Here is a 115343-nt window from a genome sequence, read left to right as displayed (position 1 = left end):
AAAGACTTGTCAATTGCCTCTAAACTCAACTCAAAGTCATGTTCCAAATCTTTCTTACGCTGAGCGCCCCTTAGAACGATCTCTTTTATATGCTCAGAGTAATTTTCTTGCACATTGACAAATTCTTCAGCTTTTCTATATTTCCCCTTTAACCCTATTTCTCTCAATAAATGTGTACATATGATAACTGCCCTATGTATTTCATACATGGGCCTAGCAATTAAGTAGTCATTAATTATTCCACTGCGATAAGCCTCATATGCCTCTTTCTCTTGATGTTTTGGAATGAGAGAAACAACCGCGTGCTCACATATTTCAACCGCTTGTAGCGCCTCAATGGCTTCGTAATAAATGAGCAAAGTTTCTTGCAAAGTTTCAGCCGCAACTAAAATAACTTTAGGTGTTGACTGTTTTATCTGTTCAATCAGTTCAGCATTAGATTTAATAACATGGATCCGAGAAAAATGACGTATTAGCACACCAATCAATAATCGGTCATTTTCTTGATCATTTGTATAGAGAACGATATGTTCAAAATTAACTCTGTCCACTCTGGTGACTCCTTTCCATAAAAAACTCCGTTAAAGTGAACAAATCATCATCCACTTCCTGCCAACAGTCTAATAATGTATTGTAATCAACTGAATTACCTCGTGAAATAGTTTCTAGTTCTTGACAAGATAAATTGAGTTTTTTTGCACCAACAAAAAGAGAATTACTTTTTAGCGTATGGCTAATAGCACCGATCTTTAGACAATCATTCTCCATTATGGCTAATTTTAACGCTTCACGCTTTAGGAGTAAGTTACTATAGTATTGTTCTAAAAATGTCTCTAACTCCTCATCGCTAACATCTTCCCCAACAAAATTATATATCTCTGATAAATTGACCAACTGCACCTTAGACGTTGACGGCAGTGTCACCTCACACAGTTCTGCATCCTGGTCATCAAAACAAACAAAATCATGCTCTTCGATCTGATTATCACTGTCTGCTATAACAAAGTGATTGCTTTTATGATGGGTAAAAGTAGCCTTAACGTCATTCAAAAGATCCACCAATTCGCTTAAGGCTAACGGTTTTACGAGTACTCTGTTAGCACCAGCCTGCAAACATTCATCTTTACAGTCCTCGCTATGTTCTGCTGTCAGCATAATAATGTTCGAAGGGATTAACTCCCTATAATTTTCAATCTCACGAATAACACTCACTAAATCGACACCATATATAGTTGGCATCACTACATCTGAAATCACGACATTAAATTTATTCACCTTAAAAAGTTCAATGGCTTGTATCGGATCTTGCACACAAGTCGCTTTAACGCCAAAAGATAGCAACTGTTTTTCAATAACAAATAAATTCTCTTGGCAATCATCAATAACCAAAACACTGATATTATTATAATCAAACTCAGTAATATTACCGTCACCGATACAATTTAAGTGTTTTTTAGCATTAACAAAATCGATAACTTGTTGTATTTTGAGGGGCGGATACAACATGATTTCACAGTCTAAATATGATTCAGTCAATGACACCTTCCTCAATTCAATAGTACATTCATTACGGAGGGAGATATGATTTAAAAACTCCTCCATAGAAATGATATCTCCTTGATTTAAGTCAACAAATAAAACTCCATCGGCAATAGCGACATCAACAATTTTATTACTTGGCAAATATAACAAAGTAAAATTAATCTCTTTTGAGTATAGATTTAAAGAATTATAAAAATCAAGACTATTAGTGTAAGCCTTAGCTAAACGATTCCCTTCTAAGCCATATGTATAACTTTCTATTTCACTAGTATCTTTATCATCTAACATAAATTCTATTTCAAAATAGAAAGTGCTACCTTCACCCGGTTTACTAACCACCTTAAGATCTGTACCCATCGAATTACATATGTTCTTACTTATATATAAACCTAATCCGACACCATGATGTTGACTGTAAGCAGTCGAAGTGACTTGTTCATATTTACCAAATACTCGTAATTGTTCATCCTCACTCAAACCAATGCCATTATCAACAACTGAAAATTTTAATTTAACACTATCAAATGTTTTATCCAATATATCAATAGATAGTAAAATAAAAGCATTGCTTTTATCTGTAAATTTAATGGCGTTGGAAATTAAATTGTAAATAACTTGACTTATTTTCACTTCATCACAAATTACTTTACCACTAAAATTTAATGGCATATAAAAATCTAACACAATACCTTTTTTATCTGCTTGAACACTGAAGGCATCAACAATAGACTCTGCCAACACCCTTATATCTACGGTTTTATTGGAATTATCCAGCCTATTTCCACGCCCTCCTTTAAAGTTTAACATATGATTTATAAGAGATAACACTTGTTTAGAAGTACTAAATGCTATAGATAGCAGTACTCTTTCTTGTCCCCTCACACTACCTAAGCTGAGCTCAATTAAACCTAATATCGCATTTAATGGTGTCCGAATTTCATGACCAAGTGTTGCGATAAAATCACTCTGATTGTTATTAAGTTGAACGAGTGATGAATATTCCAGCATCAGCGCATCTTCACGTTTAGCGCTAGCAGTTTTATCTATTAATAATCCAAATCGACTCCCGTCGGCAAGGAAAACATCTCTATATTCGAGAAACACTCCAGACGCAGTTTTGAATGTAAACTTAATCCGTTTATTTTTTTCAAGTTTAAATTTAAACCATTTAAGTACTTTAAAAGGTTGTTTATTAATAGCGTTAAACTCGCGACTCACAACATCACTCACTAATAACAACAATGGCTTACCTATATAAATGCGAGTATCAATATAGGGAAATATAGCCCCAATATTTTCACTCATAAACTCAATGCAATCATATTGATTTATAGTGGTAAATGCATCGAAACAAACAGGACGGCAGTGTTCGCTGTCATGGCCAGTGATTTCAACGTGGTTAGATTGCTTAAATTCAGCTTTATGAGTTAATTTAAAACCATTTATAACACTACAAAATACAATAATGTCTTTAGTTTTAACCTCTAGTATTTTAAATCTTATATGATGATTATCTACTATCAGTTCATCATCTGGTAATGAGTTAAATTTCAAGGTATTAAAATGTTCAATCAGTATTTCTTTTGAACTTGAAAAAAACGTATCTATTGAAAATGCATGATTCTCATCTAACCATTCGCCCTTAGGTGATAGCATAAATGCACATGAATTAAACAAGTTCAAATCCACACTACTCATATACCAATATCCTTATGGTTAGCTTACTTTTATCACTATTGAACAGAATTTCGATACTGCCTTAACCAATGGTATGCTCTATCACACCTTGATATCAGCCTATCAGAGTCAATTTTGTAAGTGTCCGTAAAATAATCGACCGAAATCCAATCTCCCTCGATATAAGCTAATGCGAATTGTAAGCAATGCGCTAAGCAACCTTCATTGTTAAGTAACGCACATTTGATTTGTTGATCTAGTGGAAGTTGTTCTAATGCACTCTCCATGGGTTTGTCTAAAATAGCATCCAAAGTAGAGAGTAACCCGGTTAGGAAAGCTGATTCCATTAGGGAGGGGTAACCCATTAAAGAGACTAATTCTTCACATAACTTTGCTCTTATCATAGTGTTATGTATTAGGGCTATTGGTTTATTTGGATTGAGTTCTGCTAACACAATCAGACTAACAAATTTACGCAGTTTATTTTCACCTAAAAAAATCATTGTTTGTTTAATTGAGGAAAACTCTTTTTCATGCTTAAACTCGCTTGAATTGACAAATTTTAGTAGTTTGTATGTAAGATCTAAATCCTGTGAGAAATACCTTTCCAACTTATCAAAACTAAACTCAGGTTTAATCACTTCATTATAAATTGACATTAAATGATATTGACTAGAGCCAATATCATTTCCTTCCATTATTTCAGGCTTGCAGAAAAAATATCCCTGAAAATAATCAAACCCTAGGGATTGAGCCAATGCAAACTCTTCTAATGTTTCAACCTTTTCAGCCAACAGCTTTAAGTTATACCGTCTAAACATTGGAATCAGATGGAAAATACTATTAAGTGGTGTTGCAACTATGTCGATTTTCACCAGTTTAAAAAAAGGTAAAAAACGCTCCCACTGGGGAGAGTATACAAAATCGTCTAAAGCCAGATAATACCCAATTTTATGTAGTTCTTTAATAACACAAAAGTTATCTTCACTTGGACTGACTGTTTCCAATATTTCAACGACAATATTTTTGTATGGCAACATATACACTAAATGCTCACTCAAGAAATGAGCAGGAAAGTTAACTAACGCGGGCTTACCCTCAGTTAACTCTTCTAAATCCATATTCAAATAACTATTTATGAGTAGTTTTGCGGTAGCGACTTTATCAGCAATCCCCTGCGGGAAACGGTTTTCTCGACTATCTCTAAAGAGTAACTCATAGGCAACAATATGTTTTTTTCTATTCAATATAGGTTGTCTTGCCATATAAAAGCGCATAGCTCACCTCTTCCATTATTACCACTTAAATTAATATTTAAAAGTGGATCAATCCTTTAATATTTTCAGTCTAGCCCTAGAGTCCCCTTCTTTCAACCGTACTTTTTAGAACCGATATGAAGATGTCAGCCTTAAGAATAAAATCACTCGCCACTCAACGGCCACCAGCACTGGACTAGTCAATTCGCAAGAATCATTATCGATTTAATGGCCGCTTTGTTAAACTAATCCTGCCGCAATCAAAATCGTCAATGTTCAAATAGATAACATCACTTCAACCCGCGGCGGAGTCATAATGAATTCTCAAACCTATAACCAGGCTGTGCTCGAACTCGCCCTCGCAGGCCTTGCCGATTTAACGGCATCGGCACAAACCAAAAAAGCACAACGTACCCCTGCGCAGGAAAGCCACTTTCTGTGTAATTGGATGGTTGAATCCCTAAAGGAAAAACGCTTTTCTAAACTGGTTGCCGATGATCTTACAGCATGGATACGTTTAGCCCGCAGCCAAGGTGCAGGTGCTGAACTCAAGCGTTTATTAGAGAGAATTATATTTCAATATCAAACAGTTGAAAAATCAGAAGCCGCTTTAGGCACGGCATTAAATGCCATGCTAGACACTTTGAAACAAGCCGATTGGTTAGTCTTTACTGACACAGAAATCAGCACTAAGCTCAAGCTCGACGGCGATGGTCAATCTAGCCTAGTGATTGATGCAAAGGAGTTGGCGCAACATATCAAAGATGGCCAACTCATTAAGCCAATTAATTTATATGTGCGGGCCGATGAGCAACAACTCACACGCATCGCCCTATCCCACGGTCTACTGCTGAGCCAAGGCAATAAGAAAGCGAGCCTAATTAAACACCATAAAGCCTATAGGATTTATCCTGATAATCAGCAGCCAGCCCTGTGTCAGCTATTGGCTTAGGCGTCATAGCGTAAAGTGTAATGGCGTAAAGTGTAATGGCCTAAAGTGTAATGACGTAAAGTTGAAAACTGTTTAACTATGGCTTATGTGACCGATTGTGACCGATTGTGACCCAATAAACAATTTATTCACACAGTATAGGTAGAATGGCCATAGGATAGGCCTTAGCTAAAGCAGAGATAACAAGGATAAAAGCAATATGGTTAAGCGATGTTTGCAGTATAAACACTTAGTTCGATTTACCTTGTTCGCCCTTTGCTTTGCTCAACCAAACGCCTATGCGGAGCAGCTCAAATACAATATCACAGGCTCCTATTCTTGGTATCCGTATTTTATCGGTGATCAAGCCGAGGCGCCGGGGATGATTACAGAGCTTATCCCGATGATTTTATCCTTAGCGAAAATCGACGGTGAAATCCTCACCCTGCCGCCAAAGCGCACTAATAACGCTCTGGAAACCGGTCAACTCGACTTTGATATCGTCAGCCCAAGTTGGTTTGAAAAACAGGATTTAGGGCCGCTGTTTGTCAAATCGGTCCCCATAATGCAAATCACTGAGTATGTGGTCACATTGCCAGAAAATGTCAGTAAATATAAAGATATCGGCCAGATAAAAGGTAAACAAATCGGCACTGTGCGCGGTTATTTATACCACGACGACAAGGATTTTATCCGCGCCGACTTCACCTCCGAGCAGGAGCTGATCAAAGCCTTAGATAAACACAGAGTCGATGCCGTTATTGCAGGTAATTACCCGGCGTTGTATTGGTCGACTCAGTTGCGGATCCCTGTCGCACTGGCGGCAGTGCATTCTGATGGTGACTTAGTGTTTAGGTTACGAAAAGAACATACCGATTTGCTTCCTGCCATCAATCAAGCCATAGCCACACTGAAGGCCAATGGTAAAATTGACGAAATCATCAAAAAATACACCCAAAGGTTAGCCAGTTAAACCTAGCTCATTTCCTTGGCTGTAAGGTCACTTTAGGGTTTAACACTAAACGTTTGCCTTCATTTAGATAGGTTGTACAGGCGACACGCAGCAGAGAGGCAAAATTGGCCACTCGGCCGTCGCGAGTTAACACTTCCTGATATATTCGCGTTAAAAATGCCGCAACACTGAGGTCCGCTTCGTCGGCAATATCTTCTATGATTTGCCAAAAAACCGCCTCGAGACGCACACTGGTCACGACACCATCGATACGAATCGAGCGGGTTTTAAGTTCGAACAGTTCGGGTTCGGCGCCGGAATAAATTTCACACACTGTCTTACTCCCCTTAGGTGGCTACCCGAACTGTTATGCCACAAAATCAAACTGATAAGCTAGCCAAGCAACTGATTAAATTGTGCAAGCCAAGCGGGATGTGCTGGCCAAGCGGGGGCGGTGACAAGCTTGCCATCGGTAATCGCTTGGGTTACGGCAATATCGCAATATTCAGCGCCCGCTTGTCTCACCTCGGGAGCACATGCAGGGTAAGCTGAAACCTTTTTACCGCCAACGACATCCGCCGCCGTCAGCAACTGTGCGCCGTGGCAAATGGCCGCCATGGGCTTATCTTGCTCCGAAAACGCCCTCACTAAATTCAGCACTAACGGATTTAAACGCAAATACTCCGGTGCTCGGCCCCCTGGGAGCAGTAAAGCATCGAAATCATTGGCACTCACCTTTGCAAAATCACCATTTAGAGCAAAGAGATGCCCAGGTTTTTCGCTGTAGGTTTGGTCGCCTTCAAAATCATGAATTGCGGTTTTAATGGTTTGTCCGGCCACTTTATCGGGGCAAACAACGGTAACTTGGTGACCCACCATTTGCAGCGCCTGAAATGGCACCATTAGCTCATAATCTTCAACAAAATCACCGGCGATGATCAAAATTTTTGCCATGGTAAACTCCTTTTATTAGGACAGTATCTGAGTGAAAGTTTGCAACCGCTCTCTAAACACCCTCTCCACTTTACTCCCCTTGCCGCGACAAAGGTAACAACCAAATACTACAAATTTATTCCAGAAAAAAAGCGCCCGTAGGCGCTTAATCTGGGGCGTTATAAAGGCCAACATAGCTCAATTAAGCGCTTAATCACCCAGAGTGGCTCAACAATGAATATCAGTATGACCACTCATAGGGATCGTAATTCGCCAGCACTTCAGCATAACTGTGACTCAGCCCTTGGGTAGAGTAATAGTACCCCCGCCCCTGATTATCCTTGGCGTAAAAAATATCCTCGGTTCCTGGCTGCTGTGGCAACAGATCTCGGGTTTTAGCCAGTTTGAGTTCATCATAATGGTAGGGGGCAAAGGTCAGTACACTTTCCTCAAACACCGCAGTATGCCGGCAACTGTTACGGCGGATCTGAGCGGCAATCGCCTCCAGATCTTCCCCACGATTAAGGGCTAGCCACTGCTCAGCATAGCGTTCAACGATGAATTTTTCGGAATAAAAATAATGCTCTTTACCCGATAAACGCATCTGAATATCCGCATAATTTCCATTGAGGATCAGGCGAATATAACAATCAACCGTTTGCTTACTATGCCATTCGAGCCCTGCCACGGCGGCGATTTGCTCCGCCGTGACTAAGCGTCCGTGTTGGCTAAATACCCTGATATAACCGACAAGTTCAATCATAGTGTCCAACTATCGTGTTTAACTGGGTAATAGGCCTCGCGCCGCCAATCTATCGGCAACAAAACCTAGGCTAAACTTGTCGAGCGTGGCCCGCGTTGGCGCACCGGTTTGAATATCCCAACCAAAGGCTTCATAGAACATGTCCAGCGCCGTTTGCATGTCAGCACGGTCCATCTTGATGGTGCCCTCTTGACCGAAGTTTTTATCTGGATCCATATCGTAAACCCAGTCGCAGAGCACATCGTGCTCTTCGCGCATATTGCTTTCATTCATCTGCAATATAGTTAGGGCACGGTGTAGATGTAAGACTCTTTCCGCCTTGAAATCTAACTCAGTCTCACTGGTTTCAATCCCTGTGACTAAGCTGAACATTTGCGATTCAATGGTGCTATCACCTTCATAGTTACGATTTTTATCCGGTGATGCCAGCAGTGGGAACATCCAATTACACAGTGTCAGCGAATCATGTAACACATTTTTCACCAGCGACCACTTAGCAAAACGGATCTTTGCCGCATTGATTGGGGTATACCAATTCACCTTATCGAATGCCCCTTCACCCCATTTTTTCTCGGCAATCGCCACTGTCATATCGTGTGGCAATCCACTATTAACTATGTTGATGTGGGAATGGCACTGGGCATCACGGTTAAAGACGACGTTGATTAACGTACCGACCTGACCTGCAGTTTCACTGGCATGGTGCACGGCAGCATTAGTTTTTTGGTTAAAGACCTTGGTTTTACTCTCTTTATGTATGTCCCAATAACCTAACGCGGGATTAGTGCCATCTAAGCCCCAACGCTTGATCAAATCATATAAGCCGTCGGCCATATGGGAGATTTCACCTTCTTTAAAGGCAATTCGGCGATAGAAATCAAGCAAGAAAGCGGGATCTTGGTTATCCCAAAGCGCCCAAGGGATACTGTTGTATTCCTCTTCAGGCAATAAATGTTTGAACATATCGTGAGTTTTTAAAAACTTAAAAATGTGTGAAATCAGGCCATAGTTACACCAAATACCATAATCATCGAGAATATGTGCCCCTAAAGCGCCTACCATAGCGTGTGCTTCGGTACCATTTTTGGTGCCCATTAAATACTGTGGCACAAGGAACCCCATACACACATTGGATATATGTTCAGATTTACGGTTATATTTGCTTTTCAATTCAGGGACTTTTAGCTCGCAGAAGCAACGTATTGGGCATGAATGACAGCCCCCCGTACGCTTCATCCACTTATTGGCGTATTCCACACCTATATAGCTTTCTGCCATCGAGGTTCGAAACCCAATACGATTGCGTTCATTCCATGGCACTTCGCCTAAATCGATTTCTTGATCGGCAGCGCCCCACTTCAAACCGGGCCGAGATTTCCAGCGGCTGATGGGTGCTGAGTACTCAGCCCAAGATTGCGGCGTTGAAGGTACGACACCATTATTGTTGGCGCCGATAATCCCTAAAATATGGTCATCTAAGGCGCGCATCTTTTCATTATTGGCGGCGATTTTAACGGCGCCGGTGCCGATAATGCCTATCCCTTTACAATTTTTTGAGCCCATCACCGAGCCATGACCACCGGCTGAGTGCCCGCCCTGAGTCATAATCACTGACAGTGGCACTTGGTTCTCCCCCGCTTGGCCAATCGCAGCGACCTGTGCATTGGGTCCCATCATTTGCGCTATCATAGCGTGGGTATCAAATATACCTTTACCCCATAGGGCATCGGCAGGTTCAATCGTGACCTTATCATCGACAATTTTCAGCCACACAGGGCTACTCGCTTTGCCTTCTATCGCAATTGCATCGAAACCGGCAAATTTCATTGCGGGTGAAAAATGCCCGCCAAAGTGACCATCGGCAATCAGATGTTTTTCAATGACGGGACTACGGGAAGTAATAGTTGTTCGTCCGGTACATATAACGCCTGAACCCGTTAATGGCCCTGCTGAAAACACAATAATATTATCTGGATCAATTGCAGTAATATTATCCTTATGGTCATCCCACAATATTTTATAACCAATCCCCATACCACCGATATAGTCATAATATTTATTGATTGGCTCATACCATATATGATTAGTTGTTAAATTAACTCTGAGGACTTTACCCGCCCAACCACCTATTTGTTCACTCATATTACTTCTCCTGAATTTAAGAAACTAAGCCGGTGTATTTTTCATATTGTTCTAATGCAGCTTCAGCCTCTTCCCAGTTATAAAATTTAATTGCACCCGTAGGACAAACCTGCGCACAGGCAGGATTACCATTACATAAATCACATTTAACGGCTTTCATTTTGCTGCGATCAACTTTAATGACCTGCTGAGGACACTTATCTGCACAATAACCACATCCGACACAACGAGCTTCATCAATCACTTTGGCGCCAGTTTGTGCATTCGTTGAAATAGCCTGCTGTGGACAAACTTCAGTACAGACTTCACAGTGGCGACAAGTTGAAGGAACAACGGTTTTATCACCGCACTCACCTCGTTGTATTTCATAGTCAAATTGCACACCATGTGGGCCATAGTTCATATTTTTTTCTACTTTGACGCGGGCCAATGTAGGGCTACTATCCCCTTCATGGTTCCAACCACAGGCAATTTCGCAGCGTCTGCAACTTACACAAACCGTAGGGTTTACCACCATGAGTCCACCAGGCATGACTTCTACGATTTCTTGGCTGTTACTGTCACTGCCGCAACCGGTCAGAAAACTTATCAATGTCCCGCTATAAACCGTACCGACAGCAACGCCCATACCGCCTTTAAGCATTCCTCTTCTGGTAATCATATTTGATCCTTTATTAGTCAAAGCAATATAATTAAAATATGCATACACTTTGATTCCCGACAATTTATGCTAAAGTAATTACGTCTTTGATTTTTAACCTGCGTCACAATTACCCATATTGGGACAGTATTAGTTCAAGTTACACGACATACATCAGAGTAACGTTTTTAAGAATTTTAAATCTAATATCTAGAAATTTAAAATGATGCCTCACATCAAATTATCTCAACATAATTAACGAACAACTTTTAAAATGATTTAATTAAGTGCAATTCGACTCATAACTAAGTTAGTATCTATACCGCATACATTCCGATTAGAGTCCCGACAGAATCTAATTAAAAGGAATGGAAAATGATGAAAACGAATACCCGTTCTCAATGGAAAATCTTTACGCCAATGGCAGTCGCAGTCTGTTTGATGACAGCCTGCTCCGATGGTGACGATGGGAAAGAAGGTCCACCAGGGATAGTGAGTATCAGCATAGAACAGGCCGATACGCTTAAAGCAACAATAGAAAATGTGGTTATCGATGCGCAAACCCATGTGCAGGTTGATTTCTTCCTCAGCAATGCCAATGGGATTGCGGTCACTGGGCTAGAAAGCCTGAAGGATCTCGATACCTTAGGTGTCGGTATTGCTAAATTGGCTCCGCCACAGGCTCATTATCAAGCCCAAACAGCCATAAGTACCGAGGCTAAGAGCACAACTGACCCTGCACTGCAGTGGACCAGTTACATCAATAATCAAGTAGAACCGGCCGCAAATGCCCAAGCGAATGCACAAACGCAGTGGCAAGCAGGCATTGAAAGCAGCTGTAAAGCGGCTTGTCTAACTTCATTAGGCGCGGGCCAATACCGTTACACTTTGAGTAAACCACTCACGAGTTACTCGCAATTTACGGGGATAGACACCCAGTACTCGCCTGAGCTCACCCACAGGATTTACCTAGAGTTAAAGCCGTTCGCAAACAGCCCAATCGACACTCAGTTGGTCAACAGCGTATACGATTTTGTGCCCGCCACAGGACAGGCTGTCGCAGCGGATATGGGCCGTAAAGTGATCGCACCGGAACAAGCCTGTTTTCGATGTCATAACCCAGACTTAGCCAATACCGATACTCGCCTTTTGATGCACGGCAGTAAACGTTTTGCCTTTGAGGGCTGTGTTGTCTGCCACACGACTTACTCAGGCGATCCTGAAACGGGTAATAGCCTTGATATGGCGACATTGACACACCAGATCCACCAAGCCAAATATCAAATTGTCGGTTACAAGGGGCAGTTGTATGACTACGCCAAGGTGACCTATCCCGGTGATATGACCCAATGTCAGCAATGCCATATTCCCGGCGCAACGGCGCAAAGTGGCAATAGCAATATCCCCAGTAAAACCGCTTGCCTTGACTGTCACAAAGCGCAAATTCCTGCCGATTGGAATGGCACTGTAGCGGGTTTATTCCACAACAGGGAAATTTTTGCCAATGCATGGGCACTGGGTTGTAGCGGCTGCCACCCTGATAGCACTAATCCTGAAGGTGTCGGGCTTTTCCACAATGCCGCAGTGAAAACAGCCACTAAACTGGTGAGCGATTACCAAGTTAAGTTACTGAGTTCGCAGCTCAGCGTTGAAGCCAAGACCCTTGCGGTGACATTGCAAGTGCAGCAAATGGAGCAACTGCCCGCCAGTCAGCCTATGATAAAATCCTTCTGGTTGATTGCCGCAGGTGAAACAAATAGCGCGAGCATGCCAATCAATAATGGCCAGCGTAAAGTGTGGGATTTATTGGCAAACACCAGCGACGTCGCCTTAAAAATTACCGCGCCCAATCAGCTAACCGTTACCATATCTAACCTAACGACTGCAGATTTTGGCGATCTGAGTCAGTCAAAGCTCTACAGTAAACTGGTGCTCTGTGCCGATAAAAATACCGGCTTTGCCGTGAACTGTAATATTGGCAATCAAGAGGTGAGTCTCAGTGCCATTAATTCGCTAAGCCTTGAAGGTCAAGCGGTTACGGCAAAAGCTAAGGTCGATGAACAGGCCTGTCGCCAATGCCATGATCAAGGATTAGAGGATAGAGTCCAATCGGCGCATCAAATGGAGGGGATTTTTGAGCCCAATAGCAGCTGTGGCAACTGTCATGCACCGCAAACGGCAACCGCACTGACCGATGGCCAATGTCAAAGTTGCCATAGTAATGATGCGATTATGTATCTCAATGCCAATGTGATGCACACGCCTGGGGCCAGCCAAATCAAGCCCTATCGCACCATCAACAATACTTTGAGCTACAGGGAAATGGTGCATTCACTGCATGCGGGAACCCGCACTGTAGTGGGGTTTGGCAACCCACGCCCCGAACTCACTTACCCAAATGCAAAAAACAACTGCGGTGTTTGCCATAGCACTGGACAGCTGGATCTTGCGGGACTGAGTGCACAGCAATCCCTATTAGTTGCAACGCCCGATGCCGCCAAACTAGGGCAAATTGCCGAGTATTCACCAACCTTAGCAACCTGCACGGCTTGTCACACGCTGATCGATAGTTTAGTCGTCCATGCACGCAGCTTTGGCGGGGTTTATCAAAGTGATGCCAGCGGTGGTCGAATTTACCCATCGGGGCAAGAATCCTGCGCCACCTGCCACGCCGAAGGTCGCTCATCGGGGGTCGACAAGGTACACAAATAAGCCATTAGATTTGATTTAATGCCAAAAAAACGCTCACCATAATGGTGAGCGATTTTATTTAATTCGCATTATTTATCAATACCTTACCATCAAAACACTCAAAAGAGCAACAGCGAGCGCTTTACTTGATTTGACTTAGTTTAATGTCGTTGAGATTAAGGCTTGAGCACACTTTGGCTCTCTACTACCTGCGTTTGGCTATAACCATTGAGCCCAGTATTCGCCGACTTCACCACATTTAAGGCTTCGGTAGTGAGGGTATTATTGCCATTTAACAGATCGTTAAGAGTGCCCGCTTCGCTATGCACTAATCCAAGTTCCCTTAACATGGCATCGACAACGGGCGCATTGGCGCGGTAGTTTAATGCCGCGCTAGTCACTTGCTCTGCGATGCCACCTTGATGCTGCGCACCTTCCCCGCCGGCGGTAAATTGATGACCCGTGCCATAACCTTGAAGGATCTTAATGCCTTCGATGTTTTCTAACGGTTTAACCGCCTGGGCGACAATTTCTGGCAATGCTTTTAAGATCGCGAGGGATTTTTGCAGGGCAATCTGCTCATCACGCAGTACGTTTTCAGCTTCATAAAGTGCTTGTTTACCCGCGGCTTCAACGGCATACACTTTCTCATCCGCTTCGGCCTGCAGTTTTTTCGCATCGGCACTGGCACTGGCTTCAATCAGAATTGCGCTCGATCTGTCTTCGGCGGCACGTTTTTCCGCCTCGGCCTGCACTGTCACGCCGACTGCGTCGCGCTCCGCTTCCTTACGGGCGTCGATCACTTCAATTTCTTTACGGCGATTGGCTTCGGCTATTTGGCGCGCAGTGATAACCGCCTCTTCTTTTTCGACCTTTAGTTTTTCCGCTTCGGCGGCGCGGGCGCGGGCGGCGGATTCTTCTTCGGATTTGGCCGCAACGGCAATGCGTTTTTCCTGCTCGGCAACTTCGATATCCCTTTGTTGTTGAATACGCGACTGCTCGATAGATTTGCGCTTTTCAATCTCACGGGTTTCGATATCTTTGGTCTTTTCGATTTCTGCTGTTTCGATGGCACGCTCTTTGGCAATCTCGGCCTCGCGCTCTTCACGGGCCTTGTTTTCTTTCTGTTTAATGATTTCCGCTTTTTGATCGGCGCGTTTAAATTCGAGGGATTGTTGCTGGATCAAGCGCGCTTCTTCCTCCGACTTTTCAATCTCTAAAGATTCCTTTTCGGCCTCTAAGTTACGCTGCTCGATCTTAATGCGGTTTTCCTGCTGAATATCGTTGGTTTCCTTGCGTTTTTCTTCGATAATTTTCGCTAGGCGAGCACGACCTTCGGCGTCGAATGCGTTGTTTTCATTAAAAAACTGCAAATCAGTTTGATCGAAACCCGTCAACGAAACCGATTCGAGTTCGAGACCGTTTTTCTCGAGATCGTTGGCGACGTTATTTTGCACCCGCTGCACAAAGTCGGCGCGCTGCTCATGCATCTCTGTCATAGTCATCTCAGCCGCAACGGCGCGCAGTACGTCGACAAACTTAGATTCCATCAACTTTTTCAACTCTTCCACTCGAGTGGTGCGCGTTCCTAGTGTTTGTGCCGCCATCGAAATACCGTCGGCATTGGGGGCGACACGTAAGTAGAAGTCGGCCTTCACATCCACGCGCATCCTATCTTTAGTGATCAAGGCGTCTTTTTGGGTTTTCTCCACTTCGATGCGTAGGGTATTCATATTCACTGCAATGGTTTCATGCAGCACGGGTAACACTATAGCCCCGCCGTCTTTAATAATTTTTTCGCCACCAAACCCCGTACGCACAAAAGCCATTTCCTTGGTCGCACGTTTATATAACTTGGCAAAAATCAGGCCGATAACAATCAGGCCTATCACTACCATACCCGCAACTAACAGCACAAAATGACTCGGATTAGTGACTTCGTTTAACACATCCATTTGCTTTCCTTTTCAATTAAATAATGGCTTTAAAATACTAATTATCAAAACGCGTCGCAGACCAGACTCGGCCCTCGCGTCTTAGCAGCACCACCTGAGTGCCTGAGGCAAACTCGACCCCCGATATTTCTGGCTCGACTAAAACATAATGTTTTTGCTGATGTTTATCGCGCACGACAGCCTCTGAGGGCATGCCTTTCATCGCACAACCTAAGGTAATAGTGCCAACATAACCGCTAAGATCGTCTAGCGATATCGCCGTCGATTCATTTTTGGGTAAGTGATCGGCAAGCACTCGCCCTAAATAACGGCAAGCGAATGCACTGCCAACGATGGCAATAGGTAAGGTGAAAAGTTGTGGCAATAGCATGCCCGCCACACTTAGACTAATAAAATTAGTGAGATAACCCGTTACCGCAAAACTGGTCAGCGCGAGCACAAACCAAATCAGCAACGGGAGTCGATTAAGACATAACCAGCCCGCAATGCCGGTGAGCCCACCGACACTCGCATCGGCATCATAATCAACATCGGTTGGTACCCATTGGTCTAAGGCACTTAACATGCTCAAACCGATTAACAGGGCTAAGGCTTCAAACACACCAAGGGCTAGCACACAGGCAAAGGCGATAGTGTAAGGTAAATTAGGCTGTTCAACTAAAAACGCCCACATAGTCATCTCCTTGAACGATACAACATTCCATTTATTTCACTGTAATTATCGACTTACGGACCACAGAATAACAAGGCAAGCCCCATTTCCAAACTAAAAATTCATCTTAAAATGGATTTTGGCTAAATCCTTGCTGCGCCAAAATGCCATGGGCAGTCATCGCTGACAATGCCATATCCACCCCCGGCAGTAGTGAGCCGTTGTTTAAGTCAAAATAAGCCGCACTTTGTCCACAGATATAAAACTTCACCCCGTGCTCGACTAACGCTTTAACCAAAGCCTTATTCGCATTTGGAGCCCCCTGATGCAACTTAGCGTAAAAGGTATCGTCGGCTAAGTCACTAATGGCACTGCCATGCACCACCATAGCCAGTTCAATATCGCTTTCCTTCACCCCGGCCGCTACATGCATATTGATAAAACGCGCTAAGCTTTCGAGTTGACGATTTAGCTTGCCCACTTCGGCCGCCTTGCTCATATCAAAGGCGATTTTAAACTTCATTCCCTTGGGGATGGGGAGCGTACTATCTACTTTTGCTATCTGCCCAAATTCGGGGATGGCGCTGCCCGGTGTAAAGCTCTCTGCTCCCGCATGGGCAGCACTGGATAAGCCGACCAACAGCGCCATGGTCATGCCTTTAATGGTTTTAGTGTGATGTGATTTTGGCTGCATGATATTATCATCCTGTTATTGTTATTTTTTCGTGCTAATAGATAACGACAGCACCTTAAGATTGAGTCTATGGATACCGTTATGAACACCAAAGAACCCACGCCAAGTTACGATAAACTCACCGCTCATTTCCAGAAAATTTCACACTTTGAGCATTTCTGTGCGCTGGGGGATTGGGATCAAGCCGCCATGATGCCCATGGGCGGCAACAATGAGCGCGCCGATGCGATGGCAGAACTGGCGCTACATATACACGACCTCAAAACCTCGGCCGCCTTAGCCGATAACTTAACCCGCGCCGCGGATGAGCCGCTGACACATGAGCAACGGGCCAACCTCAGGGAAATGTTATACCAGTACCAACAGGCGAGCTTAGTGCCCGGCGATCTAGTGCAAGCCAAAACTAAAATGGCCTATCAATGTGAAAATGCATGGCGCGAGCAACGTAAAAATAATGATTGGCAGGGCTTTAAAGCCAATCTTAACGCTGTCATCGCCCTCACGAGGGAGGAAGCGCAAATTCGGGGTGAAGCACTGAATATTCCGCCCTATGATGCCCTACTCAATAAGTTTGAACCCGGCATGACCACGGCAAAACTTGAACAAACCTTTAAAGGATTAAGGACTTGGTTACCGCCCCTGATCCAAGAAGTATTAGCCAAGCAAGCAAATGAGCCTAGGCTCACCCTTAATGGCCCCTTCGACATCGGTGCCCAACAAGCCCTTGGCCGCGAGGTGATGGCTTATCTGGGGTTTGATTTTAATCACGGCAGACTCGATATCAGCAGTCATCCATTTTGCGGTGGCGTTCCGAGCGATGTGCGGATCACTACCCGTTATAATGAAACCGATTTTAGCAGTGCTATCATGGGGATAGTCCATGAAACCGGCCATGCCCGTTATGAACAAGGCTTGCCGAAACAATGGCGTGGCCAGCCCGCAGGGCTCGCACGTTCTATGGGCATCCATGAAAGCCAGAGTCTATTCTGTGAAATGCAGCTCGGTGCTAACCCGGCGTTTTTACGCCAATTGCAGCCCCTGATTAAACAGCACTTAGGCTGCGAGTTCAGCGCCCAAGACTTGGCAAAACACTACACCCGCGTTAATCCCGGACTTATCCGCGTCGATGCCGATGAAGTCACCTATCCTTGCCATATTTTGCTGCGTTTTGAGGCTGAAAAAGCCTTTATCGACGGCAGTTTAGCCGTAGATGACCTACCCGATTTTTGGTCAAGCCAGATGCAACAACTGCTGGGTATTAACACAGATGGCAATTACCGTGATGGCTGTATGCAAGATATCCATTGGGCAGTGGGGGAATTAGGCTATTTCCCCAGTTATACCTTGGGTGCCATGTATGCGGCGCAGTGCCGCTTCTCGATGGAACAAACCTTAGGTCCAATAGAAGCCTTAATCGATGCCGGCAAGTTAGCCACAATCTTTCAATGGCTGAGCGACAATATTTGGGCTAAGGGCTCATTGCTGACCACAGATGAACTCATGCGCCAAGCGACGGGCGAACCGTTAAATAGCCAGTATCTTGAGCGTCATCTCCGTCAGCGATATTTAGGCTAATGCTCAACTTTGATACTCGGCTAAGTCAAAGTTGATACTCAACTAGGTCAATGTCGAGTTTCAGCGCATTTTAGGACGGTTTGGGTATATAATGCCGAGCTTATTTTAATCAAGACACTTTGAACGGGATAGATATCGGCCATGTTATTGCGTGCAATCACCCCACAGGATTGGGATGCCATTTTACAGATCCAAGCGGAATGCTACTCACAACTGGATCCTGAGCCCCTGCATGTATTGCAAAGCAAGTGGCAGGTGTCACCACAGTCCTGTTTTGTGTTTGAGGTGAATGATGCCGTGGTCGGATATTGTTTAGCCCACCCTTGGACAATCAACATGCCACCCGCGCTCTACGAGCCGATCACCCATTTACCTAAGGCCGATACCCTCTATCTGCACGATATTGCGATTTCAGCCAAAGCCCAAGGGTTAGGCGCAGGCGCTAAGGCGCTCACGCGCTTAAAACTACTGGCGGACCGCTATAATCTCAATTCCTTGTCCCTAGTGGCAGTGCAAGGTGCCGATAGTTATTGGCTTAAAATGGGTTTTAAACCTCAGACTATCAATAAATGTCTTGGCAGTTACACCCATGATGCTATGTACATGATTTACAATATTAATCGTCGAGATATATGATGAACCCAACCCTCACCACTATCGGTTTACTCTGCCTTAGCAATATTTTTATGACCTTTGCCTGGTACGGGCATTTGAAGACGCTAGGCTCAAAACCTTGGATTATTGCGGCCCTAGTGAGCTGGGGAATTGCGCTATTTGAATACTTACTGCAAGTGCCTGCCAACCGTATCGGTTACACGGTAATGAATGTCGGTCAGTTAAAAATCTTACAAGAAGTCATCACCTTAAGTTTGTTCGTCCCCTTTGCCTATTTCTATATGAAAGAGCCCTTAAAACTCGATTATCTATGGGCGGGGCTGTGCATCTTAGGTGCCGTGTATTTTATTTTTAGAAGTGAATTTAATTAATTTCAGACTTATTTCAGGAGAGTTTTCCCCATGGCACGTCAAGTCACTTATACCTTCAAAGGTCAGACTAAAACCATCGCCTTTAGCTACGACAAACACCATGATTTATATGAAGCCGTTGCCGAAGCGGAAGGGATAGATCTCGCCAAATTTCTCGCCATGGAACAACAAATTGCCATGACTTCCCGCAAAGGTGCAAAAGCGGAAAAAGATTTTAGAAAGGTCGAGTTTGCCCGTTTTGGCTTTAGCAATATCCATTTTGTCCGTGACGATGAGCCCGAAGCCTAAGCGACATGTTAGCTCCATACTGTGATTTTCAGACTAGGAACCCCCATGTTAAATACTGAACATGCCAACTTTCCCCGTGCAGGCTTCTTCCGCCGTCTAGGCGCAGCCATCTATGATCTGCTGTTAGCCGTCGCCGTATTTATGTTTTCTGGCGCCATTGGTTTTGGCCTCTTCTTTGGCCTAGCCTATTCTGGCGTTATCGGCATGAATGGCTTTGAGCATGTTGCCGATGCGCTCAATGGCACCCCCATTTACCATGGTATTTATCAACTCTGGTTAGCACTCTGCGTGGGGACTTTCTACGCATTATTTTGGAGTAAAGGCGGCCAAACCTTAGGAATGCGCGCCTGGCGCCTTAAAATTCAACATCCTAACGGCCAAAACCTAAGCCTTATCACAGCCTATGCCCGCATCGTTTGGTCATTGCTGGGGATTGGAAATCTTTGGATATTAATTAACAACGATAAACTCGCGCTGCAGGATATGATGACCCGCTCCGAAGTTGTTGTTCTCTCTAAGGAAGCCAACCAAATGCGCAACTGGCACGGTGCTTAAATTGGCATCGAACTTAAATTTAGGCGCTTAAATTTCTCGGCTTAAATCAAGCCAACTTCGCCCATAAAAAAACGACGCTTTGGCGTCGTTTTTTATAGACTCCTATCGAAATAACGCAATGCGTATCATCGCCGGATAAAGTAGAAGGCAATCCCCGTAAATAACAGACTTGGTGCCACCGCCCCCACATAGGCGGGCAACTCGTAGACTATGCTCATAGGGCCAAAGATTTCATTACTGATATAGAAGCTAAAACCCGCCACAACCCCAAGTAACACCCTAGCCCCCATAGTCACGGTTCGCAGCGGACCAAATACGAAGGAGAGCGCCACCAGCATCATGACGCCGACGGTAATAGGTTGCATAAATTTACGCCATAGGGCGAGCTCATAACGGCTGGGATCTTGGCTATTCGTTTGCAAATAATCAAGATAACCCAGTAGGCCACGGATAGAGAGCGCCTCTGGTTTAATCGACACGACACTGAGCTTATCCGGCGTTAAACTCGATTTCCATACATCTTCTTCGAGGTAATCTAAGCTCACGAGATCGGAGGTCACTTCTGTACGCTCAACCCCAAATAAACGCCAACTGTCCTTCGCAAATAGGGCGCGATCAGCGTGTACAACATTGGTAAGTTTAAGCTCATTATTGAATTTATAGAGAGTGATGTTATTGAGTTTATTGATATCTTCAACTTCCCCAATATTAACGAATAGGTCACCATCCTTAGCCCAAATGCCTCGGTGTGATTTAATTAAACTTCCGCCGGATAACTTAATGGCTTGCAACTCATTGGCTTTCTGCTCAGCAATCGGTGCGCCCCACTCGCCCAGCGCCATTACCATCAGCATTAAAGGCACCGCCGTTTTCATGGCGGAAAGCGTGATCTGCAGACGCGACATCCCCGATGCCTGCATCACCACCAGTTCGGAGTTAGACGCCAACATGCCCATACCGATTAAAGCACCGAGCAGAACGGCCATAGGGAAAAACATTTCGATATCCCGTGGCACTAAAAACAGTACATAGATGCCGGCATCCATCATGGTATAAGTCCCACGACCGACTAAACGCAATTGGTCCACCCACTTGATAATGCCAGAAAGGCCAGTGAGTACCAGTAAACACAGCGCCGAAGTGCTCAGTAATACCCTAGCGATATAAAGGTCTAAGATCTTCATGCGGCCACCTTTCTACGGGCCATCGCAGTGGATAAACGCGCGAACAGAGGTCTGTCTTTACCGAGCAGTAGGAGTCCCATGATCAAGGCAGATAAGTGTATCCACCACATGCCTAAATATTGTGGGATCACGCCATCTTGGAGCGCTTTACGCCCAGCCACCATCAGACCAAAATAACCTAAATACAAGAGGACCGCGGGCAGCATCTTGGCAAATTTACCTTGGCGCACGTTAACCCTTGCTAATGGCACGGCGATAAGCGTCATAATCGGAATAGCCAATGGAATAGCGAGGCGCCACTGGAACTCGGCCACGGCTTCTGAGCCTTCGACTTTAAGTAAATCCTTCAGCGGGAGAGCCGATAATTTGCGACGACGTTCATCGACTTGTTGCTCTTTAATCTGCATTTTGTAGTCACCAAACTCAATCATTTGGTAGTTTTTCAGCTGCGGGCTCCCCTGGTAACGAACCCCTTCATTTAGCTGCAACTGCTGGGCGCCGGAATTGTCTTCCAATACCCGGCCACCTTTCGCCACCACCACATTGGTTAAGCCAGTTTCATCACTGGGATCGGGTAACTGGGCCACAAACACTTTATCTAGTTCGTTATCTTTGCCAATGCGCTCTACGAATAACACGGCGCGGCCGTTAGGACTCGCCTGGAAACGCCCCTGCACCAATGCCGCGAGTCCAGCCTCTGATTGGGCTTTCTCCAGCACTTGATTTTGCTGTTCCTCCGCCCAAGGCGCGACATAGAGGGACAAATATCCCGTAAACAACATATTGATGACGGCAAGGATTAAGGTCACGCGGGTCACATACCACTCGCTCACGCCGACCCCATGGAGGATCACCATTTCGTTCTCGGCATACATGCGGCCATGGGCCATCAAGATCCCAAGAAACAAACTCAAGGGTAAAACGAGTACCACTAAATAGGGGAGGTTTAAGCCTATTAATGTCGCAATGAGGGAGGCAGGAAATTCACCATCGGAGGCATCGGCCAGTATACGCACGAAATGCTGGCTAATAAAAATAGTTAACAGTACAAAAAGTACTGCAATTTGCGCTTTTAAAACTTCTCGAATAAGGTATCTAAATACAATCACAGGTAGGATCCGGTCTCTAAACTTATCTTTTTGCTGGTAACAGACTAACTTTCATGTAAACTGTTTACTTTTGATAGTTTTCTGACCAGCTTCAGGGGTTCCTGGCAAACTTAAGTATACGAGTGTTTTACAAACACGTGACTTAAATGCCGAGAATAAATCACCTTTGGAGTAATAACTTAGGCCCTTTCCGGGACAAGCAGACATTATCCAATAAATATAAAAATTTGTCTTTAAGAATCTAGGAGTGCTCATGGAGTTTAGCGTAAAGAGCGGTAGCCCCGAAAAACAACGCTCAGCTTGTATCGTTGTGGGTGTTTATGAACCTCGCCGTCTATCGGGTATCGCCGAGCAATTAGACAAGATTAGCGAAGGTTATATCAGTAATCTGTTGCGTCGCGGCGATCTGGAGGGCAAGCCTGGCCAGATGTTATTGCTGCACCACGTTCCTAACGTATTGAGTGAGCGTGTATTATTAGTTGGCTGTGGCAAAGAACGAGAACTAGACGAACGCCAATATAAGCAGATCATTACTAAAACAATCAACACCTTAAATGAAACTGGCTCAATGGAAGCCGTATGCTTCTTAACCGAGTTGCATGTTAAAGGTCGTGATACCTATTGGAAAGTACGTCAAGCCGTCGAAACCACCAATAACAGCTTATATTGCTTCGATGCATTAAAAAGCCGCAAAGGTGAAACCCGTCGTCCACTGCGTAAGTTAGTGTTCAACGTGCCAACTCGCCGCGAATTAACCTTAGGTGAACGCGCCATTGAACATGGTATGGCCGTATCTGCGGGTGTGCATTTATGCCGTGATGTGGCCAATATGCCACCGAATATCTGCAATCCAGCCTATTTAGCCTCGCAAGCGCGCCAACTGGCTGAAATACATGAAAACCTGCATGTCACCACCGTAGGTGAAGAGCAAATGGCCAAGCTAGGCATGAACTCTTACCTCGCAGTGGGCCGTGCCAGCGCCAACGAATCCATTATGACAGTGATGGAATATAAAGGCGCCGTCGATAGTACTGAAAAACCAATTGTTTTGGTTGGTAAAGGGTTAACCTTCGACTCTGGTGGTATTTCGTTAAAACCTGGCGAAGCTATGGATGAAATGAAGTACGACATGGGCGGCGCTGCGGGTGTGATTGGCACCATGAAAGCCATCTGTGAGATGAAGTTACCTATCAATGTCGTCGGTGTGCTCGCAGGTTGTGAAAACATGCCATCGGGTAATGCCTATCGTCCGGGTGATATTCTGACCACTATGTCAGGCCAAACCGTTGAAGTGCTTAATACCGACGCCGAAGGCCGTCTGGTGCTGTGCGACGTGTTAACTTATGTTGAACGCTTCGACCCAGAACTGGTGATTGACACAGCGACCCTAACGGGTGCCTGCGTTATCGCCTTAGGTAAGCATGCTTCAGGCCTATTCTCATCCCACAACCCATTGGCACACGAGCTGTTAAATGCCGGTGAGCAAAGTGGTGACCGCGCATGGCGCATGCCGTTATGGGATGAGTACCAAGATATGCTCGACAGCCCATTTGCGGACATGACCAACCTGGGTGGTCGTCCAGCGGGTGCCATTACCGCGGCCTGCTTCCTGTCACGTTTTGCGAAAAAGTACAATTGGGCACATTTAGATGTGGCCGGAACTGCGTGGAACAGCGGAGCCAATAAAGGATCCACTGGCCGCCCAGTACCGATTTTGACTCAGTTCTTAATCAACCGTGCAGGCGTTGAATTAGGCGAGTAAGTTTAACTAATAAGTTAATGCTCACAAAAAGCGAAGAGAATCCTCTTCGCTTTTTTTATCTCTTTGAAACTAGAGTTTTTCCCCTCATGCCTAGGAGAATTAATCTATTCTCCTTTGTACCGGATAATCCCTCATCTTGAGCAAGTTTTGATTGACAGCCACGCCCCAGCCCTTTAGTTTTAACCCCATGAAAACGATGACGACTACTTTTTTTACTTTCTTTTTTACACCCCCACTCTAGGAGGCGGATTTACTGTGTAAAAACGAAAGTAAAAATCCAAAGCCTCCCCACTGGGAGGCTTTTTTGTCTTAAATGGTTGATAAAATACATAATATATGGCGGCAATTGAGGTCAGAATGCATAAACCACAGCCTTTAAATCAAACTCGAGAACAAATCACTCAACTCGATAATGAACTGCTCTCATTACTCGCCGAGCGCCGACGCTTAAGTTTAGAAGTGGCCCGCAGCAAAGAGGTCGATATCAGACCCATTAGGGACACCCAAAGGGAAAAGGAATTACTCACTAGACTGGTTAAGGAAGGACGGGAAAAAGGCCTAGATGCCCACTATGTGATCTCCCTTTATCAAAGCATTATCGAAGATTCAGTGCTCAATCAGCAGGCTTATTTACACGGCCGCGCCAATCCTGAAACGCAAAAACAGCAGTATTGTATCGCCTATCTTGGCGCTAGGGGCTCCTATTCATACCTTGCGGCAACCCGTTATTGCCTGCGCCGCCAAGTCGATATGTTGGATTTAGGCTGCCAAAGTTTCGATGAAATTGTGCAAGCGGTTGAATCGGGTCATGCCGATTATGGGTTCCTACCGATTGAAAATACCTCATCGGGTTCGATCAACGAAGTGTATGACGTACTGCAACATACTAGCCTCTCCATCGTTGGCGAGACCACAATAGAAGTAAGCCATTGTTTACTTGGCAAACCCGGCAGTAAATTGAGCGATATCAAGACAGTTTACGCCCATCCACAGCCTATCAGCCAATGCAGCCGTTATCTCAGTCAACACAAGGACTTAAGGCTAGAATATTGTTCGAGCAGCGCCGAGGCAATGGAAAAGGTCAATCAAAGTGCTGACAATAGTGCTGGGGCGATTGGTAGCGCCGAAGGTGGTGCGCTCTATCAGTTAGAGTCCATTGAAGCGGGCCTTGCGAATCAAAAAATCAACCAAAGCCGTTTTATTGTTGTCGCCCGTAAAGCCGTAGCTGTGCCTGAACAACTCCCCGCAAAAACGACCTTAATCATGGCCACGGGTCAAAAGGCCGGAGCCTTAGTCGAGGCCTTACTCGTCCTGAAGGCCCATCAATTGAATATGAGCAAGTTAGAGTCTCGCCCAATCCCGGGCACCCCCTGGGAAGAAATGTTCTACCTCGATATCGATGCCAATATATCCAGCGAAGCCATGCAGGCAGGATTAAAGCAATTAGAGCGGATCACGCGTTTTATCAAAGTATTAGGCTGCTACCCCTGCGAAACAGTCAAACCAACACAGTTGAGTAACAGCCAACTGCTGATTGAACCTAGCACCTCTAAGACTCAGAATCTGAGCGACAATACGCCGGAAATAAGCCCCTATAGATACAGCAAAGCTTATAAAGCGCAGGACAGCGAAATTAGCAGCGGTCCATTGAGTATCGGCGCCGGCCATATTGGGGTGATAGCCAAGATGAGCCTGACTAAGGAACTGTCTCCCTTAGCGTTATCTCAATTTGAGCATAGGGTGAAGCAGCTTAAGGAAATCGGGTTTCAAGCCATTATTCTGGAAGCGGTAAACCTCTTAGTCTCACCCGAGTTAACCTTAGCTAAACTGCGTCAAATTCTGCATCAGTACGATTTACTGTGCATTGTCGCCGTAGAACAAAGCGCGGATATGGCACTGGCAACCCAACAGGCCGACATGTTGTTTATCAATGGAAAACAAATGTTTAACCAAGCCCTATTGACCCAAGCGGGCACACTGCCTATGCCACTATTGCTCGAGCGTAATGATATGGCAAGCTATGAGGAATTTTTGGCGGCAACCGAGATTATCTTAAGCCAAGGCAATCAACAGCTGATCCTCTGCGATTCGGGAGTTCGCACTTTTAACCACGCGAATCTTCCGACTTTAGATCTAACTAGCCTGATCCAAATTAAAGCCACGAGTCATTTACCCATAGTGATCAACCCTTGTTATGCCATAACGCAGGACGCTTTGGTACTGCAAACCCAAGGGATTAAACAACTTAAGGCCGATGGTTTAGTACTTAACTGCACACTCGAAGACGATGGGCTCGAACTCATGGCCCAAGTTGTGCGGGAATTATATCGTTAACCTTTAAGATAAAAGAAAAGCCACAGCACTGATCTGTGGCTTTTTTATCACAGATAAGCTTATTTGGGCGCAGGCCAGCTACCCTATTTCGCATTGACTGGCACAGCATTACTCCTGCGAATAAGCCCTGCCATAGTCGAACCTTGCACTAAGATAGAAAACACCACCACAGCATAGGTCATCACCAATAAGAGCTCGCGTAGCTCCACACCACTGCTCGTATCGACCACTATCCCCTGCGGTAGGCTCATGGCCATTGCCAGTGCTAATCCGCCACGTAGCCCACCCCAAATCAAAATAGACTCGGCATAGGGATTGTAGGATTTAACCATTCTAAATCCCCGATAAGGCAGTAACACACTGACGGCGCGTGCCAATAGCACGAGCGGAATCGCCAAAAACATAAACCACCACAGTGGTGCTTTAAACGTCACAAGTAACAGTAATAGACCAAGTAGCAGGAAGAGTAGCGCATTGAAGAAGGATTCGATCAGTGACCAAAATGTCAGTAACTTAACCCGCTCCTGACGAACAAAATATTTAGGCACACTGAAATTACCTATGATAATACCAGCACTTACCATAGCGAGCGGTCCAGAAACCCCAAAAACCTCCGCCATCACATATCCCGCAGTCGGAATAAGCAAAGTCACTAACATCAGTTGGGTTTCTTCCTCACAGTAACGGAAAAAAAGATGTAGTAAGAAACCTAATACCGCGCCGTAAATCAGACCACCTATCGCCTCATGGACAAACAAGCCCGATACCTGCAGAGCCGTAATGGGCTCGGTCGAAAACGCCATTTGGGACAACACCACAAAAACGACTAACCCTATACCATCATTAAATAGAGACTCCCCCTCCACTTGAATGGCGATATCCTCCGGGGCTCCCATCTTCTTTAAAATGGCCAGCACGGCAATGGGATCCGTGGGAGAAATTAAGGCGCCAAAGAGTAGGCAATGGGTGAGCGCTAGGGGTAATCCCAACTGGGGCGCCGCCCAAAACAGCAGACCACCAATAATAAAGGTCGACAGCAATGTGCTCACACAGGCAAGGATAAGGATCTCCCACTTTTGGTGCTTTAATATTGATAAGCGGATCTGCAGGGCGCCAGCGAAAAGTAAGAAACCGAGCATGCCGTTCAGTAAGAGCGCCTGAAAATCGAGTTTCTCAAGCCCAACCACAAAATAGCCATATACTTCGCCCCCAAGCGCCTTTCCCCCGAGGAGGAGCAATAAACTCATCCCTAGGGCCAAAGCCGTGATAGCAACGGTTTCTTGTAATTTATGCACCCGTGAAGAGATTACTGAGGTGATTAAGGCTAACGCACAGAGAATACAGAGAATTTGATAGCTGGACATGGGAGCCTCTTTCAACGCACAGATGCAGAGACTCTAGCACATATTTAGATTTCTAAACCATCCAATAAGCTTAACCAGCCTTTTAGGATCCGATGGCAAAACCAAATAATACCAAAGAGATAAATCGAAAGACTGAGCCAAGTGACAGGCACCCAATAACCGAGAGCCAACAGGCCGATAAAAATAATATTGGAATGGCGCTGCCAACGCAGATGCGAAGCAAGCAAACCATTATGCAATGTTTGGCGTTGGGATAGGTTGATAAACAGACTCAAGAGTACAGGAAGCAAAAGTAGCGGGAAGCCCGACATCAAAGCATAAAGCAAATGCCCAAGGCTACGATCTTCAATTTTTGCGGCATAGGTGGTTGTCGTTGTCATTGAGAGACTCCAGCCAGACAATGGGACTGGGCGCTCACAATCAACGCCCTTGTCTTTAACCTTACGTTCTCGGGTAAATAATCGCAACTAAGGAATTAAAATATTTCCGCTCAAAAATCAATGCCCATACAGACTACAAGGACAAGGTGATATCGGACTTCAACTTAGTTGAACAGGCTAACACAAAGCCAGCTTCAATCTCAGCGGGGGTTAATGTCATAGTGCTGCTGGATTCAGTTTCTCCCTCAAGCACTTGGCACTTGCAGGCACCACAGACGCCAGAGCGGCAGGCGGCAATAATCGGCAAACCTTCGGCCTCAATGCCTTCGAGTAGGCTTTGCTCTGAAGTTAACACGCGCTTTCTATCGCCGATGGACAACATAAAAGACGAACTGGAATTGGCGGGCTTTATGCCCTGCATCTCAGCCTGCTTGACTCTGTGCTGCGCATCTTTGACCGCGGTGGCAAAGCTTTCATGGTGCAATTGAGCCATATCAAAATTAAGCTCGCCCAGTAAACGTTTTACGGCCTGCATATAAGGCTCTGGGCCGCATAAAAACACGGTTCTTTCCGCAAAATCAGGCACTAAATTAAGTAAACTTTCGGCACTTAAACGCCCTATTTCATGTAAAACCTCATCCCCATGCCATGGTGTTTCTGTTGTGATAGATTCCAGCATGTAACGCAGCTTAAAACGACTATGACGCTGCGCCATAGTGGCTAAGGAGGATTTAAAAATGATGTCCGCTTCGGAGCGCGCACTGTGTACAAAGGCAATATCGGCGTCCATCTGGCTATCGGTAAGATAACGGGACATAGAGTACATAGGGGTAATGCCGCAGCCAGCACTCAAGAATAGATATTTTTTTGCAGGAATATCAAACAGATTAAACTGCCCCGTTGGCGGTAATACTCGAACACTTTGCCCCGGCTGCAGATGGTCAATAAGATAATTGGAGACCAGCCCACCTTCGACTCGCTTAATGGTCACCATAAGGGAATAGGGCCGCGAGGGTGTGGAAGATAAGGTATAACTGCGACAAGCCTGTTCACCGTTGATCTCAAGCACTAAGGTCATAAACTGGCCAGGCTTATAATCAAACTTCATTGGCTCGCCGGCTTGAAAACGAAAGCTCACCACATCAGCAGTTTCGTTCCAGCGTTCGACGCACACTAATTGATTGAAACTCTCCTGTCTTTGGGGAGAAAAGGATAATGTCCCCTCCCTCGACATCAGACTCATATTCATAGCATTCTTATTCCACAAAACACTGCGGTTTTACTCAAACGCTTAAAACCGCAGTTAAACAAAGGTTCTCGGTTAATTTAGGCCACGTTTAACATGGTTTTCAAATCGGCCTCGACGGTCGTGGTATTACGTAGACCAAACTTTTCTTCCAAAATTTTGGCTAAATTTGCCGTTAGGAAGGCGGGTGGTGTTGGGCCGGTACGAATGTTTTTTACCCCAAGGGAGAGCAAGGTCAACAATACAACAATGGCTTTTTGCTCGAACCATGAAAGCACTAAGCTCAGAGGTAATTCATTAATATCGCACTCAAAAATCTCAGAAAGTGCAATCGCAAGCTGAATAGCAGAATAAGCATCGTTGCACTGACCAATATCGAGTAAACGCGGGATACCGTTGATATCACCAAAGTCGAGTTTATTGAACTTGTACTTGCCGCAACCTAAGGTCAGGATCACTGAGTCTTTAGGGGCAGATTTAGCCAGATCGGTAAAATAGCTTCTTTCAGCCTTATCGCCATCACAGCCCCCAACGAGGAAGAAGTGCTTGATTGAGCCATTTTTCACATTATCAACCACGGCTGGAGCCGCAGTCATTAAGGCATTACGGGCAAAACCTATGGTGATATTGTGTGGGATTTCATCGTATTGGAAGCCTTCTAAAGCTAGGGCCTTATCGACTACCGCCGAGAAATCATCCCCCACAATATGTGTCACCCCTGGCCAGCCGACAATGCTGCGGGTGAAAATGCGGTCGCTATAATTGCCCACATTGGGATCGATAATGCAGTTTGATGTCATCACCACAGCACCGGGGAAGTTAGCGAACTCCTTTTGTTGGTTCTGCCAAGCGCTGCCGTAGTTACCGACAAGGTGAGGATATTTTTTAAAGGCGGGATACGCTAATGCTGGCAACATTTCACCGTGGGTATACACATTGATGCCCTTGCCTGCAGTTTGCTCGAGGATAAGCTCTAAGTCCTTCATATCATGGCCGGAGACTAAAATCGCCTTGCCCTTAACTGACTTAGTATTCACCACTGTTGGCTCAGGGTGACCGAAAGCTTCGGTTTCGCCCGCATCGAGCATAGCCATAATGCGATAATTAAGCTGACCTATGTCCATCGCAGTGGTAAATAACTTGTCGCCATCGACACTCGGCTCACCCAAAAATGCCATAATTTCATGGAAACCTTCTGCGATGCTGGCATCCGTCTTACCTAATACTCGAGCATGCTCCATATAGGCGGCTGCGCCCTTAAGGCCGTATAGGCAAAGCAGTCTTAAACCTAAGATATCCTCATGGATTTCATGTTTGTCTTTATTCAATAGCGCGATAGGCGCCTGAGAAAGCATTTCAACTTTGGTCGTTCCCAGCACTAATTGAGCAACTTCAGGAACCTGCTCTGCAACGATCCCAGCTCTCTCACATGCCGCTTCATAGGCAAGCTTTAAACTCGCACGGTATTTAGCGGCCTGCTGCGCGTAGGCAATCAGACGTTCATCGTCAAAATTGACGTTGGTCAGCGTAGAGAAAAATGCCTTAGGCACAAAACTGTCCACTTCGGCATCGATAATGCCCAGCCCGCGAGCTTTAACCGCATACACAGACACGCCCTGCAGCATATAAATCAATAAATCCTGTAGATCGGACGTTGCCGCCAACTTGCCACACATACCTTGGGAATAACTACAACCATTGCCAGCGGGTGTACGGATAGTTTGCTCACACTGAATACAAAACATGGATAGACTCCTAATTTAAATTCATGCTTTATTTATGCATGTTTAAAACTAGTCTACCGAAACCCTGTGTAAGCGACAGTAATTTCTAAAATTCAATATCAAATTTTAGAGAAAGATCACCTTAAGCAAATACTAATAAACATAAAAAGCCTAACCAAGATCCATAAAAAAACGCCCATATTTGATGGGCATTTTTTTATAACTAATTGTTTATTAATTGGCTTTCATATCATTAACCGATTGCAACATAATGCGGCTTTCACGCTGGAACTGCGGCGCAAAGTCCCCAAACCACTTAGCAACGGTTTGAAACTGCTTAATGAACTCGTCCCTATCGCCACGCTTTAGTAGCTCTAATGCGTCACGGTAGTTATCCAAATAATCGCCGATGGCATGCTGGCTATCCTGCTGGGCAAAAATAATATCGGCGTAAAGTTCTGGGCTTTGGGCAAATAAGCGCCCGACCATGGCTAATTCCAAGCGGTAAATCGGCGAACTAAATTGCAGTAAAGTGTCGATATCCGCCTCTTCCTTACACAGATTCAAACCGTATACAAAGGTCGAGAAATGCCGCATTGCCTGCACTAACTGCATCGCACTATCGTGGCGCTCGGGCTCTGCTTCGACAATCCGCGCCCCCCAAATGGCAATTTGCTCGAGCAACCATTGGTATTTATCAGGCTCACGTCCGTGACACACCACGACCACTTGTTTGGCTAGGCTCCCAACATCGGGGCCAAACATAGGGTGAAATCCCACCACAGGGCCTTTATGGGCCTCAAGCATAGCGTTAACTGGCTCAGTTTTAATGGACGTTAAGTCGGCTAAAATACAATCCTTGGGTAACTGGGTTAGCTTTTCACGAATAAGCTCACAGGTGATGGCAATAGGGACAGTGACTAGCACCAATCCCGCCTCGGCAAATAAGCTATCCGCCTGCTGCCAGTCGTCTTTATCAAGAATATTAACTTGATAGCCCGACAGCTTTAGCATCTGTTGGAATAGACCGCCAAGCTGACCTTTGCCGCCAACAATCACCACAGATCCTAAATCTTTTTTGACTTGCTTAAAGCCAACATCTTTTTCATTGAGATAAGACTCACGCATCAAGCGGCGTAGAATATCCTCAATGAGCTGTGGTGCTATGCCCATCGCATTGGCTTCTTCACGACGTTTAGCCAACATAGCTGCTTCCCGCTGCGGCGCATAAATAGGCAATCCCGCGGCATGTTTTACCGTGCCCACCTGTGCGACTAAATCCAATCGTTTACGCAGTAAATGCAATAATTGCTGATCGACACCATCGATAAGTCCACGAAGGTTTTCTAAATCGGCCGTTGTTTTTTCATTCATACTTTAAGTCCATTAAGCACTTAGGCATTTGCCACTTTCAAGGTATTAAAACGTGTAGGGAGTATCGAAGATAACTTCGATGCACCTTGGCGTAAAACGGTTTCGGTTTTTTCCCAATTAATACAGGAATCCGTCACAGAAACGCCGTATGCCAACTCGCTTAATGGCTTATCACAGCTCTGATTACCTTCATTTAAATGGCTCTCTAACATCACCCCGATAATGGACTTATTGCCATGGTAGATCTGGGTAAAAACATCCTCACACACTGGAATTTGCCGCGCATAATCCTTAGAGGAATTACCATGACTACAATCGATAATAAGACGAGCATTGAGTTTTGCTTTGTGAAGCTGTGCCTCACACTCGGCCACGCTGGCGGCATCGTAGTTTGGTGTTGCGCCACCACGTAAAATCACATGGCCATCGGGATTACCCGCCGTTTGCAGCAGCGCAACCTGCCCCTGTTGGTTAATCCCCATAAACCTATGGCTGCTGGCCGCCGATTTAAGGGCATTAATAGCCACATCGAGCTTACCATCTGTGCCATTTTTAAAGCCGACTGGCATAGACAGGCCAGACGCCATTTCCCTATGGGTTTGCGATTCCGTGGTGCGGGCGCCAATCGCCGACCAAGTCACTAGCTCGGAAATATACTGAGGGCTGATAGGATCGAGCGCTTCGGTGGCGACCGGCAGCTCAAGCTCGGCCAGCCAAATCATCAGCTCACGGGCCAGTTTCAAGCCTTTTTCGACATCGAAGGATTCGTCCATATCGGGGTCGTTGATCATGCCCTTCCAGCCCACTGTGGTACGCGGCTTTTCAAAGTACACTCGCATTAAGATATAAAACTCATCGCTGAGTTCATCGTGCAACTTTTTAAGCTTTAAGGCGTATTCCTTAGCCGCAGTGATATCGTGGATAGAACAAGGGCCAGAGACAATCAGCACACGGTTATCGCGTTTATGGACGATATCGGCGACGGTTTTGCGGGCATTGAGGATATAACGATAGGCATGCTCGGAGAGTGGCAGTGCGTTTTTAAGCTCCTGCGGTGTGATTAAGATCTTCTCTGAACTAATGTGTACGTTATTAATCGTATCCTGCTGCATGCTTACCACCTGAGGCTGAGTGTTATACCCTGTTTTAAAGCTCATCTTTAAAGGTTTGGGTGTGAGTGTATTCGTAAAAATGATGACATCATCAATGTAATTTTGTAACGTTACACCATTACAATGAAGCGTCACTATGCCTGCAAATGATTTGAAGATCAAGGAGAAGTGTTAACAATAATACCTGAGTAGTCTGAAAATGCAGGAACTGACGACAAATGGCTTGAAAAACAGCAACAAAAAACCGCCACTAGGGCGGTTTTCTGTGCGAACACTACGTCTTGTTTTCTGTAGCGGGTACTATTACTTAGTAGCCAGCTTCTCACGGATACGTGCAGATTTACCTGAACGATCACGTAAGTAGTACAGTTTGGCGCGACGAACGCGACCACGACGCTTAACTTCAATGCTAGCGATCAGCGGGCTGTGCGTTTGGAATGCACGCTCAACACCTTCGCCATTAGAGATTTTACGTACTGTGAATGCAGAGTGCAGACCACGGTTACGCTTAGCAATTACAACGCCTTCGAAAGCCTGTAAACGCTCTTTGTCACCTTCTTTAACACGAACCTGAACTACTACTGTATCACCAGCACCAAACGCAGGTACGTCTTGTTTCATTTGCTCATCGTTGAGCATTTTAATGATGTTGTTCATAACTTACTCCGTTCTAGAATTAACTGAGCTACGACTAAGCATGCTTGTCCATTGCTTCAACGAACTGCGCTAAAAGAGTCGTTTGTTCGTCAGTCAGAGCTAGATTTTCAAATAATTCTGGTCGTCTTAGAAAAGTCCTACCAAGGCTTTGCTGTAAACGCCAGAGTCTAATTTGTTCGTGGTTGCCACTTAGCAGCACTGCTGGCACATCGAGTCCATCTAGGCTTTCAGGGCGAGTGTAATGAGGACAATCCAGTAGGCCGTCGGAGAAAGAATCTTGCTCCGCCGAGGCTTGTTTTCCTAGCACGCCAGGAACCAATCTCGATACTGCATCTATGAGTGTCATTGCTGGTAATTCACCGCCCGAGAGCACGTAATCACCAATTGACCACTCCTCATCCACCTCGGTTTGAATAATCCGTTCATCAATACCTTCGTATCGACCACAGACCAAAATCAACCGTGATGATTGCGCCAACTCAGAAACGCCTTGCTGATCCAGCTTACGTCCTTGAGGTGACAAGTAAATCACCTTCGCACCTTCACCCGCTGCAGCTCTCGCCGCATGAATGGCATCGCGTAAGGGTTGCACCATCATCAACATACCGGGACCACCGCCGTAAGGCCTGTCATCCACAGTACTGTGTCTATCATGGGTGAAATCACGGGGATTCCACGTGTGCAACTCAAGCAGGCCGTTTTTCACGGCTCGACCCGTAACACCAAAGTCTGTCACGGCACGGAACATCTCTGGGAACAGGGTTATTACCCCTAACCACATCTGTTGTACCTCGACTTAGAAGTCAGGATCCCAATCCACTAAAATCTGTTTACCTTGCAGATCCACCGTTTTGATGAACTGCTCAGGGACAAAGGGGATCATACGTTCCACTTTGCCGAAACTATCTTTAGCGTTGGCCTTAACTAAAAGCACATCGTTCGACCCTGTTTCCACGATCTGATCGACAATGCCCATGTTGTAACCCGTTGTATTGACCACTTCACAACCGATGAGATCACGCCAATAAAATTCATCTTCTGGCAATGCTTGCATCTGCTGCGGCAGGATTGCAATCTCACAATTTGTGAGCATTTGCGCTCTCTCCCGCGTGTCGACACCTTCAAGCTCGGCAACAACGGCCTTGCCTTGGTATCGCCACTGAGTGACCTTTACTTCACGCCATTCACCATTTTCTTTAATAAGCCAAGGTGAATAATCAAAGATACCTTCAACAGAATCGGTATAGGCGGTGATTCTCAGCCAACCTTTAATGCCATGACAGGAGCCTAATTTCCCCAGTACGACTGGCTGTTGGTTACTGCTCATCAATCTATACCTTAACGCTATTAAGCAGCTGCTTTACGAGCGTCTTTGATCAATTTTGCTACGCGATCAGTTGTCGCAGCGCCGTTAGAAACCCAGTGCTCAACGCGAGCTAGGTCTAAACGTAAAGTTTCTTCTTGGCCACGGGCCAATGGGTTGAAGAAACCAACACGCTCAATGAAACGACCGTCACGAGCGTTACGGCTGTCAGCAACAACGATGTTGTAAAATGGACGCTTTTTAGCGCCGCCACGAGCTAAACGAATGGTAACCATGCGTTTTCAATCCTCTAATGATTTGCTTGAAGCAAAAATAAAAACTGGAACCCCGTGTTCGCGAAGAGTCCCAGATAGAAAGCCGGAAGATTTTACCTGACTTTTCAACGAATGCAACCAAATCTGGCGATTATTAAACCTGCCACCCTAGTGCGCTCGTCGGTCTAAGCTGGATCAACCGACTGATAAAACATTAACTTTGGACAAAATAGTTGAAATTAACGCCCGGGAAATTTCATCCCGCCCGGCATCATGCCACGCATTCCGCGCATCATTTTTTGCATGCCGCCCTTGGCCGACATTTTTTTCATCATCTTTTGCATCTGGGTAAACTGTTTCAATAAACGGTTTACGTCTTGGATTTGCGTGCCAGAACCCGCGGCGATACGGCGTTTACGTGAGCCTTTGATTAAATCCGGATTTTTACGCTCTTTGGCCGTCATAGAGTTGATGATAGCTTCCATTTGGCCCGTCATCTTGCCGTCTTGAATTTGCGCTAGGGCCTCTGGCGGCAATTGACCGACACCGGGCAGCTTTTCCAGCATATTCATCATGCCGCCCATGTTTTTCATTTGCTGTAACTGTTCACGGAAATCTTCTAAATCGAAACTGCCGCCCTGCTTCACTTTAGAAGCCAGCTTCATCGCCTTTTCTTTATCGACGCCGCGCTCAACTTCTTCGATAAGCGATAACACATCGCCCATGCCCAAAATACGAGAGGCGATACGATCGGGGTGGAATGGCTCTAGGGCATCGGTCTTTTCACCCACACCGAGGAATTTAATCGGCTTACCTGTGATATGGCGAATTGATAATGCCGCACCGCCGCGGGCATCACCGTCAACCTTAGTTAAGATGACACCAGTTAAGGGCAAGGCTTCATTAAAGGCTTTGGCGGTATTGGCCGCATCTTGCCCCGTCATCGCATCGACAACAAAGAGGGTTTCGATAGGTTTAACCGCAGCATGTAGCGCCTTGATTTCATCCATCATGGCTTCATCGACGTGCAGACGGCCTGCGGTATCGAGGATCACTACATCGATAAATTTAAGTTTTGCGTGGGCAATGGCCGCTTTCGCAATATCTATGGGTTTTTGACTCACATCCGATGGGAAGAACTCCACATCGACTTCACTCGCTAGGGTCTCAAGCTGTTTGATTGCCGCTGGACGATAAACGTCGGCGCTGACCACCAATACGGATTTCTTATGGCGAGTACGCAGTAATTTACCTAATTTGGCAACACTGGTGGTTTTACCCGCACCTTGCAGACCCGCCATCATAATCACGGCGGGTGGCTGAATCGCTAAATCTAAGGCTTCATTCGCCTCGCCCATAGATTTTTCAAGTTCGCTTTGAACTATCTTAATAAAGGCTTGGCCTGGGCTTAGGCTTTTCGCCACTTCTTGGCCAACGGCGCGCTCTTTAACATTGTTAACGAACTCACGCACTACAGGCAGGGCAACATCGGCCTCCAGCAGTGCCATACGCACTTCGCGCAGGGTTTCCTTAACGTTTTCTTCAGTTAAGCGACCACGGCCACTGATGTTTTTCAGCGTGCGTGACAGTCTGTCGGTTAGATTCTCAAACATTATCCTGCTCTATACCTTTAAGGATCTCGATTAATGGACTGTATTATAACGATGCGGGCGCATTATGCTACTGCCACACTCATCTTGCGGGCACTTAAGCATTTTGCTTGCACTGGCTCATGTTTTACCGCTAGGCGTGAACTATTTACACCTAACAATAAGAATCTGCTAAATTTTGCAACTCATGTCACTGCCCATTTATCGACAGCTCATGTTATTCTAAGGAAAATATTGATCTGTATGCCCCGTTTTCAAGGCACCTTTAACAACACGAATAGGTTAATTATCCATGGTCATTTTTTCCGCCTCAGCCATGTTTTTTTACTGCATTGCATTGGTATTAGTGACAAGCCGACTGTTCCATCCTGAGGGGCCTAATCGCCGAGCCGTTGCGGGTGTTGCGGCGATTGCCGTTATTTTGCATGCTGCAGCGCTATCCCAAGCGATATTTACCACCGACGGACAAAACTTCAGCCTGACCAATGTTATTTCATTAGTGAACTGGATTATCGCCTTCACCTTTACTGTGATGATGTTCAGGCTAAAAGTGATTGTCGTTGTGCCCGTAGTTTATGCCTGCTCTGTGCTATCCGTAGCACTACTCTGGTTATTACCGCCCAAGTTTATTATCCACTTTGAACTCTATCCTGAAGTATTAGCCCATGTTGTATTGTCGCTTATGGCCTACAGTGCGCTGATGATTGCGGCGCTATATGCCATTCAGCTGGCGATGATCCAGAATAAGCTTAAGAAAAAACAGCTGATGTTAAGCCCGAGTATTCCGCCACTGATGACGGTTGAAAAGCAGCTATATCACCTTGTGATCATTGGCGTTATCTTGCTGAGTTTATCCCTCGCCACTGGCTTTATTTTCCTCGATGATATGTTCGCCGATGGCAAAGGCCACAAGGCAATTCTGTCGATTATGGCTTGGTTTGTGTACATCACTATGCTGTGGCAGCAATATTCCGTAGGCTGCAAAATCCGCACCGCCGTTATTTACACTTTATCGGGTGCAACCCTGCTCTCACTGGCTTATTTTGGCGCGCGTATTGTTAAAGAGTTAATCCTCAGCTAATAATGTTAAGCCAGCGATATGCTGAATGCCTTCGCTGGCTTGACACTCCTTTGAAATATCGGTATTTACTTAAGTTTGCTGGCTAATTTGGGATCGACTTTTTGGACGCTATATCGACAAGCGCACTCCTCATTTTTTTACTAGTGCTCATTCTATTCTCAGCCTACTTTTCAGGCTCAGAAACCGCCATGATGACCCTCAACCGCTACCGTCTTAGGCATTTAGCATCCAATGGGCATAAAGGCGCAATACGGGCATTAAAACTGTTAGAACGCCCTGACCGCTTAATCGGTTTAATCCTTATCGGTAATAACTTAGTCAATATTTTAGCCTCTGCCATAGCAACTATTATTGGTATGCGACTCTGGGGGGACTTAGGCGTTGCTATCGCCACTGGTGTGCTTACTTTAGTCGTATTAGTTTTTGCAGAAGTCACCCCAAAAACCATTGCCGCATTAAATCCAGAACGTATCGCCTTTCCATCCAGCTTCCTGCTTATTGTGCTGTCGACAGTATTTGCCTACGTTGTTACCAGCGTGAACCTCATCACCACGGGCATACTGCGTTTATTTGGTATCAAAACCATCAGCAGTAGTGATGCCTTGAGCCAAGAAGAACTTCGCACCGTGGTCCATGAAGCGGGCGCCTTGATCCCCCAGCGACATCAAGAAATGTTGCTGTCGATTTTAGATCTCGAGAAAGTCACAGTTGAAGATATTATGGTGACGCGTTCGGATATTTACGCCATTAACGTTAATGATGAATTTAAAGTCATTAACCGCCAGGTTATCCAAAGCCCACACACCCGAGTATTGGTCTACCGCGACACCATTGACGATGCGGTTGGCTTTATCCATTTACGGGATGCCCTGCGCCTACAATCTAAGAAACAATTCAGTAAATCCTCCCTATTACGCGCCGTAAAGGAGCTGTATTTTATTCCCGAAGGCACGCCGTTAAACGTGCAATTAGCGAATTTTCAGCATAATAAAGAGCGGATAGGCCTAGTGGTGGATGAATATGGCGATATTCAGGGGCTAGTTACCTTAGAAGACATTTTAGAAGAAATTGTTGGCGATTTTACCACCTCTATGATTGCGACCCCGAGCGAAGATATTACCGTCCAGCAGGATGGTAGCTACTTGATCGATGCCAGCATCACCATCCGAGATCTCAATAAAGAAATGAAGTGGAATTTTCCAACGGACGGCCCTAAAACGCTCAATGGATTAATTTTGGAATATTTAGAAGAGATCCCCTCGGAAAACACCAGTTTGCGCCTCGCGGGTTACCCCTTAGAGGTAATTGAAGTAGCTGATAATATGGTCAAAACGGTAAGATTGATCCCGCAGCATTATCACCCGCCACGTTCATAAACCACAGATTACCTATATAAAAAATCGGCTGAACCAATAGATTCAGCCGATTTTGCTCTCCCCCGAGAAATCTAGATCTTTTTTTGCGCCTCGATAGCGCGACGTTTGGCTATCGCCAGAGGAGTGATTTCCTCATTCAGCGACTTTTCCAAACCCAGCATAAAATACACTTCGGCCATTAAAAAAAACGGTCCGATAAGCAATTGATTTAAGTCATCCACAAAGGCAGGCTTAGCTTTCTCATATCGATGGCCTATAAGCTGAAAAACCCAACCCAAAATAAAAATGCCCAACGCCAGCCAAATTGGATTAGCCGAGTGTGATACCAGTTCAGTGGTATAGAGCACGGGAATTAAAAAGAGGGTTAGCCCAATAGCCAACTTTAGATGTAAGCGGACATAATACAGCAGCACAAGGACACCTAAGATCAGTCCTAAACTGGTTTCTCCTAAGCTTCCAAGTGGCACTCTAACGGTCGCCAATAACAAAAATGCCGACCAAATAATTAATGGAATACCAATAAAGTGCGTTTGAATATTTCGATGATTTAGATGCACACTTTTATAGGTTGATAACTGCTCTACGGCGGATTTCATTTGGGGCTCCTCGATTATTGTCCCTGCATTATGCTCATCCGCGCCACTCTCACATAGGATTACAATACCTAAATTTAAGTGGTCGCTGATGCAATAAGCTAACGCAAAATATCCCCACTGAACAGAGAAAGTAAATAAAATGTTGCAAATGCAAAAGAAAACAGGGAACCGCGGGTTCCCTGTTTAATCAGTCAATACTGAAGTCAGCTTATAAGGACTCGATGATCACAGTCGCTATCGCGTAGGATTTTTCATCGGCAATAGAAATATGCCCGACCTTTGCATTAAGCTGCTCTAGTCGAGCAAGCGCGCCCCCGGTAAAGCCTATTGTCGGCGCACCGTTATCATCATTACCAATATGAATATGCTGAAAAGAGACCCCACGGCCTATGCCCGTTCCCAGCGCCTTTGCGGCGGCCTCTTTCGCGGCAAAGCGTTTAGCCAGATATCGACCGGGTTGACTATGGGCGCCATAGAGGGCAAATTCAGCCTCTGTGAGCACTCGTTTAGCCAACCTATCGCCCGCGCGTTTAACCTGGGTTTCTATACGTTCAATTTCAACGATATCTGTGCCTAAACCAACAATGGCCATTATTCGCCCCGGCGCCCTTCAAGCATTAGGGTTTTCATATCTTTAACGGCAGTAGCTAAACCATCGATCGCCGCACGGGCAACGATAGCATGGCCAATATTGAGCTCATATAACTCGGGAATGGCTGCAATAGGCTTAACATTGTGATAGTGCAAACCATGGCCAGCATTGACGATAAGCCCTTTGCCATGGGCATATTTTGCCATCTCGCTAATTCTGGCTAATTCACGGGCTTCATCCGCTTCTGTTTTTGCATCGGCATAGCAACCCGTATGGATTTCGATCACAGGTGCGCCAGAGGCGACCGCTGCATCGATTTGGGTCTTATCCGCATCGATAAATAAAGAGACTTGAATACCATTAGCGGCTAAACGAGTGACTGCTGCAGTGATTTTCTCAAGTTGCCCAGCAACATCTAAGCCGCCTTCTGTGGTAACTTCCTGACGTTTTTCAGGCACTAAACAAACATAAGTCGGTTTAACTTCACAGGCGATGTTAAGCATTTCTTCGGTGACGGCACATTCGAAGTTCATGCGGGTTTTTAAGGTTTTTGCCAATAAATACACATCGCGGTCGATAATATGGCGTCTATCTTCACGCAAATGGATGGTAATACCGTCGGCACCCGCATGTTCTGCAACGGCCGCTGCATGGACAGGATCGGGGTAATTAGTGCCACGCGCCTGACGTAGGGTCGCAATATGGTCGATATTTACGCCCAATAAGATACGGCTCATCGGGAACTCCTTTATTTTAATAAGGCTAGAATTAACACTGAAATTGCGCCCCATTGTACTGACACCCAGATGAAAAAACACTGAGACGCTCACTAAAAACAACTATTCGAGGGAATTATTCCCAACGTACTTTGACATTAAGGCACTCTGAAACAATTGCCGACTGAGCAAAGGTTTAGTGCCAAGCAGAGGTTGTAGCATAGAACGCATCAACCGCTTTGCACTTAAAAAATGCTCCTCCACCAATTGATTATCATTAAGTGCCGTTAGCATGGCCCCTTGATAGGCATTGCGAGCACGGGAATTCAGCACAAATTGAAAGCCTAACTCGGGAATGAGTTGGTAGTAATCTTCGGGGACAAGCGCCTCACCTTGGGTGTCGCGACTCAGAGAAGGCATAGCCCCTAACTCCCGCAGCAATGCGAGTTCAACATAACGCAGCTGGGATTGACAAAAATCTGCGGCGAGACCGACTAAGGCGCGGTGATAAATCAGGAATAACGCTTCGGCATTGTGCTGCACAGACAAGGTTCGCATCAGCAACTCATTGATATACATCCCTGCATATAGACTGTGGCCACTAAGTGGAACAGCTGGGGCCGCCGCTTCAATTTGTGTTAAGGTTTTTAATTCAGACTTGCCGCTAAATTCGAAGATCAGCGGTTGAAAGGGCTGGAGAATACTCTTGATAGAGCGCTTACCGCTGCCTATTCTGGCAACCGCATCGACGCGTCCAATGCCGTCAACCAACAGGTTAACTAAGGCACTGGACTCTCGGTATGGACGATGATGTAGAACATAACCCCGTTTCATCGATAAGCATGCTCAAATGACAAAAATTAATCGTCACCGTAACCTAAGCTACGTAGGGCGCGTTCATCATCGGCCCAGCCAGATTTCACTTTCACCCACACTTCGAGGAACACTTTGTTATCAAACAAGGTTTCCATGTCTAAACGGGCTTGGGTCGCGATGGTACGAATACGCTCGCCCTTGCTGCCGATCACCATACGTTTTTGACCTTCGCGCTCGACGAGGATCAGGGCGTTAATTTGGTAAACGCCGTTTTCCATCATCTTAAACTGCTCGATTTCAACCGTGGCATCGTAGGGCAGCTCGTCCCCAAGAAAACGCATCAGTTTTTCACGGACAATTTCCGAGGCCATAAACCGCTGTGAACGGTCGGTCACATAATCTTCGGGGAAGAAGAACGGGTTCTCCGGCAGGGAGTCAGCCGCTAATTCCAAAATCCGCTTCACGTTAGTGCCTTTACTGGCTGAAATCGGCAGAATTTCATCGAAAGGATACTTCTTCGCCACTTCTTCCAAATAGGGAAAAAGGGCTTCTTTATCTTTGATATTGTCGACTTTATTGATAGCTAAAATGGTTTTACGCTCTTCACCGCCGCGGCGTAATTTACTTAATACCATTTCATCATCGGCGGTCCAAGTCATACCATCGACAACAAAAATCACCATAGCCACATCGGCGAGTGAACTGGCCGCAGCACGGTTCATCAAACGGTTGATGGCACGTTGTTCTTCAATATGCAGCCCCGGCGTATCGATAAACACGATTTGCTTAGGGCCATCGGTATGAATACCCATAATACGGTGACGGGTCGTTTGTGGTTTTTTAGAGGTGATACTCACCTTTTGCCCGAGCAAACGATTTAATAGGGTCGATTTACCCACATTCGGACGGCCGATAATGGCCACCATACCGCAGTAGGTCACATCATAGTGGGCCGACGGCGTTGGCGCGGCCGCATTCATCCTTGCCAGTAATTCGTCTAAGCTAGGTTCATTGCTCACATTAGCGGCATCGACAGCTGGCAAGTCTGTTTTTTTGGTCATTTCTTCAGTAACTCCAATACTTGGGCCGCGGCGATCTGTTCGGCTTTGCGGCGTGAACTCGCCACCCCGATTACGCTTTGGCTCAAGTCTTCAATACGGCATTCAACGGTGAATGTCTGGTCGTGGGCATCGCCTTCTATATTGATTACTTGGTAATCCGGTAGTGGCTTTTTTAACCCTTGTAAATATTCTTGCAGCAAGGTTTTAGCATCTTTCTGGCTTACGCCGGGTTGAATTTCTGCTAAACGCTCGGCATACCAGGTCAGCAGCAAATTGCGGCAGACCTCTAGATCTGAATCGAGATAAATCGCACCTATAATGGCTTCTACCGCATCGGCCAGAATGGACTCACGGCGAAATCCACCACTTTTTAATTCACCTGGACCGAGATATAAATAATCGCCGAGCTTAAACGCTTGGGCGATAAGCGTTAGGGTGTCGCCACGCACTAAGGTGGCACGCATCCGGCTTAAATCGCCTTCGGTCGCCTTCGGAAACTGGTGATAAAGTGCATCGGATATCACGATAGATAAAATCGAATCACCTAAAAACTCTAGACGTTCGTTGTGTTTATTTGCCGCACTTCTATGGGTCAAGGCCTGGGTTAATAACTCAATATTCTTGAATTCATAACCTAAGGTACGACACAAACGAGGCAAATTTTTAATCGGTTCCATGCTATTTTATTCCACCTACACGCTCAAAACGCACTCCACTTGGTAACCAAGTTGGTAGGAAATCGGCGGGTGCGCGGTCAAATTCAAAACTTATCCAAATCGCGACCGCTTTACCCACCAAGTTTTCTTCAGGGACAAAGCCCCAGAAACGACTGTCGGTACTGTTATCGCGGTTATCCCCCATGGCAAAGTAATGGCCTTCTGGCACGAGGAACTCGCCTGCGGGTAAGTTGGCTTCACGCTTAAAGTAACCCAACATATCAGGGCGGCTTGGGTTGATTAAAATATCGTGGCCCACTTCGCCCAATTGCTCGGTATAACGTAATAATGGCACCCCGTCTTGGCTAAAATCGCCACGGCTAATCTCGGTACGTGCTACCACTTCCGCTTCTGGGCAATTTGTCTGCTGAGCATCGCAGGCCTTTTGGATCATCAACTGCTTATTACGATAAATCACTCGGTCGCCCGGTAATCCGACAACGCGTTTGATATAGTCAATTTGCGGATTTTCAGGGTATTTAAATACGATCACATCGCCACGTTCAGGTTTACCCGTTTCAACCAGTTTAGTTCGCCATACGGGATCTTTAAGGCCATAACTAAACTTTTCCACCAGAATAAAGTCCCCCACCAACAGGGTTGGCATCATAGAACCCGAGGGGATTTGAAATGGCTCATAAATAAAGGAGCGCAGGATCAAAACAAAGGCAATCACAGGGAAGATAGAATGCGCAGTTTCGACTAGAGTCGACTCACGAATGATTTGGTACTCGGCTTCTTCGGTTAAATTCGCCTGTGATGCCTTTGCCAACGCTAAACTCTCGCGGCGCTTAGGGGCAAACATCAGCACATCGACTAACCAGATAAGCCCTGAAATCAGGGTTACCAGCACTAAAATAATGGAAAAATAGGCTGCCATTGCTTATTGAACTCCTGCCTGGAAATAATTAAAGGTTCTTAACCTAGCGACTATGGTATTTCAACTATCGAGCTTTAGTTAACTTACCGCATTTCATTATAAACACCACAAAATCATGCGATAAGCTAAGTAAAGCGCCGCAATCTGCGGCGCAATAGTGAACTAAATTGTCATGCTGTGACTCAGGATTACTCGTTGAGTTTCAGTACCGCCAAGAATGCCTCCTGCGGCACCTCAACGTTACCCACTTGCTTCATCCGTTTCTTACCCTCTTTTTGTTTATTTAAGAGTTTTTTCTTACGGGAAACGTCGCCGCCGTAACACTTAGCCGTAACGTCTTTACGCAGGGCTTTTACGGTTGAACGGGCAATAATCTGGCTACCAACGGCTGCTTGAATCGCAATATCAAACATTTGGCGCGGGATCAGCTCTTTCATTTTTTCAACTAACGCTAAACCACGGTGACGAATGTTTGATCTGTGGATAACCATCGCGAGGGCATCGACTCGGTCGCCGTTAATCAGGATATCTAAGCGCACCATGTCCGCGGGATCGAAGCGAATAAAGTTATATTCGAGCGAAGCATAACCGCGGCTGGTCGATTTTAAACGGTCGAAGAAATCCATCACCACTTCTGCCATTGGCAGGTGGTAAGTTACGGCGACTTGGTTACCGTGGTAAACCATGTTCACCTGAGTGCCACGTTTTTCAATACAAAGGGTAATCACGTTACCTAAGTATTCTTTTGGCACTAAAATGTTGGCCTCAACAATCGGCTCACGCATTTCTTCGATATTATTAATCGCGGGTAAATCTGATGGGTTATCGACATAGACAACTTCACCGTTAGTCATAACCACTTCATAGACTACCGTCGGTGCCGTAGTGATCAGCTCAAGATTGTATTCACGCTCTAAACGTTCTTGAATGATTTCCATATGGAGCAGGCCTAAATAGCCAATACGGAAACCAAAGCCAAGGGCCGATGAACTTTCAGGTTCGAAGAACAATGAAGCATCGTTCAGGCTGAGTTTGTTTAAAGCATCACGGAAGTTTTCATATTCATCGGTCGAAATCGGGAATACGCCCGCGTAAACCTGCGGTTTCACCTTTTTAAAACCAGGTAAAGGCTTATCAGCGCCATTCTTGGCCAGCGTCAAAGTATCGCCCACTGGCGCGCCGTGGATCTCCTTAATACCGGCGATCACAAAACCTACCTCACCGGTTTTTAGCTCGGCTTTATCGGTTTGCTTTGGCGTGAAAATACCGACGCGATCGGCGGTGTGGTTTTGTCCGGTCGACATCACCTTAAACTTATCGCCTTTCTTCAGGCTACCGTGTTTAATGCGCACCAAGGACACTACGCCTAAATAGCTATCAAACCAAGAATCGATGATTAAGGCTTGCAGCGGCGCATCCGGATCACCCTCTGGTGGAGGGATTTGTGCAACGATCACTTCTAACACATCATCGACACCGACACCGGTTTTAGCGGAACAACGCACGGCATTCATCGCATCGATACCGACAATATCTTCAATTTCGGCGGCAACACGCTCAGGGTCGGCTTGCGGTAAGTCGATCTTGTTTAAGATAGGTACCACATCCAGATTCATATCCAGTGCGGTATAACAGTTTGCCAGAGTCTGAGCTTCTACGCCCTGACCCGCATCCACCACCAGCAATGCGCCTTCGCAGGCCGCTAATGAACGTGACACTTCATAGGAAAAGTCGACGTGGCCAGGGGTATCAATAAAGTTGAGTTGATAGACTTGGCCATCTTTAGCCTTGTAGTCTAGGGTGACACTTTGTGCCTTAATCGTGATACCACGCTCACGCTCAAGATCCATAGAATCGAGCACTTGAGCATCCATTTCACGGTCGGTTAAACCGCCACAAACCTGAATAAGACGATCTGATAGCGTCGATTTACCATGGTCGATATGGGCAATAATTGAGAAGTTTCTAATGTGTTTCATTATGCTGCAATGACTAATACTGAAAATGGATACGGTTCAAAGGAGCGAAATTGTACCTGATTGCGGTTTCAATACCAATCAGATTCACTCCTAGTTACATTTATGCCACCCAAAGGCATGAAAGTCTCAAATTAACTTTCTATCTTAAACGGCTAATAGACTGAAACTAATCGGTTAATTTACCTAAACTGACGCCCATACCTAAATAAGCCAAAATCACAGGCTTTGCATCCACTTCGAGCCGTTTAGCCCTCTGTTTTCCAAACCACCAGGCCAACAAAGTGCCAAGGGCGGCAAAAGCCATAGCACTCAGATCAGGATTCAATTGGATAATGTGAGCGACAAATTGCCCTAAAACGGCCCCGGCAAACAAGCCTAACAAAGGCAATAGGTAGACCAAGGCGGCCGCTTTTAGAATAACGCTCTCGGGAAGACCTAACTTCAGAAGCTCACCGGGCTCGCAGGGGCGCTCGCTTTGAATGGAGAATTGTTGGGTTTTGGCTGAAAAAGCCTGCGCCACGGCAGAAGTACCGCAGGACTCACTACTACTGCAACTCTTACAGGTACTTTTAAGCTCAACTTCAACCCTGAGCCAACCCTGATGATCACAGGCAATCACCCTTGCCACTTCTTCCATCATAGTGCTGCGCCCTATTCTAGTCTGAGGCTTTTTGCAATGCGCGAAAGGGTTTCTGTCGGCACTTTACCTACGGCGACCACTTCAGCATTACCCACTTTTTCAGAGACCAGCGATAAACCATTACGGGTGATTAACTCCTCCGGCAATGGGCTCGAACCGGCTCTGGCCACATAAACGGAAATATTGGCGAGCCCATCGGTCAATGCGATATATTCCACCGCTTCATGGCTGCCGATTAAACGGTGATGATCGCGCACAACAACGGTAAACCCTGCTGGTAACCAAGAAAACTGCCAATTTTGACCATCTTGCCGCTCGGCTTGATCGATAACCGCCGGCCATTCTTGTTTGTAGGCTTCCTGTAAAATCGCTGGCGGCTCATGAAGTTCAATCAATTCAATGACCATGATTTGCTCAAGCAGTTGTTTATCTTGAGTCAACATGTCGTATCGCAGCGGCAAATACGTCTCCATATCGAGCCAGATCTGAAAACCATAGCGATACTCATCATTTGGTAACAAGCGGATCATTTGCCCAGGGCGGCCAGCAATACGCGTTCGACCTCCGAGCACGAATTGATAACCGACTTCTAAATCGCTCATTTTAGAGGAAAATGCAGCAGGCCAAACACCTTGAATATGATTGGAAATAATGCTGTATGCCGGTTGGTCGTGTTCGATAAAGGTCACACGATTCCCTACACGTACCGCATTCTTTGGGGGACCATTGAGGTACTCTAAAAAAGCAACCTCTTGTTCATTTACTTTACCGTGAAGATAAACCAAAGGCCGAATATGATCGGCCTGAAGTTGAATAATCGATGCTTTAAACTCTTTCTCTTTTAATGCCTGACTCATTTTATCGAGCCAGACTTTGGCGGGCATATCTTCCTGCGCCATTGCAGGGAACACCAAGGCTAATAAAGCCAACAGGATTAGACGCAAGCTAACTCCTTACTACTGATTGAACGGAACGGGGATAACCTCGGTATTGTCTTCTATAACCGCCCCAGTATTCAATCGTTGTTGCAACATATGATCTTGAATATAAGTATTAATTCGGCGGCGTTGCTCGTTCATTTGATCATTAGTGTAACCTTGGTTTTGTTGCACAGCGCCGGTTTGTAAACTCACAGGAGACGCACTACCCACCAAAGGACGGGTGATCAATACTGGCGATGGAGACGCAACATCATCGGCCGTTTGGTTGTAATTTTGCACGCCGACAATCGCAAACATGGCCACAGTTGCCGCGATAGCGTATTGACCAAACTGTTTAAACAATGGCACAACGCGACTATTGCCAGCATAAACAACTGTGCCTGCATTAACAGCGACTGGTGTCGTTACTGGAGCATCGACTTCAGAAGCCGTCGCTTGAGGAGCGATAATCGCAGGTTCAAGTTCAATTGCAGCGGCAATGCTAGCGGAAAGATCTAACACAATAGTTTGCGGCAACTCACCCCGCATAGCATCACCTATCATGTGATAGTTATGCCATTTATTATGCGAATGCGTATCGGCAACTAATTCTGCCATGGTCTGCGCATCAGTCTCTCCATCGACCGCGGCAGATACCCATTCTTGACCTAATTTATCCATTATTCACCTGTCTAAATATAAGAGTTTTCTTAGTATAAGAACTTAGGCTTCCAGTAAGGGCTGGAGCTTTTTATCGATGGCCTCTCGAGCACGGAAGATACGCGATCTCACGGTTCCAACGGGGCAATCCATCACTATAGCAATATCTTCGTAACTCATACCATCGAGCTCACGCAAGGAGATGGCCATTCGTAATTCTTCAGGCAGTGTTTCTAAGGTATCGAAAATCACTTTTTTGATTTCATCCGATAACATCAGCCGCTCTGGGGAGGCAAACTCCTTTAGCGCATCACTACCTTCATAATACTCGGCATCTTCAGCATCAACATCATTCGCGGGCGCCCTACGCCCCTGTGATACGAGATAATTCTTCGCAGTGTTTACTGCAATACGGTACAACCAGGTATAAAACGCACTTTCTCCGCGAAAGTTTGGCAAAGCCCGATAAGCTTTGATAAACGCTTCCTGTGCCACATCGGTAACGTCGGCTTGGTTACGCACATAGCGCGAAATCAAGCTAATAACTTTACTTTGATATTTAAGCACTAACAGGTTAAAAGCGTTTTTATCTCCCCGTTGCACGCGCTCAACTAATTGTTGATCACTAATTTGTCCACTCATCCGAGCCGACTTCTCCCAAATCTAAAATGCTGATTTCTCAGTCGCTCGAATCATATTCACTTATGTAGACTAGCGTGCTTTGAAAAAGTTCTTAAAATTATACAAAAAAAGTAAGGATAAAAGGAAAGTACCCATATTTCGTCAGTTGGTTTACCATAGATGGCACTCTCAGTCACATCATGATACCCGATGAAACAAGTAGTTGAACACCAATCTGACATATTAGTCATAGGTAGCGGTGCCGCAGGTCTGACACTAGCTTTGCATCTTGCTGAAAAAGCAAACGTAATTCTGCTTTCAAAAGGCCCGCTCTCGGAAGGGTCGACGTACTATGCCCAAGGCGGAATAGCCTCCGTCTTCGATGAAAGTGACACTATCGAATCCCATGTGGCCGATACTTTAGTCGCGGGAGCGGGTTTATGCGATAAAGAAGTCGTGACTTTTACCGCAGAAAACGCAAAAAGTGCCATGCAATGGCTTATCGAATGTGGCGTCGCCTTCGATAAAGAAGAAACCAACGATGGCAATGCTAAGGATGCGCCCTACCATCTCACCCGTGAAGGTGGCCATAGTCATAGGCGTATTTTGCATGCCGCCGATGCGACGGGCAAAGAAGTGCAAACGACGCTGCAAGAACGCGCGCTAGCCCACCCCAACATTAAAGTGTTGGAACGCTATAACGCCATCGATCTTATTACCACCCGTAAGCTTAACCGCCCAGGAAACCGAGTGTTAGGCGCTTACGTGTGGAATCGCAACGAAGAACACGTTGAAACCGTTAAGGCCAAATTTGTCGCCTTAGCCACGGGCGGTAGTTCTAAAGTTTACCAATATACTTCAAATCCCGATGTCGCCAGCGGCGATGGTATAGCCATGGCCTGGCGCGCAGGTTGCCGTGTTGCCAATATGGAATTCAACCAATTCCATCCGACGTGTTTGTACCATGCCGATGCGCGTAACTTTTTGCTGACCGAAGCGCTGCGTGGTGAAGGGGCTTATTTACGTCGCCCAGACGGTAGCCGTTTTATGCCAGACTTTGATGAGCGCGCAGAGTTAGCTCCTCGCGATATTGTGGCTCGGGCCATCGATTATGAGATGAAGCGTCTCGGTGCCGACTGTGTTTATTTGGATATTAGCCATAAAGATAGCGACTTTATCATCAAGCATTTCCCGACGATTTACAGTCGCTGCTTAGAATTAGGCATAGATATCACTCAAGGTCCTATCCCTGTCGTCCCCGCAGCCCACTATACCTGTGGCGGCGTAATGACAGACTTGCATGGCCAAACGGATCTCAATGGACTCTATGCCATTGGTGAAGTTGCCTATACCGGCCTTCATGGCGCCAATCGTCTGGCGAGTAATTCCCTACTCGAATGTCTGGTATTTGCCCGCGCCGCCTCACAGGATATTGAGAGTCAATTGCATAAAATCGCTCTACCTGGACAAATTCCACCTTGGGATGAGAGTAAAGTATCAAATTCGGATGAAGAGGTTGTGATCGCCCATAACTGGCACGAACTGCGGCTATTTATGTGGGATTATGTCGGCATTGTGCGCTCGGATAAGCGTCTCGAACGAGCTCTGCGCCGCTGTTTAATGCTTCAGCAGGAAATCCAAGAGTATTACAGCAACTTCAAGGTCAGCAATAACCTGCTCGAACTGCGTAATCTAGTGCAAGTGGCTGAACTCATCATTCGCTGCGCGATGGAGCGTAAGGAAAGCCGTGGATTGCATTACAACATTGATCATCCAAGTAAACTAGACTCACCACTGCCTACCATTTTACAGCCAGAGAAATAAATCACCTCTACATTTTGCAGGCTAAATTTCAGTACGAGATTTAGCCTGCAATGTTTTAGCATTGAGCAGCAAGCGACATAAATGCCGATAATCGGCATCGGTAAACATATCGGCCCAAAGCGGTAATAACCGCGGTTTAGTATCGATATCAAGATACATCAAACATACAAACGGGGTCACCCAAGTGCGCCGCAAAACCTGAAAATGCTCCCCACTAGCAAGCCGCCCCTCGCCATTTCGATTGAGTACAAAACTGAATTGCCAATCTTTAAGTCGCCAAAGTTGATACAGCAAAAAACACACAATCAGCGAAATAACCGCCAATTTTAATAGAAAAACGCCAAAGGATTCTGTTTGGGGCCAAGCGAGCAAGGATGATAGGCAAATAGACATAAAAACGACCAACGAGAGTCGTTGGTCGAAGGAGACTTTAACACTAAAACTATGGTGCCGCTCTTCCACGGACTTTAACTACCATACGAGCTAGCTCAGCGTCTGGGCAGGTTTCATGGCCCATAAACCACGCAAATAATTCCGGATCTTCACACTCGAGTAAGCGAATAAACACGGCTTTATCTTCATCGGACAACTCTTGATAAACATGTTCGACGAAGGGTTGAAACAGTACGTCTAGCTCCAGCATCCCGCGGCGACATGCCCAACGCACCCGTGCAATGTTCATTAATTCCAAGGTTTTTCTCCCAATACAAATTTGGCCTTAGTCTACCAGTTCATTCACTAGGGTGTCGATTGAGGACTAGTGTAAGAGCCCAAATTAGCATTGCTGCACTTGAGCATCGAGACCCGCAAACAAATCACTGAAATCCGTTTCTAATAATCGTTTTACTGCCGGATGTTGGATCATTCGCTCGGCAAACATCACATGGTATTCCTCTTTCACATCGAGGGTTTCACCGAGTAAATGCATTCCATGGGAGATCACCTCCTGGCGATAGATAGAAGGCGTCACAAAAATACCCCGCTTCAGGTATCCAAATGCCTTCATCATTGCCGCGTCATCAAACTCACCTAAGATACTCACATTGAGATTTTGCTCATCAAACCAACGATATAACTGTTGACCTAGGGAAGTTCTACGTCCAGGGATCAGTAATTGAGCTTGTTCTAAACAAGCAGGGAAATCTGTACTATAGGTATCGGCCGAGAAAAAACTCACGCCACATTCACCTAACTTCTTCGAGAGGATTTCAGGGTATTTTAAAGACTCGCCAGCACAATCTGAGAGGATCATATCTAACTTATGTTCACGCAGACGTGCCATTAAACTCTCGTGTGTCGCTTCATAACAAGCCAAATGCATTGAGCCATCATTCGGGACAACGGTCAATAAAACACGACTAACCAAGGCCTTAGATAAAGCATCGGCAATGCCTACCTCAAACAGAATCGCATCATCTTTTTGATAGTTAAGTAGATCGAGCATCTCGTAGCTAAGACTGAACATTTTATCCGCATAACGAAACACCAACTCCCCTAATTCAGTCGCCTCTAAGGTGCGACCCACTCGCTTAAACAGACTGCCATTTAACCTGTCTTCTAAGGCACGGATCTGCCCTGTTATGGTTTGCGGCGTCAAGCAAAGGGCCTCAGCAGCCTTAGCGACTGAGCCCTTTTTTTTAATCATCCAAAAGTAATACAGATGGTTGTAATTCAAATGCAACATAGCCACTCACCTTTTCTATCACTTATTCCGTATTGCAAAGGTTCACCATACGCTCAGCTATGTGGCCCCTAGTGGCTATTTTAAACGCTGACAATCCAATAGGTTAACAACTATGCCCTGTAATTGCTCTAGATCCGCAGCGGTCCCTGTACTGACGGCTTCTGTGACCCCCAAGACTAACGTATCGCGGTTAGGAATACGACTGGCACAGTAGGTTCGGTTGGCTTCTTGGAAACGCTTGCCACCACGGTATTTAAGCGCTCGAGACTCATAACTGTTAGTTTCGAGTCTTGCGCCTAATGCCTCTGATTTAAACATCAAAGCACCATCGACTATACCTTCAAGGTAGCTCTGGCAGGTCTGTGACGCTACGTCTTTATTGCAAGCATCAATTTGAGAAGCCATCACAGTTGAAGATAAGGTTAAGAGTGCAGTTATTCCTACTAATTTCAACTTTATCATAATCATACTCCTTTTTTAGGTAATACTTTTGATAGCCAGAAATACCCAACCACAGCGGCAAAAATTGACCCAATCAAAGTGCCTAAGCGGGCCAAATCACCGTACATAGGATCCGCTTGCTCGAAGGCTAATGAGGCAATAAACATCGACATAGTAAAACCAATACCGCACATGGCCGCGACCGGCGCAATTTGCTTCCAGCCTATACCGTCGGGTAATTGCGCCAACTTCAATTTGACCGCCACAAAGCTAAACACCATGACCCCAATCGGTTTGCCTAGGATTAACCCTAAGGCAATTCCCACGGGCACCGGCGAGATAAGTGTATCTAAACTCATATTTCCCAATGAAACACCCGCGTTAGCAAAGGCAAATACTGGCAGAATGAGGAAAGTACTCCATGGATGCAGGCTGTGCTCTAGATGTTCTGAGGGCGAGCTGCCATCTTTAGCACGAAGTGGTATACAAAAGGCAATGATGACCCCAGCCAGCGTCGCATGAACCCCAGACTTAAGCACCGCAACCCAAAGAATAAGACCGAATATTCCATATGGCGTCAGTGAGGTCACGCCTTTACGGTTTAAGCCAACAAGGCCCGCAATCGCCAAACTGGCTATCACTAAACTGATGGTCGATAAATCACTGCTGTAAAACAGCGCAATAATCACGATAACGCCTAAGTCATCGATAATGGCCAATGCTAATAGGAAGACTTTTAGCGCCACGGGAACACGGCTTCCCAGTAATGCCATAATCCCGAGTGCGAAGGCGATATCCGTTGCAGCAGGAATAGCCCACCCCGCCTGTGTTACAGGATCGCCATAGTTGAACAACAGATAAATCCCCGCGGGGGCGATCATGCCACCAATTGCAGCAAAGGTTGGTAAGGAAGCTTGCGTAACGCTCGACAGTGCTCCTTCGAGCAACTCGCGTTTAACCTCTAAACCTATCAGTAGGAAAAACAATGCCATTAAGCCATCGTTAATCCAGAGCAATAGGGGTTTATGGATATTGAGCGCGCCTACACGAACCTGAACATCAGTGCCTAAAAACCCTTGGTAAAGCCCTGATAAAGGAGAATTCGCCATCAACATAGCGAGGGCAACGGCAACCAATAGCAGGATGCCCCCCGCCGATTCTTGGCTCAGAAAGTTTCTAATTGCTTTTTCCATCTTGCACTCCATAAAACCATAATGAATTGAGTGTAGATGAATAGTAACAACAAATATAATCGTAAGTTTCGACAAAACACCTCGGCTTTTCCGAGGTGTTAGCCGAAAAAACGTCCACTAAATGGCGACGGGGGCTTTGATATGGGGATGAGGTTCATAGTTGGTCAGTTCAAAATCTTCAAACTGATAGTCAAAAATTGACTCAGGTTTACGCAATATCGTCATGGTCGGCAAGGGTTTGGGCGCACGTGTTAATTGCAGTGCGGTTTGTTCCATATGATTGGAGTACAAATGGGTGTCACCGCCAGTCCATACAAAATCCCCTAAAGCGAGATCGCATTGCTGGGCCACCATCATAGTCAACAGGGCATAACTGGCGATATTGAATGGCAACCCAAGGAACACATCACAGCTGCGCTGATATAGCTGACAGGATAATTTACCCTCGGCAACATAAAACTGGAAAAATGCATGGCAAGGCGCCAGGGCCATTTTATCGAGTTCACCCACATTCCATGCCGATACGATAAGACGGCGTGAATCGGGTTGGGATTTTATCTGTGCAATCACCTGTGAAATTTGATCGATAGCATCGCCACTTTGGGTCGGCCAACTGCGCCACTGCGCCCCATAAACGGGCCCCAAGTCGCCGTTTTCATCGGCCCATTCATCCCAAATACTGACTTTATTTTCACGAAGGTAAGCAATATTGGTATCCCCCTTTAGAAACCAAAGTAGCTCATGGATAATAGAGCGCATATGGCATTTCTTGGTTGTCACTAGGGGAAATCCCTTACTCAAATCGAAACGCATTTGATAGCCAAAGACCGAACGAGTGCCTGTACCTGTGCGATCGGATTTATCCACACCTTCAGCTAAGATGTGCTTCATTAAGTCTAAATACTGTTGCATTACTGCTTACCCTGTGGACGAAAGATTAAATATAAACCGAATAAAATCATTGGCACAGATAGGATCTGTCCCATTGTCATAAAGCCCCAATAGAGCCCCAACTGTGCATCGGGTTGTCTCACAGTTTCCACCAGTACACGGAAAATACCGTAACCGAGTAAGAACATTCCCGACACAGCGCCGACTTTGTTGGTACGTTTGCTAAACCAGTACAAAAGCAAGAATAGAGCAAGGCCTTCGAGCGCAAACTGGTACAACTGCGACGGATGACGTGGCTCAGGTCCACCGCTTGGAAACACTATGGCCCAAGGTACATCCGTCACTCGTCCCCAAAGCTCTCCATTGATAAAATTACCAATACGCCCAGCACCTAAGCCAATTGGCACCACAGGCGCCACCATATCTGCGACGGCAAAGAAAGTACGCTTTTGCTTCCACGCGATATAAATCATGGCCGTAATCACGCCCATCAAACCGCCGTGGAAGGACATGCCACCCTCTGAGATTTTAAATAAATACATAGGGCTAGCGAGAAAATAATCGAAATGATAAAAGAGCACATATCCGACTCTACCGCCTAAAATCACCCCTAGGAATCCATAAAATAACAGATCGGACACTTGTTCACGCGTCCACATTCCCAGGGATCTATCGGCTTGGCGATTGAGTAGCCACATAGCGGCGACAAAACCCACTAGATAGGTAAAACCATACCAACGTAAGGCTGGCTCAAAGGTTTGTCCAAAAAGATCAAAGGGGCCAAATTTAACAATCACGGGGTCGATATTGGGAAAACTCAGCGCCATAACACATCCATTAGCAGCCTCAGACAGAGGTCAATATAAGAACTAACTCAACATTAACTTAAGGCCGACACACAGCAAAAAGAGGGCAAATATCTTTTTAAGTACAGGTGTTGGCCAAGTGCTCGCGGCTTTCACCCCCACAGGCGCCATTAAAACAGAAGTAATGATCAAACCAAACAATGCCGGTAAATAGATAAATCCGACGGTACCATAGGGTAATTCAGTGGCATTCATCCCCGCAATAATGTAGCCAAAACTGCCCGAAAGAGAGATCAAGAATCCCATAGCCGCAGAAAAACCAACGGCGTAACGCATCTGCAAACCATAAAACGTCAAAAATGGCACGATAAGTATGCCGCCACCAATGCCGGTCAAACCGGCCAAAACCGCAACAAAGGCCGATACAACAAAAAGCACTGCCGGATTAGGCAACTGACGATTCGATTCGGTCTTCACTGGATATGCCATCTGAATGGTCATTAAAATGACGAAGATAGCAAAACCTTGCTGCAAGGTGTCAGCGGGAATTCGTTCAGCAATAAAGCCTGAAGCAAGCGCTCCAATCACCAGCCCAGGGAACATGGGCTTGAATAAATGCCAAGGAATATTGCCACGCTTGTGATGCGCCCGCGTCGACGAAATTGAAGTGAGAATAATAGCCGCCAATGAAGTGGCAATAGCAATATGGGGTAACTGAGCAGAGGTAACGCCGACCGATGGCAGAATATAAAGCAGTGCAGGCACTACAATCAATCCACCACCAATACCTAATAACCCTGCCATAAAACCGACAAATGCGCCTAAGGCCAAGCAAATAAAAAACACCGACAACAAACTATCCACACGAATACCTGCAGCGTGATAAATTGAGGCCTTAGCTTAAAGCAAAAAATAACTTTAGTTAATTAAGAATTGTCGCTAGGCCCTGAGAGTTTAAATATTCTTTAACTAGCTCACGCACTTGAAAGCCATTAGATAGGCTTAAAGCCTGTGCCAGCAATTGGTCCAAATCGGCGCGAGCCACTCGGCGCAACAGGTAATTGATGCGTGCTAGGCTACCTTGGTTCATGCTCAGCTGATCATACCCCATAGCCACCAATAGGATTGACCCCATAGGCTCACCCGCTAATTCACCACAAATACTAATATCGAGCTTATGGTAGCGACAATCGAGCAGAGCTTGGTGTAAAGCCCGTAAAATCCCTGGATGGTAGCTATCGAATAATGAGCTTACCCTAGGATTATTACGGTCGACGGCTAATAGATATTGAGTCAGATCGTTACTCCCAACGGAAACAAAATCGACACGTTTAGCCACTTCATCGAGTTGATATAAGAGTGCCGGAACCTCAAGCATTATGCCTATTCGCGGCATAACAATCGCGCTATTGACATCATTTTTTAATTCAATAAACGCCTGCTGTAAATATTCAAGGGACTGATCAATCTCATCCAAATGACTGACCATAGGCAGTAAAATACTCAATTGCCGTCCCTGCGCCCCAGCCAACAGCATAGCTCTTAACTGCACTAAAAATAGTTCAGGATGATCGAGTGACAAGCGAATCCCCCGCCACCCGAGGAAAGGGTTATCTTCTTTAATCGGAAAATAAGGTAAAGGTTTATCACCGCCCACATCTAAGGTGCGCATCACCACTGGTCGACCGGACGCCGCCAATAGTACCTGCTGATACACTTTCACTTGCTCAGATTCACTCGGAAACCGTTGTTGCAACATAAAAGGGATCTCAGTGCGGTAGAGTCCAATTCCATCGGCGCCTTCGGCAATTTCAGAGGCAACACCACTAAGCAAACCAGCATTTAAATACAAACGGATACGAGAGCCATCCGTAGTCACTGAAGGTAACGAGAGCTCCTGGGCATATTGACGTTGCAGGGCTTTTTGCGCCGAAATCAAACTGCGATATTCGCTGACAACCGCAGGGGATGGAGACACCATCAACTGCCCACGGCTAGCGTTAACCACTAGGAGTTTTTGATCTATATCGGCGGACAATAACTGTTCTACCCCCGTTATCGCTGGCACGCCCAGCGCCCGGGCGAGAATCGCAGCATGGGAATTGACGCCACCAAGCTCAGTCACAATCCCCGCCAACTTTTGCCTTGGGAATTCAGCCAACATAGTCGCATCGGCTTCACGGGTCACTAAGATAACGGGCTTATCGGGCTCAAGCTCTAAACGCTCCGGCTCAATCAGTTGCCTCAACACTTTTTGCCCAAGGTCACGAATATCGCTAGCACGCTCTTTAAGATAGGGATCCTCCATGGCCAGAAACTGCTGAATGTACCTAAGGGACACACGACTGACGGCGGATTCAGCCTCCCATCCCAGCTGAACTTCACGGGCGTATTCGCCACCTAAGCTGGCATCATCGAGCAATAACTGCAACGCATTGAAGATAGAGACAACTTCTTCATCCTGCTCACGGTCAAAACGTTGGGATAGTGCGCCTATTGCCTCTTTGCACCGCGCCATTGCCGCGACTAATCGGCTAGACTCCTGTGCGATATCTTGGCAACGTATATCGGGTTGCTCCAAGGAAATCTCACCACCCAGCACAAAGGCATGGGCAATGGCGATGCCATTAGAGGCAGAAGTACCTTGAAAAAGAATCTGTTGGTGATGTGAACTCACCTGTGCCTTTTGTTTTAAGCCGCGCACCGCCATCGCTAGCTGAGCTGCAAGCGTCATCAAAAAGGCTTCTTCACCTTCGCTAAACTGGCGAGCACTCGCTTGTTGGACAACGATAACGCCCACTACAGCTTTCTGGTAGATAATGGGGACAGCTAAAAAGGCGCGGTATTCCTCTTCGGCCACTTCAGGAAAGAGCTTAAATCTAGGGTGCAAGCGGGCATCGGCTAAATTAACGGCCTCTTCTCGCTCGGCGGCTAATCCCACCAATCCTTCGCTAAGAGGCATACGCACTCGGCCAACGGCACTTTTTTCAAGGCCGTCGGTTGCAGATAACACAAGTTCCTGCTGCTCTAGGATATAAACTGAGCAGCATTGGGTTTCCATCGCTGCTTTTGTCGATGAAACTAAGACTTCTAATGCGGTTTCTAGGCTATGGGCAGACGCCACAGCCTGGGTGATATCCCTGAGCGTATTTAACACTGTTTTCAATCCTCTTTTGAAAATCAGCCTGTTGCCTTTTGCCTTCCCCGCTTTCTTGGTATCTCATGGGTCTGGAATGACAATGCCGTTACCGCAAACTCTTTCATTACCTTACGATAAACATCACGCTTAAATGAGACGACTTGCCGTACAGGATACCAATAACTTACCCAACGCCAATCGTCAAACTCAGGATGTCCCGAAGAACTCAAATTAATCGCACTATCTTGGCTTTTCAGTTGTAACAGAAACCACTTTTGCTTTTGCCCAATACACACAGGTTTACTGTCTTGCCTCACTAAACGCTTTGGCAAACGATACCTTAACCAAGAGCGAGTCGAAGTTAATATATGTACGTGCTCGGGTCTTAGGCCGACTTCTTCGTATAACTCACGGTACATAGCTTCCTCCGCCGACTCACCATCGTCGACACCACCCTGGGGGAATTGCCATGAGTGTTGACCGAAGCGTCTGGCCCACATGACTTGGCCGTATCTGTTACAAATTATTATGCCCACATTTGCGCGAAAGCCGTCGCTATCAATCACATGGACTCCATATAAGGATAAATTTTAATAAACTGATTGTTTCATAAAGCTAGTCTCTCAGCAAACCTCTATTTTAAGCCGAGCTTTGGATAAATAAACCACCCATTCACATTTATCAACAATGTAAGGTCAGATGAATGGGGGATATCCACATTTTCTGTGGATATCTCTGTTTGAAACTCCCGTGAACTTGTTAGATCGTTCAAAAAACGTCAATTAAGCTTAGTTTTCAGCTTTGCCCCAAAAAGATATAAAATCATAAAATTCATATACATAAATAAAAGTCACTGTAGTTTAATACACAAAACACCATTAAAGGTTATTTTTTAACCCATGTAGGTTGTGGTGATTATTTCTTAAATTAGTGCCAATGTTATACACAGAACACACAAAAAATTGTCCACACTTAGGTTAAATTAGCGCAGTTTTTACCATTGACTTGGACTTTTTATTGGGTTAAAGAGCCGGTTTTGAGGAGTTATCCATAATATCTGTGGATAACTATGTGGGGAACGCAAGGGAAAGCCGAGAGTAACTTTGGACACTTTTATTACCTGATAGAAATCAATTCAATATCATCATTTAAATCATATAGTTAAACTTAATCACCGATTAAGGTACAGATATTCATTTTGCAGCTCACTTTTTAACCACTGTTGCTAAGCGCTTATTTTTCAGTAAAATTCCCCTATGAAACCCATAATTCCTCCCCAGAATCTTACCGAGTTACTCGATCGCGCCCATATGCTGGCGGGCATTAGCTTGGCCCAAATTGCGGCTCAGAGAGGCATTCCCGTCCCCAAGGATCTTAAACGTGATAAGGGTTGGGTCGGTCAGTTAATTGAAATGGAGTTAGGGGCGACAGCGGGTTCAAAGCCGGAACAGGATTTTTTACATTTAGGTGTTGAGCTTAAGACGATTCCTATCGATACACAGGGAAAACCCCTCGAAACGACTTATGTATGCGTCGCCCCGCTAATCAACATTGAAGGGCTCACCTGGCAAAACAGTTTAGTGTGCCACAAGCTGCAACGGGTACTTTGGGTTCCCGTCGAGGGAGAACGGCAAATCCCCGTTGGTGAGCGGCGAATTGGGACACCCATTCTGTGGGAGCCAGATCCGCAGGAGCTATATTTATTGCAACAGGATTGGGAAGAAATCATGGAGCTTATCGCCCTAGGTAAAGTTGAGAAGCTCACCGCCCGCCACGGTGAAGTATTACAACTACGCCCTAAAGCGGCCAATAGTAAGGCTCTGACCCAAAGCATTGCCGAGGACGGCAGTCTCAAGATGACCAATCCCCGCGGTTTCTATTTGAAGACAGCTTTTACAGCAATGATACTAAATAAAGTTTTTGGTTAAATTTTCGTAGCAATATAGACTTGTATTGATCCAGATCACAAATATCACTGGTACTTTAGTGATGATTTTCTATAAACTACGGCATCCTGAAGTAATGGCCGTATTCGGATAAAAATCGAGTAGTGAGAACACGTAGACAAGCGAAAAAACTTCTTTTTGCGATTTTAGCTTGGGCGATTGCCATGGCTGCTTTCGTGTTTTTTCGATATGCACAATCACCAGAACTGCCCCAATGGGCGGTAGGCTCAGCCGATCTCGCGACACTTGCAGTGTACATGGGGATTATCTTCGGTAGCCTGCATTGGATGTCAAACCTGATTGCCGATTTCAGCGCGATTAATCGCCTACCCTATATATTTTCAGTTATTTTCAAAGGATTATTCCTGTTATTAGGTGCGACGACCTTGGCGTACATGACCCAGTTTTTAAATATGTGGGCCATTGAAAACCATATGTCGACCTTAAGACAGATGCTGACGGCACATATTCTGTACAGCCCCTCGTTTCAAGCCTTAATTGTTTATTTAGTCGTGGTGCGTGTGAGTTTAGCCTTTGTCGAACAAATGGCACTCCTGGTGGGGCCACGTATTTTGCTCAACATTGGATTGGGTAAATACCACAAACCCCGCTATGAACAGCGTTTATTCCTGTATTTAGATATGGTTGCTTCAACCACACACGCTGAATCCCTCGGGGATTATCGCTTTAGTCGCTTAATTCAAGACAGTTTTAGCTTACTCTCGGATACAGTAACGAATAACGAAGCCGAAATTTATCGTTATATGGGCGACGCAGTGCTTATCCATTGGCCATTGGAAGAAGGCGTAGTACACGACCGCTGCATGAATATCTATTTTGAGTTTAGCCAGCAACTCAGTTGGCAAAGACGTTACTTTGAAGAGCACTACGGTTTTGTGCCTAAGTTCAAGGCGGCGGCCCACTGTGGGCAAGTGGTAGCGGCTGTTGTTGGGGTGCAAAAACAGGAAATTAGCTTCTTTAGTGACGTACTCAACACCTTAGCAAGGCTGCAAGATCAGTGTAATCCCCTCGGGCAACGTATGTTAATTTCAGGTGCACTCGCAGGACGCTTAGATAATCCGAATAGTGAGTATCGCCTGTCCCCCTTAGGGCCCGTCAAACTCAAGGGAAAACAACACTCGATTGAAGTGTTTGGCGTTTCCCCTCTTTAAGCCATTATTCCGTATCTTTAGCCAGCAGCTTTTGGATCATTAGCCCTAAAGTGCGGAAGGTTAAAATACGACTGGTCGTTTGTCGCCAGACTAAGCCGATATCACGATATGGCGCTTCACCCGGTGGTGTCATCACCACTAAATCGGTGTCATTTAAAATACCCGCATCTATAGCCATTTGAGGTAAGAAAGTCGTTCCGAGTTTACTGTTCACCATCTGTACTAAGGTGTGCAAACTCGTCGCCGCAAAGGGATTGACCTTAGCGCTATCACCCAGTTGGCAAGCGGTAATGGCATGGCCTGTAATACAGTGCTCGCTCTGTAAGAGAAAGATACTCTCGTCAGGCAAAGCTTGATAATCAATGGGTTGATGAATGCCGCCCGCGAGATCTTTATGGATCACCATCTTAAAGGGATCGATTCCCACCTTCATGCTGTGGTAACCGCTGGTATCAACAGGTAGAGCAAGAATAAGTAAATCTAACTCCCCTTTACCTAAGGCATCGAGTAAACGCTCCGTCGTATCCTCTTTGAGTAATAGACTCATTGCCGGGTAAGTCTGCTGGCATTGGCGTACCACTCGGCTCAATAAAAACGGGGCGATGGTAGGAATACAGCCTAAACGAATATCCCCGGTCATAGGTTCGCCTTGGTTTTTCACCAGTTCGACCAAATCATCCACATCGGTGAGAATTTTACGGGCGCGCTGCACGACCTCCTCACCAATGGCGGTAAACATAAAGGACTTATGGTCCCGTTCAATCAATTGGTGCCCAAGGTGCTCTTCTAAATTCTGAATACCACTAGATAAGGTTGATTGACTGACAAAACACACCTTAGCGGCGCGGTTAAAATTTTGTTCTTGATGGAGATTTACCAAATAAAATAAATTTTTTAGGCTAGGTAAGCTTTTCATTTTATCGATTGCCACTAAGGTTATGGATTAGAAAATTAAATCTACTCTAGCACAAATGAGCAACAATAGGCTGGCATTAGTTATCAGGACTGTGAGCAGAATCGATATTCCATAGTTTGCAAACAAAGACTGTCAACTTAGGGCAAACTTAATCAATGCTGGGGGGAAAGAAACAGATGAATTGGCGCAGCTTAACTCAAGATTTAAATAATCACTGCGCCAATGGAAATCAAGCTAATGTTAGGCCTTAGCCTGTAGGAATAACTTGAGTTGTTGTAAATCGGCACTGGCAAACTCAACAATCTGGGCGACCCAAGAGCCGTGTTCTGCATCCCAACGCGCTTCTTCGCCGTGTTGCAGTAATTGAGCAATCTGCTGAATGCGTTTTAAACCAACGGATCCCGCCGCCCCTTTAAATTTATGGGCTTCGGAGCAGAGGGTATCTTTGTCTGCAGCATCGTTAGCCTTTACTAGGTTCCCCACATATTCAGGCATTAATTGCTCAAATAACACCACACTCTTAAGTAATGTCCCCGCGCCAATGGCACTACAGTACTGTTCCAGAGTATTGAGGTCTAGGATTGCTTCTAATTCAACTGTGGCCATCTAGGCCCCCCTTAAGTAGTCCAATGCTTAACATGAGTTTATGACATGATACCCACTAAAATTGTCTGTGCAACTTATAGCGGCATTTGTTGTCCAACAAGACTTTTATTTAACAAATAATCAACCATTTAAATAAGTAAATACTGTCAATTTGTCGCATTCATCGCCAAATGCTGTGGCTATCATCGTCCCTCTAATGCATCCCCTTGTCCACCCAAACGCTGCAAATTATCCACAATCGCCACTAAACCATCCCAGCGATAGGCGCACCAATCGGGGGCTAATAACATTGGTTTTTTTGCGTAGGCAGTGACGCGATGAAAAATGATCTCTTTTGGTGTATGCCGGATAAGCTCTCCAACGCTCGCGGCATACTCTTCGATACTGAGTAAGGGTAAGCGTCCCGCGCGCCAAGCCTTCGCCATGGTGCTGCCCTCAACCACATGTAAAGGATGAAGCTTTAAACCATCAACTCCCTGCGCCAGCACAGCCTGTAGTGTCGCCATATAATCGAGGCTAGTTTCACCGGGTAAACCTAAGATAAGGTGAGTACACACCTTTAACCCTCGACTTCTGGCCCGCGAAACGGTATCAGAATAACAGGCAAAATCATGTCCGCGATTAATCTTGTGCAGCGTCCTGTCGTTTGCAGTTTGTAGCCCAAGCTCCAACCACACATCAACGCCCTTATGCTGATAACTCGCTAATAAATCTAAGACATTATCTGGCACGCAGTCGGGACGAGTGCCGACACAAAGGCCGACAATCTCACTGTGTTTAACCGCCTCATCGTATTTGGCCATCAGCACTTGATACTCATCATAGGTACTTGTATAAGCCTGAAAATACGCGATAAATTTATCAGCATTCAGTTTAGGTTTCGCCTCTTTATAACGGGCTTTCCCCTGTTCTAACTGCTCACTGATGCTGAGCATTTCCGCTTGCTGATAACTAAAAGAAGCGACATTGCAAAAAGTGCAGCCTCCACGCCCAAGGGTGCCATCCCGGTTAGGACAAGTGAACTGGGCATCTATCGTTAGCTTACGCAACCTCTCACCATATTTAGCCTTACACACGGCGCCGAATGTGTTGACATATGCATCGAGCCCCATTACGTCATCCGCCGAATTTCATATCGTTTCATTTAAAATAACCAAGATAAAACCGCAAGTTGCAAACAAAAAAGCAGGGTAAACAAAATAAAAATCCTATTGTAAACAAAGCTGACCTTAGTTTTTTAGCGACAAGTCAAATTCCTGCTCGATAGTCAGTGCTAGTTGCAATAACCTGAGCCACAGTTCCCACTTCATTTACATTTTGTGATTTAACGCACAACCAAAAAGAATAACCATTCACTTATTTTAAATTTTTATATCACCACTGTATTTGCAATAAAAATCACTATTTCTAAATCAAAAACAATCACCACCAATGTTACACTTTAGTAAATCACGAGTATCGTTATTTTTAAAATTCTTTTTATTCATAACGTTATACAGCATTTTTATCAGTTAACGTTAACGTAAGCTAATTGTACTTTGTGTATAAAACATGAATTAATACCCATATTTTATGCAAAATTTTGGTTTGACCTTTAGTGAATCTCAGGCTAATTTGGGTGGTTCGGGTGCATATCTATAGAAAGTCTTTACATTTCTCCCCGAGTAGTAATTAGTTGAGGTCTAGGGAGGTTTTTGTATGAGCTTATATCATCCCAGTTTTGAGCGGGACAATTGTGGTTTTGGGTTGATAGCACAGATGGATGGCGAAGCCAGCCATCGTATCGTGCGCACGGCTATCCATGGCCTCGATCGCATGAAGCACCGTGGCGGTATCGCCTCCGACGGTCGCACAGGTGACGGCTGTGGTTTATTGATGCAACTGCCCGTACAGTTTTTTGAAGCGATAGCAGCGGAAAATGATTGGCATTTAAGCCGCAAGTTTGCCGTAGGTATGCTGTTTTTAAGTCAAGATGATGAATTGGCCGACCAAGCTAAGTTTATCCTTGAGCGTGAACTCGAACGTGAAACCCTGAGCATTGCGGGCTGGCGCAAGGTCCCCGTCAATCCCGATGTGCTCGGTGAAATCGGTAAGGCTAGCCTGCCACAAATCTACCAAGTGCTGATTAACGCCCCTATCGGCTGGCGTGAAAAAGATTTGGAGCGCCGCCTATATATGGCGCGTCGCCGCTTAGAGCAGCAAATCATCGACGACAAAGACTTCTATGTCGCCAGTTTGTCTGGCCAAGTGATCGTCTACAAAGGCCTGATGATGCCTGTGGACTTGCCCGCGTTTTATCCCGACTTGGCTGACATTCGCTTAAAAAGTTCTATCTGCCTGTTCCATCAACGTTTTTCCACCAATACTTCGCCTAAATGGCCATTAGCTCAGCCCTTTAGATATTTAGCCCATAACGGCGAAATCAATACGATTACGGGTAACCGTCAATGGGCCCGCGCCCGCGCCTATAAGTTTAATTCACCGCTGTTGCCCGACTTGCAACAGGCTGCGCCCTTTGTGAATGAAACGGGCTCAGACTCGTCATCCCTAGATAACATGCTGGAAATGCTGTTATCCGGTGGCATGGATTTATACCGTGCCATGCGATTGTTGATCCCGCCGGCCTGGCAAAGTAATCCAGAAATGGACGACGAATTAAAAGCATTCTACGACTTTAACTCTATGCATATGGAGCCTTGGGATGGCCCGGCCGGTATTGTGATGACCAATGGTCGCCATGCCGCCTGTGCCGTTGACCGCAACGGTCTGCGTCCATCACGCTATGTGATCACTAAAGATCGTATTTTGACCTTAGCCTCCGAAGTCGGCATTTGGGATTACGCCGCCGATGAAGTGATCGAAAAAGGCCGTGTTGGGCCCGGCGAGTTATTAGTGCTCGATACTTTGAACGGCCGCCTGTACCAATCCTTTGAAATCGATAACGATCTTAAGCGTCGCCATCCCTATAAAGAATGGATGGCAAAAAACAGCCGCACTTTGGTCCCAGCAGAGCAACTCACCACAGAGCAACACGGTGCCAGTGAGTTGAGTAACGAGCAATTGCTGCAATATCAAAAGCAATTTGGTTATACCCGCGAAGAATTAGAGCAGGTTATTTGGGTTCTCGCTAAACAGGGTGAAGAGGCCACTGGCTCCATGGGTGACGATACCCCTATGGCGGTATTGTCGAAAAAATCTCGCTCACTGTACGACTATTTCAGGCAAAAATTTGCTCAGGTCACTAACCCGCCTATCGATCCTCTGCGTGAAAAACACGTGATGTCCTTGGCGACCTGTATCGGCCGCGAACAAAACCTGTTTAATGAAACCACAGGGCACGCTTATCGCGTGATGTTCAACTCGCCAATTTTATTATTCAGTGATTTTAATCAGTTACTTGGCCTAGATAGCACTTACTATCGCGCCAATATCGTCGATTTAAATTACGATCCGAAGGAAGGGCTCGAAAACGCCATTCGTCGCATCACCTCAGAAGCCGAGCGTTTAGCCCGCAGCGGCACCACATTGCTAATTCTATCTGACCGCGCAATTGGTCAGTCTGTACAAGTCATCCCCGCGGCAATGGCGGTAGGTGCGGTGCAACAAATGCTGGTCAATAAGAGCCTGCGCTGCGACACCAACATCATTGTTGAAACCGCATCTGCGCGGGACCCACACCACTTTGCCGTACTGCTCGGCTTTGGGGCTACGGCGATTTATCCGTATTTAGTGTATGAATCAATTTCAGATCTCGCGAAGCGCCATGATCTTAGCGATACCACGGCCTTGATGCTGAACTTCCGCTATGGCATTGAAAAGGGTCTGCGTAAGATCATGTCTAAAATGGGCATCAGCACTGTGGGTTCTTATCGCTGTAGCCAGCAATTTGAAGCCATAGGCATTGCCAAGGATGTGATTGAACTGTGCTTTAAGGGCGTAATAAGCCGTATCGAAGGCGCAAGCTTTGCCGATATCGCCCAGGATCAAGCGCTACTGCATAAGGCAGCTTACCGCGCCCACGTAGCACTGCCTCAAGGCGGCTTACTGAAATATGTTGAAGGCGGTGAATACCACTGTTTTAACCCTGATGTGGTCAACACTTTGCAGGCGTCATTGAAAGACAAAGACTTCGCGACCTATAAAAAATTCGCTGAACTCGTCGACAATCGCCCTATTGCCACACTGCGCGACTTAATCGGTATCAAGGGCACACAAACAGCAATCGATATCGCTAAGGTCGAAGGAGCATCACAACTCTATCCTCGCTTTGATAGCGCGGCCATGAGCATCGGCGCCTTAAGCCCAGAAGCCCATGAGGCATTAGCCATTGCGATGAACCGCTTAGGCGGCCGCTCTAACTCAGGTGAAGGCGGCGAAGATGCACGCCGCTTTAATACGGAACGCAACTCTGCGATTAAACAGATTGCCTCGGCACGCTTTGGCGTCACGGCGCACTACTTAGTCAATGCCGATGTGTTGCAGATTAAAGTCGCCCAGGGAGCAAAACCCGGAGAAGGTGGCCAACTACCCGGCCATAAAGTCAGCGTTGAAATCGCCGGACTGCGCCACGCGCGCCCCGGAGTGACCCTGATTTCACCACCGCCACACCACGATATTTACTCTATCGAGGATTTAGCCCAGCTGATTTTCGATTTAAAACAAATCAACACTAAAGCGCTGATTTCAGTGAAACTTGTGTCTGAACCCGGTGTAGGCACTATCGCCACCGGCGTGGCCAAAGCCTATGCGGATATGATCACGATTTCAGGGTATGACGGCGGCACAGGTGCCAGCCCAATCACCTCAGTGAAATATGCAGGCAGCCCTTGGGAGCTAGGGTTAGCCGAAGTGCATCAATCCCTAGTGGAAAATGGTCTACGTCATAAAATTCGTCTGCAGGTCGATGGCGGCCTAAAAACTGGCACCGATGTGATTAAAGCCGCGTTATTAGGCGCCGAAAGCTTTGGTTTTGGTACTGTGCCTATGATCGCCCTTGGCTGTAAGTATCTGAGAATTTGCCACTTGAACAACTGCGCGACTGGCGTGGCGACTCAAGATAAAAACCTGCGCGACAACCACTACCACGGCCTGCCAGAGCGAGTGATGACTTACTTTGAGTTTGTCGCCGAGGAAGTCCGCGAGTGGATGGCGACCCTTGGGGTCAGTAAGTTTGAAGACTTAGTGGGCCGTAGTGAGTGGCTACATACCTTAGAAGGCCAAACCGATAAGCAACGCGGACTCGATTTAGCGCCGATCCTGTATCAGCCTAAGGTCAAAGCCAGCACAGCCCGTACTTGGCAGGAAACCAATCCACCCGCAGATTTAGGGCTACTCAATCAACATTTGCTCAACGAGTGCCAAAGTGCTGTCGATAAGGGCGAATCTTTCGATGCCGCTTACAGCATCAATAACACCGACCGCTCAGTGGGAGCAAGACTGTCGGGTTATATCGCGAGCACACTCGGCGTGAAAGGCACTAAGGCACCGATTAAGCTGAGCTTTAATGGCAGTGCTGGTCAAAGCTTTGGTGTATGGAACAGCCCAGGGCTTGAGTTAAAACTCTGCGGTGATGCCAACGACTACGTAGGTAAAGGCATGTCTGGCGGTAAGATAGTGATTTATCCACCGCTGGGTAGTCCATTCCAAAGCGAGCGTAGCGCCATTGTCGGTAACACTTGCCTTTACGGCGCGACGGGCGGCAAGTTCTTCGCCGCCGGCCAAGCGGGCGAACGTTTTGCGGTGCGTAACTCAGGTGCGATTGCCGTGGTCGAAGGGCTTGGCGATAACGGCTGCGAATACATGACCAGCGGCATTGTGGTTGTGCTTGGAAAAACCGGGGTGAACTTCGGCGCGGGAATGACGGGCGGCTTTGCCTATGTGTTCGACCAATTCGGCCGCTTTAATCGCCGTGTGAACACTGAGCTTGTCGATACTCAAAAGCTGGAATCCCCGATCCATCAACAACATTTGAAAGGCTTAATTGAAGAGCATGTCGCCGAAACGGGCAGTGAGCATGCCAAGATGATCCTGAGTGATTTTGGTAACTGGTTGGATTGCTTTGTATTAGTTAAACCTAAAAATATTGCGGTTGCAGATCTGCTCAAGTTAGAGCAATCAAACCCAGAATTAGTCGTAAAAGCGGGGTAATGGCGCATGAGTAACGATTTTCAATTTATTGAAGTGGGTCGCAAAGACCCCACTAAACACCCTGCGGCAAAGCGTGCGACTCAGTTTATTGAGATTTATCAGCCTTTTGCTCAGTCTCAAGTGGCTGAGCAAGCGGATCGCTGTCTAGATTGCGGTAACCCCTATTGCGAATGGAAGTGCCCGCTACACAATTATATTCCTAACTGGCTGAAGCTAGCGCAGCAGGGCCGAATCATGGAAGCGGCGGATTTAGTGCATGAGACCAACACTCTGCCCGAAATCTGCGGCCGAGTGTGCCCTCAGGATAGACTCTGCGAAGGCGCTTGTACCTTAAACGATGACTTTGGCGCCGTGACTATCGGTAATGTTGAAAAATACATTACCGATACCGCTATCGCCCAAGGCTGGCGTCCCGATATGAGCAAAGTCACACCACGCCCTGAGCGTGTGGCCATTGTAGGCGCAGGCCCTGCGGGTCTTGGCTGCGCAGACATACTCGCCCGTAATGGGGTAAAAGCCGTCGTCTTTGATAAATATCCCCAAATTGGTGGCCTACTCACCTACGGTATCCCCTCTTTTAAACTCGACAAGGCCGTTATGGCGACCCGTCGCAGCGTATTAGAAGGCATGGGCATTGAGTTCAAACTCGGTGTTACTGTGGGTAAGGACATCCCATTTGCTAAACTGCTCGAAGAATACGATGCAGTCTTCCTCGGAATGGGAACTTATACCGCGATGAAAGCGGGCCTTGCGGGTGAAGAGGCCCAAGGCGTCTACCAAGCCCTACCCTATTTGATTGGTAACACCCATCATTTAATGGGCACCTCAAACCCAGAAACTCCTTATCTTAATCTCGAGGGGAAACGTGTGGTGGTGCTCGGTGGGGGTGATACTGCGATGGATTGTGTACGCACCGCAGTTAGGCAAGGCGCCAGCAGCGTAGTGTGCGCTTACCGCCGTGACGAAGCGAATATGCCAGGCTCACGCCGCGAAGTGCAAAATGCGCGGGAGGAAGGGGTTAACTTCCTATTTAACCGTCAACCCGTGGCAATTAAAACCCAAGATGGCAAAGTGCTCGGTGTCGAATGTGTCGAAACTGTGATGGGTAAAGCCGATGCGAGTGGGCGTCAACGGGCTGAAGTCATCGAGGGTAGCGAGCAGCTACTCGAAGCCGATGCCGTTATTATCGCCTTCGGTTTCCAACCTAGCCCCGCACCTTGGTTCGCTGAATATGGGATTGAGCTTGATCAATGGGGCCGAGTCAAGGCGAGTAAGCTAGATGAAAACCCATTCCAAACCACTAACCCGAAAGTGTTTGCTGGCGGCGATATGGTGCGCGGTTCAGACTTGGTTGTCACCGCGATTGCCGAAGGTCGCGATGCGGCGCAAGGCATTCTTAACTACTTAGATTAATTGTCTATTTCTGTTGTTCAGCCTCGGACTCGTGCAAACGAGTCCAGCCATTTACCAGTGTCTTATCGCAATCGAATGAAGCAAAAGTGCGCATCTTAGGGCGCATTTTTCGTTACCTCTGCCCGTTTTTATCCCTGCCTAATCATACCTCGGCATAACGACAGCACATAACTGTGTGCTATATTAGCGAACATTCTGCAGTCCCACTCTTAAGTGTTGAATTAAAAAAGGTCTCCCATGAAAATTGGTATTATTGGCGCAATGGAGCCAGAAGTTGCCCATCTTATTGCGGCTATGACAAACGCCTCATCACAAACCATTGCTGGTATTGAATTTATTGCTGGAACCCTCGCAGGCAAAGACGTAGTAGTGACTCGCTCTGGCATAGGAAAAGTTGCCGCCAGTATCGCCACCACCCTACTGATTGAGAAATATGCGCCGGATGCGGTGATCAACACAGGTTCTGCCGGTGGATTTGTCGATAGCCTAGCCATTGGTGATATTATAATTTCATCGGAAGTTCGCCACCACGATGTGGACGTTACCGCCTTTGGTTACGAAATTGGCCAGATGGCGCAGCAACCCGCGGCCTTTATTCCTGCGCCATATTTGGTTGAAGCGGCGAACAAAGCGATTGCCCAGTTAGGTGAAGTCAAAGCGATTGAAGGATTAATTTGTACTGGCGATAGCTTTATTTGCGATCCTGTTCGCACCCAAACCATGCTCAAAAACTTCCCGACTATGGCCGCCTGTGAAATGGAAGGCGCGGCAATCGCTCAAGTATGCCACCAATTTGGCGTGCCATTTGTCGTGATCCGTTCACTCTCTGATAATGCGAACAATGACTCACCAGTGGACTTTGACTCTTACCTTGTCAAAGCGGGTTACCACTCGGCGTTGATGGTGATGTTATTGCTCGAGCAATTACAGCCAAGCTCAGTAAACTAATATCACTTCAGCGGAAAGTACCGAATGCACAGTTCTTTTTATCAACAGCTTGTCGAAATTGATGGGGCTTTGTTTGAAGGCTTTTTGGTACTTTTCTTCGCCCTACTGCTCGCGCGCCTCGCGCCCCTGCCCCGGGAAATGCAGCCACTCATTTGGTTTACCCATTTAGCCAAACAACTGGCTGCCAAAGTTAATCGTCCAGAGCGCTCCCCGAGTCAGCAGGCAACGGCGGGCTTTTTGGCTATGTTGCTGCTGGTATTTCCCTTTTGGGCCATCATCACTTTTTTACTCGAACTCGCTGCATTCCCATGGTTTTTCGAATTCTTAGTCCTCTATCTATGCTTAGGTGACGCGGGTTTTAGCCAAGTTGCAGATGAAATCGCTAAAGCACTCAAACGTCAGGATAATGCCAGCGCAAAAAAGTTACTCCAACCTTGGGTTGTCCGTGATACGGATAATCTCTCGGAAGTCGGCTTAACCAAAGCCACGATTGAAAAACTCTCTACAGCGCCTATTTATGGCACGGCTTCGACAATTTTCTTTTTTGCCATCGCCGGCGCACCTATGGTGCTGGCGGTACGTATGATTAAACAATTGGAACTCAGCTGGCCACCAATACAGCCGCAGTATCAACACTTTTGCAGCACAGCCAATAGTTTATCGACTGTGCTGCTCGCCATTCCCGCTTGGCTCTGGAGTCTATCGATAGCCATTCAGGGCGGCCCTAGGGCCTTAGCCAAACTGTTTAGTATCCCGAAGAATCACCCTGCGCTGCGGGGCTATGTATTGAGTGTCAACCTAGTCGCCAGCATTTTACAAATTGAGCTTGGCGGGCCACAAAAACTGGTGGGTCAACGCATTGATATCCCTAGGATAAGCCATGGACCACTGCCGACAAGCGATACCATAGCGCCAGCACTGAAACTCACCTCTAGGGCCTGTGCAATTTGGTTTAGCTTTATCATTCTACTGCCATTACTTTGGGCGGGTTTACGTTGGTTACAAAGCCTGTGATATGATGCCCACTTATCTTAACGTGAAGTTAAAGGCTGACTATCGTGCTCGAAAATATGCATGTTTCATTAACAACTCCGGCCTTGTTATTTCCGGCCATCTCATTGTTACTATTGGCTTATACTAATCGTTTTTTTGCCCTTGCCGCATTGATCCGCACCCTAAGCAACGGAGAAAAACCCGTTCATAAGGATCAAATTAAAAACTTAAGCCAACGGATCCGTATCATTCGCAGGATGCAGGAAGCGGGCGTGTCCAGTTTTGCCCTGTGCGTGCTGTGCATGATTTTTATTTATATCGGTTTTAACAAAACCGGCTCAGTGATCTTTGGTGCCAGTTTGTTACTGCTACTCTACTCGCTGATTTTATCGGTGATCGAAATCCGTATCTCTGTAGATGCATTGAACATTCATATCAAAGAGATGAGTAAATGAACCATTGGATCTATTTCTTTGATTTATGTGGTACAGCCGTATTTGCCTTATCCGGTGCCCTCGCCGCGGGTCGCCACAGGATGGACCCCTTTGGCGTGATTGTACTCGCCTCGGTGACGGCCATTGGCGGCGGCAGTATCCGTGATGCACTGATAGGAGCAACACCGGTTTTTTGGATCCGCGATCCCAACTACATCATAGTCATACTCGCAACTGTGATAGCTTGCTTATTGTTAGTACGTCGCCCACGTAAGGTGCCGCAATACACTTTGCCCGTAGCCGATGCCCTAGGTTTAGCACTGTTTACTGTTATTGGCGCCGAAAAAGCCCTCAATATGGGATTGAGTGGCATGATTGCCGTGGTGATGGGCTTGATCACGGGCGTGGGAGGAGGCATTATTCGAGACTTACTGTGTAGACAAATCCCTATGGTGTTACGCACAGAAATCTATGCCACCGCATCCATTATCGGTGGTATTGGCTATACCGTGAGTTTGCACTACGGTATGGGGGAAAAAACGGCGCTGTTTCTGGCAATGACCTGTGCATTGATTATCCGCTTAAGCGCAATTAAATGGCACCTGTCGTTACCAGCCTTTGATCTCAAAACCAAGAGGGAATAGTTTGCGAATATTGTGTCTTATTTGGTGTTTTATCTTTGTTCTGGCCCTCAATCCTGCTGCGGTGCAAGCCAACTCAGGTGAAATGCCCCAGGAGCAGCAGTTAGCCATAAAATATATGAATGCGTTGACTGAACACGACTACAAGACCCTCAGAAAATTCTATAACCGCGACAGTGTTTTCTTCGACAAAACCGCCAATCGTAAATACACCGGCGGGCGTTTTATTATCGATTTTTTAGAACGCGCCCATGAGGGAGTGCTGGAATATAACTTCAATGTCGAACATATGTATAACGCGGGTTCACTCGTAGTGATGATAGGAAACTACCACTTCAAGGGACCGGGTGAGCAATTCGGTAAACCCGGCAAAATTATCGATGTGGCGATACCTGGAGTCACCAGCCTTAAGTTAGATATGCTCAATCATAGGGTGACTGAGCATGTGGATCTTATCGATTACCAGACTATGTCTGACCAATTAGCGATGCAGTAATCACAAAATTTACACCGCATTGAAACTTGAGCCTTAAAAATGAGTCGAACTCAACAGTGAGTCAATACTGCTGAGCCTAGATGCCTCAGATCTGGCTAAGCCGTTTCGTTTCAATGAGGTTTGTATGAAGTTTGTTGGACTAATTGCCCTACTCGCCCTGAATGGCTTAATGCTGGCACCTAAAGCCCAAGCATTACAGCCCATTATCGTTTCCTATGCCGTTCAGCCCGTCAGTCATTTCAATCAGCAATTACGTATCGCCCAGGAGCAACACCAAGCTTGGTCCAAGGATCCCAGTAAAATAAGCAGCCAATACGCAGGCAATAAATTCACTTTAGTACGAACCCAAACCAATAAAGACGGTATTTTAACCTATCAAGTGAGTGAACTCTCCAAACAACACCCACAGATGTTATTGATTATCTCCCTCAAACAAAATGCGAAACAGTGGCAGGTCGATTCGGCGCAGTTAGCGTGGAAATGCAGTGATGGACAACATTTTGGCACCGACAGATGCAATATTGCCGAACATGAGGCCAACACAGCCCCTTAAATCTTGTGGAATTAAAAGCCTTAAAAACTAAGAGCGCCCTAAGGCGCTCTTTTTGTTTCTGTAACGTCTGTGGTTTAAACATTAAACCAAAGCCAACTTTATGGCTTAAACCAAAGTCACTTTGGCAAACTTACGTTTACCCACTTGGAATACTGCGACAGTACCAGCAGATAAGATCATACGGCTATCGTCCAGTTTCTCACCGTCCATCTTCACCGCACCTTGCTTGATCATCCGCATCGCTTCCGATGTCGATGCCACTAAATCTGCATCTTTCAACAGATTAGCAATCGCAATACCTTCACCCGCGGCTAACTCGATGTCTTCGATATCGTCGGGGATCATGCCCTTAGCACGATCAACAAAGGCTTGGTGTGCGCTGTCGGCTGAGGCTTCATCGTGGAAACGTGTGATGATTTCCTTCGCCAGGGCGATTTTAATGTCGCGGGGGTTAGCACCATTGGCCACATCTTGTTTGAACTGTTCAATTTCGGCCAATGGACGGAATGACAACAGCTCAAAATAGCGCCACATTAAGTCATCCGAAATAGACATCAGCTTGCCAAACATTTCATTAGCGGGTTCACTCACGCCAATATAGTTGTGGGCCGATTTAGACATTTTCTTCACGCCGTCTAAACCTTCGAGCAGCGGCATCATGATCACAGCTTGGGGTTTTTGACCTTCGGCTTTTTGCAGCTCACGCCCCATCAGCAGGTTGAACTTTTGGTCAGTCCCACCTAATTCAACGTCGGCCTTGAGGGCAACTGAGTCATAACCTTGCAGCAGCGGGTACATAAATTCATGGATGGCAATCGATTGACCAGAAGCATAACGCTTCTTAAAGTCATCGCGCTCCATCATACGGGCAACGGTTTGCTGTGACGCTAAGCGAATCATTCCCGCGGCGCCCAAAGGCTCTAACCAGCTAGAGTTGAACTCGATACGGGTTTTCGCTGGATCGAGGATTTTATAGACCTGCTCTTTGTAGGTCTCAGCGTTGGCTAATACTTGTTCACGGGTGAGTGGTGGACGAGTGCTATTTTTACCACTTGGATCACCGACCATACCGGTAAAGTCACCAATTAAGAAAATGACTTCATGACCTAACTCTTGGAATAATCTTAATTTATTTAAAATTACTGTGTGTCCAAGATGGATATCCGGTGCGGTAGGATCTGCGCCTAACTTGATACGAAGCGGACGTCCTTCTTTGAGTTTTTCCAGCAGATCCGCTTCGAGTAAAATCTCGTCGGTACCACGTCTAATTTCTGCTAATACTTGGTCTAAATCAGCCATCTCGGCGGGGACTCCTAAGGCCATGATCATAAAAAGAGGAGACTTATGTTACTTGTTAGCCAGCACAATTGAAAGTGTGTACACTAACGGGATTATTCAAGCCTCAGGTTATCGGTATCGGCGTCAATGGGAAAGGTTATTACGTTATTTAAATTGTTGCCTAAAAAGCATCAAATTCTCCTCAGCATTCTTTCTGTTATCACTATGATAACCATGCTCTTACCTTCTGAAGAAGCCCAGGCTTCGAGACAAACAACGGCTATAGATGAACAACATACTAACATTCGCTACGATGTCCCATTAGCCTTTCGCTCACCAGAGCGCCCAGAGTTGCAGGAAGAGGCATCGGATAATGCCCCCGCCAATGCAGTCCCTTTGTCGTCAAGTGAGGCACTCGCTGCTGGCAAGGGAGCAACTGAATCCCAAGAAAGTGCCAACCATAGGGATGTTGAGCATTTCAACGTGAAAAACGGCGACACCTTAGCCGCGGTATTTGATCGCGCAGGCCTAAGTAGTAAAGACGTTTATGAAATCACCCAATTGCCTTTAGCCAAGCAAAATTTACTCAAGATTATGCCCGGCGAAGAAATTGTGATTTCCAAGGATGCCAACGGTGATTTAACCGAAGTGCGCTACCGCATCGATGCGATTTCAACGCTGGTCATCACAAAGAACCAAGAGCAATATTTTGAAAAAGTCTCCGAGAAAGATGTGGAGATCCGCACCCACTTCACCAGCGCTAAGATTAAGAGCAACTTCTGGAACGCCGCCGTCGATGCCGGCATGTCTGCAAACCAGATATTGCAATTATCGACGGTATTTGGCTGGGATATCGACTTTGCCTTAGATCTGCGTGAAGGCGACAGTTTTGCCATCATCTACGAGCAGGAATATGCCGATGGTGAGTTTTTGCGTAATGGCAATATCTTAGCCGCAGAGTTCGTCAACCAAGATGAGCGGTATACCGCCATTCGCTATACCGATGGTAACTACTATTCAGAAAACGGCACGAGTATGCGCAAAGCCTTCCTGCGCTCACCGGTCGATTTTAAGTACGTCAGCTCCAACTTTAACCCTAAGCGTTTACACCCAGTTACAGGGCAAGTGAAAGCCCACCGCGGAGTGGATTATGTGGCGGCGATTGGCACACCGATTAAAGCCGCGGGTAGCGGGCGCGTCATCGAGGCGGGCTATAATCAATTCAACGGTAACTATGTGTTTATTAAACATAACGATACCTACACCACTAAATATTTACACCTCACAAAACGTAATGTCAGTAAAGGTGCCAGCGTTAAGCAAGGCCAAGTCATAGGTACTTTAGGTAAAACAGGCCGCGTCACAGGCGCGCATTTACACTATGAGTTCATCGTCAATGGTGTACACCGCAACCCAAGAACGGTGACTTTGCCTAAAGCGGAATCAATTGCGAGAAAAGAAAAGAATCAATTCGATGCACTCAGCCAGCAATTGATGACTACACTTTCGCAAAACAAGCAAACGCAATTGGCAATGCAATAACGAATGCAATAACGACAGGACGGACTCCTCCCAATGAAAAATGCTTATTATATTGGACTGATGTCAGGCACCAGCATGGATGGCGTCGATGCGGTATTAGTTGACTTTTCTGGCCCGCAGCCACAGCTTATCGCCAGCCATACTGAAGCCATTCCAAGCCATTTGCTCAAAGGCTTACAGCGTTTATGTTTACCCGGCGCGGATGAAATTAACCGTTTAGGTCGCCTAGATCGCAATGTCGGCGAGTTGTTTGCTTTGGCGGTCAACAATCTGCTGGCGAAATGTGCTGTTGCGAAAGAAGATGTTATCGCCATTGGTAGTCACGGCCAAACCGTGCGCCACATGCCAAACCTCGAGGTGGGATTTACCCTGCAAATTGGTGATCCCAATACCATAGCTATCGAAACGGGTATCGATGTGATTGCGGATTTTCGCCGTAAAGACATCGCCTTAGGTGGTCAAGGTGCGCCCTTAGTGCCGGCATTCCACCAGCAAACCTTTGCCGAAATAGGCAAAAAGCGCATCATTTTAAATATTGGTGGCATAGCGAATGTGACTTACCTTCCCGGCAATAGCGAGCATGTGATCGGCTTTGATACGGGCCCAGGGAATACGCTTATCGATGCTTGGATCCAGCACATTAAGAGTGAGTCCTTCGATAGAGATGGCGAATGGGCTGCGTCCGGCAAAACCGACCCAGACCTATTAGCTCAACTGCTATCACACCCTTATTTCTCCCTTGCTTACCCTAAGAGTACGGGCCGAGAATTATTCAATCAAGCTTGGTTAGAACAGCAATTATCGCCCTTTAATCATCTCGATGAGGAAGATATTCAATCGACCTTATTGGATCTGACCTGCCACAGTATCGCTCAGGATATTATTAAGTTATCCAATGAAGGGGAGTTATTCGTCTGTGGTGGCGGCGCATTTAATGGCCAACTGATGCAACGTCTTGCCGCCCTATTACCAGGTTATACCTTGGATACCACCTCAGCCCTTGGCGTCGATCCCAAATGGGCCGAAGGCATCGCCTTTGCGTGGCTCGCCATGCGCAATCACTTAGGCTTACCCGCCAATCTTCCTGCTGTTACAGGTGCCTCCCGCGAAGCCGTACTCGGCGGACGATTTAGCGCCAAGTAGTAGATCGCAAAGTTCATCACAGAGTTCATCGCAGAGTCACATCGACGCTTAAACATCGATGTGACTCTGCGAGCTAATGCCTAGGACAATCGAGTAAATATTGGCATAAGAGTGTCTAAATGAGGCTCTTATGTTCGCCCCCTATCCTGCTTATTTCCGCTTTTATCTTAAGAAAATCATCGGTCATTTTAAATCCGTCTATCATTAGTCACTGAAGCTTAATTAAGTTTCGCTATCTTTATCATGGATGCGCTTGCCAAATTGGCGCGATGCGAGCATTTCATCATAACGATGACAAATATGAGTTTAAGGGAACGACCCTTACTATGGGATCCAGTGCCGAATCACCATTCACACTCGATCTCAGCGTAGGTGGTCAATTTAGGAATAAGGATGCCTCTTTAACAAAGTGCACCTTTAAAATAATAGGAAATTAACCGATGAACATGTCACAAAAAATGGCGGCGGAATTTATTGGAACTCTATGGTTAGTCCTCGGCGGATGCGGCAGTGCGGTACTTGCCGCCGCATTTCCCGAGGTGGGCATAGGTTTACTCGGCGTCTCGCTTGCCTTTGGATTAACGGTGCTCACCATGGCCTTTGCCATAGGTCATATTTCGGGTTGCCATCTCAACCCTGCGGTGTCATTTGGCCTCTGGGCTGGTGGACGCTTTCCCGCCGCTGAGCTGCTGCCCTATATTATTGCCCAAGTCGCAGGCGGGATTGCGGGCGCAGGCATCTTATACCTCATCGCTTCTGGGCAAGAGGGATTTTCACTCGCGGGGGGATTTGCCTCTAACGGTTTTGCTGAGCACTCACCGGGGGGCTATAGCATGCTGTCGGTCATGATCTGTGAAATCGTTATGACGCTGTTCTTCTTGATCATTATTTTAGGTGCCACCGATGAGCGCGCCCCCAAAGGTTTTGCTCCGATAGCCATAGGCCTAGGCTTAACCTTAATTCACCTGATCAGTATTCCCGTATCCAATACTTCGGTGAACCCCGCGCGTAGCACAGGCCCGGCACTGTTTGTCGGTGATTGGGCGGTATCACAACTCTGGTTATTCTGGGTTGCACCTATTGTCGGCGCCATATTGGCAGGTTTTATCTATCGCTATTTCAACTCGGCTAAATAAAAGCCGAAGATCCAGCACAACGGCGCCTTCTCGGCGCTGTTGTTCTTTTTCTAATCCCACTCTAATGTTACCATTTAACCAACCGGTGAATTTTGCTGTGCCTAGTTTTTATATTAGGGACCCAACAAGCTTCGCCCTATCCAAGCCAAAGAGATATTTTTCATGAGCAAGACTGTTAAAACCCTCGCTGAGACAGCAGCAATGACGCCGGAAGGCCGTTACGATTACCTCGTTGAACAAGTCAAAGAACATAAAACACTTTGGACCCTGCAGGATCAAGACGGTTGTGTAATGCTAACGACCGAAGAAGAAGATTGTATTCCTATGTGGCCAACCGAGGATGCAGCGGAATCTTGGGCCGTCGATGAGTGGAGCGATTGCCAGACCTTAGCTATCCCATACGATGAATGGCATGAAAGATGGGTGCCTGGCATGGAAGATGACGATCTGTTCGTGGCGGTATTCCCAGTTCAGGATGACTTAGGGGTTGTGATCCCACCCTATGAGTTAGATCAACGACTCATCACTAAGCAAAGCCACTAATTACAACCGCGAAGCGAGACTGTCGATGAGTGAGCAAGAATCCTCTTTGCCAACGCCCGCAGTGACACCTGCGACTCACCTTCGTTTACCTAAACGCCTCATTGTGTTGCTGCTACTCTATGTTGCCGCATCCGTGAGTGGCTTAATTGCCAAACAAGGGGTGTTATTTTGTCTACTCACTCTGTTTATGGTGTTAGGCATTTTAGGTCGCCAAAAGGCGGGGCTCATTATGCTGCGCGGCTACACGCTTGTGCAATTGGCCTTAGTCAGTCTGCTGCCAGTCATACTATACGATCCCGATAATTTAGTGGTTGGCCCAACCACAGTACATTTAGGTGAATGGCAGGGGAAGCTTCCCGATTATGTCATTTTTATCGTCTTGGTTATCTTATCTTTATTACAGGTTTGGATCGCTTTCGATAAAAAAGTCAAAGCCTGGTTTAAGCCTAAACTTAATCTCAATATTATGAGTTAAGCCTGTGCTTGGTGGATTTCGCCAACAAAAAAGCCGTCATTTTGACGGCTTTTTTCTCATCCAAATGTGGGAACTTACACCGAGAAGCTCGCGCCACAACCACAGGTTGTCGTCGCATTCGGGTTTTTAACAAAGAAGCGCGAACCTTCGAGCCCAGAAGTGTAATCCACTTCGCCACCCACTAAATACTGCAGGCTCATAGGATCGACAACCAAGAGAACGCCTTGTTTTTCTATCGTGAAATCGCCGTCATTGACCTTTTCATCAAAGGTAAAGCCGTACTGAAATCCAGAACAACCACCGCCCGTCACATAGACTCGTAGCTTAAGTGCAGGATTTTGCTCTTCTTCCAACAAGCCCTTTACCTTAGCGGCTGCCGCATCGGTAAATTTGATTGGCATTGGAGCGTCAGCTTGATCAGTCATTACTACCTCTTACATCAGTTTTCTGGGGCAAATTATCCGTTACCTGACTATTTTGTTCAAGTATTACCCGCGGTTCTTTTTCACCCTGCAATAACTCAGGGACACTATAGACATGTTCTGTCTGCGAATTCTTAGTCCAGCGGCTCGATGGCACAACCACTTTAACTTTCACCTTCAGTAAATTAAAACCCGCTGGCACTGTGACCTTGGTATCTATGACCTGAAAATAGCGAAAATCAAATTCCAGCTTTGACCCCGTGAGTTTGTTCACACTTAATTCAGCGGATTTGCCATCCTGCAGCCCAATTAAGGTCAATTCGGCTCGACCTTGAATGGCTTGCTTACGCTTTTGTAACTGAGTCAACACCAGTTTGAGATTGTACTCATCGGCTAAAACACCCGGCGTCATTTCAAGCCCATGAATGGCAACGCCTTCGGCATTATCATCCGGGGCCATAATGCTACGGTAAAATGCCAATTCACGCTGCAATTCCTGTTGTTTTTTGAGCTGCTCGCCAAACATTCCCTGCATTTGGGCGTTGGCTTCCCGTTCAACTGACAGCTCTAAATTGCGAGTTGCCAGTAATTGGGTTTGCTCTTCTAATTCAGCAGTCAATCGCTGGGATTTACTGCTAATGTGCTTCACTACGGGCTCATCACTGCTCAAAAGAATAAAACTAACCCAAGCACCAAGCAGAAAAGCGACTAACACTAAAAGTGATAAATATACCGAAGATGAACGATACTTGCGTTCCATCACTTGCAGGCGATCTAGCCAAGGATGATAATTTGGCATTAGGTAACAGCCCCTTATATAAAATACAATCAACTCAAGAAGAGTTCGATACAATACAACTCAGGCCAATGCAGTGCAATTAACGATAAATAAAGTCGCCATTCAACATGCTATAGCCACAGCAAAGAAGTATTTAGCTAATGAGCTGCGGGATCATTTATCCCAAGCCAAGATCAGTGCACAGCTGTGCATACTGGCGTTATTTTTTGCCATATTTGCCTCCGGCGTGATCCTGCTGTTTCGACTCTTACTCCTGTGGGCGAATCATTTTACCCAAATAGAAAAGCTGGATTTTACGGGGAACGTGGCCGACTGGCGAGCTTTGTTACCGCTTCTAGGCGCAATATTAATTTGGCTTGTGGCAAAGTTGGGCTCAAAACGCTACAAACGTATGGGCATAGCCTATGTGCTACATAGGGTTAAACTGCACTACGGTAAAATCCCCCTGCAATCCGCACCGGGGCAATTTTTTCAAGCCCTCTTCGCCCTAGGCACCAATTTCTCGGTTGGACGAGAGGGGCCAGCCATTCATCTGGGTGCTGTCAGTGCCAGTGTGTTGGCTGAGAAATTCAACCTTCCCGATAACAGCGTGCGTATTATGTGTGCCAGTGGCATTGCCGCAGGGATTGCCGCGACCTTTAATGCGCCCCTGGCGGCGGTGATTTTTGTGCTCGAAGTGATAGTACGAGAATATAAAATCCATTACTTTTTCCCGATTATGCTCTCCGCGATTTGCGGCGCAGTGTCGAGCCAACTGGTGTTTGGTAATGTGCACGAATTTGACCGTATTCAAGTGATCCACATTCCCTTAGATCACTACCCTATTCTCGCTATCGGGGGAGTTGTACTCGGATGCACCGCCGCCTTATTTAATTACTCACTCCTTAAAGTCACAGCGTCGAGCCAAAACTGGCCGTTAATTTACCGCCTACTTCTTGCGGGCAGTATTACCACTTTGATTGGTTTAGTTTTACCCCAAGCGCTGGGAACGGGGGATTTAGCCATTAGCGAAGCCATCAGTGAACACCCAAGTTTATTACTCTTAATCGCCCTGCTGGCCGCAAAAATCATCGCAACTGTCGCGGCGATAGGCCTTGGCATTCCAGGGGGATTAATTGGACCACTCTACGGCATAGGTGCCTTGATTGGGGCCATTTTGGCCCTAGTGAGCGCGGTCATGTTCCCATCGATAGCTCCCTATGTTGGGCTTTATACCGTGATTGGCATGACGGCCATGATGGGGGTATGCCTCAGTGCGCCACTGGCGGCGTTAGTCGCCCTGCTGGAAATGACCAATGATGCCAGTATTATCCTACCTGCGATGTTTGTAACAATTCCGGCTTTTTTAATTGCTTATCAGGGTTTTAAAACTGACTCCATTTTCTTTAAACAATTAGAAATCATGGGGCTAGGCTATAAAGTTGCGCCGGTGAATTTAGCGCTGCAGAAAAAGGGCGTGCGAGCCTTAATGGATAAACGCTTTGTTATCGTCAATAACAACGATGAATTATTGCTCGAAGTACTCAAACGCGCAGAGGGTCGACCCGTGCTAGTGCGTAATGCCGATGGGGTTATCGAAATGCTTAGCCTTGAAATGCAGTCCTATGACGATAACATCACCCTCTCGCGCCATCCCATGCAGGGCGTAAGCGATACCGCCACCCTCAATGAAGTTTACCTCCTCTTATCACCCAGTCGCAGTGGTGAAGTCTTTATTTATCAAGGCTCGCCCGAAAACGTGGTCGGGGTGATCAGTTGGTCTAACCTGCAGCAGGAAGTCCGCACAGGCCAAGCATAATCCTAAACAAACGGCGGCACTCGGGTCACAAAAGCGCTGGCTTTATCGCAAAAATCTAACGCTGTGACCCTAGCGCTATTTCGTTGCCTTAGTGCTTCTGCTACAATCGCGCCTCAGCCACCCTACATAACATCAGGGCAGATAAGCGCGATACCGCAGCTTAAAATGCCCCCTAGCAATTGGAAAACAGGCTGATGAATCAGTTCGAAGGATCCCATATCCTCTCCGTAAACCAGTTAGATCTTGACTCAATCCAAACTATTTTTAATGTCGCCAGCCGCATGATGCCCTATGCACTTCGAGAGAAGCGCAATAATGTGCTCGAAGGCGCCATTTTAGGTAACCTGTTTTTCGAACCCAGTACCCGTACCCGCGTGAGTTTTGGCTGTGCCTTTAACTTGCTCGGCGGCCATGTGCGTGAAACCACAGGTATGGCGTCATCGTCTTTATCTAAGGGGGAATCCCTGTACGATACGGCGCGGGTGTTATCCACTTATTCCGATGTCATTGCCATGCGCCATCCTGACTCTTACTCGGTCAAAGAGTTTGCCGAAGGCAGCCGCGTGCCAGTGATCAACGGCGGCGATGGTTCAAACGAACATCCGACCCAAGCTTTGCTCGACTTATACACTATCCAAAAAGAACTCAAGTGTGCTGGCCGCGGTATCGATGGCATGCACATCGCTATGGTCGGCGACTTAAAATTTGGCCGTACTGTGCATTCACTGTCGCGCTTACTCTGCATGTATAAGAACATCAGTTTCACACTGATTTCACCCGCTGAATTAGCTATGCCTGATTATGTGATCTCTGACATTGAAAATGCTGGCCATAGCATCAAAATAACCGACCAACTTGAAGGCCATTTAGATAACGCAGATATTCTGTATCTTACTCGCATTCAAGAAGAACGCTTCCCTTCACAGGAAGAAGCGAATAAGTATCGCGGCAAGTTCCGCTTAAATCGCAGTATTTACACTCAGCATTGCAAATCTAACACTGTCATTATGCATCCGCTTCCAAGGGATTCACGTGCGCAAGCCAATGAGTTAGATAATGATTTAAACAGCCATCCTAATCTTGCTATCTTCAGACAGGCGGACAATGGGCTGTTAATTCGCATGGCTTTGTTTGCATTGACACTCGGCGTTGATAATCAACTCGAAAAATATGAGTGTCCAGTTAATTGGTATTCACGTAAAGCCGATCGCTAATTGGCTACAGACTTTAAGGACTAAACATGACCCGTTCCGAAGCACTATTTGAACAGGCTAAAAAAACCATCCCCGGCGGTGTTAACTCTCCGGTTCGTGCATTTAATGGTGTAGGCGGTTCACCCCTGTTTATTGAAAAAGCTAACGGCGCTTATATTTACGATGCCGATGGCAAAGCTTATATCGACTATGTCGGTTCTTGGGGCCCGATGATCCTCGGCCACAACCATCCTAAAATCCGTGCGGCGGTATTAGCGGCGGTGGAAAATGGCTTGTCTTTTGGTGCGCCAACTGAGCTTGAAGTGCAAATGGCCGAGAAAGTCATCTCTATGGTGCCTTCTATTGAGCAAGTACGCATGGTGAGTTCAGGCACGGAAGCTACTATGAGTGCTATCCGTTTAGCGCGTGGTTTTACCAATCGTGACAAGATCTTAAAATTTGAAGGCTGTTACCACGGCCACGCAGATTGCCTGTTAGTGAAAGCTGGTTCTGGCGCATTAACTTTAGGTCAACCTAGTTCACCCGGTATTCCTGAAGATTTCGCCAAGCACACCCTCACCGCTGTGTATAACGATTTAGATTCAGTTAGAACCCTGTTCGAACAGTATCCAACTGAGATTTCTTGCATCATCATCGAACCCGTTGCCGGCAACATGAACTGTATTCCACCTGTCCCAGGTTTCCTCCAAGGTCTGCGTGATATGTGTGATGAGTTTGGCGCGCTACTGATCATCGATGAAGTAATGACGGGTTTTCGCGTATCACAAAGTGGCGCTCAAGGTTACTACGGCGTAACGCCAGACTTAACGACACTCGGTAAAGTGATTGGTGGCGGTATGCCAGTGGGCGCTTTCGGTGGCCGTAAAGATGTAATGCAATTTATCGCACCGACTGGCCCAGTGTATCAAGCGGGTACTCTATCAGGTAACCCCATTGCGATGTCAGCGGGTCTGGCACAAATGGACGCCCTGTGTGAAGAAGGTTTGTACGAAGCACTGAGTGCAAAAACCAAACGTATTGCAGAAGGCTTTAAAGCCGCGGCGGATAAGCACGGTATTCCAATGGCGATCAACTATGTTGGCGGCATGTTCGGCTTCTTCTTTACCGAACAGGAGCAGATCACTCGCTTCGATCAAGTGACCAAGTGCAATATTGAGCACTTCCGCACTTTCTACCACGGAATGTTAGACGAAGGTGTTTACTTAGCACCTAGCGCCTATGAAGCAGGCTTCCTGTCTATGGCCCATGGCGAAGAAGAACTGCGCTTAACCTTAGAAGCGGCAGACCGCGTATTAGCGAGCATGAAAGCGGCAAGCTAAACCTAGGTTTAACGGGTTACAGCCATTAAAAATCACCAAGGGACGCAATTGCGTCCCTTTTTATTACTCTTTTCTGATATAGGAAGGAGTTTCATCATTAACATGAAGCATTTAACCGCATAGGGTTAAGAATAATAAACACAGGCAGTTCCGAATAACGCATATAAAGAAGAATTTATTGCAGGTTCGGCAAAACAACTGCTTAGACTTTAATCGTAGATCTTACTTTACAGCCCATAATCCACCGGAGTGATACAGCAAAATAATCCAACAAAAATGCAAAAAACAGTGCATTCAACTGCAAACACAACAAAACCTGTACGATCAACGTCACAAAGCCCAATAAAACTGAGTTACAGCTAACAGTTGCGTTCTTCCCCCCATTATGTTCTGATCCGCACGCGTTAACACGGCAAGCTTAATTTTGCCTTGAAAATGCCATCCATAGCTCGCCCTAGGCCAGCGACGACATTAAAACAGCAGTTGGAATTGCAGTTATGTTATATACCTTTCTCATCATACTGGCCGTGCTTGCATTGCTCAGTATTATTTTCGAAGAAGTGACCCACCTTAATAAAGCGAAAACCACCTTATTCTTTGGCTGTATATCCTGGGTAGCGCTATTTATGGCTGCAGGAGATCCCGCCCATGAGAAACTCGTTGCCCATCAACTCAATGAAAACTTGCTCGAAATTGCCACCCTTTGGCTATTTTTGATGTCGACCATGACCTTCGTTGCCTACCTCAACGCTAAGGGCATGATCCAAATCATGGTGCAAAAGCTGTTTCCGCAGAAAGTCTCAGTGCGCATGCTGATGATCCAAGTGGCATTGTTCGCCCTCGTGCTGTCGGCATTTTGTGATAACGTCACCGCGACCTTAGTGTCTTTAGGCTTGCTAACCACCTTTAAACTCGACAAGCAAATGCGCCGTAGAATGGCAGTGTTGATTATCTTCGCGGTGAACTCAGGCGGTGTAGCGCTGATCACCGGCGATGTGACAACACTGATGATCTTCTTAGGTGGGCATGTGCATATGTCGGAACTATTGATACTATTTATTCCATCGGCCCTAAGCGTGATTTTGCTGGCGACGCTATTCTCACTCAAAGCCGAAGGTGTGGTGAGCACAACGCCAATCAAACATACGTATCAAACCGTTGATGTCTTGATTGCCTTAGTGTTCTTCTGCACCATTTTAATGACCATGTTGCTCAATATTCTGTTTGGGATCCCGCCGGTGCTGACCTTCTTAACGGGTCTGTCCATTATGTTCCTGATTGGCCATACCACACGCAGCGATAAAGAAGAAATCAAGATCCTCGAATATATTCGCCAAGTAGAATATGACACCTTATTGTTCTTCTTAGGGATTTTACTGCTTGTCGGCATGCTTAAAGAAATTGGCACCTTAGATATGCTGACCGAAGCTTATGCCATGTTCAACCCGAACATCTCTAACTTCGTGACAGGTATGGGCTCAGCCTTAATTGATAACGTGCCATTAACGGCGGCATTATTAAAAGCAGAACCCGTTTTGACTACGCCAGAGTGGCTCGGCTTAACCTACAGCGTTGGTGTCGGTGGCTCACTGCTGATTATTGGTTCTGCTGCGGGTATTGTCGCCATGAGTAAAGTGAAGGAACTGACTTTCGTAAGCTACCTCAAATACGTGCCAGCCCTATTCCTATGCTATAGCGTAGGCTATGGTCTAACACTGTTTCTTGCTAATAATATCTTCGCCTAATGCGGATCTGGTTATAAGTAAAAGGCGCCCCTTGGCGCCTTTTCTTTTGGTTGTATCTTTACTGTTTCGGGAGCTTAAATGCGGGCTTAAATGGCAGATTGTTTAAGTTCAATACCATTGAATTACAAGGGCTTTATATTGCAGGAACTTTATATTGCTGGAACTTTAAATTGCGTCCCTTGAATATCTAAGACAACATCCCTTGGGCGAATAGAGATGATCTTCAACTTGCCAGCTATCATATCTCCCTCCTGCAACTCTGCACCGTCCACATTCAACCAACGTTGGCTCGCATCCGTGGAATACACATGGGCCACAATATTAAACTCCGGCACTTGCAACTGCAGTCCAGCGGGTAATTGGCCGTATTTAGGAATATCATCCCCCGCAGGCTTAGGGATGGGATCTAACTTAGGCTCTGTGACAGGCGTTTTCGCGGCCTTAACATATTCCACATCCTTTAGTGCATCTTGAAATGTGGCAACTAATTGATCATCCTGGCGGCTTTGGTTGGTTTCTAAGCCCACATCAGCCGCAGCGGCACTGACCTGCTGACGTAATGCTTCCAACTGTTCTAAACCTTGGCTATTCGCACCCGCGCCTAGCATGATAGGTTCTTGGCTCTCTGACGTTTGCACTAATTCCGCTGGGTTTATGCCATTTTCATCGGTCACAGAATACGGACTTGAGTCAGGCGTTGTCGCATCCACAGCCGCAGACGTGGCGAGGTAATCTTGGTAACTTGGATCGCGATTTTGTGGAATGCTACTAACACCATAACTATTGGCATTCGCTGGCGCTTGTACCACTGATGCGCCGCCATTTAACTCCTGCGCCCTAGGCAGGGCAACTTTCCCCGCAAGGCGGATCCCCGTATTGATATCCTGTGCGGTAGATATCTGTACAGCCATTGTTGCCCGTTCAGAGTCTTTCACCGTGCCCTGAACTGCATTTTGAACTGCCGTTTGCGTTGTGGGCTTGGTTTCGGCAGTCATCACCGATGCGCCTACTGGTGGCTTTTCTGATTGTCGCAGCTCAGTCTGTAGAAACTCAGTCTGTCTCAGCATGGCCACGCCCCATGCCACCCCCACACCTAACGCAATGGCCAATGCCAATGCCGAAAGTTTAGCGACGGGAATACCCGTTTGACGGGGCTGAGGATAATTAGCCCTTGGCGTTAACACCGCATCGGGTAAGGGCGACGATTGCTGCTGTTTATTACGGGTGACCGCATCGAGTAAAATGGACATTAACTCTGCGCTCCATTATCGGTCAAACGTGGCCCCTGCTCACTTAAATACAAATTTAGCCTCACTAATGTTTGATTACCTGCGATGCCATCGGCTTTTAATCCATGCTGGCTTTGAAATGCTTTAAGATCATTTTCTAATTTAAGATCGAATTGGGAAACTCTTCTCGCATTGCGGTTAGCCACATGGGCAAGGGCATTTTCCAGCCACTGCAATTGTCCCGGACTCGATTTTTGGCTGATTTCCATCATAGGTAAACTCGGCGCCTGCCACAGGATTTCAAACGTCCCGCTGAAGTGTTGGTTAAACCAAGCTCTGTCGACCCACAGTTGTTGCTCTCCCAGTTGCATCAACAATTGCTCGCCATCAACCGCAATAACTGCACCATAAAAATCCTGTTGGTTATCATCAACTAAATAGACAACTGCTGGATAATTTAATCGCGTGAGCGACATCCAGTTTCCCTGTTGCTGGTAACAGGCAAGCCCTTGTTCAACGGCAGATTGACAGGCAGTCAATCCCTTAAAGGGCACTTTCCCCCAAACACTAAAAAGTCCGGCAAAGGCGGTATCGATACTGCGGCTCTGTTTTATCGCTTCCTGCAGCACTCTTTGGCTCGGATCGGGGGACGCGGCAGCCTGAATACTAGCCATATTACTAGGCTGACTTGCTACCATACTGGCCTCACTTGCAACCTTAGTAGGCTCGGCTGCTCGGGAGTGTTCGAGACGATTATCTGTGGCATCAACGTCTGTGGCGGCACTCGCTATGGTTTGATTATCCGTAAACAACCAATAAGACACCCCAAATGCAAGCACTAAAGCCGTGGCAATGGCACTCGGCCAGAGATATTTATGCTGCTGTGGCGTCTCTTCACCTAGCACTTCAGCGGCGGCCTGCCTGACCATATAGTGATCAATAGGCACTTTAGATTGAGCGTAACCCGCCATGAGTGCACGTTCGCAGAGCAAATTGATCAACCGCGGTATGCCGCCAGTGTATTTCTGCAATACTTTAATGGCTTTACGGGTAAACAGCGGCTCGAATCGCCCTGCGACCTGTAAGCGGTGCAACACATAGAGGGCAACTTCATCCTCATTGAGTGGTAATAGGTGATAACGCGCCGTGATACGCTGGGCAAGCTGCCTAAGCTCTTGGCGTTTGAGCAGTAACTGCAGTTCTGGTTGCCCGATCAATATCACCTGAAGCAGCTTTTTAGTGTCCGTTTCTAGGTTAGTGAGCAATCTGAGTTGCTCTAACACTTCGGCGCGCAGATGTTGAGCCTCATCGATGATGAGTACCGTGTTACGGCCTTTTTCATGATTTGCCAGTAAAAAGCGGCTCAAATGATCGGTTAATTGTTTGAGGCTAGGGTTTTCCCCATAACTGATCTTAAGCTCATCACAGAGAGTGGCGAGTAACTCCAGCTCTGTGAGTGAAGGATTAAGGATAAATGCAGTATCAGTATTATCGGGTAATTGCCCAAGTAAACAGCGCGATACTGTGGTTTTACCTGTACCGACTTCCCCGGTTAGCAACACAAAGCCACCCGTTTCACCTAACCCATAGGTCAAATGAGCCAAGGCTTCCCTGTGCCTGTCACTTAAAAATAAATAGTGGGGATTGGGTGCAATAGAAAAAGGGTTATCACTGAGTCCATAAAAGGCCTTGTACATACCACCAATCATCCTTAGCTAAAAATAACGCTCACGTTAAAGCGTCACACAGTGATTGTCAAAGCATCCGCAACATCGATGTGACATTAAATAAATATCTGCGCCTAGGTTGCACAGGGAATCTTATCATCATGTTAAGCTATCCCTATGACAGATTAGCCGAATCATTCTAATGAAAATATACTTAGTCGGCGGCGCTGTACGTGACAGCCTGCTCAAACTCCCCATTAAAGATAAAGACTATATGGTCGTTGGCGCGACCCCGGAGCAAATGCTGCAACTGGGTTATCGCCAAGTAGGTAAAGATTTTCCGGTATTCCTCCATCCGACAACCCAGCAGGAATACGCCCTCGCAAGAACAGAGCGTAAAGTTGGATTAGGTTACGGTGGTTTTCACTGCTATGCCAGCCCAGATGTGACCTTAGAGCAAGACCTGCTACGCCGCGATTTGACCATTAATGCCATAGCTCAAGATGAAGAGGGCAAGTTATACGATCCCTTCGGCGGCATAAAAGACATTGAAGCGCGCCAATTACGCCATGTTTCCGATGCCTTTATCGAAGATCCCCTGCGAGTACTACGTGTCGCCCGATTTGCGGCGAGATTCCATGCACTGGGTTTTAGTATCGCCAGCGAAACCTTAGCACTTATGCGCCATATCAGTGCGAGCGATGAACTCGGCGCATTAACGGCGGAACGGGTTTGGCAGGAAGTCGATAAGAGCTTAAGTGGGCCTAACCCTGAGATCTTTTTTGAGGTACTGCATCAATGTGGTGCCCTCGAAGTACTCTTTCCCGAAATATTTGCCTTATTTGGTATTCCTCAACCAGAAAAATGGCACCCCGAGATAGACACAGGCGTGCATACATTAATGGTGCTAGCCCAGGCAGCCCTACTCACCCAGGATAAAAGTGTACGCTTTGCCGCACTCGTCCATGATTTAGGCAAGGCATTGAGTCCCAAAGAACATCTCCCTAAACACCATGGGCATGGTCAAAAAGGATTGCCGCTGATTAAAGCCCTTTGCACACGCTTACGCGTGCCGAACGAAATGCGCGATCTGGCATTATTAGTGAGCGATCAACACCAAAATATCCACCAAGCGTTTGAGTTGAGATCCGAAACCATCATCAAAATATTCGATAAAGCTGACTTTTGGCGCAAACCTGAGCGGCTCAATCAAGTTATTTTAAGCTGCATTGCCGACATGCGTGGACGAACAGGATTTGAAACCCATGAATATCCCCAGGGAGAGTATCTTATTGAGTGTTTTTTAGCCGCCAATAACGTCAGTGTCAGCGCAATTATTGCCGCTGGTTTCCAAGGCGCAGAGATAAAGCAAGCACTCAATTTGAAGCGAATCGAAGCCGTTAACCAACTAAAACTCAAAAAGCAAAATGAGACAGAACATCGCACCCGATAAATTGTAATCAAGTTGTAAACCCACCATCACTTTATGGTAAATACAGTGCCGATTTTTGGTGGAAATCGACGACACAACCACTAAAAAACGCTTTTTTTAAAAATTTATATGTCTATAGTGGTTAAACGCATTAATATTCGTAGCAAATTAAAATAGCTATGTCATAATTAGGCAGTTTCGATTACAAAGTGGCGAAACATTCAAATCCAACCTATTTTAAGGGATTTTTTACAATGAACAAAAAAGTACTGATGATTGCTGGTTTAGCAATGACTGCCCTACTAGGTGGTTGTGCAAACACTACTGCTCTGGAAGAAAGCGTTGCTACTCTGGGCAACAAAGTTGATCAATTGTCAGCTGATGTCGGCTCTCTGAAATCTGAGCAAAGCAAACTGTCTGCAGACGTTAAAGATGCTAAAGCAGCAGCTATGGACGCACAAGCAGAAGCTAAGCGTGCTAACGACCGTCTAGACAACGTTGCTTCTCGTTACAAGAAGTAATGATAAGTAATTAGCCTACAATTCAGTAGGTTAAGCTAAAAGGCTTGTGAGAGATGACAACTAACAGTGCATCCATCCAAGCCTTTTTTTATGCCTTCAGTTTAAAGAATTCCTTCCTTTAATTATTAATCCTTAGCGAAAACATACCGAAACACTATCCCATTTTTGCAGGATTATCCCAGCCTTTAACCAACAGTTCTTATAATTAACCTTTGTATACTAGTGTATAAAATCTGTCGTTCAGAAAAGCATTAATCCGTTTTAATACCCATCTGCTTTTTAATCTTTCCGCCAAGCTTATACTTTTAAAATCCCTATACAAGGTGCGCCATCCCTTTTAAAAAAGTTATTTCTATAGACCAAGAATGTAGGCATTTTACAGAAAGCTTAATCATAAAAACTGAGGCTAGAAGGGAAACAAAGGCAAGATAGGCATTATATTTATCAACAAACAAATAAGCGTAAAGTTAACAATAACGCCGCCCTCGATTATCTTTACATAAAAACAACATAAAAACGTCAATATCTATCATGGACTTGCGTTATAAGAGGCTATTGAGCACATTAAAACAAAATCCCTAAGCCCATGAATAGACTAAAAAACAACCAGCTCAACTATTGCTTTTAAGGGACTTAGCGCCATTAGAGGACTTTTGTGCCAACACTAATACAAAATCAATTTCGAGCAGCTCAAAGTGCCTCACTTGGATATCGTGTTTCATCTTATCCGTTGCCCGCCATGCATAGGGCGTCATATCTAATAAAGTTAATGCCTGTTCACCCGATACGGTCAGATTGAAACTCAGGGTTTGTGTTTCTTGAATTGATAATTCTGAGGGCAGATTAATTTGCAGCGATTTTTCCGTCAAATCGGGATAGATATATTCCTTTAACTGCCATAAATGCCGAGGACCAGGCACGACTAACAAGATCACCCCTTGATCTTTAAGTACGCGAACAGATTCTTTCCCCTTAAGCGGCTTATCAATCACAGTCACTAAATCTATGCTGTTATCGGCAAAAGGTAATACTTTTGAGGTGCTTAAACATAAAATACCGGGGGTTTGCGCTTTAGCGGCCGCAAAAATAGCATTTTCTGCGTCCGCAACGCCGCTGTAATGGACATTCACCCCATCAGTAAGCTCTGAGAGCTTGGCAGACAACGCGCGCAGGTAGAAGCCCTCAGCACACTCGTAATCTAACAGACTGAGCTCTTCCTTCTGTAAACTCAGGATCATCATCGCCATTTTATCGATGAGTGGTGAAAAAATACCTGATTCTAATAGAAAACGCTTCGCTCTTACCTGCTGACGGGAATCCCCTGTCGGTTTTTGCCTTTGGGGCGGAGTAAAAACCCAATAACCTTGCTCATGTCTATCGAAGTGGTGCTTATTAGCACAATAAAATCCCTGTGAGGCTTGATGCTGCTGCAATGCTAGTCCACATGTCGGGCATTGAAATTCAAATATCATGGTCGGCTCCCAAAATTAACTCCGCTCCAGAACGAAAAAATCGGGTACTAGACCCGATTCTGACAAAACATCACTATGACTATTATAGGAAGATAAACCCACACAGGACTGCGCCCAGTGCCAGGCGATATATCACAAAGGGAGTCATTCCCATGCGGCTGATTATTTTTAAGAAATAGTGAATACAAAGATAAGCCGCCGCAAACGAGATCAGAGTGCCCAATGTGAGCGCTTGATAATCAATAGGCAAAGGGCTTTCCGCTAAATCCTTACCGACTAAAATCGCCGCACCTAAACTGACAGGCACCGACATGAGGAATGAGAAACGAGCGGCAGCATCGCGGCTTAAACCTAACATTAGCGCGGCTGTCATAGTGGCACCCGATCTTGATGTGCCAGGAATTAACGCCAATGCCTGTGCAAAACCAATCAGCAATGCCTTGCGCCACCCCGTTTGATACACAGTTAAATCGTGGCGTGACATTTTATCCGCCCACCATAGCAACAAACCAAAAACGACGGTAGTAACAGCGATAACACCAGCACTGCGTAAATGGGTTTCGATAAAATCCTTCGCCATAAAGCCAAAAAATACAGCGGGCAATGTAGCGAGGATAATCCACCAAGCGAGTTTGCTATCATCCGAATGCTCGCCCTTAAAAATACTGGCAATCCAAGCATTAAGCATGGCCCACAGCTCGTGTCTGAAATAAATCACCACTGCAAATAAGGAACCCGTGTTAACCGCAACATCGAAGGATAACCCTTGATCTTCCCAACCTAAAAGCTGGGCAGGGAGAATAAGATGAGCCGAACTCGAAATAGGAAGAAACTCTGTTAACCCTTGAATCAACGCTAAAATAATTACCTGAAACGTATCCATGACAACCCTATCAATAAATTAAAACGTCAGCCCTACAGGCCACTCAAACGTCACAGGCCAAAGTCGCTGTGAATCTTTATCATACTCATCCCAGAGTGTTGCATAGCTCTTATGCAACACTGGGTGGATCAATTCCGGAGCAAGTTCAGCTAAAGGCCACAACACAAAAGCGTTATTGACTATTTCGGCTCTGGGTAACACCACTGGGGTTTGGCACACAAGATCATCAAAGAGCAGTAAGTCTAAATCCAATGTCCTTGGGCTAAATTTCTTAGCGCCCACAAGCCGGCCGTGATTCTGCTCGATTTGTTTAAACTGCGCAACTACCTCGGCAATATTCAAATCGGTTTCGGCGCTTGCCACCATATTTAAAAAATTTGTCCCGCTAAATCCCACAGCCTCACTTTCATACATTGAAGAAAGTTTTAGTGGACCAAAGCATTCCCTTAATGACCGCAATCCCGCCTGTAAATAGCGACTGGGTTCAATATTACTGCCTAAACTAATGTAAATAAGTGCCATGCAGATGTCCGAACTGTCTTAAAAAACGACAATAACTCACCACTATTATTTTAAATCTCGACTGATGCCCGTTGTGAGCGCTCAATCTCAACCCCTACCGAGGCGGCAGTCGCAACGGCCCCAGGCTTCATTACGACAACCTTAACCCAAGCGACATTGAACTCAGCCAGCAAACACTCTGCAACCCGTTCTGCAACGGTTTCAATAAGTTCTATGGGTTGCTCGGTAATCAATTGCGTGATCCGTTTAGAAACAGTCTCATAGCAAAGTGCAAATTGGTAATCATCGCTCATCGCCGCAGGCTTATTGTCCCACGCCATATCTAAGTCGAGGAATAAGCTCTGCTGGATTTTCTTTTCCCAGTCATAGACACCTATCACAGTATCAACACGTAATTGCCGTATAAGTACCTTATCCATACAGTCTCCAACTGACTCATTACTATGAGGTCTGATAAGCTAAACACGATAGAGTCTGTATAATCCGCCATATTCCAACAGACGACTAATTTACTTTCTACTCGCGCTAATCCAAAGTAGGATACGGTCCTAAAAGGATTTGTTCGTTAAGAAATTAACTCTGTTTTTAATAGTAGCGTTATCGCATTAACCTATGACCGAATACACCAGCCAAACAGGCTTTTTAAATTGTGGCGCGATAATACCTTAAGACGCGTAAGGAAACCAATGTGAGTCCATTAACACTGACACTTTTGATGATTGTGAGCGCCTATTTGGCGGGCTCTGTCTCAAGTGCTGTGCTGGTATGTAGGATGAGAGGCCTGCCGGATCCAAGATCCCAAGGTTCGGGCAATCCGGGTGCAACAAATGTGCTGCGGATCGGCGGTGCAAGCTCGGCGGCTATGGTGCTATTTTTTGATATGCTCAAAGGCGCCTTACCAACTTATCTCGCCTATTTAATGGGGATTGATGCTATCTCCCTTGGGCTTATCGCCATCGCCGCTTGCCTTGGACATATCTACCCCATTTTCTTTGGCTTTAAAGGTGGCAAAGGGGTGGCAACGGCTTTCGGTGCCATGGCCCCGATTGGTGATGACCTTGCCATTTGCCTGATGGCTTCCTGGGTCGTGTTACTGCTCATCAGCCGCTACTCTTCCCTAGCTGCAATTATTACTGCCCTACTCGCCCCATTTTATACTTGGTGGCTTGACGATCGATTTACTATCCCAGTCGCCATGTTATCGACACTGATCATCATACGTCATAAGGAAAACATTCAGCGGCTTCTCAAGGGTGAAGAGTCGAAAGTATCACGTAAAAAGCGCCCTAAAACCCCTTAAATTCACTAAATGTCCCCATAAAAAAACTGCGCTGAGGCGCAGTTTTTTATGTCAATAAGCAGCTGTTATGCCACTGGCGGTAGGGTATCGAGTGGCCAACGTGGCTGGCCCTTTACCGCTAAATCTTCACATTGCCCAGCATTCAAGCGCTGCAATCCGGCAAAGGCAATCATGGCGCCATTATCGGTACAAAACTCGCCACGGGGATAGTAAACTCGGCCACCGATAGAAGTCATCATCTCGGCTAAGGTTTCCCGTAAACGAGTATTAGCACTGACACCACCGGCGATCACTAGGCGGTTATAACCCGTTTGCTTTAGCGCACGGCGGCATTTTATCGCTAAGGTATCTACTACTGCTTCTTCAAAGGCCCGAGCAATGTTAGCGCGAGTCTGTTCGTCATCCGGCTCTGCGGCAATAGTGTTGGCAGTAAAGGTCTTTAGCCCTGAGAAACTAAAATCCAACCCAGGTCTGTCAGTCATAGGACGGGGAAACTGATAACCCGCTGGCACGCCTTTAGCGGCAAGTTTCGCCAAACGTGGGCCACCGGGGTAATCCAAACCCATTAATTTTGCTGTTTTATCAAAGGCTTCGCCCGCGGCATCGTCAACCGACTCGCCGAGCACTTCATAAAGGCCTATGCCATCGACTTTGACCAACATCGAATGACCGCCTGACACTAACAGTGCAACAAAGGGAAACTCGGGCGCATCCTCCTCAAGCATAGGGGCCAGTAAGTGCCCTTCCATATGGTGCACGCCGATGGCTGGTTTGTTCCAAGCAAAGGCAAGTGAACGGCCAACACAGGCACCCACTAATAAAGCACCAATCAGACCTGGGCCTTTGGTATAGGCAATCCCATCGAGATCAGCAATCTCAGTATTGGCATCTTTCAGGGCCTGGCGAATAAGCGGCACTATCTTACGCACATGGTCGCGGGACGCGAGTTCAGGCACCACACCACCGTAATCGGCATGCAATTTCACTTGACTATATAAAGCATGGGATAACAATCCTTGCTTATCGTCGTAGACGGCAATGCCTGTCTCGTCACAGGATGTCTCAATACCTAAAACCCGCATGGTGCCTCATCAGAAAATAATAAAAGGGCGTCAATTCTACCTGTATGCAAGCAATTACTCCAGTTACACTGGCCTATATTCTCCCCGCCCATAAACACAGTGCTGCATTAGGGCTTTACAAGCCTAGGTGTCTCGGTATAAAATTCCGCACCATTTTAAATAGACTTGGTTCGAGCAATTGAACCACACAACCTACACCTAAGGGGTGATGGCGTATGCCAATTATTAAAGTACGTGAAAACGAACCATTCGACGTAGCTCTGCGTCGTTTCAAGCGCTCTTGTGAAAAAGCTGGTATTTTAGCCGACGTGCGTGCTCGTGAATTCTACGAGAAGCCAACTACTGCACGTAAGCGCGCAAAAGCAGCTGCAGTTAAACGTTTAGCTAAAAAGCTTTCTCGCGAAAACGCACGTCGCGTACGTTTATACTAATCTCTTATGAGCCTAATTGATCAGCTAAAAGACCATATGAAACAGGCCATGATCGCCAAAGAGAAGGCGAGATTGGGCACTATTCGTATGGCATTAGCCGCCATCAAACAGATTGAAGTGGATACCCGCGAAACTCTGACTGATGAGCAGGTTATAGCGGTCTTAACCAAAATGGTGAAACAACGTCGCGATTCGATTGCTCAATTTGAAGCAGCGGGTCGTAACGAGTTGGCCGAAGCGGAAGCAGCAGAGATTCAAGTCATTGAAGCTTTCCTGCCGACTCCCCTCACTGAGGCGGAAATCGCAGCGTTCATCGATGCAGCTATTGTCGAAATAGGCGCATCCTCCATGGCGGATATGGGCAAAGTAATGGGAGCATTAAAACCTAAAGTTCAAGGACGTGCAGACATGGGCGCTATCGGCGCTATGATCCGCGCAAAATTGCAATAATTAGTGTTTCAGTGTATGAACAAGCCGTGCCTATGCGCGGCTTGTTTGTTTAAATTCGCTTTAGGCGAGATTTTAAGCATTCAATGGCAATACCTCGTGATTTTATCAATGAGCTAATCGCTCGCACCGACATAGTCGAGCTAATCGATCGTAAGGTGCCCTTGAAAAAGGCGGGTAAGAACTACTCTGCCTGTTGCCCTTTTCATAGTGAAAAATCACCTTCTTTCACCGTTAGCCGGGATAAACAGTTCTATCATTGCTTTGGCTGCGGTGCCCACGGCAATGCCATCGATTTTGTGATGGAATATGACCGACTCGACTTTGTCGATGCCATAGAAGATCTGGCAGGACAACTTGGGTTAGAGGTTCCCAGAGAACAAGGTACCGGCAAACGCCATGATGATGGTTTAAGCCGCGACTTATACCAATTAATGGAAGAAGCCAGCCGCTACTTTCAAAACCAGCTTAGACAACACCAAGATAAACAAAAGGTCATCGACTACCTCGCCTATCGCGGCTTATCCGATGACATAGTGGAACATTTTGGTATTGGCTTTGCGCCCGACGGCTGGGACGGTTTATTAGGCCGCTATCGTCAAAACCAAGACGCACAGGACAAACTGCTGACCGCCGGCATGCTGATCAGCAATGACAGTGGCAAGCGCTACGACAGATTCCGCGACCGCCTCATGTTTCCCATCCGCGATCGCCGTGGACGGGTGATTGGATTTGGTGGCCGTGTATTAGGTGATGGCACACCCAAGTACTTGAATTCGCCAGAAACGCCCATATTTCATAAGGGCAATGAGCTTTATGGCTTATATGAGCTAAAACAGCGCCATAGAGATCCTGAGAAGGTGCTGATCGTCGAAGGCTATATGGACGTAGTAGCCCTTGCCCAATATGGCGTGGATTACGCAGTTGCATCGCTCGGCACCTCAACGACGGCAGAACAATTTCAATTGTTACTCCGTAGTGCCAAGGAAGTCGTTTGCTGTTACGACGGTGACCGTGCAGGCACAGAAGCGGCGTGGCGAGCCTTAGAAACGGCATTGCCGCTCTTAAAGCCCGGCGATCAAGTGCGATTTATGTTTCTGCCCCAGGCGGAAGATCCTGATTCTATGGTACGAAAAATAGGTAAAGAAGCCTTCGAAACTCTGATGGATAGCGCCATATCGCTCCCCGAGTTTCTCTTCGATACCCTAGCGACAAAATACGGTACGGATAAAGGCAACTTAGCCAAGCAAGCCTTTATCCTAATTGAAAAAATTCAAGATACTGTGCTACAAAATTTGCTGCTTGAGAACTTAGCTCACAAGCTCGGAATGAATAGTTCAGATGATATGAAGAAAAAGTTAGGCTTTAGTGTCAAACAAACTAAGCCTACCGCATCAGCAGGACTCAAAGGACGCGGTACCCCTTTGCGACTCGCCATCGCACTGTTAGTACAGCATCCCGAGCTAGGAATGGGTTTACCCCCACAACCCGCACTCAATCACCTGCAGATGCCAGGCATAGATTTGCTGCCACTGCTGCTCAATTTAACTAAAGAGCATAGGTTAAACAGCGCACAACTACTTGAACAATTCAGAGATAGCCCACACAGCGGCACACTCCATAAATTGGCCCAATGGGACCATCAAGTGGCGGATGAAAACTTAGCAGAAAAGTTTAAACAGACACTGGTTTGGTTGAACAATCAATATATTGAACAGCGATACCAGGAATTGAGTCTCAAACAGACTCATACTAAAGAAGAGAAGATACAGCTACAGAAGCTGATCTCAGTCATGAAAGGATTGAACTGAGGCAAAAATGTCCTCATTCACTATCCCAGTGACTAGCACAGATATGTGCACACGGCTATAATTGACGATTTGCGCGGCACTTAGCTTAAAGCTAACTGTCCGTCGTTGTAACAGTTTCCCAACTTGGATGATATCTATGGATCATACTCCGCAGTCGCAACTCAAGCTGTTGCTTGCCAAAGGTAAAGAGCAAGGTTACTTAACCTATGCAGAAGTGAACGATCACTTACCTGCAGACATGGTCGATTCTGACCAGATCGAAGATATTATCCAGATGATAAATGACATGGGTATTCGGGTGTTCGAAGAAGCCCCCGATGCCGATGACATGATGATGTCGGAAGACAACACCGACGAAGATGCAGCAGAAGAAGCCGCAGCAGCCCTAGCCACAGTAGAAAGTGAGCTTGGTCGTACTACCGATCCCGTGCGCATGTACATGCGTGAAATGGGAACCGTTGAGCTTCTGACCCGTGAAGGCGAAATTGTTATCGCCAAACGCATCGAAGAAGGCATCAACACAGTTCAGAGCTCAGTCGCCGAATACCCACAAGCGATCGCCATGATCCTTGAACAGTTCGACCAGTTTGAGGCCGATGAACTGCGTCTGTCTGATATTATCTCTGGATTTGTCAATCCAGACGAAGAAGACGTCGCACCAACCGCTACCCACATAGGTTCAGAACTGTCGGATGAAGATCTTGACGATGAAGACGACGAAGATGAAGACGATGAAGAAAGCGGCGATGAAGATGATGACGGCAATAAAGGCCCAGATCCTGAAGAAGCCCGTGAACGCTTTAGCCAACTAAGAACCGCCTATGAAAATGCGCTCAAAATCATTGAGGCTAAAGGTCGTGAGCATCCTGAGTCGGTCAAAGCCCTCTTCGAAATCGGCGAAATCTTCAAAGAATTCCGTCTAGTTCCTAAACAGTTTGACCGTTTAGTGAAAAGCATGCGCTCTATGATGGACCGCGTGCGCGTGCAAGAACGTTTGGTGATGAAGCTTTGCGTTGAGCAAGCTAAAATGCCGAAGAAAAACTTTGTTAAATTCTTCACCGGCAACGAAACCAATCTCGATTGGTTCCATGCTGAAAAAGCCTCAAACAAACCTTACGCCGAAGGTTTAAGAATGGTTGAGGAAGACGTGCTGCGCTGCCGTAGCAAGCTAGCCGCCGTTGAAGAAGAAACAGGCTTAGCCATTGCGGCAATCAAAGACATCAACCGCCGCATGTCCATCGGTGAGGCTAAAGCCCGCCGTGCGAAGAAAGAAATGGTTGAGGCCAACTTGCGTCTGGTAATTTCTATCGCGAAGAAATACACCAACCGTGGTCTGCAATTCTTGGATTTGATCCAAGAAGGCAATATAGGTCTGATGAAAGCGGTAGATAAGTTCGAATACCGTCGTGGTTATAAGTTCTCGACCTATGCCACTTGGTGGATCCGTCAGGCGATTACCCGTTCTATCGCCGACCAAGCACGCACCATCCGTATTCCGGTGCATATGATCGAAACGATCAACAAGCTGAACCGTATCTCTCGCCAAATGTTGCAGGAAATGGGCCGCGAACCGTCCCCTGAAGAACTAGCAGAGCGTATGATGATGCCGGAAGACAAGATCCGTAAGGTACTGAAAATCGCTAAAGAACCTATCTCCATGGAAACCCCAATCGGTGACGATGAAGATTCGCATTTAGGTGATTTTATCGAGGATACCACCCTCGAATTACCGCTGGACAGCGCTACCAGTGAAAGCTTGAAGAGTGCTACCCACGAAGTATTAGCTGGTCTAACCGCCCGCGAAGCAAAAGTGCTGCGTATGCGTTTTGGTATCGATATGAATACCGACCACACGTTGGAAGAAGTGGGCAAACAGTTTGACGTGACCCGTGAACGTATTCGTCAAATTGAAGCCAAGGCCTTGCGTAAGCTGCGCCACCCTTCACGCTCTGAAATCTTAAAGTCGTTCTTAGACGAATAGTCTAATTCGACACTCAATCAAGCCTCGCCACAGTGCGGGGCTTTTTATTGCAACAATACCTTCAAATTCCCTTGCCCTTGACCCTTATACCAATCGTATTAAATATCTGTTCATTCAGCGGGAGTTCAACGCGCTTTAGACAAGGCGAAGGCTTGAAGGCATAGTGGTGCTCTGTCGAAAGCCTTGAACGCAGTATAAAGCGCGTTGCCATGTAGTGAACATCAGCCGCCCTTCGGGAGCCACACAGGCACCCCACTCCCGTGTTGCATTGACTTAAAAGGGAATGGCCATTTCTGCGTCAATGCGCCTTGGATTGAGATACCTGTGAGGCTCTGAACTGATTAGATATTTAATGTGATTGGTATTACACCCACTTTAGACATTGGAATGGGAGATTTAGCCTATTCAATTGCTTAACAGATAACCAATTGAATCAGTTGCGTGAATTTCAACCCAAAACACGGGTGACAAGCGCAAACAAGCTTAGTATACTTCCTCCCGCTTTAGGTAATGACGATTACCTTTAGTCGGCCCCTTAGCTCAGTTGGTTAGAGCACACGACTCATAATCGTTAGGTCCACGGTTCAAGTCCGTGAGGGGCCACCACCCAATTCAACAAAAAAGCCCATTGAATCAATGGGCTTTTTTGTATCTAAAAAATAAACCCTTTGATAAGTGTTTAACAATCAACACACATCAAAGGGCCTATTGCTATTCAATCAAGTCCGATACAAACACTTAGGTTTTTAGCTTACCTAACTGCTCATGTTGTTGTTTCACCAGCTCGGCAAGTACCACACTGCTTTGCTGCGCCTCACCCGCAAGCCTTGCGAGTTCTGATGCTGAATCGGAAATGCCGGTAATATTGCGGTTTACTTCTTCTGTAACTGCGCTTTGCTCCTCTGCCGCGGCGGCAATATGGGTCACTTGGGCCGAGATCTCTTCTATCTGACTAACCATAGAGTTAAGGGATGTGAGCGCTTGTTCTGTTTGCGAAACCGCCATTTGTGCGCGTTCGGCCCCTTTATCAATAATCCCAGAAGCACTGTGCACCTCTTTTTGCAAGGCATCGATCAGTACGCTGATATCATCGGTTGAGCTTTGGGTTTTAGAGGCCAGCGCCCTCACCTCATCGGCAACAACGGCAAAGCCACGACCTTGTTCTCCTGCCCTCGCCGCCTCAATGGCTGCGTTTAAGGCAAGCAAGTTAGTTTGCGCTGCAATGGAGCTAATCACCTCAAGGATACGACTGATATTTGTGCTGCTTTCGGCCACCTTACTGACGGCAACTTTTGCCTGCATCGATTCCTGGGACATAGTTGCCACAAAATCCATCGCCTTGGTTAGGCTTTCTTCACTGTGGCGAATATTCCGGGACATGGCCTCAGTCTCTGAGGCTGTTTGTTCCGAGGCTTTAGCCACTTCAAGAGCCGTTGCGCTCATTTGATTGACGGCTGTGACCACACTTTCAATTTCGCCATACTGCCGATGCACACTGTCACGGGTTAGCTGGGCAATTTTTGCCGAGGATTGGCTTTCCTCTTGGGTTCGACCGGCTAAGGTTTTTAACTCAGCAATTAAATTCTTTAGCTTATAGATGAAGGAGTTGAATCCTTTTCCAAGGGCAATCAATTCCGCATGGGCATCCACTTCTATGGATTGAGTGAGATCGCCTTCTGCACTGGCTAAGTGCTCAACACGACCTTGGATCATCTTAAGTGGAGAAATGATACTGCGGATAACGAGGCTAATAGTCACCACGGCAAGAACAGACACGACTAAACCCACAATCAATAATAGGCTGCCTAACGAGGCCGCCATTTCATCCATTTCATTATTGAGAGCAATCGAACTTTTGTAGGCCTGCGCCTTAGGAACTTGGATAGCTAATGACCACTCGGCATTGGCCAAGGGAATTTTAATCGGATAAGCGACGATAATCTCATCGTCATTCATCATGTACTTGCCATTCTTGTGTAACGAGATGATTTGCGAAGCCAATTGAGGGGCCACCGACTCGGATAAGGGCCGAGCTTTTTTACTGTAATGACTTGCCGCAACCACTAGACCTCGGGTACTTAAGAGGGTCACTTTGGCTTGGCCGTCGTAGAGACTCTTTGACAGTGTATCAATCAAGGTCTGAAATACTGGCAGATTCACATCCACCCCAACCAACCCAATAAATTGTTTATACTTAAGTACAGGCACAGTTAAAGACGTCATTAGTGCGTTATTGCCCGGGGTAATTTCGTATAAATAAGGTTCCATCAAACAGGGTTTAAGCGTCTCTTTACCACACAAATACCATTCGGCATCTCGGATCCCAAACTCATTCAAACTGGTGAGGTATTTTTCAGCCGAATCATCAACTTGCTGATGTTCAACCGTGCCGTCATCATTGCGGGTGTAATAAACCTCTAGGGCTCCCGACGAGGCCACACTATGGCTCGCCTGAACATTTAGAAACTCGCTATCTAGGCCATCGTAGCCATTAGCTTCAAACTGGGAATACATAGAAGAGACTTGGGCATTCTTCTTAAGCACTGCTGCCACGGCAAGCTCTAAACGATCACGCTTTAAGGGCAATTCTTCTGCGGTGCTTTCAAGCATGCCCGCGAAAGAAAAGGGGATCCGGTAAGCCTCATTAATAAATCCAGCGACCATTTCACCATACTCACCGGCGCGCGCTTCGAGCTTATCACGGGTTTCATTTTGTAAGCTATTTTGGACCTGCTCGGATAACTGAGCATTTTGAGCCGATAGCGTCCACCAGAGGCTGATGGATAAAATGGCGACTATCGATAGGAACAAGGCGGAAGTGATCCACAACAACTTAGTACTAATGGATAAATGCTTCATCGAGTCAACTCCAAAGAGAACGAAAATAGCGTAATTATTTTGATCTAATTCATTTTTTATTTTAACTAGCCGATCTTAAAAGTAGCACTCAGCGGAGGGATTACCAGTACTTAAGATAAAGAATTGTTATGTAAAAGTAAAACTTTAGCATGATGAAATATTTGGGAATTCGAGAGCTTGAGTCATCTTTTACAGCACATCAATTCGGTTTATTGCCAAACATTCTATTTATGCTGTGATCGCGTATTCAATTAATAAATGTGGCAAAAAATGCCTCATCAACCCGTTAAAGATTAATTTTAGATTAAACGGGCTAAATTCATTTGTAACAAACTCTATTCTGCTACTGAGGAGCATTGGTTTGTGCTGATTATCGCCTTATACTCTTGCCCTTAAACACAAAACTACAATAATGGAAGCAAGCTTTATGACTCTTGGTACCACTCAGGTAAGCAAGACACATTCATTTATGACTGTGTCCCTTATCGAATTATGGGAACGCTTTGGTTATTACGGCATGCAGGCGCTGATTGTGTACTTTATGGTGCAGCGTCTTGGCTTTGATGACTCCCGGGCAAACTTAGTCTGGAGTGCCTGTGCGGCGCTTATTTATGTATCTCCGGCAATTGGTGGCTGGGTTGGGGACAAAATCCTCGGCACTAAACGCACTATGTTACTCGGCGCGGGGATTTTGTCTGTCGGTTACGCACTAATGACAGTTCCCACTGAAAACACTTGGTTTATGTTTTCAGCCCTCGGCGTGATTGTGGTCGGTAACGGTTTATTTAAACCCAATGCGGGCAACTTAGTCCGTAAGATCTACGAAGGCGACGATTCAAAAATCGACAGTGCTTTTACTATCTACTATATGGCGGTCAACGTAGGTTCAACCTTCTCCATGTTACTCACGCCATGGATTAAGGATTATGTTAATGCCCAATATGGTAATGAATACGGCTGGCATGCTGCCTTTGCCGTGTGCTGTGTGGGCTTATTGGTCGGTTTAGGTAACTATGCCTTAATGCGCAAGAGTCTGACCCATTACGGCTCCGAGCCCGATACGCGCCCCGTCAACAAGAAAAGCCTCGTCATAGTGCTAGCACTTTCTGCGCTATCTGTCGTTGCTTCGGCGATTATCCTCGAGTATGAAGACGTTGCCAGGGTATTCGTCTATGCGGCTGGTATCGCCGTATTAGGTATTTTCTTCCATCTGATCCGCACCAGCGAAACCAGTGAACGTGCCGGCTTAATTGCCGCACTGATCCTGACGGTGCAAACGGTCTTTTTCTTTATTTTTTATCAGCAAATGTCCACCTCGCTTGCACTCTTTGCACTGCGTAACGTGGATTGGGATTTCCAAGTATTTGGCACCCATTTATGGACTTGGTCACCGGCACAATTCCAAGCGCTTAACCCACTATGGATCATGGTGTTAAGTCCAGTGCTGGCTTGGAGCTATTCATGGGCAGGGCGCAATAATAAAGACTTCTCGATTGCCGCTAAATTTGCCTTAGGTTTTGCGGTTGTAGCGATAGGTTTCTTTATCTATGGCTTTGCAGGCCAATTTGCCGTCAATGGTAAAACCTCATCTTGGATCATGATCTGGGGCTATGCCTCTTACTCCCTAGGCGAACTGCTAGTGAGCGGATTAGGTCTTGCTATGATCGCTCGTTACGTGCCAGCGCGCATGGGCGGCTTTATGATGGGCGCCTATTTCGTCGCCTCGGGTATTTCCCAGTACCTTGGTGGCGTTGTCGCTAACTTCGCCAGTGTGCCACAGGATTTGGTCGACCCACTGCAAACCTTGCCTGTGTATACCAGCCTGTTCAATAAGCTAGGTATCGCCGCCGTTGTTTGTACCTTTATCGCCTTAGCCGTATTACCGCTAATGCGTCGCCTAACGGACAGCCACCATTCACATAATGCGATGAATGATGACAGTGCAGCGGCATCACTGCGCGATGTGAAAGCCGAGCAGTAATGCTCAACTGGCAATCGCCAATGATCTTTACATAACATCAACTGCCGATAGCCCTGCTATCGGCAGTTTTTTTATCACTTCATTCAACGCCGTTTATACCCTTGTATTGCTACTCATAACCAAATGAGCTTTAGCGAAAGTCATGTCATCCCACTGTGACTGGCCTAGCGCTGAGTTGTTGAGAATAAGAACTTCAGTTCCACATTATCCCCCTCACAGACGGATGACTTCAGCCCTTCAATTTGTTACAAAACGAGTACACACTCAGTTTAATGACTTAGCTCAATACGCCTAACACTGTTAGCGCCGCTTGTTGTCGCTAGCAAAAACGGCAGTCACTTGGAGACACTATGTCACAACAGACATCAATATTGGCCGATATTCCCTTCTCGCTATTGGAACTCGCGCCCATGCGCCAAGGCTCAACCGTGGGTGAAACGCTGCACAACAGTTTGCAGTATGCCAAGGAAGCCGACAGACTCGGCTTTAATCGTTTTTGGTTTGCCGAACACCATAATATGCCCGGTATCGCCAGCGCGGCGACCTCGGTATTAATTGGCTATATAGCTGGTAATACGCAGCGTATTCGTGTCGGCGCAGGGGGCATTATGCTGCCAAACCATGCGCCATTAGTGGTCGCCGAACAGTTCGGCACCCTTGAAAGCTTATATCCTGGTCGAATCGATTTAGGACTAGGCCGCGCCCCCGGCAGCGATCAAATTACCAGCAGAGCACTGAACCGCGATACCAGTCGCGCCGAACAATTCCCTGAAGAAGTCAGTGAATTACAAACTCTACTTAGCCCTTACAATGGTCGCCATGCGGTGCGAGCGATTCCAGGAGAAGGCACTAATGTGCCCATTTGGTTATTGGGCTCGAGCCTCTTTAGCGCACAGTTAGCGGCGCAGCGCGGTTTGCCCTATGTGTTTGCGGGCCACTTTGCACCACGTTTTCTCTACGATGCGATTGAAATCTATCGCCGCGACTTTAAACCTTCTCAAGTACTTGATAAACCCTATGTGATGCTCGGCTTGCCGCTCGTCGCCGCCGATACTGATGAAAAGGCCCAATTTCTGGGCACGACCTCGAAGCAGCGCGTATTGGCGCTTATCCGTGGCCACGAGTTATGGTTAAAGCCACCGGTTGACACTATGGATGGCTTGTGGAGTGCGCAGGAAGAAACCTATGTCGATAACTTCTTAAGTTTATCTGTCACTGGTGGCCCAGCGACGATTAAGCATCGTTTGGAAATGATCGTAAAAGAGCTCGGCGTGAATGAGTTTATCTTTACCAACGACTTGTATGATCTTGATAAACGCAAAAAAGCGCTGCAGATCCTAATGGAGATTAAAAAGTAGCGATTCATTTAACTGATGAGTGCTGAAAGTCATTGGCAGTAAAAGCAGCCAATTCCAAAACAATCGCTCCCCCAATAAAAATCCCGCCGAAGCGGGATTTTTATTATGCAGAACGGTTAACTAAAACCGTTTTATATCAAAGCGACATTAGCTTTTTAGTACGGCATTAAAGCTCGCTTTTAAGATCCCAAGACCCGCATCAATTTGGGCATCCGGCGCCGTTAATGGCACCAAAATACGCAGCACATTACCGTAAGTGCCGCAGGATAATAAAATCAATCCACGGTCACGGGCATCAGCCAACACTTGGGCGCAATAGTGCGGTGCAGGTTTGCCATCTTCCATTAATTCGATAGCGATCATCGCGCCTAAACCACGCACATCGGCGATTTGCGCATGTTCAACCTGCATGATATTCAAGGCCGACTTAATGCGCTCACCTATGGTATTGGCCCTGTCTAACAGCTTTTCTTCTTCAAACACTTCAATAACCGCAAGCGCAGCGGCGCAGGCTAACGGGCTGCCACCATAGGTACCGCCAAGACCACCAGGGCCAATTGCATCCATCACCTCAGCACGGCCAGTAATACCTGAGAGTGGGAAACCACCCGCAATAGATTTAGCAAAGGTCGTGATATCTGCAGCAACCCCCATTTGCTCCATCGCGAAGAAAGTGCCAGTACGGCCAGCGCCCGTTTGCACTTCATCGGCGATAAGCATTATGCCTTCACGGTCGCATAGTGCGCGTAAACGTTGCATAAAGGCGGGCGATGCGGCGTAGAAACCGCCCTCGCCCTGCACTGGCTCTAAAATAATGGCGGCGATATCACTCGGCTCGGCATCATTTTTAAAGATACGTTCGATGGAAGCCATGGCATCGTCATCGGACACGCCATGCATTTCGCACGGAAACTCAGCGCGGAACACATTCGCCGACATCAGCCCCATACCTTTACTGTAAGGTGCGACTTTTCCGGTCAATGCCAAAGCCGCAATAGTGCGACCATGGTAGCCCGAGGTGAACGCAATCACCCCCGCACGTTTGGTATAAGCACGCGCTACTTTAACTGCGTTTTCAACCGCTTCTGAACCACTGGTAAATAATGCCGTCTTCTTGGCAAAATCCCCTGGTACCAGTTGATTGAGCTTTTCACACACTTGGATATAGCTCTCGTAACCGAGCACCATAAAACAGGTATGGGAGAAATTATCTAGCTGTGCCGCAACCGCTGCCTTCACTTTAGGGTGAAGGTGACCCGTATTGAGCACGGCAATACCGCCCGCAAAATCGATAAACTCGCGACCTTCAACATCCCACACGGTCGCATTTTCGGCGCGGGCGGTAAAAATCGGGTGAATTTGCCCGACACCACCCGCAACTGCGGCTTGGCGACGTGCCATCAATGAATCATTGGTTGTTGTCATTTAGTGTTCCTCACACGCCAAATCGGACCGTATTAAACGGACATGCAGATGTACTTCATTTCTAAATATTCTTCGATGCCAAACTTAGAACCTTCGCGACCCAGTCCTGAGGATTTCATCCCGCCAAAGGGCGCGACTTCAGTCGAAATCAAGCCAGTGTTGACGCCAACCATGCCGTATTCCAAGGCTTCGGCGACTTTCCACACCAGCGAAATATCGCGGCCATAGAAATAGGCGGCGAGGCCAAATTCAGTATCGTTAGCTTGTTTGATCACATCGTCGACATCGCTGAATTTAAACAGCGGCGCGAGTGGTCCAAAGGTTTCTTCGCGGGCAACACGCATACTTTTATCAACATTAGTGAGCACGGTTGGCTCGAAGAAATTGCCGCCAAGGTCATGGACTTTGCCGCCTGCGAGCACTGATGCGCCTTTTGCAATGGCATCGATAAGGTGACTTTGTACTTTCTCGACCGCGGCAGCATTGATCAGCGGACCCGTAGTGACGCCTTCATTGATGCCCTCTCCAACCTTAAGCTTGCCCACCGCAGCGCTGAGTTTTAAGGCAAACTCATCGTATACCCCGTCTTGCACATAAATACGGTTAGCGCAGACACAGGTTTGGCCCGCATTACGGTATTTAGCAATCATGGCGCCTTCGACAGCGGCATCGATATTGGCATCGTTAAACACGATAAATGGCGCATTACCGCCTAATTCTAAAGACAATTTTTTAAGTGTTGGCGCGCATTGCTCCATCAACTTAATGCCGACATTGGTCGAGCCAGTAAAAGACAGCTTACGCACAATCGGGTTGCTGCACATTTCATTGCCAATCGCGATGGCATCCCCCGTGACCACACTGAACACCCCAGCCGGAATGCCCGCGCGCTCGGCAAGTTCGGCCAAGGCTAATGCGGTGAACGGCGTTTGTGGCGCAGGCTTAACCACCATAGTACAACCCGCAGCGAGAGCCGGAGCCGCTTTGCGGGTGATCATTGCGGCGGGGAAGTTCCACGGCGTAATCGCTGCAGTCACACCAACGGGCTGCTTAATGACCATCAAGCGTTTATCCCCTTGATGCCCGGGAATAGTATCGCCATAGATACGTTTCGCTTCTTCGGCAAACCACTCGATAAAGGATGCCGCATAGGTTACTTCACCCTTGGCTTCCGCCAATGGCTTACCTTGTTCAGTGGTCATCAGTAACGCGAGGTCATCACTGTTTTCATTCAGTAATTCAAACCAGCGCCTTAACTTAGCGCCGCGCTCTTTGGCCGTCAGTGCTCGCCATGCTGGCAGCGCCGCTTCAGCCGCCTTAATCGCAGCTTGGGTTTCGACTTGCCCCATCACAGGCACGCTCGCAATCACGGCGCCTGTCGCAGGGTTAGCAATAGCCACAGTCTCTTTAGACTCGGCATCACACCACAGGCCGTTGATATAACATTGTTGACGCAGCAAACTCGGATCTTTTAGCAACACAAGGACGTCCTCGCATTAGTGGGGCAATCGCTTGCCTCGAATGAAAATAAATGAAACAGACTAGATACCTAGCTTGTCTCTCAAGGTGTAATACCAAGCCCCGATAGCACTAAAAGGGACGCGAAGTGCGTGACCACCGGGGAATGGATAATGTGGCAGTGCAGCAAAGGCATCGAAGCGCGTGGCTTGGCCGTTGAGCATTTCGGCCAGTAACTTGCCCGCCAGATGGGTATAAGTGACACCATGGCCACTGCAACCCTGTGAATAATAAATATTTTTACCGATACGGCCGACCTGTGGCAGACGCGATAACGTCAGGAGGAAGTTACCCGTCCAGGCATAATCGATTTTCACATCCTTTAATTGCGGGAAGGTTTTGAGCATGTTCGGAATAATGATGGATTTAATGTCCGCCGGATCGCGGGCGCCGTACACCACGCCGCCACCGTAAATCATCCGCTTATCGCCAGACAGACGGAAATAATCGAGCAGATAGTTACAGTCTTCGACGCAGTAATCCTGTGGCAATAAGCTTGCCGCCAGATCGGCACTCAAAGGCTCAGTGGTAATGACTTGCGTGCCGCAGGGCATAGATTTCGCCTGCAGCTCTGGCATTAACTTACCTAAATAGGCGTTACCCGCCACGACCACAAATTTGGCTTTGACGCTGCCCTGCGCCGTATGCACCACTGGGCTATCGCCCTCATCGACACGCAGCACGGCTGAGTCTTCAAAAATCTTACCACCGAGGGATTCGACCGCGCGCGCTTCACCTAGGGCTAAATTAAGTGGATGAATATGACCACCGCTTTTGTCTAACATACCACCGACATAACGCTCAGTATTAACCACACCACGAATGCCTTTGGCATCGAGGAGCTCAAGCTGATTAACATGGCCGTGGCTTTCCCACAGTTGCTTTTGATGGAGTAGATGGCCCATTTGCTTTTCGTTCATCGCCGCAAACACGCCACCGTCTTTTAGATCGCATTGAATATTGTACTTAGCGATGCGCTCACGAATAATTTGCCCACCCTCAAAGGCCATTTGGCCAAAGAGTTTCGCCTGTTCCTTACCAACCGTTTTTTCAATGGTATCAATATCTCGGCTATAACTATTGACGATTTGCCCACCGTTACGGCCCGAGGCGCCCCAGCCAATGCGAGCGGCCTCAAGCACAACAACACTCATGCCTGATTCTAATAAGTGCAGCGCAGCAGAAAGGCCGGTATAACCCGCGCCAATCACACAAACGTCGGCTTCTATCGATTCCTGTAGGCGCGGACGTTCGACTTTATCGTTAGCCGATGCGGCGTAATATGATCCAGTGTGGGGTATGGCAGACATGATGTTCCCTTGAATTCTTTTGTTCATTATTTTAAACAGCCATCACATCCTACACCTTCAAAAATCGAATGACTAGCCACAAAAGCATAATATTTTACGTTTCGTTTGATATTTCAAACAGGCAAATGCCTTAAGCT

104 protein-coding genes, 1 tRNA gene and 1 other annotated feature (1 of these 106 only partly in view) are annotated in these 115343 nt (G+C 46.5%); of the genes, 42 read left to right on the top strand and 63 right to left on the bottom strand.

The features are described 5' to 3' along the window. The 3 genes in view from JFT56_RS05720 to JFT56_RS05710 are tightly spaced (at most 35 nt apart) and all read right to left on the bottom strand, a layout consistent with a single transcriptional unit that may run on beyond the window. Nucleotides 1-551 carry the start of a response regulator gene (locus tag JFT56_RS05720; protein ID WP_198782733.1) on the bottom strand. Its footprint begins 709 nt before the window's first position, so 551 of the gene's 1260 nt are visible here — the first part of the coding sequence; the start codon lies at nucleotides 549-551; its stop codon lies beyond the left edge, outside the window. Then, nucleotides 538-3240 carry a hybrid sensor histidine kinase/response regulator gene (locus JFT56_RS05715; protein ID WP_198782732.1) on the bottom strand — a complete coding sequence of 901 codons (2703 nt, stop codon included), beginning with the start codon at nucleotides 3238-3240 and terminating at the stop codon, nucleotides 538-540. Before JFT56_RS05715 ends, JFT56_RS05720 begins: the two co-directional genes overlap by 14 nt. 35 nt (nucleotides 3241-3275) lie before the next feature. Next, nucleotides 3276-4496: an EAL and HDOD domain-containing protein gene (locus JFT56_RS05710; protein ID WP_198782731.1), complete on the bottom strand. Its 1221-nt coding sequence runs from the start codon at nucleotides 4494-4496 to the stop codon at nucleotides 3276-3278. A gap of 295 nt (nucleotides 4497-4791) precedes the next feature. On the opposite strand from JFT56_RS05710, the gene JFT56_RS05705 reads away from it, so the two are divergent. Continuing rightward, on the top strand, nucleotides 4792-5427 hold the full coding sequence (locus JFT56_RS05705) for a DUF2913 family protein (RefSeq protein ID WP_198782730.1): 636 nt from the start codon (nucleotides 4792-4794) through the stop codon (nucleotides 5425-5427). A 199-nt stretch (nucleotides 5428-5626) separates the two neighbouring features. Then, entirely contained in the window at nucleotides 5627-6379 is a 753-nt protein-coding gene (locus JFT56_RS05700; RefSeq protein WP_198782729.1) for a substrate-binding periplasmic protein, read from the top strand. Nucleotides 6380-6386: 7 nt separating this feature from the next. Here the strand turns inward: JFT56_RS05700 and JFT56_RS05695 are convergent, their stop codons facing one another. The 5 genes from JFT56_RS05695 to JFT56_RS05675 all read right to left on the bottom strand — a co-directional run bounded on the left by JFT56_RS05695 (nucleotide 6387) and on the right by JFT56_RS05675 (nucleotide 10857). Next, nucleotides 6387-6692 (bottom strand): ribbon-helix-helix domain-containing protein, encoded by a 306-nt coding sequence (locus tag JFT56_RS05695; RefSeq protein WP_198782728.1) that lies wholly within the window; start codon nucleotides 6690-6692, stop codon nucleotides 6387-6389. 59 nt (nucleotides 6693-6751) lie between these two features. Next, a complete protein-coding gene (locus JFT56_RS05690) occupies nucleotides 6752-7312 on the bottom strand; it encodes a DJ-1/PfpI family protein (RefSeq protein WP_198782727.1) in 561 nt (186 codons plus the stop codon). Between the two features lie 220 nt (nucleotides 7313-7532). Continuing rightward, on the bottom strand, nucleotides 7533-8054 hold the full coding sequence (locus tag JFT56_RS05685) for a hypothetical protein (RefSeq protein ID WP_198782726.1): 522 nt from the start codon (nucleotides 8052-8054) through the stop codon (nucleotides 7533-7535). An 18-nt stretch (nucleotides 8055-8072) separates the two neighbouring features. Then, a complete protein-coding gene (locus JFT56_RS05680; protein ID WP_198782725.1) occupies nucleotides 8073-10196 on the bottom strand; it encodes an aldehyde ferredoxin oxidoreductase in 2124 nt (707 codons plus the stop codon). A gap of 16 nt (nucleotides 10197-10212) precedes the next feature. Further along, nucleotides 10213-10857, bottom strand: a complete 645-nt coding sequence (locus tag JFT56_RS05675; protein WP_198782724.1) for a 4Fe-4S dicluster domain-containing protein — start codon at nucleotides 10855-10857, stop codon at nucleotides 10213-10215. 354 nt (nucleotides 10858-11211) lie between these two features. On the opposite strand from JFT56_RS05675, the gene JFT56_RS05670 reads away from it, so the two are divergent. Then, on the top strand, nucleotides 11212-13548 hold the full coding sequence (locus tag JFT56_RS05670; protein WP_198782723.1) for an OmcA/MtrC family decaheme c-type cytochrome: 2337 nt from the start codon (nucleotides 11212-11214) through the stop codon (nucleotides 13546-13548). A 155-nt stretch (nucleotides 13549-13703) separates the two neighbouring features. On the opposite strand, the gene JFT56_RS05665 is transcribed toward JFT56_RS05670, so the two are convergent. The 3 genes from JFT56_RS05665 to JFT56_RS05655 all read right to left on the bottom strand — a co-directional run bounded on the left by JFT56_RS05665 (nucleotide 13704) and on the right by JFT56_RS05655 (nucleotide 16828). Then, nucleotides 13704-15482 carry a flotillin family protein gene (locus tag JFT56_RS05665; protein WP_198782722.1) on the bottom strand — a complete coding sequence of 593 codons (1779 nt, stop codon included), beginning with the start codon at nucleotides 15480-15482 and terminating at the stop codon, nucleotides 13704-13706. Between the two features lie 37 nt (nucleotides 15483-15519). Beyond that, a complete protein-coding gene (locus tag JFT56_RS05660) occupies nucleotides 15520-16155 on the bottom strand; it encodes a YqiJ family protein (protein WP_198782721.1) in 636 nt (211 codons plus the stop codon). Between the two features lie 106 nt (nucleotides 16156-16261). Beyond that, nucleotides 16262-16828, bottom strand: coding sequence for a DsrE family protein (locus JFT56_RS05655; RefSeq protein ID WP_198782720.1), 567 nt, complete (start codon nucleotides 16826-16828; stop codon nucleotides 16262-16264). An 81-nt stretch (nucleotides 16829-16909) separates the two neighbouring features. Here JFT56_RS05655 and JFT56_RS05650 point away from each other — a divergent pair, with 81 nt between their 5' ends. From JFT56_RS05650 to JFT56_RS05630, 5 genes are all read left to right on the top strand, one after another. Beyond that, a complete protein-coding gene (locus tag JFT56_RS05650) occupies nucleotides 16910-18403 on the top strand; it encodes a carboxypeptidase M32 (RefSeq protein WP_420136015.1) in 1494 nt (497 codons plus the stop codon). Between the two features lie 141 nt (nucleotides 18404-18544). Beyond that, the gene (locus JFT56_RS05645) at nucleotides 18545-19039 is read left to right on the top strand and encodes a GNAT family N-acetyltransferase (protein WP_198782718.1); all 495 of its coding nucleotides are present in this window, start codon (nucleotides 18545-18547) and stop codon (nucleotides 19037-19039) included. Then, entirely contained in the window at nucleotides 19039-19389 is a 351-nt protein-coding gene (locus JFT56_RS05640; RefSeq protein WP_006082592.1) for a DMT family protein, read from the top strand. The genes JFT56_RS05645 and JFT56_RS05640 overlap by 1 nt, the downstream gene beginning before the upstream one ends. A gap of 30 nt (nucleotides 19390-19419) precedes the next feature. Further along, complete coding sequence (locus tag JFT56_RS05635; RefSeq protein ID WP_198782717.1) at nucleotides 19420-19677, top strand: DUF2960 domain-containing protein; 258 nt, start codon at nucleotides 19420-19422, stop codon at nucleotides 19675-19677. A 45-nt stretch (nucleotides 19678-19722) separates the two neighbouring features. Further along, nucleotides 19723-20232, top strand: a complete 510-nt coding sequence (locus JFT56_RS05630; protein ID WP_198782716.1) for an RDD family protein — start codon at nucleotides 19723-19725, stop codon at nucleotides 20230-20232. 125 nt (nucleotides 20233-20357) lie between these two features. Here JFT56_RS05630 and lptG read toward each other — a convergent pair whose 3' ends face one another. Together lptG and lptF are read right to left on the bottom strand one after the other, a co-directional pair. After that, nucleotides 20358-21416: an LPS export ABC transporter permease LptG gene (gene lptG / locus JFT56_RS05625; RefSeq protein WP_198782715.1), complete on the bottom strand. Its 1059-nt coding sequence runs from the start codon at nucleotides 21414-21416 to the stop codon at nucleotides 20358-20360. After that, on the bottom strand, nucleotides 21413-22525 hold the full coding sequence (gene lptF / locus JFT56_RS05620; protein WP_198782714.1) for an LPS export ABC transporter permease LptF: 1113 nt from the start codon (nucleotides 22523-22525) through the stop codon (nucleotides 21413-21415). The genes lptG and lptF overlap by 4 nt, the downstream gene beginning before the upstream one ends. A 253-nt stretch (nucleotides 22526-22778) precedes the next feature. On the opposite strand from lptF, the gene pepA reads away from it, so the two are divergent. Both pepA and JFT56_RS05610 read left to right on the top strand, forming a co-directional pair. Next, nucleotides 22779-24287 (top strand): leucyl aminopeptidase, encoded by a 1509-nt coding sequence (pepA, locus tag JFT56_RS05615; RefSeq protein WP_198782713.1) that lies wholly within the window; start codon nucleotides 22779-22781, stop codon nucleotides 24285-24287. A 195-nt stretch (nucleotides 24288-24482) separates the two neighbouring features. Further along, nucleotides 24483-24596, top strand: a sequence feature (Phe leader region). Nucleotides 24597-24644: 48 nt separating this feature from the next. Further along, nucleotides 24645-26621 (top strand): chorismate mutase, encoded by a 1977-nt coding sequence (locus tag JFT56_RS05610; RefSeq protein ID WP_198782712.1) that lies wholly within the window; start codon nucleotides 24645-24647, stop codon nucleotides 26619-26621. A gap of 83 nt (nucleotides 26622-26704) precedes the next feature. Here the strand turns inward: JFT56_RS05610 and JFT56_RS05605 are convergent, their stop codons facing one another. The 11 genes from JFT56_RS05605 to ffh all read right to left on the bottom strand — a co-directional run bounded on the left by JFT56_RS05605 (nucleotide 26705) and on the right by ffh (nucleotide 37669). Then, complete coding sequence (locus tag JFT56_RS05605; RefSeq protein ID WP_198782711.1) at nucleotides 26705-27985, bottom strand: cation:proton antiporter; 1281 nt, start codon at nucleotides 27983-27985, stop codon at nucleotides 26705-26707. A gap of 44 nt (nucleotides 27986-28029) precedes the next feature. Then, the gene (locus JFT56_RS05600) at nucleotides 28030-28365 is read right to left on the bottom strand and encodes a hypothetical protein (RefSeq protein ID WP_198782710.1); all 336 of its coding nucleotides are present in this window, start codon (nucleotides 28363-28365) and stop codon (nucleotides 28030-28032) included. 133 nt (nucleotides 28366-28498) lie between these two features. Continuing rightward, nucleotides 28499-29614, bottom strand: coding sequence for a hybrid-cluster NAD(P)-dependent oxidoreductase (locus JFT56_RS05595; protein ID WP_198782709.1), 1116 nt, complete (start codon nucleotides 29612-29614; stop codon nucleotides 28499-28501). Nucleotides 29615-29691: 77 nt separating this feature from the next. Next, nucleotides 29692-31356, bottom strand: a complete 1665-nt coding sequence (hcp, locus tag JFT56_RS05590) for a hydroxylamine reductase (protein ID WP_198782708.1) — start codon at nucleotides 31354-31356, stop codon at nucleotides 29692-29694. A 213-nt stretch (nucleotides 31357-31569) separates the two neighbouring features. Then, nucleotides 31570-32709 carry a bifunctional chorismate mutase/prephenate dehydrogenase gene (gene tyrA / locus JFT56_RS05585; RefSeq protein WP_198782707.1) on the bottom strand — a complete coding sequence of 380 codons (1140 nt, stop codon included), beginning with the start codon at nucleotides 32707-32709 and terminating at the stop codon, nucleotides 31570-31572. Between the two features lie 20 nt (nucleotides 32710-32729). After that, a complete protein-coding gene (locus tag JFT56_RS05580) occupies nucleotides 32730-33821 on the bottom strand; it encodes a 3-deoxy-7-phosphoheptulonate synthase (RefSeq protein ID WP_198782706.1) in 1092 nt (363 codons plus the stop codon). 303 nt (nucleotides 33822-34124) lie between these two features. Continuing rightward, entirely contained in the window at nucleotides 34125-34478 is a 354-nt protein-coding gene (gene rplS / locus JFT56_RS05575) for a 50S ribosomal protein L19 (protein WP_006080791.1), read from the bottom strand. Nucleotides 34479-34512: 34 nt separating this feature from the next. Further along, the gene (gene trmD / locus JFT56_RS05570; RefSeq protein WP_198782705.1) at nucleotides 34513-35259 is read right to left on the bottom strand and encodes a tRNA (guanosine(37)-N1)-methyltransferase TrmD; all 747 of its coding nucleotides are present in this window, start codon (nucleotides 35257-35259) and stop codon (nucleotides 34513-34515) included. 15 nt (nucleotides 35260-35274) lie between these two features. Further along, nucleotides 35275-35805 carry a ribosome maturation factor RimM gene (gene rimM / locus JFT56_RS05565; RefSeq protein WP_198782704.1) on the bottom strand — a complete coding sequence of 177 codons (531 nt, stop codon included), beginning with the start codon at nucleotides 35803-35805 and terminating at the stop codon, nucleotides 35275-35277. Between the two features lie 20 nt (nucleotides 35806-35825). Beyond that, on the bottom strand, nucleotides 35826-36077 hold the full coding sequence (gene rpsP / locus JFT56_RS05560) for a 30S ribosomal protein S16 (protein WP_198782703.1): 252 nt from the start codon (nucleotides 36075-36077) through the stop codon (nucleotides 35826-35828). Between the two features lie 218 nt (nucleotides 36078-36295). Then, nucleotides 36296-37669: a signal recognition particle protein gene (gene ffh / locus JFT56_RS05555; protein WP_198782702.1), complete on the bottom strand. Its 1374-nt coding sequence runs from the start codon at nucleotides 37667-37669 to the stop codon at nucleotides 36296-36298. Between the two features lie 289 nt (nucleotides 37670-37958). On the opposite strand from ffh, the gene JFT56_RS05550 reads away from it, so the two are divergent. Further along, complete coding sequence (locus tag JFT56_RS05550) at nucleotides 37959-38747, top strand: cytochrome C assembly family protein (protein ID WP_198782701.1); 789 nt, start codon at nucleotides 37959-37961, stop codon at nucleotides 38745-38747. Nucleotides 38748-38848: 101 nt separating this feature from the next. Beyond that, nucleotides 38849-40123: an HlyC/CorC family transporter gene (locus JFT56_RS05545; RefSeq protein WP_198782700.1), complete on the top strand. Its 1275-nt coding sequence runs from the start codon at nucleotides 38849-38851 to the stop codon at nucleotides 40121-40123. A gap of 71 nt (nucleotides 40124-40194) precedes the next feature. Here the strand turns inward: JFT56_RS05545 and JFT56_RS05540 are convergent, their stop codons facing one another. The 12 genes from JFT56_RS05540 to rpoE form a co-directional block, all read right to left on the bottom strand. Continuing rightward, complete coding sequence (locus JFT56_RS05540) at nucleotides 40195-40719, bottom strand: DUF962 domain-containing protein (protein ID WP_198782699.1); 525 nt, start codon at nucleotides 40717-40719, stop codon at nucleotides 40195-40197. A 208-nt stretch (nucleotides 40720-40927) separates the two neighbouring features. Next, nucleotides 40928-41311, bottom strand: coding sequence for a holo-ACP synthase (gene acpS, locus JFT56_RS05535; protein WP_198782698.1), 384 nt, complete (start codon nucleotides 41309-41311; stop codon nucleotides 40928-40930). Next, the gene (pdxJ, locus tag JFT56_RS05530) at nucleotides 41311-42048 is read right to left on the bottom strand and encodes a pyridoxine 5'-phosphate synthase (RefSeq protein ID WP_198782697.1); all 738 of its coding nucleotides are present in this window, start codon (nucleotides 42046-42048) and stop codon (nucleotides 41311-41313) included. The genes acpS and pdxJ overlap by 1 nt, the downstream gene beginning before the upstream one ends. Nucleotides 42049-42150: 102 nt before the next feature. Then, entirely contained in the window at nucleotides 42151-42861 is a 711-nt protein-coding gene (gene recO / locus JFT56_RS05525) for a DNA repair protein RecO (RefSeq protein WP_198782696.1), read from the bottom strand. 26 nt (nucleotides 42862-42887) lie between these two features. Next, the gene (era, locus tag JFT56_RS05520; protein ID WP_198782695.1) at nucleotides 42888-43904 is read right to left on the bottom strand and encodes a GTPase Era; all 1017 of its coding nucleotides are present in this window, start codon (nucleotides 43902-43904) and stop codon (nucleotides 42888-42890) included. Then, nucleotides 43901-44581 carry a ribonuclease III gene (rnc, locus tag JFT56_RS05515; protein WP_198782694.1) on the bottom strand — a complete coding sequence of 227 codons (681 nt, stop codon included), beginning with the start codon at nucleotides 44579-44581 and terminating at the stop codon, nucleotides 43901-43903. Before rnc ends, era begins: the two co-directional genes overlap by 4 nt. 1 nt (nucleotide 44582) lies before the next feature. Next, the gene (lepB, locus tag JFT56_RS05510; protein WP_198782693.1) at nucleotides 44583-45500 is read right to left on the bottom strand and encodes a signal peptidase I; all 918 of its coding nucleotides are present in this window, start codon (nucleotides 45498-45500) and stop codon (nucleotides 44583-44585) included. A 188-nt stretch (nucleotides 45501-45688) separates the two neighbouring features. Next, nucleotides 45689-47479 carry a translation elongation factor 4 gene (gene lepA, locus JFT56_RS05505; protein ID WP_007649889.1) on the bottom strand — a complete coding sequence of 597 codons (1791 nt, stop codon included), beginning with the start codon at nucleotides 47477-47479 and terminating at the stop codon, nucleotides 45689-45691. Between the two features lie 166 nt (nucleotides 47480-47645). Then, nucleotides 47646-48119: a SoxR reducing system RseC family protein gene (locus tag JFT56_RS05500; protein WP_198782692.1), complete on the bottom strand. Its 474-nt coding sequence runs from the start codon at nucleotides 48117-48119 to the stop codon at nucleotides 47646-47648. 11 nt (nucleotides 48120-48130) lie between these two features. Beyond that, entirely contained in the window at nucleotides 48131-49063 is a 933-nt protein-coding gene (locus JFT56_RS05495) for a MucB/RseB C-terminal domain-containing protein (RefSeq protein ID WP_198782691.1), read from the bottom strand. Nucleotides 49064-49075: 12 nt separating this feature from the next. After that, the gene (locus JFT56_RS05490; RefSeq protein WP_198782690.1) at nucleotides 49076-49720 is read right to left on the bottom strand and encodes a sigma-E factor negative regulatory protein; all 645 of its coding nucleotides are present in this window, start codon (nucleotides 49718-49720) and stop codon (nucleotides 49076-49078) included. Between the two features lie 42 nt (nucleotides 49721-49762). Beyond that, nucleotides 49763-50341, bottom strand: a complete 579-nt coding sequence (rpoE, locus tag JFT56_RS05485) for an RNA polymerase sigma factor RpoE (RefSeq protein ID WP_198782689.1) — start codon at nucleotides 50339-50341, stop codon at nucleotides 49763-49765. 189 nt (nucleotides 50342-50530) lie between these two features. Between rpoE and nadB the strand changes: the two genes are divergently transcribed. Continuing rightward, entirely contained in the window at nucleotides 50531-52144 is a 1614-nt protein-coding gene (gene nadB, locus JFT56_RS05480; RefSeq protein ID WP_198782688.1) for an L-aspartate oxidase, read from the top strand. 21 nt (nucleotides 52145-52165) lie between these two features. Here nadB and JFT56_RS05475 read toward each other — a convergent pair whose 3' ends face one another. The 10 genes from JFT56_RS05475 to rppH form a co-directional block, all read right to left on the bottom strand. Further along, a complete protein-coding gene (locus JFT56_RS05475; RefSeq protein ID WP_198782687.1) occupies nucleotides 52166-52606 on the bottom strand; it encodes a protein YgfX in 441 nt (146 codons plus the stop codon). Next, on the bottom strand, nucleotides 52587-52835 hold the full coding sequence (locus JFT56_RS05470; RefSeq protein ID WP_198782686.1) for a succinate dehydrogenase assembly factor 2: 249 nt from the start codon (nucleotides 52833-52835) through the stop codon (nucleotides 52587-52589). Before JFT56_RS05470 ends, JFT56_RS05475 begins: the two co-directional genes overlap by 20 nt. An 84-nt stretch (nucleotides 52836-52919) precedes the next feature. Next, nucleotides 52920-53828: a transcriptional activator NhaR gene (gene nhaR / locus JFT56_RS05465; protein ID WP_198782685.1), complete on the bottom strand. Its 909-nt coding sequence runs from the start codon at nucleotides 53826-53828 to the stop codon at nucleotides 52920-52922. 75 nt (nucleotides 53829-53903) lie between these two features. Further along, the gene (locus JFT56_RS05460; RefSeq protein WP_198782684.1) at nucleotides 53904-54290 is read right to left on the bottom strand and encodes a hypothetical protein; all 387 of its coding nucleotides are present in this window, start codon (nucleotides 54288-54290) and stop codon (nucleotides 53904-53906) included. 2 nt (nucleotides 54291-54292) lie between these two features. Next, complete coding sequence (nhaA, locus tag JFT56_RS05455) at nucleotides 54293-55462, bottom strand: Na+/H+ antiporter NhaA (RefSeq protein ID WP_198782683.1); 1170 nt, start codon at nucleotides 55460-55462, stop codon at nucleotides 54293-54295. A 117-nt stretch (nucleotides 55463-55579) separates the two neighbouring features. Next, nucleotides 55580-56374, bottom strand: coding sequence for a thymidylate synthase (gene thyA / locus JFT56_RS05450; protein WP_198782682.1), 795 nt, complete (start codon nucleotides 56372-56374; stop codon nucleotides 55580-55582). Then, entirely contained in the window at nucleotides 56374-57180 is an 807-nt protein-coding gene (gene lgt, locus JFT56_RS05445; protein WP_198782681.1) for a prolipoprotein diacylglyceryl transferase, read from the bottom strand. Before lgt ends, thyA begins: the two co-directional genes overlap by 1 nt. A gap of 42 nt (nucleotides 57181-57222) precedes the next feature. Further along, nucleotides 57223-58023, bottom strand: a complete 801-nt coding sequence (locus JFT56_RS05440; protein WP_198782680.1) for a sulfite exporter TauE/SafE family protein — start codon at nucleotides 58021-58023, stop codon at nucleotides 57223-57225. Between the two features lie 58 nt (nucleotides 58024-58081). Next, nucleotides 58082-60316 (bottom strand): phosphoenolpyruvate--protein phosphotransferase, encoded by a 2235-nt coding sequence (ptsP, locus tag JFT56_RS05435; RefSeq protein ID WP_198782679.1) that lies wholly within the window; start codon nucleotides 60314-60316, stop codon nucleotides 58082-58084. Between the two features lie 23 nt (nucleotides 60317-60339). Next, entirely contained in the window at nucleotides 60340-60864 is a 525-nt protein-coding gene (rppH, locus tag JFT56_RS05430) for an RNA pyrophosphohydrolase (RefSeq protein ID WP_198782678.1), read from the bottom strand. Between the two features lie 690 nt (nucleotides 60865-61554). Between rppH and mutH the strand changes: the two genes are divergently transcribed. Continuing rightward, nucleotides 61555-62226, top strand: coding sequence for a DNA mismatch repair endonuclease MutH (gene mutH, locus JFT56_RS05425; RefSeq protein ID WP_198782677.1), 672 nt, complete (start codon nucleotides 61555-61557; stop codon nucleotides 62224-62226). A gap of 122 nt (nucleotides 62227-62348) precedes the next feature. Next, nucleotides 62349-63416, top strand: coding sequence for an adenylate/guanylate cyclase domain-containing protein (locus JFT56_RS05420; RefSeq protein WP_198782676.1), 1068 nt, complete (start codon nucleotides 62349-62351; stop codon nucleotides 63414-63416). 4 nt (nucleotides 63417-63420) lie between these two features. Here JFT56_RS05420 and oxyR read toward each other — a convergent pair whose 3' ends face one another. From oxyR to JFT56_RS05405, 3 genes are all read right to left on the bottom strand, one after another. Beyond that, nucleotides 63421-64332, bottom strand: coding sequence for a hydrogen peroxide-inducible genes transcriptional activator OxyR (gene oxyR / locus JFT56_RS05415; protein ID WP_198782675.1), 912 nt, complete (start codon nucleotides 64330-64332; stop codon nucleotides 63421-63423). A 240-nt stretch (nucleotides 64333-64572) separates the two neighbouring features. Further along, the gene (locus JFT56_RS05410; protein WP_198782674.1) at nucleotides 64573-64938 is read right to left on the bottom strand and encodes an Hpt domain-containing protein; all 366 of its coding nucleotides are present in this window, start codon (nucleotides 64936-64938) and stop codon (nucleotides 64573-64575) included. Nucleotides 64939-65120: 182 nt separating this feature from the next. After that, complete coding sequence (locus JFT56_RS05405) at nucleotides 65121-66050, bottom strand: TIGR01212 family radical SAM protein (protein ID WP_198782673.1); 930 nt, start codon at nucleotides 66048-66050, stop codon at nucleotides 65121-65123. A gap of 586 nt (nucleotides 66051-66636) precedes the next feature. On the opposite strand from JFT56_RS05405, the gene gltB reads away from it, so the two are divergent. The 8 genes from gltB to JFT56_RS05365 all read left to right on the top strand — a co-directional run bounded on the left by gltB (nucleotide 66637) and on the right by JFT56_RS05365 (nucleotide 76563). Continuing rightward, nucleotides 66637-71085: a glutamate synthase large subunit gene (gene gltB / locus JFT56_RS05400; protein WP_198782672.1), complete on the top strand. Its 4449-nt coding sequence runs from the start codon at nucleotides 66637-66639 to the stop codon at nucleotides 71083-71085. Between the two features lie 6 nt (nucleotides 71086-71091). Then, the gene (locus JFT56_RS05395; protein WP_198782671.1) at nucleotides 71092-72498 is read left to right on the top strand and encodes an FAD-dependent oxidoreductase; all 1407 of its coding nucleotides are present in this window, start codon (nucleotides 71092-71094) and stop codon (nucleotides 72496-72498) included. Nucleotides 72499-72735: 237 nt separating this feature from the next. Further along, a complete protein-coding gene (locus JFT56_RS05390; protein WP_198782670.1) occupies nucleotides 72736-73446 on the top strand; it encodes a 5'-methylthioadenosine/adenosylhomocysteine nucleosidase in 711 nt (236 codons plus the stop codon). 24 nt (nucleotides 73447-73470) lie between these two features. Next, complete coding sequence (locus JFT56_RS05385; protein WP_198782669.1) at nucleotides 73471-74460, top strand: cobalamin biosynthesis protein CobD/CbiB; 990 nt, start codon at nucleotides 73471-73473, stop codon at nucleotides 74458-74460. Between the two features lie 56 nt (nucleotides 74461-74516). Further along, complete coding sequence (locus JFT56_RS05380; RefSeq protein WP_037459213.1) at nucleotides 74517-74894, top strand: DUF2721 domain-containing protein; 378 nt, start codon at nucleotides 74517-74519, stop codon at nucleotides 74892-74894. After that, nucleotides 74891-75517: a trimeric intracellular cation channel family protein gene (locus JFT56_RS05375; protein ID WP_198782668.1), complete on the top strand. Its 627-nt coding sequence runs from the start codon at nucleotides 74891-74893 to the stop codon at nucleotides 75515-75517. The genes JFT56_RS05380 and JFT56_RS05375 overlap by 4 nt, the downstream gene beginning before the upstream one ends. Before the next feature lies 1 nt (nucleotide 75518). Continuing rightward, nucleotides 75519-76010 carry a nuclear transport factor 2 family protein gene (locus JFT56_RS05370; protein WP_198782667.1) on the top strand — a complete coding sequence of 164 codons (492 nt, stop codon included), beginning with the start codon at nucleotides 75519-75521 and terminating at the stop codon, nucleotides 76008-76010. Nucleotides 76011-76134: 124 nt separating this feature from the next. Further along, nucleotides 76135-76563, top strand: a complete 429-nt coding sequence (locus JFT56_RS05365) for a hypothetical protein (RefSeq protein ID WP_198782666.1) — start codon at nucleotides 76135-76137, stop codon at nucleotides 76561-76563. A gap of 105 nt (nucleotides 76564-76668) precedes the next feature. Here JFT56_RS05365 and tyrS read toward each other — a convergent pair whose 3' ends face one another. Then, nucleotides 76669-77862 (bottom strand): tyrosine--tRNA ligase, encoded by a 1194-nt coding sequence (gene tyrS, locus JFT56_RS05360; RefSeq protein ID WP_198782665.1) that lies wholly within the window; start codon nucleotides 77860-77862, stop codon nucleotides 76669-76671. Between the two features lie 126 nt (nucleotides 77863-77988). Here tyrS and JFT56_RS05355 point away from each other — a divergent pair, with 126 nt between their 5' ends. The 5 genes from JFT56_RS05355 to JFT56_RS05335 all read left to right on the top strand — a co-directional run bounded on the left by JFT56_RS05355 (nucleotide 77989) and on the right by JFT56_RS05335 (nucleotide 82680). Next, the gene (locus JFT56_RS05355) at nucleotides 77989-79383 is read left to right on the top strand and encodes a peptidoglycan DD-metalloendopeptidase family protein (RefSeq protein ID WP_198782664.1); all 1395 of its coding nucleotides are present in this window, start codon (nucleotides 77989-77991) and stop codon (nucleotides 79381-79383) included. A gap of 33 nt (nucleotides 79384-79416) precedes the next feature. After that, the gene (locus JFT56_RS05350; protein WP_198782663.1) at nucleotides 79417-80526 is read left to right on the top strand and encodes an anhydro-N-acetylmuramic acid kinase; all 1110 of its coding nucleotides are present in this window, start codon (nucleotides 79417-79419) and stop codon (nucleotides 80524-80526) included. 440 nt (nucleotides 80527-80966) lie between these two features. After that, nucleotides 80967-81662 (top strand): aquaporin Z, encoded by a 696-nt coding sequence (gene aqpZ / locus JFT56_RS05345; RefSeq protein WP_198782662.1) that lies wholly within the window; start codon nucleotides 80967-80969, stop codon nucleotides 81660-81662. Between the two features lie 162 nt (nucleotides 81663-81824). Further along, nucleotides 81825-82205 carry a DUF2750 domain-containing protein gene (locus JFT56_RS05340; RefSeq protein ID WP_007649967.1) on the top strand — a complete coding sequence of 127 codons (381 nt, stop codon included), beginning with the start codon at nucleotides 81825-81827 and terminating at the stop codon, nucleotides 82203-82205. A gap of 25 nt (nucleotides 82206-82230) precedes the next feature. Further along, nucleotides 82231-82680, top strand: coding sequence for a hypothetical protein (locus JFT56_RS05335; RefSeq protein WP_198782661.1), 450 nt, complete (start codon nucleotides 82231-82233; stop codon nucleotides 82678-82680). A gap of 74 nt (nucleotides 82681-82754) precedes the next feature. Here JFT56_RS05335 and erpA read toward each other — a convergent pair whose 3' ends face one another. Then, the gene (erpA, locus tag JFT56_RS05330; protein ID WP_198782660.1) at nucleotides 82755-83105 is read right to left on the bottom strand and encodes an iron-sulfur cluster insertion protein ErpA; all 351 of its coding nucleotides are present in this window, start codon (nucleotides 83103-83105) and stop codon (nucleotides 82755-82757) included. Continuing rightward, a complete protein-coding gene (locus tag JFT56_RS05325) occupies nucleotides 83098-83901 on the bottom strand; it encodes a DUF6776 family protein (RefSeq protein WP_198782659.1) in 804 nt (267 codons plus the stop codon). Before JFT56_RS05325 ends, erpA begins: the two co-directional genes overlap by 8 nt. A 73-nt stretch (nucleotides 83902-83974) precedes the next feature. Between JFT56_RS05325 and JFT56_RS05320 the strand changes: the two genes are divergently transcribed. The 4 genes from JFT56_RS05320 to nhaD all read left to right on the top strand — a co-directional run bounded on the left by JFT56_RS05320 (nucleotide 83975) and on the right by nhaD (nucleotide 89977). Next, the gene (locus JFT56_RS05320) at nucleotides 83975-85699 is read left to right on the top strand and encodes a chloride channel protein (RefSeq protein WP_198782658.1); all 1725 of its coding nucleotides are present in this window, start codon (nucleotides 83975-83977) and stop codon (nucleotides 85697-85699) included. Nucleotides 85700-85893: 194 nt separating this feature from the next. Continuing rightward, the gene (locus JFT56_RS05315; protein WP_198782657.1) at nucleotides 85894-86913 is read left to right on the top strand and encodes an aspartate carbamoyltransferase; all 1020 of its coding nucleotides are present in this window, start codon (nucleotides 85894-85896) and stop codon (nucleotides 86911-86913) included. 26 nt (nucleotides 86914-86939) lie between these two features. Continuing rightward, the gene (gene hemL / locus JFT56_RS05310; RefSeq protein ID WP_198782656.1) at nucleotides 86940-88232 is read left to right on the top strand and encodes a glutamate-1-semialdehyde 2,1-aminomutase; all 1293 of its coding nucleotides are present in this window, start codon (nucleotides 86940-86942) and stop codon (nucleotides 88230-88232) included. Nucleotides 88233-88729: 497 nt separating this feature from the next. Continuing rightward, nucleotides 88730-89977 (top strand): sodium:proton antiporter NhaD, encoded by a 1248-nt coding sequence (gene nhaD / locus JFT56_RS05305; RefSeq protein ID WP_198782655.1) that lies wholly within the window; start codon nucleotides 88730-88732, stop codon nucleotides 89975-89977. A 149-nt stretch (nucleotides 89978-90126) separates the two neighbouring features. Here nhaD and JFT56_RS05300 read toward each other — a convergent pair whose 3' ends face one another. Continuing rightward, the gene (locus JFT56_RS05300) at nucleotides 90127-91227 is read right to left on the bottom strand and encodes a general secretion pathway protein GspB (protein ID WP_198782654.1); all 1101 of its coding nucleotides are present in this window, start codon (nucleotides 91225-91227) and stop codon (nucleotides 90127-90129) included. Continuing rightward, entirely contained in the window at nucleotides 91227-92903 is a 1677-nt protein-coding gene (locus JFT56_RS05295; protein WP_198782653.1) for an ExeA family protein, read from the bottom strand. The genes JFT56_RS05300 and JFT56_RS05295 overlap by 1 nt, the downstream gene beginning before the upstream one ends. A gap of 172 nt (nucleotides 92904-93075) precedes the next feature. On the opposite strand from JFT56_RS05295, the gene JFT56_RS05290 reads away from it, so the two are divergent. Beyond that, on the top strand, nucleotides 93076-94326 hold the full coding sequence (locus JFT56_RS05290) for a multifunctional CCA addition/repair protein (protein WP_198782652.1): 1251 nt from the start codon (nucleotides 93076-93078) through the stop codon (nucleotides 94324-94326). 233 nt (nucleotides 94327-94559) lie between these two features. Beyond that, nucleotides 94560-94826: an Lpp/OprI family alanine-zipper lipoprotein gene (locus JFT56_RS05285; protein WP_007650000.1), complete on the top strand. Its 267-nt coding sequence runs from the start codon at nucleotides 94560-94562 to the stop codon at nucleotides 94824-94826. Nucleotides 94827-95437: 611 nt separating this feature from the next. On the opposite strand, the gene JFT56_RS05280 is transcribed toward JFT56_RS05285, so the two are convergent. The 4 genes from JFT56_RS05280 to folB form a co-directional block, all read right to left on the bottom strand. Further along, entirely contained in the window at nucleotides 95438-96298 is an 861-nt protein-coding gene (locus JFT56_RS05280) for a putative RNA methyltransferase (protein WP_198782651.1), read from the bottom strand. Nucleotides 96299-96380: 82 nt separating this feature from the next. After that, nucleotides 96381-97181, bottom strand: a complete 801-nt coding sequence (locus tag JFT56_RS05275) for an undecaprenyl-diphosphate phosphatase (protein ID WP_198782650.1) — start codon at nucleotides 97179-97181, stop codon at nucleotides 96381-96383. A gap of 18 nt (nucleotides 97182-97199) precedes the next feature. Continuing rightward, nucleotides 97200-97703 (bottom strand): 2-amino-4-hydroxy-6-hydroxymethyldihydropteridine diphosphokinase, encoded by a 504-nt coding sequence (gene folK / locus JFT56_RS05270; protein ID WP_198782649.1) that lies wholly within the window; start codon nucleotides 97701-97703, stop codon nucleotides 97200-97202. 50 nt (nucleotides 97704-97753) lie between these two features. Further along, the gene (gene folB, locus JFT56_RS05265) at nucleotides 97754-98122 is read right to left on the bottom strand and encodes a dihydroneopterin aldolase (RefSeq protein WP_198782648.1); all 369 of its coding nucleotides are present in this window, start codon (nucleotides 98120-98122) and stop codon (nucleotides 97754-97756) included. Nucleotides 98123-98391: 269 nt separating this feature from the next. Between folB and plsY the strand changes: the two genes are divergently transcribed. Further along, nucleotides 98392-99003 carry a glycerol-3-phosphate 1-O-acyltransferase PlsY gene (gene plsY, locus JFT56_RS05260; protein ID WP_198782647.1) on the top strand — a complete coding sequence of 204 codons (612 nt, stop codon included), beginning with the start codon at nucleotides 98392-98394 and terminating at the stop codon, nucleotides 99001-99003. 65 nt (nucleotides 99004-99068) lie between these two features. Here the strand turns inward: plsY and tsaD are convergent, their stop codons facing one another. Continuing rightward, nucleotides 99069-100085: a tRNA (adenosine(37)-N6)-threonylcarbamoyltransferase complex transferase subunit TsaD gene (gene tsaD, locus JFT56_RS05255; protein ID WP_198782646.1), complete on the bottom strand. Its 1017-nt coding sequence runs from the start codon at nucleotides 100083-100085 to the stop codon at nucleotides 99069-99071. Between the two features lie 215 nt (nucleotides 100086-100300). Between tsaD and rpsU the strand changes: the two genes are divergently transcribed. The 5 genes from rpsU to JFT56_RS05230 all read left to right on the top strand — a co-directional run bounded on the left by rpsU (nucleotide 100301) and on the right by JFT56_RS05230 (nucleotide 105361). Continuing rightward, the gene (rpsU, locus tag JFT56_RS05250; protein ID WP_006080725.1) at nucleotides 100301-100516 is read left to right on the top strand and encodes a 30S ribosomal protein S21; all 216 of its coding nucleotides are present in this window, start codon (nucleotides 100301-100303) and stop codon (nucleotides 100514-100516) included. A 6-nt stretch (nucleotides 100517-100522) separates the two neighbouring features. Then, nucleotides 100523-100966, top strand: coding sequence for a GatB/YqeY domain-containing protein (locus tag JFT56_RS05245; RefSeq protein ID WP_007650007.1), 444 nt, complete (start codon nucleotides 100523-100525; stop codon nucleotides 100964-100966). Between the two features lie 83 nt (nucleotides 100967-101049). Further along, nucleotides 101050-102774, top strand: a complete 1725-nt coding sequence (dnaG, locus tag JFT56_RS05240; RefSeq protein ID WP_198782645.1) for a DNA primase — start codon at nucleotides 101050-101052, stop codon at nucleotides 102772-102774. Between the two features lie 136 nt (nucleotides 102775-102910). Further along, entirely contained in the window at nucleotides 102911-104755 is a 1845-nt protein-coding gene (gene rpoD, locus JFT56_RS05235; protein WP_198782644.1) for an RNA polymerase sigma factor RpoD, read from the top strand. A gap of 529 nt (nucleotides 104756-105284) precedes the next feature. Further along, nucleotides 105285-105361 (top strand) — tRNA-Ile (locus JFT56_RS05230). A gap of 132 nt (nucleotides 105362-105493) precedes the next feature. Here the strand turns inward: JFT56_RS05230 and JFT56_RS05225 are convergent. After that, a complete protein-coding gene (locus JFT56_RS05225; protein WP_198782643.1) occupies nucleotides 105494-107614 on the bottom strand; it encodes a methyl-accepting chemotaxis protein in 2121 nt (706 codons plus the stop codon). A gap of 427 nt (nucleotides 107615-108041) precedes the next feature. Here JFT56_RS05225 and JFT56_RS05220 point away from each other — a divergent pair, with 427 nt between their 5' ends. Together JFT56_RS05220 and JFT56_RS05215 are read left to right on the top strand one after the other, a co-directional pair. Beyond that, entirely contained in the window at nucleotides 108042-109595 is a 1554-nt protein-coding gene (locus JFT56_RS05220) for a peptide MFS transporter (protein ID WP_198782642.1), read from the top strand. Nucleotides 109596-109945: 350 nt separating this feature from the next. Beyond that, nucleotides 109946-110953 carry an LLM class flavin-dependent oxidoreductase gene (locus JFT56_RS05215; RefSeq protein WP_198782641.1) on the top strand — a complete coding sequence of 336 codons (1008 nt, stop codon included), beginning with the start codon at nucleotides 109946-109948 and terminating at the stop codon, nucleotides 110951-110953. A 147-nt stretch (nucleotides 110954-111100) separates the two neighbouring features. Here JFT56_RS05215 and gabT read toward each other — a convergent pair whose 3' ends face one another. From gabT to JFT56_RS05200, 3 genes are read right to left on the bottom strand one after another with little or no spacing between them, the layout of a single operon-like run. Beyond that, nucleotides 111101-112378, bottom strand: coding sequence for a 4-aminobutyrate--2-oxoglutarate transaminase (gene gabT, locus JFT56_RS05210; RefSeq protein WP_198782640.1), 1278 nt, complete (start codon nucleotides 112376-112378; stop codon nucleotides 111101-111103). A 32-nt stretch (nucleotides 112379-112410) separates the two neighbouring features. After that, nucleotides 112411-113859 (bottom strand): NADP-dependent succinate-semialdehyde dehydrogenase, encoded by a 1449-nt coding sequence (gene gabD / locus JFT56_RS05205; protein ID WP_198782639.1) that lies wholly within the window; start codon nucleotides 113857-113859, stop codon nucleotides 112411-112413. Between the two features lie 60 nt (nucleotides 113860-113919). After that, the gene (locus JFT56_RS05200) at nucleotides 113920-115206 is read right to left on the bottom strand and encodes an NAD(P)/FAD-dependent oxidoreductase (RefSeq protein ID WP_198782638.1); all 1287 of its coding nucleotides are present in this window, start codon (nucleotides 115204-115206) and stop codon (nucleotides 113920-113922) included. Between the last annotated feature and the right edge of the window lie 137 nt (nucleotides 115207-115343).

It is taken from the genome of Shewanella putrefaciens, from assembly GCF_016406305.1.
GTDB classification, from domain to species: Bacteria; Pseudomonadota; Gammaproteobacteria; order Enterobacterales; family Shewanellaceae; genus Shewanella; species Shewanella putrefaciens_C.
Note: the sequence above shows the minus strand (reverse complement) of the source record. Positions and strands in the feature narration are given on the sequence as shown.

What these genes read in the sequence shown, in the direction of transcription:
- JFT56_RS05715 (WP_198782732.1), bottom strand. Translation starts at nt 3,240, where the DNA reads ATGAGTAGTGTGGATTTGAACTTGTTTAATTCATGTGCATTTATGCTA.
- JFT56_RS05710 (WP_198782731.1), bottom strand. Translation starts at nt 4,496, where the DNA reads ATGCGCTTTTATATGGCAAGACAACCTATATTGAATAGAAAAAAACAT.
- JFT56_RS05705 (WP_198782730.1), top strand. Translation starts at nt 4,792, where the DNA reads ATGAATTCTCAAACCTATAACCAGGCTGTGCTCGAACTCGCCCTCGCA.
- JFT56_RS05700 (WP_198782729.1), top strand. Translation starts at nt 5,627, where the DNA reads ATGGTTAAGCGATGTTTGCAGTATAAACACTTAGTTCGATTTACCTTG.
- JFT56_RS05690 (WP_198782727.1), bottom strand. Translation starts at nt 7,312, where the DNA reads ATGGCAAAAATTTTGATCATCGCCGGTGATTTTGTTGAAGATTATGAG.
- JFT56_RS05685 (WP_198782726.1), bottom strand. Translation starts at nt 8,054, where the DNA reads ATGATTGAACTTGTCGGTTATATCAGGGTATTTAGCCAACACGGACGC.
- JFT56_RS05680 (WP_198782725.1), bottom strand. Translation starts at nt 10,196, where the DNA reads ATGAGTGAACAAATAGGTGGTTGGGCGGGTAAAGTCCTCAGAGTTAAT.
- JFT56_RS05675 (WP_198782724.1), bottom strand. Translation starts at nt 10,857, where the DNA reads ATGATTACCAGAAGAGGAATGCTTAAAGGCGGTATGGGCGTTGCTGTC.
- JFT56_RS05670 (WP_198782723.1), top strand. Translation starts at nt 11,212, where the DNA reads ATGATGAAAACGAATACCCGTTCTCAATGGAAAATCTTTACGCCAATG.
- JFT56_RS05665 (WP_198782722.1), bottom strand. Translation starts at nt 15,482, where the DNA reads ATGGATGTGTTAAACGAAGTCACTAATCCGAGTCATTTTGTGCTGTTA.
- JFT56_RS05660 (WP_198782721.1), bottom strand. Translation starts at nt 16,155, where the DNA reads ATGTGGGCGTTTTTAGTTGAACAGCCTAATTTACCTTACACTATCGCC.
- JFT56_RS05655 (WP_198782720.1), bottom strand. Translation starts at nt 16,828, where the DNA reads ATGCAGCCAAAATCACATCACACTAAAACCATTAAAGGCATGACCATG.
- JFT56_RS05650 (WP_420136015.1), top strand. Translation starts at nt 16,910, where the DNA reads ATGAACACCAAAGAACCCACGCCAAGTTACGATAAACTCACCGCTCAT.
- JFT56_RS05645 (WP_198782718.1), top strand. Translation starts at nt 18,545, where the DNA reads ATGTTATTGCGTGCAATCACCCCACAGGATTGGGATGCCATTTTACAG.
- JFT56_RS05640 (WP_006082592.1), top strand. Translation starts at nt 19,039, where the DNA reads ATGAACCCAACCCTCACCACTATCGGTTTACTCTGCCTTAGCAATATT.
- JFT56_RS05635 (WP_198782717.1), top strand. Translation starts at nt 19,420, where the DNA reads ATGGCACGTCAAGTCACTTATACCTTCAAAGGTCAGACTAAAACCATC.
- JFT56_RS05630 (WP_198782716.1), top strand. Translation starts at nt 19,723, where the DNA reads ATGTTAAATACTGAACATGCCAACTTTCCCCGTGCAGGCTTCTTCCGC.
- lptG (WP_198782715.1), bottom strand. Translation starts at nt 21,416, where the DNA reads ATGAAGATCTTAGACCTTTATATCGCTAGGGTATTACTGAGCACTTCG.
- pepA (WP_198782713.1), top strand. Translation starts at nt 22,779, where the DNA reads ATGGAGTTTAGCGTAAAGAGCGGTAGCCCCGAAAAACAACGCTCAGCT.
- JFT56_RS05610 (WP_198782712.1), top strand. Translation starts at nt 24,645, where the DNA reads ATGCATAAACCACAGCCTTTAAATCAAACTCGAGAACAAATCACTCAA.
- JFT56_RS05605 (WP_198782711.1), bottom strand. Translation starts at nt 27,985, where the DNA reads ATGTCCAGCTATCAAATTCTCTGTATTCTCTGTGCGTTAGCCTTAATC.
- JFT56_RS05600 (WP_198782710.1), bottom strand. Translation starts at nt 28,365, where the DNA reads ATGACAACGACAACCACCTATGCCGCAAAAATTGAAGATCGTAGCCTT.
- JFT56_RS05595 (WP_198782709.1), bottom strand. Translation starts at nt 29,614, where the DNA reads ATGAATATGAGTCTGATGTCGAGGGAGGGGACATTATCCTTTTCTCCC.
- hcp (WP_198782708.1), bottom strand. Translation starts at nt 31,356, where the DNA reads ATGTTTTGTATTCAGTGTGAGCAAACTATCCGTACACCCGCTGGCAAT.
- tyrA (WP_198782707.1), bottom strand. Translation starts at nt 32,709, where the DNA reads ATGAATGAAAAAACAACGGCCGATTTAGAAAACCTTCGTGGACTTATC.
- JFT56_RS05580 (WP_198782706.1), bottom strand. Translation starts at nt 33,821, where the DNA reads ATGCAGCAGGATACGATTAATAACGTACACATTAGTTCAGAGAAGATC.
- rplS (WP_006080791.1), bottom strand. Translation starts at nt 34,478, where the DNA reads ATGAACAACATCATTAAAATGCTCAACGATGAGCAAATGAAACAAGAC.
- trmD (WP_198782705.1), bottom strand. Translation starts at nt 35,259, where the DNA reads ATGTGGTTAGGGGTAATAACCCTGTTCCCAGAGATGTTCCGTGCCGTG.
- rimM (WP_198782704.1), bottom strand. Translation starts at nt 35,805, where the DNA reads ATGAGCAGTAACCAACAGCCAGTCGTACTGGGGAAATTAGGCTCCTGT.
- rpsP (WP_198782703.1), bottom strand. Translation starts at nt 36,077, where the DNA reads ATGGTTACCATTCGTTTAGCTCGTGGCGGCGCTAAAAAGCGTCCATTT.
- ffh (WP_198782702.1), bottom strand. Translation starts at nt 37,669, where the DNA reads ATGTTTGAGAATCTAACCGACAGACTGTCACGCACGCTGAAAAACATC.
- JFT56_RS05550 (WP_198782701.1), top strand. Translation starts at nt 37,959, where the DNA reads ATGGTCATTTTTTCCGCCTCAGCCATGTTTTTTTACTGCATTGCATTG.
- JFT56_RS05540 (WP_198782699.1), bottom strand. Translation starts at nt 40,719, where the DNA reads ATGAAATCCGCCGTAGAGCAGTTATCAACCTATAAAAGTGTGCATCTA.
- acpS (WP_198782698.1), bottom strand. Translation starts at nt 41,311, where the DNA reads ATGGCCATTGTTGGTTTAGGCACAGATATCGTTGAAATTGAACGTATA.
- pdxJ (WP_198782697.1), bottom strand. Translation starts at nt 42,048, where the DNA reads ATGAGCCGTATCTTATTGGGCGTAAATATCGACCATATTGCGACCCTA.
- recO (WP_198782696.1), bottom strand. Translation starts at nt 42,861, where the DNA reads ATGAAACGGGGTTATGTTCTACATCATCGTCCATACCGAGAGTCCAGT.
- era (WP_198782695.1), bottom strand. Translation starts at nt 43,904, where the DNA reads ATGACCAAAAAAACAGACTTGCCAGCTGTCGATGCCGCTAATGTGAGC.
- rnc (WP_198782694.1), bottom strand. Translation starts at nt 44,581, where the DNA reads ATGGAACCGATTAAAAATTTGCCTCGTTTGTGTCGTACCTTAGGTTAT.
- lepB (WP_198782693.1), bottom strand. Translation starts at nt 45,500, where the DNA reads ATGGCAGCCTATTTTTCCATTATTTTAGTGCTGGTAACCCTGATTTCA.
- lepA (WP_007649889.1), bottom strand. Translation starts at nt 47,479, where the DNA reads ATGAAACACATTAGAAACTTCTCAATTATTGCCCATATCGACCATGGT.
- JFT56_RS05500 (WP_198782692.1), bottom strand. Translation starts at nt 48,119, where the DNA reads ATGATGGAAGAAGTGGCAAGGGTGATTGCCTGTGATCATCAGGGTTGG.
- JFT56_RS05490 (WP_198782690.1), bottom strand. Translation starts at nt 49,720, where the DNA reads ATGGATAAATTAGGTCAAGAATGGGTATCTGCCGCGGTCGATGGAGAG.
- rpoE (WP_198782689.1), bottom strand. Translation starts at nt 50,341, where the DNA reads ATGAGTGGACAAATTAGTGATCAACAATTAGTTGAGCGCGTGCAACGG.
- nadB (WP_198782688.1), top strand. Translation starts at nt 50,531, where the DNA reads ATGAAACAAGTAGTTGAACACCAATCTGACATATTAGTCATAGGTAGC.
- nhaR (WP_198782685.1), bottom strand. Translation starts at nt 53,828, where the DNA reads ATGTTGCATTTGAATTACAACCATCTGTATTACTTTTGGATGATTAAA.
- JFT56_RS05460 (WP_198782684.1), bottom strand. Translation starts at nt 54,290, where the DNA reads ATGATAAAGTTGAAATTAGTAGGAATAACTGCACTCTTAACCTTATCT.
- nhaA (WP_198782683.1), bottom strand. Translation starts at nt 55,462, where the DNA reads ATGGAAAAAGCAATTAGAAACTTTCTGAGCCAAGAATCGGCGGGGGGC.
- thyA (WP_198782682.1), bottom strand. Translation starts at nt 56,374, where the DNA reads ATGCAACAGTATTTAGACTTAATGAAGCACATCTTAGCTGAAGGTGTG.
- lgt (WP_198782681.1), bottom strand. Translation starts at nt 57,180, where the DNA reads ATGGCGCTGAGTTTTCCCAATATCGACCCCGTGATTGTTAAATTTGGC.
- mutH (WP_198782677.1), top strand. Translation starts at nt 61,555, where the DNA reads ATGAAACCCATAATTCCTCCCCAGAATCTTACCGAGTTACTCGATCGC.
- oxyR (WP_198782675.1), bottom strand. Translation starts at nt 64,332, where the DNA reads ATGAAAAGCTTACCTAGCCTAAAAAATTTATTTTATTTGGTAAATCTC.
- JFT56_RS05410 (WP_198782674.1), bottom strand. Translation starts at nt 64,938, where the DNA reads ATGGCCACAGTTGAATTAGAAGCAATCCTAGACCTCAATACTCTGGAA.
- JFT56_RS05405 (WP_198782673.1), bottom strand. Translation starts at nt 66,050, where the DNA reads ATGGGGCTCGATGCATATGTCAACACATTCGGCGCCGTGTGTAAGGCT.
- gltB (WP_198782672.1), top strand. Translation starts at nt 66,637, where the DNA reads ATGAGCTTATATCATCCCAGTTTTGAGCGGGACAATTGTGGTTTTGGG.
- JFT56_RS05395 (WP_198782671.1), top strand. Translation starts at nt 71,092, where the DNA reads ATGAGTAACGATTTTCAATTTATTGAAGTGGGTCGCAAAGACCCCACT.
- JFT56_RS05390 (WP_198782670.1), top strand. Translation starts at nt 72,736, where the DNA reads ATGAAAATTGGTATTATTGGCGCAATGGAGCCAGAAGTTGCCCATCTT.
- JFT56_RS05385 (WP_198782669.1), top strand. Translation starts at nt 73,471, where the DNA reads ATGCACAGTTCTTTTTATCAACAGCTTGTCGAAATTGATGGGGCTTTG.
- JFT56_RS05380 (WP_037459213.1), top strand. Translation starts at nt 74,517, where the DNA reads ATGCATGTTTCATTAACAACTCCGGCCTTGTTATTTCCGGCCATCTCA.
- JFT56_RS05375 (WP_198782668.1), top strand. Translation starts at nt 74,891, where the DNA reads ATGAACCATTGGATCTATTTCTTTGATTTATGTGGTACAGCCGTATTT.
- JFT56_RS05365 (WP_198782666.1), top strand. Translation starts at nt 76,135, where the DNA reads ATGAAGTTTGTTGGACTAATTGCCCTACTCGCCCTGAATGGCTTAATG.
- tyrS (WP_198782665.1), bottom strand. Translation starts at nt 77,862, where the DNA reads ATGGCTGATTTAGACCAAGTATTAGCAGAAATTAGACGTGGTACCGAC.
- JFT56_RS05355 (WP_198782664.1), top strand. Translation starts at nt 77,989, where the DNA reads ATGGGAAAGGTTATTACGTTATTTAAATTGTTGCCTAAAAAGCATCAA.
- JFT56_RS05350 (WP_198782663.1), top strand. Translation starts at nt 79,417, where the DNA reads ATGAAAAATGCTTATTATATTGGACTGATGTCAGGCACCAGCATGGAT.
- aqpZ (WP_198782662.1), top strand. Translation starts at nt 80,967, where the DNA reads ATGAACATGTCACAAAAAATGGCGGCGGAATTTATTGGAACTCTATGG.
- JFT56_RS05340 (WP_007649967.1), top strand. Translation starts at nt 81,825, where the DNA reads ATGAGCAAGACTGTTAAAACCCTCGCTGAGACAGCAGCAATGACGCCG.
- JFT56_RS05335 (WP_198782661.1), top strand. Translation starts at nt 82,231, where the DNA reads ATGAGTGAGCAAGAATCCTCTTTGCCAACGCCCGCAGTGACACCTGCG.
- erpA (WP_198782660.1), bottom strand. Translation starts at nt 83,105, where the DNA reads ATGACTGATCAAGCTGACGCTCCAATGCCAATCAAATTTACCGATGCG.
- JFT56_RS05325 (WP_198782659.1), bottom strand. Translation starts at nt 83,901, where the DNA reads ATGCCAAATTATCATCCTTGGCTAGATCGCCTGCAAGTGATGGAACGC.
- JFT56_RS05315 (WP_198782657.1), top strand. Translation starts at nt 85,894, where the DNA reads ATGAATCAGTTCGAAGGATCCCATATCCTCTCCGTAAACCAGTTAGAT.
- hemL (WP_198782656.1), top strand. Translation starts at nt 86,940, where the DNA reads ATGACCCGTTCCGAAGCACTATTTGAACAGGCTAAAAAAACCATCCCC.
- nhaD (WP_198782655.1), top strand. Translation starts at nt 88,730, where the DNA reads ATGTTATATACCTTTCTCATCATACTGGCCGTGCTTGCATTGCTCAGT.
- JFT56_RS05300 (WP_198782654.1), bottom strand. Translation starts at nt 91,227, where the DNA reads ATGTCCATTTTACTCGATGCGGTCACCCGTAATAAACAGCAGCAATCG.
- JFT56_RS05295 (WP_198782653.1), bottom strand. Translation starts at nt 92,903, where the DNA reads ATGTACAAGGCCTTTTATGGACTCAGTGATAACCCTTTTTCTATTGCA.
- JFT56_RS05290 (WP_198782652.1), top strand. Translation starts at nt 93,076, where the DNA reads ATGAAAATATACTTAGTCGGCGGCGCTGTACGTGACAGCCTGCTCAAA.
- JFT56_RS05285 (WP_007650000.1), top strand. Translation starts at nt 94,560, where the DNA reads ATGAACAAAAAAGTACTGATGATTGCTGGTTTAGCAATGACTGCCCTA.
- JFT56_RS05280 (WP_198782651.1), bottom strand. Translation starts at nt 96,298, where the DNA reads ATGATATTTGAATTTCAATGCCCGACATGTGGACTAGCATTGCAGCAG.
- JFT56_RS05275 (WP_198782650.1), bottom strand. Translation starts at nt 97,181, where the DNA reads ATGGATACGTTTCAGGTAATTATTTTAGCGTTGATTCAAGGGTTAACA.
- folK (WP_198782649.1), bottom strand. Translation starts at nt 97,703, where the DNA reads ATGGCACTTATTTACATTAGTTTAGGCAGTAATATTGAACCCAGTCGC.
- folB (WP_198782648.1), bottom strand. Translation starts at nt 98,122, where the DNA reads ATGGATAAGGTACTTATACGGCAATTACGTGTTGATACTGTGATAGGT.
- tsaD (WP_198782646.1), bottom strand. Translation starts at nt 100,085, where the DNA reads ATGCGGGTTTTAGGTATTGAGACATCCTGTGACGAGACAGGCATTGCC.
- rpsU (WP_006080725.1), top strand. Translation starts at nt 100,301, where the DNA reads ATGCCAATTATTAAAGTACGTGAAAACGAACCATTCGACGTAGCTCTG.
- JFT56_RS05245 (WP_007650007.1), top strand. Translation starts at nt 100,523, where the DNA reads ATGAGCCTAATTGATCAGCTAAAAGACCATATGAAACAGGCCATGATC.
- dnaG (WP_198782645.1), top strand. Translation starts at nt 101,050, where the DNA reads ATGGCAATACCTCGTGATTTTATCAATGAGCTAATCGCTCGCACCGAC.
- rpoD (WP_198782644.1), top strand. Translation starts at nt 102,911, where the DNA reads ATGGATCATACTCCGCAGTCGCAACTCAAGCTGTTGCTTGCCAAAGGT.
- JFT56_RS05225 (WP_198782643.1), bottom strand. Translation starts at nt 107,614, where the DNA reads ATGAAGCATTTATCCATTAGTACTAAGTTGTTGTGGATCACTTCCGCC.
- JFT56_RS05220 (WP_198782642.1), top strand. Translation starts at nt 108,042, where the DNA reads ATGACTCTTGGTACCACTCAGGTAAGCAAGACACATTCATTTATGACT.
- JFT56_RS05215 (WP_198782641.1), top strand. Translation starts at nt 109,946, where the DNA reads ATGTCACAACAGACATCAATATTGGCCGATATTCCCTTCTCGCTATTG.
- gabT (WP_198782640.1), bottom strand. Translation starts at nt 112,378, where the DNA reads ATGACAACAACCAATGATTCATTGATGGCACGTCGCCAAGCCGCAGTT.
- JFT56_RS05200 (WP_198782638.1), bottom strand. Translation starts at nt 115,206, where the DNA reads ATGTCTGCCATACCCCACACTGGATCATATTACGCCGCATCGGCTAAC.